103 protein-coding genes and 5 pseudogenes (2 of these 108 running past the window's edge) are annotated in these 115343 nt (G+C 49.6%); 58 read left to right on the top strand and 50 right to left on the bottom strand.

Going from position 1 to position 115343, the window contains the following annotated elements:
- Positions 1-3435: the 5' portion of an autotransporter domain-containing protein gene (locus ACF2G4_RS22205; RefSeq protein ID WP_409076305.1), read on the bottom strand. It extends 159 nt beyond the left edge of the window; 3435 of the gene's 3594 nt are visible here — the first part of the coding sequence; it begins with the start codon at positions 3433-3435; its stop codon lies beyond the left edge, outside the window.
- Positions 3436-4068: 633 nt separating this feature from the next.
- Here ACF2G4_RS22205 and ACF2G4_RS22200 point away from each other — a divergent pair.
- From ACF2G4_RS22200 to ACF2G4_RS22185, 4 genes are all read left to right on the top strand, one after another.
- Entirely contained in the window at positions 4069-6852 is a 2784-nt protein-coding gene (locus ACF2G4_RS22200) for an Ig-like domain-containing protein (protein ID WP_409076304.1), read from the top strand.
- Between the two features lie 50 nt (positions 6853-6902).
- Entirely contained in the window at positions 6903-8144 is a 1242-nt protein-coding gene (locus ACF2G4_RS22195) for a hypothetical protein (protein WP_409076303.1), read from the top strand.
- 747 nt (positions 8145-8891) lie between these two features.
- On the top strand, positions 8892-10031 hold the full coding sequence (locus tag ACF2G4_RS22190) for an autotransporter strand-loop-strand O-heptosyltransferase (RefSeq protein WP_409076464.1): 1140 nt from the start codon (positions 8892-8894) through the stop codon (positions 10029-10031).
- A 62-nt stretch (positions 10032-10093) separates the two neighbouring features.
- Positions 10094-13357 (top strand): AIDA repeat-containing protein, encoded by a 3264-nt coding sequence (locus ACF2G4_RS22185; RefSeq protein WP_409076302.1) that lies wholly within the window; start codon positions 10094-10096, stop codon positions 13355-13357.
- Positions 13358-13566: 209 nt separating this feature from the next.
- Here the strand turns inward: ACF2G4_RS22185 and ACF2G4_RS22180 are convergent, their stop codons facing one another.
- From ACF2G4_RS22180 to ACF2G4_RS22160, 5 genes are all read right to left on the bottom strand, one after another.
- Positions 13567-15759, bottom strand: a complete 2193-nt coding sequence (locus ACF2G4_RS22180; protein WP_409076463.1) for a glycoside hydrolase — start codon at positions 15757-15759, stop codon at positions 13567-13569.
- Positions 15760-16108: 349 nt separating this feature from the next.
- Entirely contained in the window at positions 16109-17416 is a 1308-nt protein-coding gene (gene hisD / locus ACF2G4_RS22175) for a histidinol dehydrogenase (RefSeq protein WP_332625877.1), read from the bottom strand.
- Between the two features lie 3 nt (positions 17417-17419).
- Positions 17420-18559, bottom strand: coding sequence for an ester cyclase (locus ACF2G4_RS22170; protein ID WP_409076301.1), 1140 nt, complete (start codon positions 18557-18559; stop codon positions 17420-17422).
- 200 nt (positions 18560-18759) lie between these two features.
- Positions 18760-19731, bottom strand: a complete 972-nt coding sequence (locus ACF2G4_RS22165) for a nuclear transport factor 2 family protein (RefSeq protein WP_409076300.1) — start codon at positions 19729-19731, stop codon at positions 18760-18762.
- A complete protein-coding gene (locus ACF2G4_RS22160) occupies positions 19728-20798 on the bottom strand; it encodes a LacI family DNA-binding transcriptional regulator (protein WP_409076299.1) in 1071 nt (356 codons plus the stop codon). The genes ACF2G4_RS22165 and ACF2G4_RS22160 overlap by 4 nt, the downstream gene beginning before the upstream one ends.
- Positions 20799-21164: 366 nt before the next feature.
- Between ACF2G4_RS22160 and ACF2G4_RS22155 the strand changes: the two genes are divergently transcribed.
- From ACF2G4_RS22155 to ACF2G4_RS22130, 6 genes are all read left to right on the top strand, one after another.
- Positions 21165-22409, top strand: coding sequence for an MFS transporter (locus ACF2G4_RS22155; protein WP_409076298.1), 1245 nt, complete (start codon positions 21165-21167; stop codon positions 22407-22409).
- Positions 22410-22509: 100 nt separating this feature from the next.
- A complete protein-coding gene (hisD, locus tag ACF2G4_RS22150) occupies positions 22510-23841 on the top strand; it encodes a histidinol dehydrogenase (RefSeq protein ID WP_409076297.1) in 1332 nt (443 codons plus the stop codon).
- A 2-nt stretch (positions 23842-23843) separates the two neighbouring features.
- Positions 23844-24608: an SDR family NAD(P)-dependent oxidoreductase gene (locus tag ACF2G4_RS22145; protein WP_409076296.1), complete on the top strand. Its 765-nt coding sequence runs from the start codon at positions 23844-23846 to the stop codon at positions 24606-24608.
- Complete coding sequence (locus tag ACF2G4_RS22140) at positions 24605-25336, top strand: alpha/beta fold hydrolase (RefSeq protein WP_409076295.1); 732 nt, start codon at positions 24605-24607, stop codon at positions 25334-25336. The genes ACF2G4_RS22145 and ACF2G4_RS22140 overlap by 4 nt, the downstream gene beginning before the upstream one ends.
- Positions 25333-26124 (top strand): HpcH/HpaI aldolase family protein, encoded by a 792-nt coding sequence (locus tag ACF2G4_RS22135; protein WP_409076294.1) that lies wholly within the window; start codon positions 25333-25335, stop codon positions 26122-26124. The genes ACF2G4_RS22140 and ACF2G4_RS22135 overlap by 4 nt, the downstream gene beginning before the upstream one ends.
- 12 nt (positions 26125-26136) lie before the next feature.
- A complete protein-coding gene (locus tag ACF2G4_RS22130; protein WP_409076293.1) occupies positions 26137-27303 on the top strand; it encodes a cupin in 1167 nt (388 codons plus the stop codon).
- A 227-nt stretch (positions 27304-27530) separates the two neighbouring features.
- On the opposite strand, the gene ACF2G4_RS22125 is transcribed toward ACF2G4_RS22130, so the two are convergent.
- Positions 27531-27671: a hypothetical protein gene (locus ACF2G4_RS22125; protein WP_409076292.1), complete on the bottom strand. Its 141-nt coding sequence runs from the start codon at positions 27669-27671 to the stop codon at positions 27531-27533.
- Positions 27672-27705: 34 nt separating this feature from the next.
- On the opposite strand from ACF2G4_RS22125, the gene ACF2G4_RS22120 reads away from it, so the two are divergent.
- Together ACF2G4_RS22120 and ACF2G4_RS22115 are read left to right on the top strand one after the other, a co-directional pair.
- Positions 27706-28665 (top strand): family 43 glycosylhydrolase, encoded by a 960-nt coding sequence (locus ACF2G4_RS22120; protein ID WP_243079461.1) that lies wholly within the window; start codon positions 27706-27708, stop codon positions 28663-28665.
- 135 nt (positions 28666-28800) lie between these two features.
- Positions 28801-28953: a stress-induced protein gene (locus ACF2G4_RS22115; protein WP_243079460.1), complete on the top strand. Its 153-nt coding sequence runs from the start codon at positions 28801-28803 to the stop codon at positions 28951-28953.
- A 361-nt stretch (positions 28954-29314) separates the two neighbouring features.
- Here the strand turns inward: ACF2G4_RS22115 and ACF2G4_RS22110 are convergent, their stop codons facing one another.
- Together ACF2G4_RS22110 and ACF2G4_RS22105 are read right to left on the bottom strand one after the other, a co-directional pair.
- Entirely contained in the window at positions 29315-29782 is a 468-nt protein-coding gene (locus ACF2G4_RS22110) for an Ig-like domain-containing protein (RefSeq protein WP_409076291.1), read from the bottom strand.
- 470 nt (positions 29783-30252) lie between these two features.
- Positions 30253-31272: an alpha/beta hydrolase gene (locus ACF2G4_RS22105; protein WP_409076290.1), complete on the bottom strand. Its 1020-nt coding sequence runs from the start codon at positions 31270-31272 to the stop codon at positions 30253-30255.
- Between the two features lie 512 nt (positions 31273-31784).
- Between ACF2G4_RS22105 and ACF2G4_RS22100 the strand changes: the two genes are divergently transcribed.
- Both ACF2G4_RS22100 and ACF2G4_RS22095 read left to right on the top strand, forming a co-directional pair.
- A complete protein-coding gene (locus ACF2G4_RS22100) occupies positions 31785-32357 on the top strand; it encodes a MerR family transcriptional regulator (protein ID WP_409076289.1) in 573 nt (190 codons plus the stop codon).
- Positions 32358-32750: 393 nt separating this feature from the next.
- Positions 32751-34280: a Fic family protein gene (locus ACF2G4_RS22095; protein WP_409076288.1), complete on the top strand. Its 1530-nt coding sequence runs from the start codon at positions 32751-32753 to the stop codon at positions 34278-34280.
- Between the two features lie 192 nt (positions 34281-34472).
- Here ACF2G4_RS22095 and ACF2G4_RS22090 read toward each other — a convergent pair whose 3' ends face one another.
- Positions 34473-35858: an FAD-binding oxidoreductase gene (locus ACF2G4_RS22090; RefSeq protein ID WP_243079455.1), complete on the bottom strand. Its 1386-nt coding sequence runs from the start codon at positions 35856-35858 to the stop codon at positions 34473-34475.
- Positions 35859-36097: 239 nt separating this feature from the next.
- On the bottom strand, positions 36098-37213 hold the full coding sequence (locus tag ACF2G4_RS22085; RefSeq protein ID WP_409076287.1) for a metallophosphoesterase: 1116 nt from the start codon (positions 37211-37213) through the stop codon (positions 36098-36100).
- A 374-nt stretch (positions 37214-37587) separates the two neighbouring features.
- Between ACF2G4_RS22085 and ACF2G4_RS22080 the strand changes: the two genes are divergently transcribed.
- On the top strand, positions 37588-38037 hold the full coding sequence (locus ACF2G4_RS22080) for a HipA domain-containing protein (protein WP_409076462.1): 450 nt from the start codon (positions 37588-37590) through the stop codon (positions 38035-38037).
- 120 nt (positions 38038-38157) lie between these two features.
- Here ACF2G4_RS22080 and ACF2G4_RS22075 read toward each other — a convergent pair whose 3' ends face one another.
- The 6 genes from ACF2G4_RS22075 to ACF2G4_RS22050 form a co-directional block, all read right to left on the bottom strand.
- Positions 38158-38994, bottom strand: coding sequence for an alpha/beta fold hydrolase (locus tag ACF2G4_RS22075; RefSeq protein WP_409076286.1), 837 nt, complete (start codon positions 38992-38994; stop codon positions 38158-38160).
- Positions 38995-39330: 336 nt separating this feature from the next.
- Entirely contained in the window at positions 39331-40431 is a 1101-nt protein-coding gene (locus ACF2G4_RS22070) for an NADH:flavin oxidoreductase/NADH oxidase (RefSeq protein ID WP_409076285.1), read from the bottom strand.
- Positions 40432-40581 (bottom strand): hypothetical protein, encoded by a 150-nt coding sequence (locus ACF2G4_RS22065; RefSeq protein WP_243079450.1) that lies wholly within the window; start codon positions 40579-40581, stop codon positions 40432-40434.
- Between the two features lie 212 nt (positions 40582-40793).
- Entirely contained in the window at positions 40794-41312 is a 519-nt protein-coding gene (locus ACF2G4_RS22060; protein ID WP_409076284.1) for an O-acetyl-ADP-ribose deacetylase, read from the bottom strand.
- 66 nt (positions 41313-41378) lie between these two features.
- The gene (locus ACF2G4_RS22055; RefSeq protein ID WP_409076283.1) at positions 41379-41549 is read right to left on the bottom strand and encodes a DUF2256 domain-containing protein; all 171 of its coding nucleotides are present in this window, start codon (positions 41547-41549) and stop codon (positions 41379-41381) included.
- A gap of 210 nt (positions 41550-41759) precedes the next feature.
- Positions 41760-42704 carry a LysR family transcriptional regulator gene (locus ACF2G4_RS22050; RefSeq protein ID WP_409076282.1) on the bottom strand — a complete coding sequence of 315 codons (945 nt, stop codon included), beginning with the start codon at positions 42702-42704 and terminating at the stop codon, positions 41760-41762.
- 94 nt (positions 42705-42798) lie between these two features.
- On the opposite strand from ACF2G4_RS22050, the gene ACF2G4_RS22045 reads away from it, so the two are divergent.
- Positions 42799-43287 (top strand): GNAT family N-acetyltransferase, encoded by a 489-nt coding sequence (locus ACF2G4_RS22045; protein ID WP_243079446.1) that lies wholly within the window; start codon positions 42799-42801, stop codon positions 43285-43287.
- A gap of 177 nt (positions 43288-43464) precedes the next feature.
- Here ACF2G4_RS22045 and ACF2G4_RS22040 read toward each other — a convergent pair whose 3' ends face one another.
- The 4 genes from ACF2G4_RS22040 to ACF2G4_RS22025 form a co-directional block, all read right to left on the bottom strand.
- Entirely contained in the window at positions 43465-44472 is a 1008-nt protein-coding gene (locus tag ACF2G4_RS22040) for an alpha/beta hydrolase (RefSeq protein ID WP_409076461.1), read from the bottom strand.
- Between the two features lie 335 nt (positions 44473-44807).
- Positions 44808-45359, bottom strand: coding sequence for an NADPH-dependent FMN reductase (locus ACF2G4_RS22035; RefSeq protein ID WP_409076281.1), 552 nt, complete (start codon positions 45357-45359; stop codon positions 44808-44810).
- Between the two features lie 45 nt (positions 45360-45404).
- Positions 45405-46526 (bottom strand): porin OmpC, encoded by a 1122-nt coding sequence (gene ompC / locus ACF2G4_RS22030; RefSeq protein ID WP_409076280.1) that lies wholly within the window; start codon positions 46524-46526, stop codon positions 45405-45407.
- Positions 46527-46619: 93 nt separating this feature from the next.
- Positions 46620-47084, bottom strand: coding sequence for a helix-turn-helix domain-containing protein (locus tag ACF2G4_RS22025; protein WP_252515122.1), 465 nt, complete (start codon positions 47082-47084; stop codon positions 46620-46622).
- Positions 47085-47515: 431 nt separating this feature from the next.
- On the opposite strand from ACF2G4_RS22025, the gene ACF2G4_RS22020 reads away from it, so the two are divergent.
- Positions 47516-47725 (top strand): DUF1471 domain-containing protein, encoded by a 210-nt coding sequence (locus ACF2G4_RS22020; RefSeq protein ID WP_215844840.1) that lies wholly within the window; start codon positions 47516-47518, stop codon positions 47723-47725.
- A 423-nt stretch (positions 47726-48148) separates the two neighbouring features.
- Here the strand turns inward: ACF2G4_RS22020 and ACF2G4_RS22015 are convergent, their stop codons facing one another.
- Positions 48149-49771 (bottom strand): ATP-binding protein, encoded by a 1623-nt coding sequence (locus tag ACF2G4_RS22015; RefSeq protein ID WP_409076460.1) that lies wholly within the window; start codon positions 49769-49771, stop codon positions 48149-48151.
- Between the two features lie 2347 nt (positions 49772-52118).
- Between ACF2G4_RS22015 and rpmG the strand changes: the two genes are divergently transcribed.
- Entirely contained in the window at positions 52119-52268 is a 150-nt protein-coding gene (gene rpmG, locus ACF2G4_RS22010) for a 50S ribosomal protein L33 (protein WP_409076459.1), read from the top strand.
- On the opposite strand, the pseudogene ACF2G4_RS22005 reads toward rpmG, so the two are convergent.
- The 5 genes and pseudogenes from ACF2G4_RS22005 to ACF2G4_RS21985 all read right to left on the bottom strand — a co-directional run.
- A pseudogene (locus ACF2G4_RS22005) lies at positions 52214-53707 on the bottom strand (AAA family ATPase); the annotation flags it as partial. The gene rpmG and the pseudogene ACF2G4_RS22005 overlap by 55 nt on opposite strands.
- The gene (locus tag ACF2G4_RS22000) at positions 53704-54090 is read right to left on the bottom strand and encodes a response regulator (RefSeq protein ID WP_215844841.1); all 387 of its coding nucleotides are present in this window, start codon (positions 54088-54090) and stop codon (positions 53704-53706) included. The pseudogene ACF2G4_RS22005 and the gene ACF2G4_RS22000, both read right to left, overlap by 4 nt.
- Positions 54091-54134: 44 nt before the next feature.
- Complete coding sequence (locus ACF2G4_RS21995) at positions 54135-54389, bottom strand: XapX domain-containing protein (protein WP_243079443.1); 255 nt, start codon at positions 54387-54389, stop codon at positions 54135-54137.
- Between the two features lie 2 nt (positions 54390-54391).
- Complete coding sequence (locus ACF2G4_RS21990) at positions 54392-54643, bottom strand: DUF1427 family protein (protein ID WP_215844842.1); 252 nt, start codon at positions 54641-54643, stop codon at positions 54392-54394.
- A gap of 56 nt (positions 54644-54699) precedes the next feature.
- A complete protein-coding gene (locus ACF2G4_RS21985) occupies positions 54700-55392 on the bottom strand; it encodes a hydrolase (protein ID WP_215844843.1) in 693 nt (230 codons plus the stop codon).
- A gap of 330 nt (positions 55393-55722) precedes the next feature.
- Between ACF2G4_RS21985 and ACF2G4_RS21980 the strand changes: the two genes are divergently transcribed.
- From ACF2G4_RS21980 to ACF2G4_RS21965, 4 genes are all read left to right on the top strand, one after another.
- Positions 55723-57600, top strand: coding sequence for an amidohydrolase (locus tag ACF2G4_RS21980; RefSeq protein WP_409076279.1), 1878 nt, complete (start codon positions 55723-55725; stop codon positions 57598-57600).
- Positions 57601-58192: 592 nt separating this feature from the next.
- A complete protein-coding gene (locus ACF2G4_RS21975) occupies positions 58193-58627 on the top strand; it encodes a DUF3757 domain-containing protein (protein WP_409076278.1) in 435 nt (144 codons plus the stop codon).
- A gap of 871 nt (positions 58628-59498) precedes the next feature.
- Complete coding sequence (locus tag ACF2G4_RS21970) at positions 59499-60548, top strand: tyrosine-type recombinase/integrase (protein WP_409076277.1); 1050 nt, start codon at positions 59499-59501, stop codon at positions 60546-60548.
- 433 nt (positions 60549-60981) lie between these two features.
- Positions 60982-61383, top strand: a complete 402-nt coding sequence (locus ACF2G4_RS21965; protein ID WP_215844846.1) for an H-NS family nucleoid-associated regulatory protein — start codon at positions 60982-60984, stop codon at positions 61381-61383.
- 98 nt (positions 61384-61481) lie between these two features.
- On the opposite strand, the gene ACF2G4_RS21960 is transcribed toward ACF2G4_RS21965, so the two are convergent.
- Complete coding sequence (locus ACF2G4_RS21960; RefSeq protein ID WP_243079666.1) at positions 61482-61973, bottom strand: DMT family transporter; 492 nt, start codon at positions 61971-61973, stop codon at positions 61482-61484.
- Between the two features lie 9 nt (positions 61974-61982).
- The gene (locus tag ACF2G4_RS21955) at positions 61983-62417 is read right to left on the bottom strand and encodes a DMT family transporter (protein ID WP_215844847.1); all 435 of its coding nucleotides are present in this window, start codon (positions 62415-62417) and stop codon (positions 61983-61985) included.
- Positions 62418-62514: 97 nt separating this feature from the next.
- Between ACF2G4_RS21955 and ACF2G4_RS21950 the strand changes: the two genes are divergently transcribed.
- Positions 62515-63450, top strand: a complete 936-nt coding sequence (locus tag ACF2G4_RS21950; RefSeq protein ID WP_409076276.1) for a LysR substrate-binding domain-containing protein — start codon at positions 62515-62517, stop codon at positions 63448-63450.
- Between the two features lie 132 nt (positions 63451-63582).
- Here ACF2G4_RS21950 and ACF2G4_RS21945 read toward each other — a convergent pair whose 3' ends face one another.
- On the bottom strand, positions 63583-63798 hold the full coding sequence (locus ACF2G4_RS21945; protein WP_215844848.1) for a YdgH/BhsA/McbA-like domain containing protein: 216 nt from the start codon (positions 63796-63798) through the stop codon (positions 63583-63585).
- Between the two features lie 207 nt (positions 63799-64005).
- Entirely contained in the window at positions 64006-64395 is a 390-nt protein-coding gene (locus ACF2G4_RS21940) for a RidA family protein (RefSeq protein ID WP_409076275.1), read from the bottom strand.
- Between the two features lie 130 nt (positions 64396-64525).
- Here ACF2G4_RS21940 and ACF2G4_RS21935 point away from each other — a divergent pair, with 130 nt between their 5' ends.
- Positions 64526-65113, top strand: a complete 588-nt coding sequence (locus ACF2G4_RS21935) for a TetR/AcrR family transcriptional regulator (protein WP_332626378.1) — start codon at positions 64526-64528, stop codon at positions 65111-65113.
- Between the two features lie 98 nt (positions 65114-65211).
- On the opposite strand, the gene ACF2G4_RS21930 is transcribed toward ACF2G4_RS21935, so the two are convergent.
- Positions 65212-65421: a DUF1471 domain-containing protein gene (locus ACF2G4_RS21930; protein ID WP_409076274.1), complete on the bottom strand. Its 210-nt coding sequence runs from the start codon at positions 65419-65421 to the stop codon at positions 65212-65214.
- Between the two features lie 817 nt (positions 65422-66238).
- On the opposite strand from ACF2G4_RS21930, the gene ACF2G4_RS21925 reads away from it, so the two are divergent.
- A complete protein-coding gene (locus tag ACF2G4_RS21925; RefSeq protein ID WP_332626376.1) occupies positions 66239-67765 on the top strand; it encodes a recombinase family protein in 1527 nt (508 codons plus the stop codon).
- A gap of 1501 nt (positions 67766-69266) precedes the next feature.
- Here ACF2G4_RS21925 and ACF2G4_RS21920 read toward each other — a convergent pair.
- Together ACF2G4_RS21920 and ACF2G4_RS21915 are read right to left on the bottom strand one after the other, a co-directional pair.
- Positions 69267-70304, bottom strand: coding sequence for a S66 peptidase family protein (locus ACF2G4_RS21920; RefSeq protein ID WP_409076273.1), 1038 nt, complete (start codon positions 70302-70304; stop codon positions 69267-69269).
- A gap of 209 nt (positions 70305-70513) precedes the next feature.
- Complete coding sequence (locus ACF2G4_RS21915) at positions 70514-70873, bottom strand: hypothetical protein (protein ID WP_409076272.1); 360 nt, start codon at positions 70871-70873, stop codon at positions 70514-70516.
- Between the two features lie 351 nt (positions 70874-71224).
- Here ACF2G4_RS21915 and ACF2G4_RS21910 point away from each other — a divergent pair, with 351 nt between their 5' ends.
- The 6 genes and pseudogenes from ACF2G4_RS21910 to ACF2G4_RS21885 all read left to right on the top strand — a co-directional run bounded on the left by ACF2G4_RS21910 (position 71225) and on the right by ACF2G4_RS21885 (position 75559).
- Positions 71225-71716 carry a hypothetical protein gene (locus ACF2G4_RS21910; protein ID WP_409076271.1) on the top strand — a complete coding sequence of 164 codons (492 nt, stop codon included), beginning with the start codon at positions 71225-71227 and terminating at the stop codon, positions 71714-71716.
- Between the two features lie 108 nt (positions 71717-71824).
- Entirely contained in the window at positions 71825-72157 is a 333-nt protein-coding gene (locus tag ACF2G4_RS21905) for a hypothetical protein (protein WP_409076270.1), read from the top strand.
- A 188-nt stretch (positions 72158-72345) separates the two neighbouring features.
- A complete protein-coding gene (locus ACF2G4_RS21900) occupies positions 72346-73506 on the top strand; it encodes an IS30 family transposase (protein WP_409076269.1) in 1161 nt (386 codons plus the stop codon).
- A 42-nt stretch (positions 73507-73548) separates the two neighbouring features.
- A pseudogene (locus ACF2G4_RS21895) lies at positions 73549-73683 on the top strand (molecular chaperone DnaJ); the annotation flags it as partial.
- Between the two features lie 199 nt (positions 73684-73882).
- The gene (locus ACF2G4_RS21890; RefSeq protein ID WP_009089453.1) at positions 73883-74173 is read left to right on the top strand and encodes a Bor family protein; all 291 of its coding nucleotides are present in this window, start codon (positions 73883-73885) and stop codon (positions 74171-74173) included.
- 1047 nt (positions 74174-75220) lie between these two features.
- Entirely contained in the window at positions 75221-75559 is a 339-nt protein-coding gene (locus tag ACF2G4_RS21885) for a cupin domain-containing protein (protein ID WP_409076458.1), read from the top strand.
- 331 nt (positions 75560-75890) lie between these two features.
- On the opposite strand, the pseudogene ACF2G4_RS21880 reads toward ACF2G4_RS21885, so the two are convergent.
- Positions 75891-76670: pseudogene (locus ACF2G4_RS21880) on the bottom strand (helix-turn-helix domain-containing protein); the annotation flags it as partial.
- Positions 76671-77404: 734 nt separating this feature from the next.
- Complete coding sequence (locus tag ACF2G4_RS21875; protein ID WP_409076268.1) at positions 77405-78136, bottom strand: aspartate/glutamate racemase family protein; 732 nt, start codon at positions 78134-78136, stop codon at positions 77405-77407.
- 308 nt (positions 78137-78444) lie between these two features.
- Between ACF2G4_RS21875 and ACF2G4_RS21870 the strand changes: the two are divergent.
- Positions 78445-78672: pseudogene (locus tag ACF2G4_RS21870) on the top strand (pyridoxal-phosphate dependent enzyme); the annotation flags it as partial.
- A gap of 211 nt (positions 78673-78883) precedes the next feature.
- On the opposite strand, the gene ACF2G4_RS21865 reads toward ACF2G4_RS21870, so the two are convergent.
- The 3 genes from ACF2G4_RS21865 to ACF2G4_RS21855 are packed head-to-tail and all read right to left on the bottom strand — an operon-like array spanning position 78884 to position 80795.
- Entirely contained in the window at positions 78884-79429 is a 546-nt protein-coding gene (locus tag ACF2G4_RS21865) for a CpmK protein (protein WP_409076267.1), read from the bottom strand.
- On the bottom strand, positions 79426-79974 hold the full coding sequence (locus ACF2G4_RS21860) for a carbapenem self-resistance protein CarG family protein (RefSeq protein ID WP_409076266.1): 549 nt from the start codon (positions 79972-79974) through the stop codon (positions 79426-79428). The genes ACF2G4_RS21865 and ACF2G4_RS21860 overlap by 4 nt, the downstream gene beginning before the upstream one ends.
- Positions 79971-80795: an SUMF1/EgtB/PvdO family nonheme iron enzyme gene (locus tag ACF2G4_RS21855; protein WP_409076265.1), complete on the bottom strand. Its 825-nt coding sequence runs from the start codon at positions 80793-80795 to the stop codon at positions 79971-79973. The genes ACF2G4_RS21860 and ACF2G4_RS21855 overlap by 4 nt, the downstream gene beginning before the upstream one ends.
- Before the next feature lie 466 nt (positions 80796-81261).
- Here ACF2G4_RS21855 and ACF2G4_RS21850 point away from each other — a divergent pair, with 466 nt between their 5' ends.
- Entirely contained in the window at positions 81262-81882 is a 621-nt protein-coding gene (locus ACF2G4_RS21850) for a LysE family translocator (protein ID WP_409076264.1), read from the top strand.
- A gap of 338 nt (positions 81883-82220) precedes the next feature.
- Here ACF2G4_RS21850 and ACF2G4_RS21845 read toward each other — a convergent pair whose 3' ends face one another.
- The 3 genes from ACF2G4_RS21845 to ACF2G4_RS21835 all read right to left on the bottom strand — a co-directional run bounded on the left by ACF2G4_RS21845 (position 82221) and on the right by ACF2G4_RS21835 (position 84435).
- Positions 82221-83204, bottom strand: coding sequence for a trans-acting enoyl reductase family protein (locus ACF2G4_RS21845; RefSeq protein WP_243079531.1), 984 nt, complete (start codon positions 83202-83204; stop codon positions 82221-82223).
- Between the two features lie 71 nt (positions 83205-83275).
- Positions 83276-83677: a VOC family protein gene (locus ACF2G4_RS21840; RefSeq protein WP_243079532.1), complete on the bottom strand. Its 402-nt coding sequence runs from the start codon at positions 83675-83677 to the stop codon at positions 83276-83278.
- Between the two features lie 14 nt (positions 83678-83691).
- Positions 83692-84435, bottom strand: a complete 744-nt coding sequence (locus ACF2G4_RS21835) for an SDR family NAD(P)-dependent oxidoreductase (protein ID WP_243079533.1) — start codon at positions 84433-84435, stop codon at positions 83692-83694.
- A gap of 138 nt (positions 84436-84573) precedes the next feature.
- Here ACF2G4_RS21835 and ACF2G4_RS21830 point away from each other — a divergent pair, with 138 nt between their 5' ends.
- The gene (locus ACF2G4_RS21830) at positions 84574-85464 is read left to right on the top strand and encodes an AraC family transcriptional regulator N-terminal domain-containing protein (RefSeq protein WP_409076263.1); all 891 of its coding nucleotides are present in this window, start codon (positions 84574-84576) and stop codon (positions 85462-85464) included.
- Positions 85465-85492: 28 nt separating this feature from the next.
- Here the strand turns inward: ACF2G4_RS21830 and ACF2G4_RS21825 are convergent, their stop codons facing one another.
- Complete coding sequence (locus ACF2G4_RS21825) at positions 85493-85894, bottom strand: helix-turn-helix domain-containing protein (protein ID WP_133823758.1); 402 nt, start codon at positions 85892-85894, stop codon at positions 85493-85495.
- A 97-nt stretch (positions 85895-85991) separates the two neighbouring features.
- On the opposite strand from ACF2G4_RS21825, the gene ACF2G4_RS21820 reads away from it, so the two are divergent.
- Complete coding sequence (locus ACF2G4_RS21820; protein WP_332626107.1) at positions 85992-86456, top strand: nuclear transport factor 2 family protein; 465 nt, start codon at positions 85992-85994, stop codon at positions 86454-86456.
- Between the two features lie 713 nt (positions 86457-87169).
- On the opposite strand, the gene ACF2G4_RS21815 is transcribed toward ACF2G4_RS21820, so the two are convergent.
- Positions 87170-87568 carry a winged helix-turn-helix transcriptional regulator gene (locus ACF2G4_RS21815; protein ID WP_409076262.1) on the bottom strand — a complete coding sequence of 133 codons (399 nt, stop codon included), beginning with the start codon at positions 87566-87568 and terminating at the stop codon, positions 87170-87172.
- Between the two features lie 164 nt (positions 87569-87732).
- Here ACF2G4_RS21815 and ACF2G4_RS21810 point away from each other — a divergent pair, with 164 nt between their 5' ends.
- A complete protein-coding gene (locus ACF2G4_RS21810; protein ID WP_409076261.1) occupies positions 87733-88623 on the top strand; it encodes an alpha/beta fold hydrolase in 891 nt (296 codons plus the stop codon).
- Between the two features lie 315 nt (positions 88624-88938).
- Here ACF2G4_RS21810 and ACF2G4_RS21805 read toward each other — a convergent pair.
- Positions 88939-89025 (bottom strand): annotated as a pseudogene (locus tag ACF2G4_RS21805) (helix-turn-helix domain-containing protein); the annotation flags it as partial.
- Positions 89026-89408: 383 nt separating this feature from the next.
- On the opposite strand from ACF2G4_RS21805, the gene ACF2G4_RS21800 reads away from it, so the two are divergent.
- Positions 89409-90236, top strand: coding sequence for a creatininase family protein (locus tag ACF2G4_RS21800; protein WP_409076260.1), 828 nt, complete (start codon positions 89409-89411; stop codon positions 90234-90236).
- A 27-nt stretch (positions 90237-90263) separates the two neighbouring features.
- Here ACF2G4_RS21800 and ACF2G4_RS21795 read toward each other — a convergent pair whose 3' ends face one another.
- Positions 90264-91163, bottom strand: a complete 900-nt coding sequence (locus tag ACF2G4_RS21795; RefSeq protein ID WP_332626049.1) for a LysR family transcriptional regulator — start codon at positions 91161-91163, stop codon at positions 90264-90266.
- 105 nt (positions 91164-91268) lie between these two features.
- Between ACF2G4_RS21795 and ACF2G4_RS21790 the strand changes: the two genes are divergently transcribed.
- From ACF2G4_RS21790 to ACF2G4_RS21750, 9 genes are all read left to right on the top strand, one after another.
- Positions 91269-92279, top strand: a complete 1011-nt coding sequence (locus ACF2G4_RS21790) for a BMP family protein (RefSeq protein WP_409076259.1) — start codon at positions 91269-91271, stop codon at positions 92277-92279.
- A gap of 15 nt (positions 92280-92294) precedes the next feature.
- Positions 92295-93848 (top strand): ABC transporter ATP-binding protein, encoded by a 1554-nt coding sequence (locus tag ACF2G4_RS21785; RefSeq protein WP_409076258.1) that lies wholly within the window; start codon positions 92295-92297, stop codon positions 93846-93848.
- Complete coding sequence (locus ACF2G4_RS21780; protein ID WP_409076257.1) at positions 93829-94947, top strand: ABC transporter permease; 1119 nt, start codon at positions 93829-93831, stop codon at positions 94945-94947. The genes ACF2G4_RS21785 and ACF2G4_RS21780 overlap by 20 nt, the downstream gene beginning before the upstream one ends.
- The gene (locus ACF2G4_RS21775; RefSeq protein WP_409076256.1) at positions 94944-95882 is read left to right on the top strand and encodes an ABC transporter permease; all 939 of its coding nucleotides are present in this window, start codon (positions 94944-94946) and stop codon (positions 95880-95882) included. Before ACF2G4_RS21780 ends, ACF2G4_RS21775 begins: the two co-directional genes overlap by 4 nt.
- A 3-nt stretch (positions 95883-95885) precedes the next feature.
- Positions 95886-96308, top strand: a complete 423-nt coding sequence (locus ACF2G4_RS21770; protein WP_409076255.1) for a cupin domain-containing protein — start codon at positions 95886-95888, stop codon at positions 96306-96308.
- 1 nt (position 96309) lies between these two features.
- The gene (locus ACF2G4_RS21765; RefSeq protein WP_215844785.1) at positions 96310-97080 is read left to right on the top strand and encodes a cysteine hydrolase family protein; all 771 of its coding nucleotides are present in this window, start codon (positions 96310-96312) and stop codon (positions 97078-97080) included.
- A complete protein-coding gene (locus tag ACF2G4_RS21760) occupies positions 97080-98465 on the top strand; it encodes an amidohydrolase family protein (RefSeq protein WP_409076254.1) in 1386 nt (461 codons plus the stop codon). Before ACF2G4_RS21765 ends, ACF2G4_RS21760 begins: the two co-directional genes overlap by 1 nt.
- A gap of 506 nt (positions 98466-98971) precedes the next feature.
- The gene (locus ACF2G4_RS21755; RefSeq protein ID WP_409076253.1) at positions 98972-99373 is read left to right on the top strand and encodes a DUF4174 domain-containing protein; all 402 of its coding nucleotides are present in this window, start codon (positions 98972-98974) and stop codon (positions 99371-99373) included.
- Between the two features lie 394 nt (positions 99374-99767).
- Positions 99768-100970: a multidrug effflux MFS transporter gene (locus tag ACF2G4_RS21750; protein ID WP_409076252.1), complete on the top strand. Its 1203-nt coding sequence runs from the start codon at positions 99768-99770 to the stop codon at positions 100968-100970.
- A gap of 7 nt (positions 100971-100977) precedes the next feature.
- On the opposite strand, the gene ACF2G4_RS21745 is transcribed toward ACF2G4_RS21750, so the two are convergent.
- Positions 100978-101658, bottom strand: a complete 681-nt coding sequence (locus ACF2G4_RS21745; RefSeq protein ID WP_409076251.1) for a nitroreductase — start codon at positions 101656-101658, stop codon at positions 100978-100980.
- 270 nt (positions 101659-101928) lie between these two features.
- Entirely contained in the window at positions 101929-102978 is a 1050-nt protein-coding gene (locus tag ACF2G4_RS21740) for an alpha/beta hydrolase (RefSeq protein WP_409076250.1), read from the bottom strand.
- A gap of 252 nt (positions 102979-103230) precedes the next feature.
- Between ACF2G4_RS21740 and ACF2G4_RS21735 the strand changes: the two genes are divergently transcribed.
- The 7 genes from ACF2G4_RS21735 to ACF2G4_RS21705 all read left to right on the top strand — a co-directional run bounded on the left by ACF2G4_RS21735 (position 103231) and on the right by ACF2G4_RS21705 (position 109620).
- Entirely contained in the window at positions 103231-104397 is a 1167-nt protein-coding gene (locus tag ACF2G4_RS21735; protein ID WP_409076249.1) for an aldo/keto reductase, read from the top strand.
- Between the two features lie 14 nt (positions 104398-104411).
- Entirely contained in the window at positions 104412-105092 is a 681-nt protein-coding gene (locus ACF2G4_RS21730) for a heavy metal response regulator transcription factor (protein WP_409076248.1), read from the top strand.
- 15 nt (positions 105093-105107) lie between these two features.
- A complete protein-coding gene (locus ACF2G4_RS21725; RefSeq protein ID WP_409076247.1) occupies positions 105108-106532 on the top strand; it encodes a heavy metal sensor histidine kinase in 1425 nt (474 codons plus the stop codon).
- A 101-nt stretch (positions 106533-106633) separates the two neighbouring features.
- A complete protein-coding gene (locus ACF2G4_RS21720) occupies positions 106634-107113 on the top strand; it encodes a cupin domain-containing protein (protein WP_409076246.1) in 480 nt (159 codons plus the stop codon).
- Positions 107091-107852: a carboxymuconolactone decarboxylase family protein gene (locus ACF2G4_RS21715; RefSeq protein WP_409076245.1), complete on the top strand. Its 762-nt coding sequence runs from the start codon at positions 107091-107093 to the stop codon at positions 107850-107852. Before ACF2G4_RS21720 ends, ACF2G4_RS21715 begins: the two co-directional genes overlap by 23 nt.
- Before the next feature lie 11 nt (positions 107853-107863).
- Positions 107864-108448, top strand: coding sequence for a flavodoxin (locus ACF2G4_RS21710; protein WP_409076244.1), 585 nt, complete (start codon positions 107864-107866; stop codon positions 108446-108448).
- Positions 108449-108555: 107 nt separating this feature from the next.
- Positions 108556-109620 (top strand): alpha/beta hydrolase, encoded by a 1065-nt coding sequence (locus ACF2G4_RS21705; protein ID WP_409076243.1) that lies wholly within the window; start codon positions 108556-108558, stop codon positions 109618-109620.
- A 74-nt stretch (positions 109621-109694) separates the two neighbouring features.
- Here the strand turns inward: ACF2G4_RS21705 and ACF2G4_RS21700 are convergent, their stop codons facing one another.
- Positions 109695-110597: a LysR family transcriptional regulator gene (locus ACF2G4_RS21700; protein WP_409076457.1), complete on the bottom strand. Its 903-nt coding sequence runs from the start codon at positions 110595-110597 to the stop codon at positions 109695-109697.
- Positions 110598-110723: 126 nt separating this feature from the next.
- Between ACF2G4_RS21700 and ACF2G4_RS21695 the strand changes: the two genes are divergently transcribed.
- The 4 genes from ACF2G4_RS21695 to ACF2G4_RS21680 all read left to right on the top strand — a co-directional run bounded on the left by ACF2G4_RS21695 (position 110724) and on the right by ACF2G4_RS21680 (position 113835).
- Complete coding sequence (locus tag ACF2G4_RS21695; protein WP_409076242.1) at positions 110724-111398, top strand: carboxymuconolactone decarboxylase family protein; 675 nt, start codon at positions 110724-110726, stop codon at positions 111396-111398.
- Positions 111395-111802, top strand: coding sequence for a cupin domain-containing protein (locus tag ACF2G4_RS21690; protein ID WP_332626064.1), 408 nt, complete (start codon positions 111395-111397; stop codon positions 111800-111802). Before ACF2G4_RS21695 ends, ACF2G4_RS21690 begins: the two co-directional genes overlap by 4 nt.
- 166 nt (positions 111803-111968) lie before the next feature.
- On the top strand, positions 111969-112820 hold the full coding sequence (locus tag ACF2G4_RS21685; RefSeq protein ID WP_332626065.1) for an aldo/keto reductase: 852 nt from the start codon (positions 111969-111971) through the stop codon (positions 112818-112820).
- 25 nt (positions 112821-112845) lie between these two features.
- Positions 112846-113835, top strand: a complete 990-nt coding sequence (locus ACF2G4_RS21680; RefSeq protein ID WP_215844775.1) for an aldo/keto reductase — start codon at positions 112846-112848, stop codon at positions 113833-113835.
- A gap of 34 nt (positions 113836-113869) precedes the next feature.
- Here ACF2G4_RS21680 and ACF2G4_RS21675 read toward each other — a convergent pair whose 3' ends face one another.
- On the bottom strand, positions 113870-114763 hold the full coding sequence (locus ACF2G4_RS21675) for a LysR family transcriptional regulator (protein ID WP_409076241.1): 894 nt from the start codon (positions 114761-114763) through the stop codon (positions 113870-113872).
- A gap of 148 nt (positions 114764-114911) precedes the next feature.
- Here ACF2G4_RS21675 and ACF2G4_RS21670 point away from each other — a divergent pair, with 148 nt between their 5' ends.
- On the top strand, positions 114912-115343 hold the 5' portion of the coding sequence (locus ACF2G4_RS21670) for an SDR family oxidoreductase (RefSeq protein ID WP_409076240.1). Its footprint extends 354 nt past the window's final position; 432 of the gene's 786 nt are visible here — the first part of the coding sequence; it begins with the start codon at positions 114912-114914; its stop codon lies off the right edge, out of view.

The following is a 115343-nucleotide window of genomic DNA, read 5'->3' as shown; positions in this document are numbered from 1 at the left end:
CAGCGACATACTCCAGGTGTCATTGCCCACATCGGCATAGCCCACCCGGGCGCTACCGTTATCATTTATTAGCTGTGAATATTCCAGGCGGCTTTGCAGTTTCACAAAGCCCCAGGTGGTCGGCACGCTGTGCTCGCCGCGCAGACCCGTCGTGGTCACTACCTGAGTGAAACGCTGTGGGGCAAACGCCAGATTGAATGCCCCCGCGTCCGACTCGGCGTAGCCATCCAGCCAGGTACGGTAATACTGTAGGCGTGCGTAGGGTGAGATAAGGCTGTTAACCGTGCGGAAGGCGTAGCCAGAGGTCAGAGAGCTGAACACCTGACGCCCTGAACGATTGCCGCGCGCGAATGCATCTGATTCGCTGACGTATCGCTTGCTGTCGAACTCGAGACTGCTGTAACCCAGCAGTCCGTCAATAAAGAACGCATCTGGATGCCAGCTGCCATAGATTGCCGAGCTAAGCGAACGGCCATTGTCCCGAGAACCTGAATCACCGACATCACTCACGTCGCGGCCAAAGCCCAACCCCATCCCGGCGGTAAAGGCCGGAGTGAAGCGATAATCGGCACCGGTCGTGATACCCACCATCGTGTGGCTGAATCGCACGCTGTCATCTTTATCGCTGCCAAAATCGATATAGCCACCGGTCCAGTAAGAGAGGCGTTCACCGTCATGACTGCTGGCAAACGGCGACGGCGGCGGCTGTGCATGTTCATCCTGGTAATTTTGCTGCTGATGCCAGGCGCTGGCCCACAGATCTTTATCCGTATCACGCTCAGGGCGACTGGTTGGCATATTGAAACGGAGACCATTGTGACTGGAAGGCAGATTCACCCCGCTGTGCAGCTGTTCCAGGCGGTCATTGAAATTACGTATCTGGGCGCGTGCGAAGTTCTGCGCAGCCTGAACCTGAGCGCTAATGAGGCCAATCACGTCCGCATCTGTCGTGGGATTGGGACGGGCGGCAATGGTCAGCGTGATCTGTGCGGGCTGGGTGGTGCCGGAAGGCGCCGACAGTTCATAACGCAGGGCAACGGTGCCGCTAGCCTGTGCGGCGGCAGTGAACAACAATTGATATGACGTACCGGATGATTGAATGGAGGCGGTGCCGAGGTTGCTCTCTGGCTTATCCAGCAAACGTGCCGCGATGAAGGGGCCACCGGTCGCACCGTCAACCAGATTCACCTTCACCGACTGTCCGGCGTAAAGTGAGGCACTGTGGTTAGCCGCCACCGGTGCGGCGTTATTGATCGCCAGTGAATAAGCCGCCTGTGTTGTCTCTCCATTTGCATCTGTTGCGGTCAGGGTAAATGAAGCAGAACCCCCCGTTGTCGGAGTACCCTGCAGTTCACCATTGGCGAATGTCAGACCTTGGGGCAAAGTCCCGCTCATCTGCCAGCGGTAGGGTGCGGTTCCACCTGAAGCGCTGAAACGTTGCAAATAAGCCTTACCGACCGTTCCCTCCGGCAATGCACCGCTGGAGGGAACCATCACGAGCGTGGCCGCCGCCACATTCAGGGAAACACTGGCCTCTTGGGAGGTGCCAGATGCATTGGTTGCCGTGTAGGTAAAACTGTCGCTACCGGTGTAGTTACTGACCGGGGTGTAGCGAATGCGGGTACCTGCGGCGATGGCGGTGCCGTGACTGGCCTGCCGAATCACCGCGACGCTTGTGACTGTTCCTGCAATGCTGAGTGTGATGGCGTTATCTGAACTCCCCGCACCTACGCTGGCCATGACTGCGCTGGCAACCGGCACCGCCTCGTTCACATTCAGGGTATAGCTGACGGTACTGCCAGAACCGGCGCTATCGGTCGCCGTCACCTGAAAGTTGTAATTGCCTGCGAGCGTTGGTGTGCCCGAAAACACGCCGCTGGCACTGTTGAGCGTAATGCCAGCGGGCAGGCTGTTGGCGCTGTAGGTATAGGGTGAAGTACCACCAGAAATGGCCACAGTCTGTGACCAGGCGCTGCCCACTGTTGCGTCCGGGAAGGAACCACCCGCCGGTGTGAAAGTCAGTGGCGTTGCTGTAATGGTCAGTAAAACCGTGGCGTTGGCAGAGCTTCCTGCGCTATTTGTCGCATTATAGGTGAAGCTATCGCTGCCGGAATATCCGGGGTTTGGGGTATAGGTGATCGCGATGCCAGAAGCGGTTGCGGTGCCATGTGCAGGTGCGTTAGCGATATTTACCGCAGTGGCAACACCGCCAGATAGTGCCAGCGGAAGAGTATTATTGCTGCTGTTGGCACTGACTGTTGCCGCGATAGCACGGGCAATCGGTAACGCTTCGCTTACGTTCAATGTGTAATTGACAGTACCGGAGGCGTTATTGCTGTCGGTTGCGATGACCCTAAGGGTAAAGCTGCCCGTCGCAGTGGGCGTACCTGAAAGCACACCCGTGGTGCTGTCTAGTGTGATACCTGCGGGCAGGCCGGTTGCGGTCCACGTATAAGGCGCAGAGCCGCCAGAAGCAGTCAGCGTCTGCGTCCACGCGCTATTAAGCGTAGCGGCCGGAAGCGCACTCGTTGCTGGTGAGAAGGTTAATACTGGCGCGGTGACGGATAAAGAGACCGTGGCATTTGCAGAGGTTCCCGCGCTATTGGTCGCGTTGTATGTAAAGCTGTCATTGCCTGAATATCCGGCGTTTGGCGTGTAAATGATCTGGGTGCCGGAGGCCGTTGCGGTGCCATGTGAAGGCGGTGCTGCTACAGCAACCGACACCGGCGTGCCGCCACTGATCAACAGTGTAAGCGCGTTGTTTGTGCTGTTCGCCGCAACCGTTGCTGTAGCGTTATTTGCTATCGGCATGGCTTCTTCACGCGTCACGGTGAGTGTGTAAGAGCGGGTAGTTGTCCCGTCCTGTGCTGTCACGACCACCGGAATGCTGGTTGCTACGCCTGATGACAGGCCGATCGCCGAAGAAGCGGAACCGGATGTTATTACTGAACCGTTTACTGTGACAGTCGCACTGGAATCAGCGGTAAGAGGCGTAACGGTGATGGAAGATACGCTATTCGCAACAGAGGCCACATAGCTTGTCGTACCTGAGCTGAACGACGGTGAGAGTGTGCCTGCAGAGAGATAGAGGCCGCTTAGCGCTGCATCGCTGGATACTGCAATGCTGCCAGTGCAGCTGAAAACGACGTTACTGAGTTCCCCATAGGTTGTGGTGAGGCGAACTCGAAGCCCGCTGGAAGCGAGAGTGCCTGCTGCCAGATTTATGGTGACGGTATGAGGTGAAGTACTGGTAGCGTTGGCGGCATTGTATGTCTGAGAATTGCTGTAGTTGTAACCTGCGACACCGATGCTGTCAGCGCTCATCACATTGCCACCATATCCGCTTCCGCTGTCGGTGAAACTGACTGTCAGGGCATCGCTGACATCAAAATCTGATGCGGGATACGCATTGGAAGTAAATGACAGGGACGTCAAACCAGAAAGCGCATTAACAGCCGAACATCCGTTCGACAGGGCGTACGCGGATGAGAACGGGAATGCGAACAAAACGAGAAAAGTAAAAACGAAACTGGCTGCGTTGTGCAGCCTGAGGTCGTAACGCGCCATTATTCACCCAAGGAATAGTTTATAGTTTTTGTTAAATAGGAATGGTCCTATTTTTCAGATTAACATGGGTGGTTAGGGCAGGATGGATTGATTTGCAGCACAACTTACTGCTTTCTTGTGCGATTGCAGGGCCCCGTTTTCGGTTGATGAAGGTACTTATAAAAGCCGTGTTGATAGAACTTTATTCCGTTGAAAAGGAAGACAAATCAGTTAGCGTCGACTTATCGCGTTACTCCTGCTGTAAAGAATGAGATGCGTAAAGTGTAGGTTCTTGGTGGGCACATCTTTTAGCTGTCGACGGGACGTCGTGACGGGAAAAGCTACGGTTCGCGACAATGCCACATCTAAACTTACTCATCAAGATTGTGGCGAAAAATGAGAAACTCACTAAATTCGAGTTTCGTCTTATACATCCTCGCTCTTGTCTCTGAGAAAATTCTGTAATTCTCCAGGTCGTTCAAATTAACGGGCTGGCCTGTTACTTTTTTTTGGGACAAGAAAATGACAAACATCCCTTTGAATCTGACCTTACTCAACGACGGCATGGCGTCTCAACGCGTGACGTTGCCTCAGGGCAAGCCGTTTCATCTCAACGCTGTTGCGGGCAACCGCTATCTCATTACCCAAGGGGCAACGAAAGACGCCTCAGGTCCTGATAAGCTGAAATTGAGCCGTAAAGACAATCATCTTGAAGTCCGCATTGACGGCGATGAGCAGCCGCAACTGATTATTCTTGAGTACTACGAGCAGCCAGGCGATGTACTGGGCGTTGACGCCCGCGGTGATCTACATGAGTACGTCAGCGCCGACGCCGTCAGCGGGGAAGCAGAAGCATTCGAAGATAATTACAGTGCCGTGATGGTTATGAGCCGCAATTCCGCGGGTCCGCTCGAGGCTTTTTATCCGATAAATGACTACGGCTTTCTCAAGGCGGCGGCCGCCTTTGCCGGTTTACTGGGCCTTGGCGGCGTCGTTCTTGCCATGCAGAACCAGCACAGCGGCCCGGCTGAAAAAATCCCAGCACCGACTATTGTCCAAGGCCATGATAATTTCGGCAGCGTCACTGGTTCGTTGCAACAGAGGGCCGTAACCAACGACCCGTCGCCTGATATCAGCGGCCAAGGCAGTAAACCTGGCAACATTATTCATATTTACGCGAACGGTGAGCTGCAGGGTTCGGCCGTGGTTGGCGAGGATGGCAGTTGGATATTTACGCGGCTGTCCCTCTCTGAAGGCACGTATCAGCTAACAGCAACGGAAACCAGCGTCGAGGGCAAGGTTAGCCCAGCGTCCGTTAAGTTTGAGCTGAATATTGATCTGACACCGCCTGCGGTCTCGATTGACAGCGTGACAGATGACGTCGGTGACCTGACCAGCAACATTTCTTCCGGCGGGCTAACCAACGATAACCAGCCGCTGTTAAGCGGCCAGTCGGAACCCGGTGCACTTATTGAAATCAGTATTGATGGTCGGGTAGTCGGCAGTGTTATCGCTGGTGCCGACGGCAGTTGGGCGTTCCAGGCACCTACGTTAAGTGAGGGTGAGCATCGCTTCTCCGCCACCGCCACCGACACGGTCGGCAACACCAGTCTGCCGACCGTGGATTATCCCATCACTATTGATACGGTTGCGCCGGACGTCAGCATTAGCACTGCGCTGGATAACGTCAGCGGTGGCATAGAGGGCGGCAATCACATCGGCAACAATGGGCTGACCAACGACAGCCGCCCGGTTATCAATGGCAGCGCGGAGCCGGGCAGCCGGGTAACGATTTACGACGGCGTAAACGCAATTGCCAGCTTCGTCACCACCACGGCGAACTGGACGTGGCAGTATCCGGCGGGGGCGCGCTTCAGCGACGGTACGCACCTGCTGACGGTGAGGGCGGTCGATCCGGCCGGCAACGTTTCTGCAATCTCCGAAAGCATCACCTTCAACGTCGACACCCAAGCCGCGCTGCCGGTGCTGAGCGGCATCACCGACGCGGTAGCGGGCGGCGTGACCGGCGCGATTGCCCTCGACGGCACCGGGCTGACCAACGACAGCCGCCCGGTTATCAGCGGCAGCGCGGAGCCGGGCAGCCGGGTAACGATTTATGACGGCACAAATGCGATTGCCAGCTTCGTCACCACCACGGCGAACTGGACGTGGCAGCATCCGGCGGGCGCACGCTTCAGCGACGGCGTGCACCTGCTGACGGTGAGGGCGGTCGATCCGGCCGGCAACGTTTCCGCGACCTCCGAAAGCATCACCCTCAACGTCGACACGCAGGCCGCGCCGCCGGTGCTGAGCAGCATCACCGACGCGGTGGCGGGCGGTGTGACCGGCGCGATTGCCCTCGACGGCACCGGGCTGACCAATGACAGCCGCCCGGTTATCAGCGGCAGCGCGGAGCCGGGCAGCTTGGTGACGATTTACGACGGCGCAAACGCGATCGGCAGCTTTGTCACCACCACGGCGAACTGGACGTGGCAGTATCCGGCGGGGGCGCGCTTCAGCGACGGTACGCACCTGCTGACGGTGAGGGCGGTCGATCCGGCCGGTAACGTTTCCGCGACCTCCGAAAGCATCACCCTCAACGTCGACACGCAGGCCGCGCCGCCGGTGCTGAGCAGCATCACCGACGCGGTGGCGGGCGGTGTGACCGGCGCGATTGCCCTCGACGGCACCGGGCTGACCAATGACAGCCGCCCGGTTATCAGCGGCAGCGCGGAGCCGGGCAGCTTGGTGACGATTTACGACGGCGCAAACGCGATCGGCAGCTTTGTCACCACCACGGCGAACTGGACGTGGCAGTATCCGGCGGGGGCGCGCTTCAGCGACGGTACGCACCTGCTGACGGTGAGGGCGGTCGATCCGGCCGGTAACGTTTCCGCGATCTCCGAAAACATCACCCTCAACGTCGACACCCAGGCCGCAACGCCGGTACTGATCAGCAGCACCGACGCGGTGGCGGGCGGTGTGACCGGCGCGATAGCTAACGACGGCACCGGGCTGACTAACGATGCACAACCGATGCTACAAGGGACGGCGGAGGCGGGTAACCTGGTGACGATTTATAGTGGTGACGTTGCTGTCGGCAGCGTCCGTGCCGACGCCGTAACGGGGGCCTGGAGCTGGCAGTTCACGGGCAGTGATAAGTTTGATGAAGGAAAGCACGTGCTGACCGTGCGTGTGACCGACATGGCAGGGAACGTCTCTGCGCCCTCTGAGAGTTTATCATCACCGTCGACACCCTACTTTCTGACCCAGTGGGTGATGTGCTATGGGACGGCGAAACGTTAACGATAAAGTTTGAAAGCACCCAATATCAAGTGGGTGATACGATGATATTGATGATTGACGGTGTTGAACTGCAGTTCGTGCTAAGCCCTGATGTTCTGGCCGCTGGCAGCTTAAGCTTACCCTGGTCGTCAGAAACCTCGGGTAACTTTGATCAGTTGGTCATTACAGTGAGAGACTTGGCCGGAAATATTTCTCCCAGCAGAACACTGGAAAAAAACAGCGCAATTTTGCATCAGGAGGATTTTGAGACGCAGCCGTCAATCACATTCAGCGACGGCCAAACTTTTAATTTCCCGGGCTTCGATGTTAATGTCATTAATGCTGCTTCTGGAGGATTTTTCATGGGTATCCCCAACTGGGAAACCCCTGCTCCAACAATGGCTTTGACCTTTTTTGGAGGGATGAAAATTGAACTAGCCCTGCCAACTGCTGATAGCGATTATATCTCGTTTACGGCGGGTGACTTTAATAATACAGAACAGTTTACTGTGGTGTTTTATGACCACCTCGGCCGTGAAGTTGATCGTCAGGTCTTATCGCCTTCAGGTGGATCAATCCAGGAAATAAGGGCGACAGTTCCCTACGGTAAGACGTTTTCCAAGGTCAGCCTTGAATTGGATTCGTCTGGCGTTTGGATTGATAATATCGTTATGGGTAAAACAGACTACAAACTGGCAGCAGTCACAAGTTTTGACCTCAGCCCGCTAAGCAACAATGCTTCTGACGTAAACGATGAGTCTTATAAGGCGTTCGACTTACGTCTGGCAAGTTCCCCTGAACCTGCTGTGCAGGATATGCCGCTAAAAGTTGAAAGCACAGGCAATCTAGCGATCCATGACTTAGTCAATAGTGATCGCAGCATTGATTCCTGGAGCGACGACATGGCTAATGCCTCGCATAAACCGGCAGATATAGCTCAAGCAGCGGTGAGTTCATTTAGCTTTGAATGTGACTATGGCAATGAGACCGCAATTTCGCTCAATACGGGTGCTCTTATCAATCTTGAACAGCAGAATATCAACACGATCAGTTTGAACCTGGAGGACGTACTCTTCACCGGCGGCAATGATCTGTTTATTGAGGACGGCAAAACACAGTTAATGGTCACAGGGGAGCCAGGGACTGAACTGAAACTGAATGATTTGCTTCCCGATGGCAGCGACAGCGGCGAGTGGAGCAGTGTCGGGAATGTGAAAGTGGCCGGTGTAGAGTATGCCGTGTATGGACACAGCAACCAGGCGACAGAAATATTAGTGCAACTGGGCCTCAACATCACGCTGGATAATAACTAACTTTAACCCTGTAGACGTATCATCCGTGGTGCGTCTGCCAAAAAAAACGCACTAATTTTTCGCTTATCTGGCTGTAACGATCAATTAAAACCGGCCACTGATATAGACACATTGATGTGATCGGCCTTTACTCATCCGGCGATCTGCTTCTCAGCCGAGAATGCCATTTTTTTAGATTATAAAAACTGTCGATATAATCAATGACGTTTACAACATTAAATAGCACCGATAATTAAAGTGCGCATAATCAAGATTATGTTAAATAATGGATTTGCAGTTTAACACGAACCCAGCGAATCTCATCGCCAGCTATTCAGCATGTTAACTCAACACACCCTTTTCTTTTTTAATTATGAGGCATGATATTAGCGTTGCGGCTAATGAAGCTTTAGGGCGTAACTGTGCAAAAGTTTTATTTAGCGATGGACGGCACTACCGCTCAAATATGATTCAGACGAATTGAGAATCGCATCTTAAGTGGGCAAAGCTGAAGGTGAAATCGGCCAGACTATTATGGTCGCGTTTAAATTGATTAATCGCAGCTCCCATCATCTATACAGGCAATACATCTGCCGTTTGATAAAACAATTTTGATCATCCAAGGCGAAGAGTCTTGGTCATTCAACGACATATGAATCTTAATGTAATAACAGTCAAAAATTTGCGTTTTCACACTCTAAATAATTTTTCTTCGTTTCCAATAACCATGCCCAACAGAGATAGAAACAAAAACCGTTTCTTCCGAGTATTCAGGGGCCGGCTGGCATTCTTTATGATTTTAACGACGGCGCGCGCGTGCTGCTGCCAGAGGGACGCTGGCGCGTTGCCCTATTGGACGACGATTCGGGCAATATCCTGTTTCACTGTGAGTCAGGTGCCGGCTGGGTAACGTCAGCAAAAAAATATTTTATCCGCTTTCGCATTCAAGTCTGGCGCGGCGATGAAACACTCCCTCTGCTGGATGAAGTTCTTTCGCTGAAAGATCGCGATGTCCTGATTTCCTTTCCCGTCGGCACGCTGGGTGACCTGCTGGGCTGGTTTCACTACGCTGAACGCTTCCGCCTTCAGCACGGATGTCGGCTTGAGTGCAGCATGGCACAGAACATCATTACGCTGCTGGAAGAACAATATCCTGATATTCGATTCTCCGTGCCGTCCGCCGCTATGCGCTCACCCTACGCTACCTATCGAATCGGCCTGTTCTTTGGCGGCAACGATACGCACCAACCTGTGGACTTCCGTCAAACAGGCTTCCACCGCATCGCCGGACATATCCTCGGGGTCGATCATCGGGAAGAAGCGCCACGCCTGAACCTTAGCGCCACGCGTACCATTGCTGAGCCCTACGTCTGCATTGGTGTGCAATCCACCTGCCAGGCGAAGTTCTGGAATAACGGCAGAGGCTGGGCTGAGGTTGTCACGCATTTAAAAACGCTGGGCTATCGGGTCCTTTGCATTGACCGCGACCCTACTACCGGTCAGGGATTTGTCTGGAACCATATCCCCTACGGTGCTGAAGACTTTACCGGAAACCTCCCGTTGCAGGCGCGAGTAGACCTGCTCAGACATGCCAGCTTTTTCATTGGGCTTGCCAGCGGGCTTTCCTGGTTGGCATGGGCAGCACAAATCCCGGTGGTGCTCATCAGTGGTTTCAGCCTGCCAGGCGCTGAATTCTATACCCCCTGGAGGGTGTTCAGCAGCCACGGATGCAGCGGCTGCTGGGACAGCCTTAACGAAAAATTCGATCACCAAGACTACTTTTGGTGCCCCCGGCACAAGGGGACAGAACGACAGTTCGAATGCACTCGGCTGATAACCGGGAAACAAGTAAACGGCGTGATTGATCGTCTCAATGCGCAGCTGCGTGAAAACGGAAACATTCACTAAATAAAACCCCTGCGTGAACAGAGCTTTCACGTATGGCAACAAAAATTTTAAGAGGCATGGGCATGAATAAGGCATACAGGATTGTTTGGAGCGCGGCGCGGCAGGCGTGGTTAGTGGCATCGGAGCGCGCCGGATGTGGCGGTTGTCCACAAATGGCTGTGAAACGGATAACCGCTACGCTCTTACTGCTGGGCGTAGCGGGTGCCGCTGCAGCGACGACATACAGTGGCACGACAGTGACAACCGGCAGTCCACTTACGCTTAACAGCGGGGACATCGCCGACGAAGTTTCGGTCACCAACGGTGGCAACCTGAACGTCAATAATGGTGGGCTGGCCAGTAGCAGCAGTGTTGGTGGTGGGAACCTCTCCAACATCATCGTCAACAGTGGTGGTCGTACGGTTTCCACTGTCGTGAACGCCTCTGGCAGGGAATATGTCAACAGTGGCGGCAGCGCCACTTCCACCACCCTCAATGGCGGAGCACAGATTGTTTACGTGGGAAGTCTTGTTTCAGGAACCACAGTGAATACAGGACAACAGGAAGTCTACGGTAACGTCACGTCCACTTTGGTTAATTCAGGCGGAAGTCTCCTGGTTCTTGGCGGTTCAACACAGTCCACGCAGGTCACTTCAGGCGGCAGGGAATACGTCTTAAGCGGATCATCAACATCAGCCTTGATCGGAGCCTGGGGCTATCAGACAGTGACTAGCGGGGCCAGTGCTGTTTCAGCGGTGGTGGAAGGCGGCACACAGCAGATTTATGGTACTGCAACCGATACTACAGTGAAGTCTGGCGGTGTCCAGTATGTCTATAACGGTGGCTCGGCTACCGGCACTCAGATCGAATCGAACGCTGCACAAGGTATTTACGGCACAGTCACTTCCACCCAGGTACATTCCGGGGGAGCGCAATATGTTTACGAAGGAGGTACTGCCGATCGCAGCACCGTAAACGATGCAGGCTATATGTCCGTCTATAGTAGTGGTTTTGCCTCTGAAGCAACCATTGAGTCTGGTGGCACCCTTTATGCGATGGATGGCGCTACCGCCACTGGATTAGTCATGAATTCTGGTGCGACTCTTATTACCAGTACCGGCGCAACGCTTAACGGATCTAATGCGCTTGACGATTTTTACATCAGCGCTGGCCAGGCTAAAAACCTGCTGCTTGAGAATAATGGTTCTCTCTATGTAGGCGCTGATGGCTCTGCAACTGGCACGATCGTTAATCAGGGCGGCGTAGAGTATGTACAAGGTAACGCATCCGGTACTGTAGTTAATACTGATGGTCTGCAACAGGTCTACCAGAGTGGCACCGCTACCGGCACGCTCGTCAATGCCGGTGGTCAACAGAATGTTTACGGTACGGCTATTGCTACCACCGTTAACTCAGGCGGCGCGTTGTCTGTCTTCAACGGTGGCGTTGCCTCTCAGGCCACGATTAACAACGGCGGTTCGTTGTCGGTCAGCAGCGGCGGTACAGCTACAGATACTACCGTTCAGGCCGGTGGACTGCTTAATATTGCCGACGGCGGCATTCTGACCCTGGCCGGCAACAGTTTTGTTAACAACGGGGTCACGACTTACGATACCAGCAGTGGCGTGACATTGAACACCAACCTGTCTGGAAGCGGGGAGCTTACCAAGAATGGCAGCGGTACGCTTACGCTTGGCGGAACTTTCAGTCAGTCACAGCTTAATCTGAATGCAGGCTCCCTGGTCATGGACGGCCTTCAGGCCGACACGAATATTGTGGCGTTGTCCGGCACATCGCTTTCGCTGGTCAATAGCGCCAGCCTGACCGGTATCATTGATCCGACGGATGTGAACATCGACAGCAGCAGTACCTGGAATATTACTGGCGACTCTTTGGTCGATAATCTGACCAACGCGGGCAGCATTGTTTTTGTTCCTTCACAGGGGGCTTTCACGCCACATACGCTGACCGTAACTAACCTTATTGGTAGCGGCGGAACCATTACGCTTAACACCGTAGTCGATGACAGCAGTTCGCCAACAGACAAACTGGTCATAGACGGTGGCCAGGCGACGGGCAATACCGGCCTTACGGTGCTGAACCGAGGCGGACTGGGTGCGCGGACGACCGGCAATGGTATAACCTTGGTTAGCGCTATTAATGGCGCCACGACAGATGCAAATGCATTCAGCCTGAATAGGCCGATGGTGGCAGGTGCCTATGAATATAGTCTGTATCGCAACGCTGATCAGAGCTGGTATCTCACCTCTGAGCAGACCCAGCAAGTCACTGAACCCACGCCACAACCCACAGAGGAAACGCCACAACCTGCTGAGCCGACACCACAACCCGCTGAGCAGAACGACGGCGCTTCGGCACCGGTCAGCGGCACGGTGAATTATCGTGACGGCATGTGGAGCTACGCCGCATTGCCTTCTCTGTCATTGGACTACGATCGCCTGGTCGCGGGCACAGCAGACACGCGCTTCCACTACGCACCGGACAGCCGGATATGGGGACGCTTGGTTGCCGGTCATCTGAGTCACTCTGATCATGGCAGCCTGACAAGTGGTGGCGTACCGGAAAGCAGCGGTGCGTACAGCTTCCTGCAAATAGGTGGCGATCTTTGGCAGTTTGCGGGCGCAAATGCTGACTGGCAAGCCGGGGTTTACGGCGCCACCGGCCTGATGCGCAATGATGTCTGGCGTGACGGCGGACGCAGTGAAGCAGGCACGGATCGCGATACAGTGTACACAGGCGGTGCTTATCTCTCTGGCCTTAGCCATGCTGGTCTGCGCGTAGATGGCCTGCTACAGGTCAGTCATCATAGTCTGTCGACAGCGTCGAACGACGGTACGCGGTTGTCTACTTCCGGTACGGGCTGGCTGGCTTCGGCGCAAGTCGGACAGGCTTTGAACGTAAGCCCTGCCTTGTCTCTTGAGCCACAGTTGCAATATACCGTGCAGGGAGTCAGCCTGGATGGTGCACAAGACGAGGCAGCATCGCTGGACTGGTCTGATAGTCGCCGTCAGTCAGTGCAGGCGGGACTGAAGATAGGTACACCAATGAATGATAAGACAAAAATGCTCTGGTGGGTCACACCATCGGTCACGCACTCGTTCGGCGCGCACAGCGGCATGTCAGCTTCAGTTCAGGGCGTGGCAGACTCGACAGCATCATTCCGTTCAGACCTGTCCGGTACCAGCGTTGGGCTAAATGGCGGGGTTAATGCGCAGATAAGGGAAAACGTCAAACTTGGCATACAGGGCGGTTGGTCAGAAGCGCTTCACGGTGGCGAGTCTGGCGGTTACTACGGCTTGGTCAATCTTGGTTATTCATTCCGATAACTTGCAGTACAATGCCGGGCGTAACTGCCCGGCATTCCGGTACTGGATCCTACAGTGCTTCCGTGCTGCTGGGTGCGACACCCAAATTGCTGGCGCTGCTTAACGCCTTAAATATCAAGATACTCAGTACGGCTTATCTATTAAGCCGATTTGAAACCTCAAAACATCATCAATTCCAGCCAGCTTCATTGCCTACGGCTCCAACCTCATTACTCTTGTCTAAAATCCAGATTACGACCATCGGCCAGATTGGCCCTCAGCGTTTGCGCAGCGATACCGTTGAATGCACGATCGCCAAAATTTGCGATAAGCATTGAGCCATCACTGAAGGTCGTTTGTTGCACCCAACCGTCCCTGTCCAACCAGCGAAACCCCGTCAGTGCCTTATCCCACAAAACCTGATGCAAAACCCGAAAGCTGTCATCTGCTTTAATAATGTCAGGCAACCTTGCTTTTAGGGTGCTTCTGCTGAGATTGAAAAGTGGTGGGGTATTGTACAGCTGGCTAAGGAGTGCGCGGGTTGTTTTGACATCACTGAATTTGAGATTATCAAAAGTCCAGTGGTGGGTGGTTATCACTGAATCATGAAAAACGGCCTGATACAGCGGCAGACGATAGCGCGGATCGAACACGACAGAACGATAGCGTGGTTTAACTGTCGCCGGGGTAAAAAAAGTAGCAGGTTGCGCGCTGGGCCACCAGGCACCCAGATAATAGGGCGACTTTTTGTTATGCCGCATATCCTTGTCACTCCAGCCAAATCCCCAGGTTTCCATTCCGTGTGCAAACATGATGTGACGCGCGGTTACGGCGTTCCCGTCTTCAGATCCCAACGGTAATTTGAGGGTATTGCTGAACCATGCCATACGCGCGTTACGGTCTGCGGCCATTTGTGCTGCACTGGTTGGATGTGCCGGCTGATAATCATCAGAAACCATGCCCGTTCCGTCGACGTCAAGAAAAAGGCTGTTTAGCCCGGCCAACCGCGTCAACTCACGCATCCTGATTTGAGAAAAAGGCAGAACACAGCCGGGGTTAAGATAGTAACCCTGCCCCCCGAACCCCGGTTTTTTAGTGCCGTCAGCCCGTATAATCGCACATTTTTCCGTTATCTCGCTGGGTAACTGAGCCGTGAGCCAGCTGTCATTAAGGCCCTGAGGTATGCCAGTATCATAGGAGTCGTAACTGGCAACCAGATACCCTGCCCCTTTTGCCAGCTTTACTGCTTGCGGGTGCATGAAAGCAGCGGTCCAGTTATCTGTTCCCAGCCACAAGCGTGATAACCCAGCCTGATGTAATGAATTAATGACCGTTTCAGACAAGCCTGGCCCCCACTGTTCCGGTGGCACAAGAAAATTCCCCAGTAATTGCTGAGCCAGCTGTTGTACTTTTACTGCCTGCTGCTGCTGTGCCACCAAAAATGACGGTTTGTCGGGGGTAGAACCCAATGGCACAAGCGCCACCAGTGCGCGGTTGATTGCTTCTGTCAGGGGCTGCTTCTGCCAGCTTTCAGGTTCACGCCCCTGCAATTGCTGCACAGTGTTCCGCTCTTCCGAGTCCATACTTTGCCAGAGACTCGCGCCTGCCGCTGACTGCAAAAAACCGATAAGACCTGGCCATTTTTTTACATCTTCCTGAGCCAATAGCGTGTTGCCCCACAAATAGATATGCGTCGCACCAATCAGTTTTTTGCCTTCCGGAGCCGTTTCAATTTTATCGTTCAGCGAACTGAATTGACCGCTCTGTTGTAGATATTCACGGTAACGAATGGCACCCGACAGGGGCGTGATTCCTGCATGCAATAAAACATCAAAGGAGTGGTGCTGATTAAATTGATTGAACTCATGCGAGCTTTTCATCATTAATTGATTACTCGCCTTCGTAAACGAAACCTGGTTACTGAAGCGGGACAGAAGCAGCCAACTGTAGGTCTTTCCACTTTTCTCCAGCCCCCAAAATGGCAGTTTCAAATCGAAGTTGGTATCCAAACCGGAAAGTTCGCTGGTTAGATAGGTCATCCACTCTGCATTATCAAGGGGTATCCGGCTACCTTCCCCGATAGGCAATTGCAGCATGCTAAAATGGGAGGGCATACTGAACCAGTTAAGAGTTTGAGGGCGTGCACTGCTGATGGTAAGCCGGAGATCGTTCCCATCAGCTGTTGCCGTGATCTGAATGCGTCGATCCGGCCATCGCCAGTTCGCCTGTGTGGGAGAATTTCGGAGTTCACTGACCTTTTGTGCCTGCTGAGGGTTATTCACCACGACCTCGTCAATGCTGATTTTTAATGTGGCCGGGTCAACATTGAATAGCACCTCCCCCTGTTGCAACAGGACGGCGCTGGCAGGTGAGAGCGGAAACTGAGTTGCAATAAAAATCAGGGTGCCAAGGAATATTTTCATTAGAGTTTTCTGCAGGAGAAACGAAAGAAAGAATAGGCAATAAAGTAGAGCGTAAAAATCAAACAAAAAATTAAATCCCGACTCAATGACTCGCCGCGTTCAGTGCGTGAGCTCACACAATTGAAATATTACGTCCAGGGAAGATAAATTCTGTTTAATAAAAACATGATGCTTGTTGCCGACTGTCTGCAACCTTATTAATTTCTCAAACCAATGAATATCGGACCGCTTTTTAACGCATCCGAAAACCTGATATTTTCTTATATGCACCCTGCTACCTACCGAAGCTAATATATCACTTGGATAACCACGCCCACAGAGCGTGGTGTTAAGCAGATGATAAAATCGATTAATCGCGTTCTCCGTTCGTTATGGCATCAACGTTATGAGGGAATAACCGGATCTCTGCCGCTCGACGATGCGCTTGCATTCCTTCAGTACGACTTTGGCGAACGGCCGGTTCGGCAACGGCGGCAATTCCATGATCATCAATCCACTGGTGAGTGCAAATCTTGACATAAGCACCGACCCATAATCCTCCGGTATATCGGGCTGCTGCCATTGTTGGAAGCGTATGGTTTGTTCCGCAGCATTTGTCAGAAAATACCACGCTGGCATTTTGCCCAATAAATAACGAACCATAATTGCGGATTTTACTGGCGGTTGCGTGTGGATCACGCGTGTGCACCTGGAGATGTTCGGTAGCAATATAATCGGCCCAGGCAATGAGCTGCGCTTCATCACGGCAGATAACAATTTCCCCCTGGCGTTTCCAGGCTTCGCCTGCAGTAGCCGCTGTTGGCAAATTCCTGAGCTGACGCTCAATTTCTGCCAGCGTTTCGTGGGCAATGTGCGGGCTGGTGGTTGCCATGCCTACACGGGTGTGCACATCATGTTCAGCCTGAGCCAGAAGATCAGCGGCTAAGATTCGCGGATCGGCACTTTCATCGGCGACCACGTAAATTTCGCTTGGGCCAGCCAAAGCATCAATGCCTACTTTGCCGAATACCTGACGCTTAGCTTCGTTAACGAAGGCGTTTCCGGGTCCAACAACTTTATTGACTTCCGGGACAGATTCTGTGCCCCAGGCCATCGCTGCAATTGCCTGCGCGCCACCGACCTTAAAAATGCGATGCGCACCCGCAAGATGGCAAATAGCAATCATAGCCGGATGCGCACCCGGTGGCAGGCAGGCAATTATCTCATCGCATCCCGCCACTACTGCCGGGACAATCGACATCACGGGTGCAGATAAAATGGGATAGCGCCCGCCGGGTATATAGCAGCCCACGGTTTGGATAGGGATAATACGATGTCCCAAATGCACACCCGGCAGCGTTTCAATCTCAAGCGGTTGCAGGGTTGCCAATTGCGCTTGGGCAAAACGCTTGACCTGGGCAATAGCAAACTCGCTGTCCTTGCGGGTTTGCGGATCAAGATCTGCGAGCGCGCTCGCAATCTCGTTTGGTGATACTTCGAAATTATCTGGGGTTGTTTTATCGAATTTCGCCGAGTAGTCGCGCAATGCGGCGTCGCCACGTTCACGTACTTGCTCAATAATCGTTTGTACTGTCTTGCTGAGCGTTTGGTCTGCCTGCACGTCTTGCCCCTGCGGGCGTTTGATATATTCAATATCCGCTTCAGAAATCATGCCCATTTATTACTCCTCCATTTGTCCCAGTTTGATTTGCGCCAGCATGGCCAGATGGTCATATACCACCCATTCATCAACGATTTTGCCGTTGATAATGTGATAGTGAGACATGCCCATCACGAACAGACGTTCACCGGTGGGTTTGCCTAACTCGCCGTAACCCAAGTGATGGCCTTCCATAATCCAGCGAATTGCCACTTTCGTACCGCCTTCATCACAGGGATTGGAGCAAATGTGTTGCGGCATCCACGCACCATCTGGGATCATGCCAATCAGTGCCAGCGTCTGGTGGATCACCGCTGCCTGACCGTATAACTCTTTCATTAATGGGCCATGCCACTGCACAGTCGGTGCGTAAACCTCTTTAATTTTACCGAGCATGCGGCGGTTATAGATTTCGTGCAGCCAGCGTAAGCACTGTTCTTCTGTGTCAGTGTGGGCAATGGAAATATCGCATTCCATTTCCGGTGGGTACTGCCCCAACATACGACGATTCTCGCCAATATCTGTGACACGAAAGCCTTTATCAAACTGCTCTTTGGCCATGCTATAAGCTACCGCGTCAGTATCCAGACCGAGTTGTCGCATCATCGACATGTTGTCGCTCACTACCCACTCGCGATAGATTTTGTTCTCGTAAATCATGCAGTCCGCCACCGTGCGGGTTACATATGTACGATTAGTCGGTTTACCAAGATGGCTATACTGCGTATGGCGACCACTGCCGGTCACCAGATGCGAAGTATAAAATCCTTCAACGTCGTTGCCGTTCCAGATAACCTGCGTCGCCATCCCGCGACGTTCTGGAAAAGCAATGAGGCGTTGCAACGTATCCTGAACCACTTGCTCGCGGGTATACATGGTGCCGAGCGCGTTATATAAAACGCAGTTGTGCGTATAATGTGTATAAATTAATCCGACATCACGTTCATCCCATATTTTATGCGTGCAGCGCACAATGTAATCGACAATATCGGTATAGCAATCATCGAAGCCTCTTAATGACTGAACGCGGGGGCGCTTTTCTGGGACGAGATCAATAAAGTCACGTCGCTCTACTTGTAATACAGGTTCATCTCGGTTCGATTTTACAGTGCTTTTATCTGAAATTACCGGGGCTTTATTCGTGGTTTCAGTTGAAGACATATGAACTCCTGCTTTATATAAGTGCATGGTGGTTATTTACAGTGACCATTGTTTAGCGGTAAAGAAAGCCCTCACCTACCAATGGTGATAATGTTTAATTTAAATATTCAGACAGCAGGAATACCTGATAAATTAATTACCAAAATCAGATATTCTATTTTTTTTCGGGGAATAATATCCCCGACATTAAGTTTGCAAGATTAATTCAGGATTTGTGACCAAATAGCTAATTCATCAATACCAAGGTATTCACGAATAATTAAACCATCGCGTAACTCAAGTTGGGTGATTCCGGTAATAGAAATTGGACGCCGTGTGGGTACACCAAATTTGCCATACCCGTCGTGCCAGGTAAGCATTGACCAACGCAGCGACAGACGTACCGGCTCATTGGCATCACGACGGACCACAAGATGATGCAGTTGCGTTTCGTTATCGGCGAATGAAGCGCGATAACCGGAAAGAAAACCGCCAATATCCTGCTCGCCGGTACGCAAAACATGGCCGGGTCCAAAGAGGGTCGCTGCGGGATGATAAAGACCCGGCACGACACCGCTATTGCCACCTGCCCACATCGATAAATAACGTTCTATCAGACCAGCCAGCGGACCTTCAACATCATCGCCTTCTGGCCCACCTGCCCAGCGGGCATCCATCTCTTCTGCAGTGACATTTTCCAGTCCAGCCTCACGGCGGCCGTTGGCGAGATGCTGGGCAAATTCCCGCACATTCAAGCCAATTTGCGAGACGATGGCGGCTCTGTCTTGTAGCAGCCATTCCTGTCGCACTGCGCCTTCAGCGCAAACGCGATCGGCCCAGGTTCGCAACCAAACCGATTTTCCGCTTGGTTTACCAAAGAATCCCTCGCCCTGATGCTGAATACAGGCCAGCGTACGTTGGGCGGCGTAATATTCATATTGTGGCGTGTGCGTACACAAAATATCTTCGGTTAATACCGTGCGTTGCGGAAAGCTGTGCATGGCTTCCAGTGTCAGACGCATAAACTGTGAGAGGTCGTTTAGCTGCTTTTCTGGCGTATGAAAAACCACTGGCGTTGCATAAAAATCCGCCAATTGGCCAATATCTTTTTGCTCCCAAACCTGATGGGTCAGCGTCAGAATAAACTGCTGTATAGAATCAAACTGAGGGCTAAAGCCCGGCAACCTGGTCATTCAACCTCCTGCGGTTTGAAGAGAGACAGCCCGTCTTTTTCAATAATGCCAAACTGTGGACGCCTTGCAGAATGGCGCACCACCAGTACACCAGGAACAACAACCTGTTCCGGCTCAATATTTTCACTCTCAATTTGTTTCATCAACAGCGCTATGGTGGCATTGACCATGGCATTGACGGGCTGTGAAGCAGACGTCAATGCATAAGAAGGCCAACCCGAAGGACCGGTATCGTCATAGCCGATTACGGACAGATCTTCAGGAATACGCAGGCTAAATTCGAAACGGGCGACATCCATTACCGTCAACGCCATATGATCATTTGCAGCGAAAATGGCATCCGGCGGCTGCGGCGAGGAGAATAATGCACAAGCCGCTTGTGCGGTCTTCTGCGCATCATAATCACCTTGCACGACGCGAATATCCTGAATTCCGTGGCTGTGTAAGGTATTAACAAATGCATTCTGCCGGGCCAGGTTGACCGAAGAATCCGCCAGCCCAGCAACGTAAGCGAAACGTTGATGCTGACCTGCGATCAAAAACTCGGCAATCTGCTGGGCGGCCGCCTCGTTGTCCGTATTCACGCTTGATGCAGTGGTATTTTCTTCACTGCGATTAAACATCACGACAGGAATACCGGCGGCGAGGCACTCATCAGAAAGCTCGATCGACAACGAAACTGAGGCCAGCACAATGCCGTCTACTCGATATTGCATAATTTGGTCAAAAATTCGGTCAGCATTTCCATCGCGATCACCAACAAACAGCAGCAAGTGGTAGTTCAGTTCATCTAATTTTTGTGCCAGTGCTTCCAGTACCTGCGGATAAAACTGATTATCGAAATAGGACATCACCACACCGACAATGCGCGAACGTGCGGTATTCAGTGAACGGGCAATTGCATTTGGTCGATAACCCAGTTCGCGTGCAGCCTGCAGTACTTTTTCACGCGTGGCTGGCGAAATGCTGGCGCCTGGCGTAAATGTTCGAGATACCGCCGATTGTGATACACCCGCGATCTGCGCCACCTGCTGCGATGTCACCGGCCCAAAAGTCTTACGTTTCATTGCTACTCTTCCTTATCTACATTCCGCAACGATAATCATCCTGTTTAAACAAAGATTTAAATGAGTGCAATGAGGTTCAGGACAATCCCCTACCCAGCATATTACTCTTCCGTTGACGTGCCTGTTTTTTATACTTACACCATTCTTGCATGCGTATGCAAGCGGCCAAATTATTTTTTTCACATTTACATTATCAGGGTTTACAAAACTGAAACCTTTCCGTAACGTCGGACTTTGAATACGTATGCATATGATAAAAAAACGCCGTCAGTTTTACCGGTTACGCGAAATCGCAATCAACGATTTCACCGGTTAATGCCGTACTTGATTGGTTATAACCCATTAATCTTCAAGAGGTTCACCGCCATGTTTCGTGCACTGTTTAGACGACCTGAAGTCAGTTTGTTTTTTACTATTAGCGTACTTTTCTTTATCTGCATCCACAGTATTGATGCGTTCCTTGCACCGATGTTGATTACCGAAGGAATGCAACCTGAAGTGGTGGGAATGATTATGGGTGCCAGCGGATTAGCGACGCTGCTTGTTCGTTTCCCCATTGGAATATTGTCGGATGTCGTAAGAAGCCGGAAAATTTTTATTCAGTTTAGCCTGCTGTTGCCCCTGGTGACCTGGCCGATTGCTTACTTCGAACCCAGCGCCGTGACGCTGTATCTCGCAAAGGCCGCAGATGGTTTTACTGCTGCAACCTGGGTTCTCTATAACATTCTGTTCATTCGTTATTTTGATAAAAAAGAGGCACCTGCTGCCGTCGCTTTACTGGCGCTGGCTGGCCCCTTGGGTGTGTTCATCGGTAACTGTATTGGCGGGGTGTTGATTCACTACTTCGACAAAAACATCAGCTACTTCATCTCCAGTGTCTCGGCACTTCTGGCGCTGATTCTGACATTTCGTATTAAGGAGTTTCACGATGCAGCCCGTGCGCCTACGTTAAAAGCGTGTTTAAGCAGCGCAAAGCGCCAGCTATCAGATTCCTCAGTATGGTTTATCGGCCTGCTGGCCACCATTGTGATATTGGTGCCCTTTGCTACCCGAGATACTTTAACCCCGATTTATGCCCAGCAACTTGGCGCGCAGGCCATTGTCCTCACCCTGCTCAGTAATCTGCATCTTATTTTCTACGCACTGGCTATTGGATTGTGCAGTTCCGTTTTCTACAAACGCCTGGGTTTAGTGAATACCGCAGTGATTGGTATTTCCCTACAGGTTATTTCCACTATTGGCATCCCCTTCACTACGAATATGTACATCATCTATTTGTGGCAGGCGATGGCGGGTTTCTCGTTCGGCATGGCTTTCGCCGTATTCATGTCATTGAGCGTGGTCAATACCGTTGAGTCGGAACAATCCACACGAATGGGGTTATTTCAGACGATTTACTCCTGCGGTATGTTTATCGGACCCGTTGCGATGGGTTTTATGTTGCAGCACATTAATTTAGCCTCCGGCTATCTCATGATTGGCGCGCTTTGCGTGGTGGCTGCCCTATTGACGCCGCTAGCCGTACGAAGTGTTAATCAGCGGCAGGTAAATGTTCAAAGCGATAAAGCACCCATAATCTCAGGCGCACAGGATTATGCGAATAAGATTTAACTGCACTGTTCATATTTAACTTTCTCTTTAATTAACGCTTTTCCCTTCACCCATTTCACTGGGCGGGACAGTCACGTACTCATTAGGAGAGGACAACGTCATGGCGCACTATTTAAAAACCAGTAAATCATTATCTGAACGCCAACAGGCTAATAAACAGATCAGTATTGTTGTTGAAAATACGCTTGCAGATATAGAGCAACGCGGTAATGAAGCGATACGCGAATTATCCATTAAGTTTGATAATTATGATCGTCGCGATTACCGTTTGTCGCAGCAGGAAATTAATGCCTGCATCAAGCAATTAAGCCGTCAGGATATTAAAGATATTGAGTTTGCCCAGCAGCAGGTTTTTAATTTTGCCAGTGCGCAAAGAAATTGCCTGACCGATCTCGAAATTGAAACGCGTCCCGGCGTTATTCTCGGCCATAAAAATATCCCTATTAATGCGGTGGGCTGTTACGTGCCCGGTGGAAAATATCCACTGCTGGCTTCTGCGCATATGTCGATTATCACTGCTAACGTTGCTGGCTGTTCGCGCATTATTAGTTGTGCACCTCCGTTTAAAGGTCAACCCGCTCCGGCAATTGTGGCGGCACAGGCGATGGCGGGTGCAACTGAGATCTATGCGTTAGGTGGCATTCAAGCAATTGGTGCGATGGCGCTGGGCACTGACACCATTGCGCCTGTGGATATGCTGGTCGGCCCAGGCAATGCGTTTGTAGCCGAAGCTAAACGCCAGTTATTTGGCCGCGTCGGGATCGATCTGTTTGCTGGGCCAACGGAAACATTAATCATCGCCGATGAAAGCGTGGATGCTGAAATCTGTGCCACCGACCTGCTAGGTCAAGCCGAACACGGCGTTACTACGCCTGCCATTTTACTGACGAATTCACTACAACTGGCGCAGGAAACCTTGCGTGAAGTTGAACGTTTACTGGAAAAATTGCCTACGGCTGAAATAGCCCGTCAGGCCTGGCGCGATTATGGCGAAGTGATTGTTTGCAGTAGCTATGAAGAGATGCTGCAGGAAGCTGACCGTATTGCATCGGAACATGTACAGGTAATGACCTCCCGCGACGACTGGTTTCTTAGCAACATGACCAACTATGGCGCATTGTTTCTTGGCCCTCGCACCAATGTAGCGTATGGCGACAAAGTGATCGGCACCAATCATACCCTTCCAACCCAAAAAGCGGCACGTTACACCGGCGGACTATGGGTTGGAAAATTCATGAAAACCTGCACCTGGCAAAAAGTCCTGAGTGATGAAGCAACGACAGAAATTGGCAGTTACTGTTCGCGCTTGTGCCAGTTAGAAGGGTTTTCAGGTCATGCTGAACAGGCCAATATTCGCGTACGCCGCTACGGCAAAAAAGAAGTGCCTTATGCAGGCTCGGTTCCGGCGGCAGAGAGCGAGAAAGCCTTATGAGGATGGCATTTCCTCGCACTCCGACGTTCCGTCTCGATCACTGTCGGGCATTAGTTACCGGCGGCTCTCGAGGTATTGGCTTTGCTGCGGCGATAGCGCTGGCGAGTGCGGGTGCAGAGGTATGGATCATGGCGCGCCAGGCAGATCAACTTCACGACGCCGTAAAAAGTGCCGCAGCAGAAGGCTTGCGACTTAACAGCGTGACGCTGGATATTACCGATACAGCGCGCGTCAGCGAGGTGCTGGAAACGCTGCCCGATTTCGACATCCTGGTCAACAGCGCGGGGCTTGCACGCCATCAGCCTTTTCTTGAGGTCAGCGAAGCGAATTTTGACGCAGTGATGGCGTTGAACTTACGGGCAACTTTTTTTATCAGCCAGCAGGTTGCTCAGCGCATGAAAATGCGCCAAATCGCGGGTTCAATCATCCATATCTCCTCACAAATGGGGCATGTCGGTGGCCCAGAACGCAGCGTTTATTGTGCATCCAAATTCGCGCTTGAAGGGTTAACGAAAACCATGGCGCTGGAGCTTGGCGAGTTGGGTATTCGCGTAAACACGTTATGCCCGACATTTATTGTTACCGAGTTGTCTCGCGCCAATCTGGCTGATGCCGCTTTTAATCGTTATGTGCTGGATAACATCAAGCTGAATAGAGTGGGCACGCTGGAAGATATTATGGGACCCGTCGTTTTTTTGGCGTCGCCTGCTTCAGCGCTCATTACCGGAACGTCGCTGATGGTTGACGGCGGATGGACGGCAACATGAAGACGGCACCCTTACTGGAAAATCATAACGCGCCGCTGGTGCTGCTTAGCGGAACCCTGTGCAATGATCGGTTGTGGCAGCCGGTGACAGAACAGCTCAATGTCAGTCACGTTCGCTGTTATAGCCTCAATAATGCCGACTCCGCTCATGCGCTTGCAAATGAGCTGCTTGACGTTTTGCCTTTGCGCTTCTGCTTAGCGGGGTTTTCTCTGGGTGGCATTGTGGCCTTGCACATGCTGGCTCTGGCACCAGAGCGCATTGCGAAGCTGGCGCTTTTATCCGTTAATCCGTTTCGCGACGCGCCCGATAATGCAGAGAGGCGCCGTGCTGCCGTACGCGAAGCGGCTAATCAAGGTATGACGCGCTGGCTCACTGACACATTGTGGCCGCGCTATGTTGCTCCTCATCGTCTAAATGACACATTGCTTTATCGTACCGTTGTCCAGATGGCCGAGGAGAGCGGGCTCGAAACTTTAGCGCGCCAAACAGAAGTGGCTATTTCTCGTGAAGATCACCGCCAATTACTCGCCTCATTTGCTGCACCCACCTTAATTCTTAACGGCGCGCATGACGTTATATGCACGCCACAACATCACCTGGCTATCGCCAAGGCCGTACCGCATGCACGTTGGATAACCTTACCTGAATGCGGCCATTTCTTACCCCTCGAAGCGCCTCAACAGGTGGCTAACTTCATGCGCAACTGGATACAGGAGTCACAATCTTGAGAAAAAATCCGCTGAAAGCAGCCTTTTGTCAGCAGCAACCCATTATCAACGGTTGGCTGGCTATTCCTTCAGGTTACAGCGCCGAAATCGCCGGACATCAGGGCTACGATTCTGTCACCGTCGATATGCAGCATGGCATGATCGATTTTGCCAGCGCACTGTCAATGCTACAGGCAATTTCCGCCACGCCTGCAACGCCGCTGGCGCGTGTCAGTAACAATGATCCGGCACACATCATGCGCATGCTTGACGCCGGTGCCTGGGGAATTATCTGCCCGATGATATCCACCGCTCAGCAGGCGGAACAATTTGTCTCGGCATGTCGCTATCCGCCGCTGGGCAATCGATCTTTTGGCCCGGCACGCGCACTGCTCTATGGCGGCAAAGATTATCCGCAGCATGCCAATGAAGAGATCCTGACGCTGGCAATGATTGAGACGCGCGAAGCACTGGATAATTTAGATAGCATTCTCGATACCAATGGGCTGGACGGGATTTTTATCGGCCCCAATGACCTTTCTCTAACGCTTACCGGCAGTGCGAGTGCCGAGTCTCAGCATCCCACGATGCTGGCTGCCATAGAGCACGTATTGAACCGCTGCCGTGCGCATAAAAAACTTGCTGGAATCTTTTGCACATCGGGTCAGGCTGCGGCTCATCGCCTGACGCAAGGCTTTCATTTTGTCACTCCCGCTAATGATGTGATGCAGCTCGGCGCTGCTGCCCGCACTGCCATCGCATTAACGCGAGGGGAAACACCGCCTGTCAGCGGATCATCTGGATATTAATGGGAGAGAAAAATGCAAAACGTAACTCTGACTCAACAAGAAGCACATCGCCGTTTAGTCCGACCTGAAGATCGCGTGTCTTGCAGCGTAGCGTTTATTGACTGCAAACTGCCGGGCTCACATCTTAAGCAGAACTACTCTTTTATTGGGCCTGGCGTCACGCAGTCAGCGTCTCAGGTAGTCAACATTCCAGAACCGCATGGTTTTAACATTGGTGCCGCTGCGATGCCGAAAGGTGTGACTAACAACCTGCATCTGCATTTTACTGCTGAGGTATTCCTGATCCATGAGGGCAGTTGGCGCTTTCGCTGGGGTGCGAATGGCGAGCATGAAGCGGAATTTAGTGCGCCAGCCATTTTGTCGATCCCTACATGGATTTTCCGTGGTTTTACTAACGTGAGTCCGCAAGATACCAGCGGCATGGTATTTACCGTGCTGGGCGGTAATAACACCGGCGGCATTATTTGGCATCCGTCGATTTTAGAGGCCGCGCGTGAATATGGCTTGTACCTCAGTCGCGACAATATGCTTATTGATCTTGAGGCGGGCGATGTCCTCCCCGATAAAGCCGATCTGCTGCAACCTTTGGGCGCAGAACATATCGCTGCGCTGCGTGACTATTCTATAGAAGAGATGAGCCAACGGGCAGTCACTGGCGATCAGCGTAAATGGTCCGAAAATGCCTTGCTGGATTCCATCTTACCGGGGCACGGTGGCGAATTGGCACCGGTTATCGGTTATGGGCTGTCGCAAGACCGCAACAGCGCACCACCCATCCACAATCCACATGGATTCACCGTTGAGTGGTTGCGCATTCAGGATCAGCATCGTGTTGGTTTGCATTGCTGCCAGGATATTCAGGTGCTGATGGTGTTCAAAGGTACGCTGGAAGTGACCTTTAATCGCCGAGGTGAGGAGGTCACGATCATGGCAGAAGAAGGATCAGTGATTTCAGTGCCTGCCGGCAGTTGGCGCCAATATCGCGCCCTTGATGGCGTAATGGAAGCGACGCTAACGACTCAAGGCGATCAGCGCAAAAGAGTCATCTGGGATCAAGAGATCATCAAGCAAGCGCTGGAGATGGATTGCTGTCTGGATCCAGATGGATACGTGGCCAAGGCCAGTTTATTGCCTGCTACAGCCCGCCGCGCCGGTGAGAAAATAGCTTATGCTGACTAGCCGAGCTGTGTTCATTCTGAATTTCAGCTGAAAATGTTCGCGTAACTGCTCTGAGATAAGCAGTTACGCGGTTAATAAGAGCAAAAGCGTTAGCGGCGGCTGAAGCGCTGGGTGACAAAGTCAGGACCGATTACTACTCTACCCAAAAAAACCGGGAACGATTTCACATCAATCATCACTGTTTCCTCACGGGTTAAGCCCGTTCTATATGGCATGCCCCTCACGCTTTATCCAAACCATTTGAGACTAAAGCGTTGGGCAGATTGTGAGAATGCATTTTCTGCCTGATACTTTATTTCTACCCCTTTAACTGCATTTTCAATTGACTGAATACATTGAGAAAAAACAAACCTTTTTTCTTCACCCATTGAGTGCTTCGGGACCTGTTCCGAGGGGACAATAATGAAAACATGGCCCAATCCTTTTATTACGCAACGCGCCGATCCTTTTATTCTGCACTGTGGGCAGGACTATTATTTCACTGCATCCGTCCCAGAATATGACGGACTTGAGATCCGCCACGCGAACACACTGGAAGGACTGCGGGAAGCCAAACCGGTTACAGTTTGGCATAAACCCGATAGCGGTCCTTTAAGTCAGCTTATCTGGGCGCCAGAAATGCATCGGGTAGATGATCGTTGGGTATTCTATTTTGCCGCTGCCCCGTCACGTGACTATGTTGATGGTCTGTTCCAGCATCGTATGTATGCCCTGCTTTGCGAAGATGCCGATCCGCTAAAGGGGCGCTGGCATTCCTGTCACCAGATTATTACCCCGCTTGATACTTTTTCGCTTGATGCTACTTACTGTCAGCATCAAGGAAGAAACTGGCTCCTATGGGCGCAAAAGAATCCCGCAGTTCCCGGTAACTCCTGTCTTTATCTGGCGGAATTGAGTAATCCCTGGACGATAAAAGGTCAGCCGCTACTGCTGTCCTGCCCTGAATATGCGTGGGAAAAGGCGGGCGCGAGTGTGAATGAAGCGCCATCAACGCTGATTCATAATAATCGTCTTTTTGTCGCCTACTCCGCAGGCGCAACCGATGAGCGTTACTGCATGGGCCTACTGTGGATTGATATTGATGCAGACCCGTTGCAGCGTAATAACTGGATAAAACTGGCTAATCCGGTATTCAGCTCGAGCTGGGAAAACAAGCAGTTTGGCCCAGGACATTGCTGCTTTACAGTGGATGAGCGAGGTCGGGATGTTTTGATTTATCACACCCGTAACCATACGGGGATGAAGGGAGATGCACTGATTGATCCGAGCCGACATACCCGTCTGAAATATTTTAACTGGCGCGCAGACGGGATGCCGGATTTTGGCTTGCCGCCAGCAGAAAACCATACCCACAAGCCGTAAGCCAGATGCCAAAATTACGTGCTGTCGTCAGTGCAGCGTGTCTCTGTGCAGACCTCTTCGATAGGGGCTACGCTATCTATGTAGCTCGTCTATTTATGAGCATTTATCAGTTTGATAATCATAAAGAGGTCAATCATGTCTAAACATCGTGGTGGTAAAGATGATTTTGCAGAGCATCCGGCAAAAGCCAAAGATGAGGTGAAAAAAAGGGGTAAAAAAAGCGGAGGTAATTTCACCAATAATCACAATGTTTCAGTCAATACAGGCCAGAACGGCGGTAAACAATAACATGGCGATGAAGACGAATGCGATTGTCTGGGCAAGGGAATGCCCCTGAAATAGTCCTTTCCTGTCGTACAGCCACTCCTTTCTTCCGTACGTTGTACTTACCTGCCGAGTTAATGCCAGCCATTTAAAAATCTTACGCATTGCGTGGGTGATGTCGGTATTCCCTATCACCAGCATGTTGTGGCGCCGACAATAGGTTTTGATACGCCATGCGGTTATGCGTTGCTTAATTATACGCCATGGTAAATGTAGCTTTGGTGTTGGTCTTTCCGACAGCAATGGGGACAACCTTCTGATAATTACGCCCGCCTGAGCGACTGCAGCGCGGCTAAACCAAGAAGACTCAAAAAACACAGGTCCGTTAATAAGCGAAACATCCTTTTCCCTTCACTCTTTTATCGTTAATCCGGCAAAAAAAACCGCCGCAAGCGGCAGGAACGTCGGGCACTGGAAGCAGAGGTTCATTCTTCAAAGAGTAACTTTTGCGATCTTTATTCAATTGGAGTTCAGGAACAAGAGTGATTGTAAATGGAGCACTTGTTGCGCCTGTTTCTTTAGATGAAACAGTAAAGAATTTTTCGGCATTAGCTTGCAAAGGCAATTCAAATGTCCACTGGCCTGTTTTATCTGAATTGACCTGACCAATCGGCTGTGCGTTTACCTGTATATTAACAATGCTGTTTGGCTCTGCTGTTCCCGTTAACCATGGGCGTAAAAACAATGTCGTGTCACACGATAATATAGCGTTCTTATCGGATAGCGCCGTGAAGCTGGATAGAATTTGCGGTATAAGACCACCAGCTATATTGTTGCTTGACTTACTGTTCATAACTTTCCTTTGATATCCAAGCCATTAAAAAAGCACCTGAATTATTACGAATAAACGCCCAAAAAAAAGGCAAGACTATTCTGCAATTAGGAAAGGTCGTTCCAGATCGCTCAAAAAGGTTAGACTGGCGCAATATTATTATTGATGAAACGCTTCGAATATTTTTCGCCAGCGTCATCCTTTTCACAATTTTTGTAGGCGTCGGTATTAAAAATACGATTTTATTTTAATGGCGCGTACTTTTTTTGACAATTTCCAGGAAATATCTCATCCGCGTTATGTTTATTCATGCTTCTCAGCATTAGTTCAGTTAGTTTCATCAAGAGAAAAGTTATCAGTTATGGCATCTATGGATGAATAAAAATTCAAAAAAATAGCCTGAGTCCGTTTAGTACCGAATTCAGGCCATGTTAACAAAAAGCTAAAATTTGCAGGAAGTTACGCTCACCGCAACGTGCAACCCCACTGATTTATTCCAGATGTTGCTTTAATTCAGAAGAGGCTTGGCTGATCGCGGTGCGCACTGTTGGTTCCTTACTCAATGCATTTAATAATCCATAATCGTGAATCATGCCATTATAACGCGTCACAGTAACGAGTACGCCAGCGGCATCAAGCTTACGGCCAAAGGCTTCACCTTCGTCACGTAATACATCCAACTCCGCTGTTTGAATCAACGTAGGCGGCAATCCTTTCAGCTGATCGGTAGTGGCACGCAACGGCGATGCCAAAATATTATTTCGATCAGTTTCTGACGTTGTGTAGCTGTCCCAAAACCATTTCATCATGTTTTTCGTTAGAAAATGGCCCTCTGCAAACTGTTCATAGGAAGCATCATCGAAGCGCGCATCAGTTACCGGCCAAAACATAACATCGTAGCGAATAGCCGGGGTTTTGAACTGCTTCGCCTGCAACGCGACAGCAGCGACCATGTTTCCACCAACGCTGTTACCGACCAGAGCCAGTCGCTTGCCATCAACTCCGATTTCAGCGCCATGCTCAGCTACCCATTTTGTTGCTTCATATGCCTGCGTAATCGCTACGGGGTAATGAGCTTCGGGTGATGGATCGTAATTCACAAACACCGCTGCTGCACCGGATTCATTCACTAAATCGCGCACCAGTCGTTCATGGGTTGGGAAATCACCCAGTACCCAACCGCCGCCGTGGAAGAACATAAATACGGGTAAGATACCTTTGATGTTGGCAGGTTTTACAATGGTCAGTTTCAGCGGTTTACCCAGCACATTAATTGTTTTCTCGGAAATCTCTGCGGGCGGTAAAACTACCCCTTCCTGGGCACCGGTTAATACGGCACGTGCGTCTTTGGGTGACAGTTGCTCAATTGGCTTACCGTTACCGCTGTTCAGCACCTTCAGAAAGGCCGCTACGCCAGCGGTGGGTTGGGGAATATTCTCAACAGGTGCGGCCCATGCATTCACGATCTGGCTTGCTAGAAGTAAAGCGCCGGCGGTCATTTTCATTTTCATTATTTTTCTCTCTAATTGTTTGCTATTAAGTAGTGCGCTATTTAGTTTCTCGATGGTGACACGCCGCTTCTAAGTTGTAAACTATTAAATAGCGCGCTATTTAATATTAACTCATTTTCCGCATCCTCTGCTCGTAGTTTCCTCTTGAGTATTTTCATGCTTTATTTTGTATAAATCATTTATATTCAGACAATTATATAAATTTTAGTTCTTCTCTAACGTATGTTTTAGACATGATAATGACATCGATAGGATTTACTTATATGCCGATAACAGTCGTTTTTTTATTCATACAAAGCGGCCAGACGAAGTGTCAGACAGATATTTTCTTATAAATCGCCTGAATATCTTCTTCTCTCAGCATCAGCCCGGCTGACAAATTCTGGTCATGTGATATACGTCAAAACCCGTGGTCGGATTATTCTTAATTGCAAGCTAATAAATAACGGAAGGTAATTTATTTTGAGCAAAATCAATTTTCCTCGTTAAACACTGAGGCAGGCTGAGTAACCTTGTTTAGCCTGACGGAGATAACCGGTTTGTTTATTCCTACTTCAACTGTCTGTCGTATGACTGGCATCCTTCCTGCAACGCTCACCAGTTGGCAGACAGCTTCACTCATTAAACCTCCTTGCTCAGAAGGCTACAGTGCGTCACAGGTTGCGCAAATCAGGGTCGTCCGCGCGCTCACGTCATCCGGTGACACGCTCAGTGAAATCTCTACATTGCTTAACGAGTCATGGCATTACCGCCCCAGCGGCTGGGAATTGCGTAGACAGGAATTTATTATTCACCTTCAGTATGGAACAGATGAAACGCGGTCACGTTACCTGTGGAAACTCTATACCCGCTACAGCCCGGGCGATGTTTTAGCCTTCATGCTTACGCCATTGGTTCGATGGCTTTGTAGCGGTAACAGGGAGGAATTGCGCGCCCGTTGTGTTACCTGTCTGCTCAGTCATGCGCTGCGGTTGATCAAAGCAAAACAGGGTTTAGAACATGTTAAGCCCGTGCTGAATATGGCGGAGCTTATCAAGCATTATTCCATCAGGACGACTCGTTGCCTCCGACACCTGAATTCTTGAAGACCGGTGTTGCTACGGCTCCGCATTGCACTCTCGCCTTTACGGTCAGTCTTATTCACCTATCCATAGCCGCTTTTGGGGGTGAAGCAAGAGCAGGGACGCTCACTCGCCTGGCAAAAACCGATTGATCACTCGTTCGCTATTTCATGAACCCGCTCACTTATAAACGACTCGGTCTGAATGCATTCTGTGCCTTAAGCCCCCCTTTTCTCTGCGAATAAATCCATCACTCGTTAAGCTCATCCATCAACGTGTTATCGTTTTCATTCATAAAACCGATTTTATTAACAAATCTACACTTTATTTATCGCTTACCCGCTCGCCCTGTTATCGTTTTCGCGGTAGATTTCTATTTCATTATCATTTTTATTCAGGTGTTAGGGAGTTTGGTCGATGCTGGTGGGTTTCAAAGCGCTTTCAAAACATTATGGGATTGAGCTGACTCAGCCTCTGCGTGTTGAGTCATCTATCGGCACAGTACGAAGCAGCCATGACAGTAATGACCGCGTAGAAAACAAATATCCGCCAAGTTATCGCCCTAATGACGATTTCTCCGGTCACTTTGAGTTTGGACTCAAATATGAAGAGATTCATCTGGAGTTCTTTGCCAGACTTTTTACCGCAACCGGTCCTGAACCCATCGAGATGTGGTGTCGGCGCGAGCCTTTTGGGCAATATGCTCGCCGAACGGGGTTCCTGTATGAATGGCTGACGGGCGTGACATTGAATGTGCCGGATGTGACAAATGGAGGCTATGTCGATGCTATTTCACCCAAAAAATATCTCACGCGAACCGCAGTAAAAAGAGCGAAACGCTGGCGCATCAATGACAATTTGCCGGGGTCAGCCGGTTTCTGCCCACTCGTTCGTCGTACACCCGCAGTAAAGACGGCGTTATCGTTTGATGTGACAGCCGCACTGGCCGATTTAGATAACATTTTCGGCGCGGATATCCTGATGCGCACAGCCAGTTGGCTCACCTTCAAAGAGTCCCGAGCCAGTTTTCTCATAGAGAAAGAAGCCGATCAGGCAGATCGTATACAGCGGTTTGCCCATGTTATTGCTCAATATTGTGGTCAGATTGACAATCCTCTAAGCGATACCAGCCTGCATGCCCTGCAAAAAGGAATACTCGGGCATGATGCACTGGGATTGGGTTTGCGGCGTTCGCCCGTTTTTGTTGGGCAAGCAACGATGCGTGAAGACATCGTCCATTACGTTGCCCCGCAGTTTGAAGATGTCCCGGAATTCATGAATGGACTTAAAGAATTTGAGCTGGCTACACGAGGTGCTGAGCCTCTGGCCCGCGCTGGCGTTATCGCCTTTGGCTTCGTTTACATTCATCCGATGCGCGATGGGAATGGCCGTATTCATCGTTTTTTAATTAACGATACCTTAATACGCGATCGCGCAGTGCCGGATGGCGTCATTCTGCCGGTCTCTGCCACCATCACCAGCTCACTGAATTTTCGCGTTGGGTATGATCGTACGCTTGAAGTTTTTTCGAAGCGATTGATGCGCAGATACGCAACCTCGTATCGTTTTGGTGAGATTATTCACTATGAAGACGGCACGCCGAGTAACTTCTATTTCACTGATTATGAGGATGCACGTTTCGCCTGGCGCTATCCCGATTTAACAGAACATGTGCTGTATACCGCCCGTGTGATTGAGCATACGGTGCGCACTGAAATGGCTGATGAAGCAAGAGTTCTGGTGATTTTCCAGAAGGCGCAAGAGCGACTCAAAGACGTGCTTGAAATGCCGGATCAGGATGCCAATCGCATCATCCGTTCATTGAAAGAAAACGGCTGGCGGCTATCCGGCAAACTGAAAAAGGATTATCCACAGCTTGAGGATATAACGCGCGCGCAACGCGTTGTGGATGCCGTGAGATCCGCTTTTGAGGATGATGACATTTAGCGTTAGAAGTGGCTTTTACGGACAAGCGGCTGTTTCAAATGAGAATGACGTTGAGACCATCTTAACCCCTAAAAAGCTGCCGCCTGGCAAAATCTGGCCAACAAAAGTGCATCGTTACTGCGCCTAACGTTTAGCATCTTCAGTATGCGTAGCGTGCGGGCTACATACTGTTGTTAGGCGCAATAGCTGGCCTCATACCGGCTTGATGTTCTGATTCATCCGAAAGAGATTCGTCGGGTCGTACTTATTCTTGAGCTCCACCAGTCGATTGTAGGTGGCTCCGTAAGCGAAAGAAATACGGTCGGTCTCCTCTTCGGTGAGGAAGTTGATGTAAGCACCACTGCTGGCAAACGGTTGTGATTTAGCGAAGAATTCGCGCGCCCAGGCGATGCAGTGTGCATCCTCGGCGGCGGTCTCCCAGCGACCGTGCACATTCATCACGTAATTGGCATCCCGGCTTGAGTAGGCCATTGCCTCGGGCGCTACGCTGGCTGTCTGGCCTCCTATTGTAGCGATGAATATCTCACACTGAGGTGACGGTAATCTGGCCGCGTATTCGATAATGGCATCGATAACACCGTCACTGATTTGCGAGAAGTTGTGAGACTTCCAGTAGTTGCGTGCCCCTTTTGACAAAAGCGGATCGAATGCCTGCTGCCAGGCGATATAAGGCTGCACGCCGATGTGCTCGCCGAGCACCGTGCCAAACCCGCGCAGCGGCTCGATAAGCTTCTCTCCCTCTTTAGGGTCGCCCACATAGCACAGAGCGAGCGCGATCATCTCTTTCCCGTGAAATGCCTCAGGCAGGAAAGGTAGCGGAGGTGCCTTGCGCGTGACCATCCAAACATTGAGCTCATCCGGCATCGTCTCGGTAAATCGGGCGAACTGCGAGATCACTTGCTTTGCCTGATCAAACGCAAAGACGATGAGCCCACTCAGTACGTTCGGCCCAACGGGATGGAGTTGGAATTCGAAGCGAGTAATAACACCGTAATTACCGCCGCCACCTCGAAGCCCCCAAAAGAGATCCGCGTTTTCTGAATCGCTGGCGTGCAGTTGACTGCCATCTGCCGTGACGACCTCTGCGGAAAGCAGATTGTCTACGGTCATACCGTACTTCCGACTCAGCCAGCCGAACCCGCCGCCGAGTGTCAGGCCGGCCACACCTGTAGTCGAATTGATGCCCAAGGGCGTGGCAAGCCCATGTTCCTGCACGACCTCATCAAACTCGTTAAGAGTACAGCCTGGCTCGACGCTGGCCCTTTTGGTGGTCAGGTCCACGTGTACTCCCTTCATCAGCGACAGGTCGATCATCAGGCCGTCGTCGCATACGGCATTACCTGCAATGTTGTGTCCACCTCCTCGGATCGAGATAAGAAGATTTTGCGTGCGCCCAAATTGGATGGCCTGAACGACATCCTCAGGTGATGTGCAGCGGGCGATCAGCGTGGGTTTGCGGTCGATCATGGCATTCCAGATCTGGCGCACTTCGTCGTAGTTTGCATCGTCAGGAAGAACCACCTCGCCCAAGAAATGCGTTTTGAATTCGTCGATATCTGCCTTTAGTAAAGCCTCCATGATTGTCTCCACCAATGTGTATTCCTACTAATTATGGCGGTTTTCCCAAATCCTGATGGTTTGAGGGGTATTAATTAGGGAGTTTATTTACGTTGGTTGTAATCAGGATCAGCACTGGACCACTTATCTGACTGAGGCTGCGCTGCGCGCGATGGGATATGAAACGCAAAAGGAGGTCTGCGGTGCGAAAGCGGGTCAACCCTATCCCTGAATCAGTGATCGCCCCCCGCTTTCGGCACTTATTTTCTTCGCTGCAATGTAATGCGGGTCAACTCTGATGGGCGCCCTAATCGCACCGCCACGCCTGGCCACAGCGCGGTTCCGTTGTTCACGTAGAGCTGCATGCCATCTACATTGTACAAACCCGAAACAAAACCCGCGTTGGGTTTAGCAAACAGCCGATCAAATCCGACAATCAAACCACCATGTGTATGGCCAGAGAGCTGTAAATCGACTTTCTGCAGCGCATTTTGCCGGGCATTACGTGGTTGGTGATCGAGCAGAATCACCGGCGCATTTTCCGGTGCACCTCTTAGCGCTTTCGTCAGGTCCGGGCCGATCGTATTTCTTCGCGATGCTGAAGCATCAGGCAGGCCGGCAATCACCAGCTCTGCGCCATCCCGTTTGATGATCGTGTGGCTGTTCAGCAACGGATGCAATCCCAGTGAAGCCAGATGATCGGTCCATCGTTCCTGCTCAAAGAAATATTCGTGATTCCCAGTGATGGCAAACACACCATCTGGCGCATTCAACCCACGCAGCGGCTCAACATCTGCTCTGCGGTTTTGCAAGGTGCCATCAATCACATCACCTGTAACAACGATTAGGTTCGCGTTAAGCGACATCGCCCTTTTCACCAGCGCCGTAGTCCATGTGGCATTAAAGAGCTTAGTAATGTGCAAATCGGTCAGCTGAAGCAACTGGTAACCTTCGAACGCAGCAGGAAGATTCTCGATTTCAATGGTCACATCTTTTACCGGAGGAACGCGTATCGCCTGATGAACGCTTATCGCGCCAAGCGCAATAGCAAATAGCGCTGCCAGGTAACGCACACCGGGCGCAATCTCCAGGGGATGTCGGAACAACAGCGACATCACCGTAACCGCATCAATCAGTAATTGCGTCATGGCGAGAAATAAAACCGCACTGAAGGCCCAGTTGAACAGAATGATCACCGTTCGGGGCATTTCAGGTGAAAAAATACCGCCCGCGGTAAATCGGCTTATCAAAAGATATTGTGAAGCCAGCAACACCAGCAAGGATAAGATAACTTTTAACACCAGCGGCATGGCTAATGGCAAAACAAAACGTGCGATAACATACCAGCTCGGTATGCTGAAAATCAGATGAAACATCACTCTCTTCCCTGGTTCAAATACGCGCATTCAGCGCAAAAAAATTAACCCGCATTTTTGGAGTTTGTGGTTGAAACGTTACAGAACGGACAAGGTTAAAGACCTGGATAGGCCTTCTGTCAGGGTTGCCATCAACCGCGCCGGGCGAACCTCCGTTCGCTGATCTGACGCTGTCGTTTGTACTGCGCCGCCTGCATGAGGAAATCACGGTATTCGTCGCAGGCACGCGCTGACGCACATCTCTTTCGCCAGCTCTGCCATTGAGCTCGCTATACATTTTTCTCCACATGGCTCATCCATGCCAGGGCTCAGCATAGCCAGAAACTGTTCCTATCAGGTGGCTTTTTATGCTGCTGCATTTTTAATGCTGCTTTCTGCAACCCTGCCTTGATTACACTGACATCCTGCGGGCAACGGGAATGATCACCCGTTCGGCGGCAGAACGAGAAATCCAGGCGCGACGCATGGTGTTTAATGTGATCATGAATAACCAAGATGACCACGCCAAAAGCTTCGCGTTTACGCTCAATCAGGCCGAAGAGTGGCAAGCTTCACCCGCCTATAGCCTTACCCTTCAAACGGGGCCGGACGTTCAACATCACTCTTCAGTAGCGGGCTACGGCAGTCAAATCAGTCGTGAGGCGCTCATTAAGGCTGCAAAAGCTGCAGATATTAGCGAAAAAACGCTGAACACAATCATTGAGGAAGTTTGCGACGTGGCGGCCTCGTTTGTGGCCACCGCCAATGCCTTGGGTGATGCGATTCCCGCGGCTGTGATTAAATCAACGGCTGCGAAAATTGAAGCCGCGATTAAGGCGCTCTAGCTAAGCTGTCACGTTGCTATCTCGACGTATATCTTCACTCGGCTTAACTGAAATAAGATGAAGAACTCTTAAAAATCAACTGAAAGGCAGGGATAAAACGCCTCTCAGTTGAGAGAGATTTTAAGACTGGATGAAGGCAAGTAAGTCAGCGTTAATCACATCTGCATGGGTAGTGTGCATCCCGTGAGGATAGCCGGGATAAATTTTAAGCGTGCCATTGGTTAACAACTCATCCTGGAGAACAGAGGCATTCTTATAAGGAACGACCTGATCGTCATCACCTTGCAGAATGAGCGTCGGAACGGTAATGGCCTTGAGATCATCAGTTTGATCGGTTTCTGAAAAAGCCTTAATCCCTTCGTAATGCGCTTTAGCACTGCCGTTTATACCCTGGCGCCACCAGTTCTGAATCGTTCCCAACGAGAGTTCTGCGCCACTTCGGTTAAACCCGTAAAAAGGTCCAGACGCAACATCGAGAAAGAACTGAGCGCGGTTAGCCGCGAGCGCACTGCGAAAGCCATCAAAAACGCCGATCGGCGTACCGCCGGGATTGTTCTCTGTCTTGACCATTAAGGGAGGAACCGCACTGATTAAAACCGCTTTCGCAACCCGACCTTGTGGCTGGCCATACTGCGCTACGTAGCGTGCAACTTCTCCGCCTCCGGTCGAGTGACCGATGTGAACCGTGTCTTTTAAATCCAGATGTTCAACAACGGCTGAAGCGTCAGCGGCGTAATGATCCATATCATGTCCATCACTCACTTGATCCGAGCGGCCATGCCCGCGACGATCAATAGCAATAACGCGGAAGCCTTTTTCCAGAAAAAATAACATCTGTGTATCCCAATCGTCTGCGCTTAACGGCCATCCATGATGAAAGACAATGGGTTTTGCATTCTTGGGGCCCCAGTCTTTAAAAAAGATATTTACGCCGTCTTGGGTCGTTACGAATGACATAGTGCGAACTCCTCAGTTGAACGAAGAAAAATCTATACGGATGCTTGGCTTTGCGTATGAGACAGGGGCGCGAGAAGTGGGGCTAAAACGTCAAGTGTTCAAAGAGATAGGCAGCGAATCTAAAAGGTGTTCATCACCTCCGTCGCTGTACGCATGAGATAAAAGGTAGTTTAGATATGAGTATCGATGATCATTGTTTGTGCGGTTTAGGACTAAAGAGCGGAGAGTCGGCGGGTTTGAGCCTGTGAAAAATAGACTATAAACAGTCAGTTAAGTATTATTAAGCCATTAGAATGATCGGGTATCGCCATAATAAAGCTGACGATACCCGACATCTTATTCACTCACGCGATAGCGATCCAACCAGTGTGCATAAGGCGCGGGTAATACCCACGATGCTTTCTCTTTTTTCAACGCGAGTGCGGCATTGTAGGCCCAATTTGGATTAGCAAGGTGCGCTCTGCCTACCATCACCAAGTCCAGTTCACCTTTTTCAATCGTTTGATTGGCGATAACCGGCGAATCAATACCCCAGGCAGAAGCAACCGGGATCTGAGCTTCTTTTCTCACACGCGCCGAGATCGGGGCGAGGAATGCGGGTCCCCACGGAATGTTTGCATCCGGTGTTGAGAATCCAATACTCACGCTGAGCAAATCCAAGCCGGCTGAACGTAATTGTTTAGTCAGCGCAATAGACTCCTCTAACGTTTCTTCGTCACGGCCATCAAATTCCAGCACACCAAAACGCGCGGTTAAGGGCAGATTTTCGGGCCAAATGTCACGCACGGCATTAAACGTTTCATTCAGAAAACGACTGCGGCCCGCAGCATCACCGCCATATTGATCGGTACGCTTATTAGCGTGAACAGAGAAGAAGCTCTGTGCCAGATAACCATGTGCAAAATGCAGCTCCAGCCATTCAAAACCAGCATCGCGCGCGCGCTTTGCAGCCAGCACAAAGTCATTACGCACTCGGGCGATATCATCCAGCGTCATCTCTGCAGGCACCTGCGGCAGGTTGTTGCCAAAAGCAACGGCCGAGGGAGCGATCGTATCCCAACCACGTCCATCTTCAGCCGCGATATGATCGTCACCTTCCCACGGTTTGTTGGCGCTGGCTTTACGTCCTGCATGGCCAATCTGAATGCCAGGCACCGCGCCTGCCGCTTTGATTTCACGTGCGATGTGGGCCAGTTCAGCGGCCTGCGCGTCATTCCAGATGCCGAGGCAAGCTGGCGTAATCCGCCCTTCTGGGGAAACAGCCGTAGCTTCGACGATAACTAAACCCGCACCGCCACGCGCAAGGCTGGTGTAGTGCACGCGATGCCAGTCATTAGCCACACCGTCTTCGGCGCTGTACTGGCACATCGGCGGAACGGCAATTCGATTGCGTAATGTGACATCTTTCAATGCAAACGGAGAGAATAACCCTGACATTCAAACCTCTTTATTAGTATCAATTTCAATAACAACTTTGCCGCTAAAGCTGCGATATTTCAGCGCGAGCAATTGCTCTGGCAATTTTTCTAACGAGAACGTTAGCACCGTCTCACCCAGTAGTTTGCCTTGGGCCAGCGCAATAAGCATTAGCTGAGCTTGCGGTGTTAAACTGTTGCCACTGTTCGGCATTCCCATGGATATGCAGGGTCGTTGATACCCTCTGGCTGATTCACCGGGCAGGATGGCCGCTTTCACGACATAGCGAAGAGGCCATTGTGTTTTTGCGTGAGCACGTTCAATGAATATTAATTTATATCGATAGTAAGCTTTAAAAACAGGCGGTGAATCTAACCCCCTCTCTATTCAGCCATTAGAGCTGAGTACAGGTTGTAATTATCTGCATCAAAACAGACTAAATTAACCCTTTCTATGTTGGCATTTTCACGCAAACAACGCGTAATCACCTCCAGAGCAATATTAGCGGCCCGCTCTTTGGGAAAATGATAAATTCCGGTGCTGATGTTTGGGAAAAAGACGGTTTTAATGTCATATTCATCGATAATTTTAAAACAATTTAAGTAGGCACTTCTCAACAGTTCATCTTCGCCGTGATGCCCATCTTGCCAGCGTGGCCCTACCGTATGAATGACATAATCAGCGGGTAAGTTACCGGCTTTTGTGATGACAGCATCCCCTACCTTACAGCCGCCCTGGCGGTTCCTTATTATCTGACACTCTGCCAAAATCGCTGGCCCCCCCACACGATGTATTGCCCCATCAACACCGCCGCCGCCCAATAACGACGAGTTAGCTGCATTCACAATAGCTTCAGCAGAGACTTTGGTTATATCGCCTTGTAACAAGGTTATTTTGCCCATTCCTTCCCCCCGCTCTTCAGACTTACAGAGTGCTTATCCACCTAAAACTGCCTGCTATGACGTTTTTCATTCAGCGTTGCTGACAACCTGCTGCTTTCTCTGCCGTCGGCATCGCTCGGAGCAATATTGCACGTCATCCCAACACGTTTCCCATTTCTTACGCCAGGTCATCGGTTTCTTGCAGCATTTGCAATAACGCACAGGTAACGCTTTTTTATTGCCTTTAAATTCGGTCATACCTGTCCCATCAATCTAGCGCTACATTTTTTAGTCTTTTTACGTCAATTCACTACCTCATTTTAGCTTACGGATTTGATAAGATCTGGCCGCGCAGATTAACTGAGGCAGCAAATGTACAGGGAAAGCGTGCGCACCCGTCGCGGATCTGGCGGTTGCCGAAATTTGATGATTAAGGTGCGTTGAATACCTGGATTTTTTCCGAAATAGTTAACCTTCGCGACATTCTGCGGAGGTATAACAATATTCTTTCTCCGTTACCGATCTAACAATTTTTGATTTAATCCATTCCGTCGGCTCTCTTTTACCGCTTCGTTTGTGTGAGTATATTTTCACTGTGAATCTGGGTGCCTCAAAAGGGAGTTTGAAGATCCTGACCTTGGCGGTCTGTGAAATTTTGCTCGCCACATAAGAGGGAATTGCCATCAGCAGTTCGCTTTCCGCAATAATGAAGGGAGCGCCAAGCATTGACGGGGTTTTAATGACAACTTTGCGTTTTAACCCCAACCGTTCAAGGTGTGAATCAAGCAGCCCCTGCTTTTCATTCCAGGGCGTAACGACTAAATGCCCGGCAGACAGATACTCGGCCAAATCCAGGCTGGAACGCTGCTCAGTGCTGATGACGACAAACTCGTCGCTGAATAAATCCGTTTCCTCCAAATCGGGATGATTAAGTCCGCCCGGCTCGCTGAAGCTAAGCGCCATATCAATCTCACCGGCGAGTAATTCATTGAGAGCCGGATTGTGGGGTAAATGGCAGAGCTCAAAACTCAGGTGTGGCGCTTCGTCTTTTAGCGCCTTCATTAGGCCGGGAAATAAGCAAAAGGCCGTGTAATCCGTAACGGCAATTTTAAAGCTGACGTCACTGGTTCGTGGGTTAAAGGGCTGAGCGGGACAAAGATGCTTATTAAGCGCCATGAGTGCTTCAGCAATGTAGGGCGCTAACTGGCAAGCATAGACGCTGGGACACATTTTATGACCGTCCCGATAAAACAGCGGGTCTTTAAGAAATTCCCGCAGTCTGGAAAGTGCATGACTTAGCGCGGACGTGCTCATAGAAAGCTCTATCGCGGCCAGCCTCACTGAGTTATGCCTGAAAACGGCGTCGAAAACCGGCAGAAGGTTTAAATCAAGTCTCCTCAGCACATGATGCATGAGATTCACCTTTCGTTGATTTTATTGCACTTATTTCATCGAACAATAACGATTATGCTGGTTAGCTTCAATCTTATTGAGAAAGCGATAACTTATGGGCGTGACTATTCGACAGGCGTATCCCGAAGATGCAGACATTATCTACAACATGATCGTTGAATTATCCATTTACGAGCAGGGTCTGCAGCAACCTCTAACAAACGCAGAGGAGATCAGGAATACGCTGTTTGGTTCCAATAGTAATACTGAAGCCTTCATTTGTGAGATTGACGGGATCACTGCCGGATATGCTGTGGTATCAACCAGCTATTCAGCCTGGCTGGGACGCAGTGGTTTATACATGGAAGATCTCTATTTCTCACCGAATTACCGCGGCTTAGGCGCAGGTAAAGCCCTGCTTCAGTTCATCGCACAGCAGGCGATAAAACGTCAATGTGGTCGTATTGAATGGAGTGTCCTGAACTGGGATCAGTCCGCTAAAGATTTCTATCTCAGCATTGATGCCCTACCCTTAAATGAATGGGTTCGTTATCGCCTTGATGGTGCAGCTTTACAGAAGTTTGCTGAAGCTGGCGCTAACTGAAGCCGCTGTCAGGCAAAACCCTCTTAACTGGCGTTCCGTTGCAAAGACTTACGGCAATGAGGGTGTAAACGAGAGGCCGGTGAATGATAACCGGCGTTAGAACGGGATAGGTTCGATGTTCACTCATAGGCATCATGAGTGAAAACATCATGCCAGCTCTGAGGCTGGCAGGGTTATTTACTTCAAATGCAAACGGATTTCTGAAGACGCCTGCTGTAGTGCTGTTCGTACCGTGGGTTCCTGACTCAACGCGTTAAGTAAGCCGTAGTCGTGGATCATCCCGTTATAGCGGGTCACGGTAACAGGGACACCCGCCGCATCAAGCTTACGTCCAAATGCTTCGCCTTCATCACGTAATACATCCAGTTCGGCTGTCTGAATCAGGGTTGGCGGTAAGCCTTTCAACTGCTCAGCGGTTGCCCGTAACGGAGAGGCAAAGATGTTATTACGATCTTTTTCGGAAGTGGTGTAGCTGTCCCAGAACCATTTCATCATATTGCGGCTAAGGAAATGTCCTTCAGCAAACTGCTGGTATGAAGCATCGTCAAAATTTGCATCAGTAACGGGCCAAAGCATAACGCTATAAAGGATGGCTGGCGTGTGATATTGCTTTGCCTGCAGCGCTACTGCCGCAACCATGTTACCGCCGACACTGTTTCCGACCAACGCCAGACGTGAACCATCAACACCAATTTCAGCGCCGTGCTCAGCAACCCATTTAGTCGCTTCATACGCCTGCGTAATGGCGACAGGATAATGCGCTTCTGGAGAAGGCGTATAATTTACAAATACCGCCGCCGCACCAGACTCATTGACCAGATCGCGCACTAAACGCTCGTGCGTCTGGTAATCACCCAGAACCCAGCCACCGCCATGGAAAAACATAAACACAGGCAGCGTCCCCGACGTGTTTTCAGGTTTCACTACGGTAAGCGTTAAGGGTTTGCCCAAGACATTGTTGACTTTTTCAGTTACCACAGCCGGGGGAAGTTTAACGCCTTTCTGGGCACCAATCAGCACGTCGCGCGCCGCTTTCGGTGAGAGCTGCTCAATAGGCTTACCGCCGCTGCTGTTCAGCACAGTTAGAAAACGTGCTACACCCGCAGTAGGTGCAGGTGTGTTATCTGCCGTTGCAGCATAAGCAGCCGAGATCTGAGCAGCCAGCAGCAAGGCGCCTACTTTCATTTTTATATTCATCATAATTCCCTGTCATTAATTGCAGTTAAATGTTGCGCTATATACGGTTGCCAGAAATCAGGTTATTAACTGATATATAACGCACCACTCAATGCGGGGATCTCAATTAAATTTCATTGGTATTGATAGATCACAAAAGCCTGTCGTCATAGAAGGCGTTCGGGATGCATTAATATGTTAATTACTGACATAAACGCGTGTTCGTTTCCGGCATGCAACATGGCCGGAATAAGTAAAATCCAGCGCTTGCACCGGTGAAATGCGTGTAAATAAAAGCGCAGAGAAAATACTGTAATGCTCTCTGCGCCTTATTCAGCGACAACTCACTTTGCAGAAAACTCGGTAAAAGCCGTTAACTGACGTGCCAGAAAAGCCCGCGTATTCTCATCTGTCAGCCTATTACCGCTGATTTTCACGCTGACATCACCAATGATTGCCTCAGGTTTATTCATTATGCGGGCATCGAAATAGCCCAGAATCTGCCGCAGATGTATCTGTGCTCTGACGCCGCCTAACTTCCCGGGTGAAGCTGACTGAATCAAAACCGGTTTACCTGCAATCGGTTGAGGGGATACGCGTGACAACCAATCCAGTGCATTCTTCAACACGCCTGGTATCGAATGGTTGTATTCGGGTGTAATGATGATAAGCCCATCGGCCTGGATAATACTCTCAGCCATGGCTAGCACTTCCTCGGGAAAACCCGCCGCTTCTGTATCGGAACTGTAATGCGGAAATTCACCGGGAGAACCGAGCGGCGTAAAAGAGACGCCCTCTGGAGCCAGCTCCGGCAAAGTATTGGCAATGATTGCGTTAACAGAGCCGGTACGCAAGCTGCAGGTCAGCGTGACAAATTTAAGGTCTGGCGTGTTCATGTTTGCCCTCAGGGTTTTCATATTCATGTTATGCAGGCTGGGTTATCAGAACTGATAGACAAGGCCAACGGCCAGGATGTCATCGGTTGATACGCCTGCCGCCTCGGAAAAATCACTTTTATCAATCAGGTTCAGCTTGTAATCCACGTACGCCAGCATGTTTTTGTTGAACAGATAGGAGCCGCCAAAATCGACAAACTTCACGAGATCCTGATTGCCATACGTTCTACCGTTACCGGCCATTCCCAGGTCTTTAGCGCGCGCCTGGTTATAAGCAATGAAGGGAACCCAGCCTGAGTCAAACGTATACTGCGCAAAGGCCTCAAATATGTCTGATTGATTGGCGTAGCCATACACGCCAGCATTTGCGCTAGAGCCAAAGCGTGAGGCGTTATACGCCTGCGTGTACATCACGCCCAGATAGACATTGTTCGCATCATATGTTAGCGCTGCAGAGTAGGCTTCTGCCCTGTCACCGCGCCCCATAATGCCGCTGCTGCCATTCTGCTCACGGGTACGATCGGAATTTGTGAAAGCACCCACGGCCTTAAACCCGTCGCCAAAAGCGTAAGAAACCGACATACCATATCCGTCACCGTTCTGACGCAACACGTCGCGAGCGCCAGGCTCACCGCCGCCGTCATTTTTCCCCTGATACTGCAGTGTGATGTCCAGACCATCGACTAAGCCGAAAAGATCGCTATTTCGGTAAGTGGCGAGGCTGTTTCCGCGGCGAAACATAAACTGATCGGTGTTATATGTCAGGGCATCAAATTCCGGCTGCATATCTGTCAGGCTCAGCGCGTCATAAAGCACGCCGGTGTTGCGGCCATAATCAAATGATCCGTAGCTGCCTACCTTAATACCGGCAAAGCCCAGACGGGTGAACATGGAGTTGCTGTCGCTCTCCGGCTGGTTAGCGTTGAACTGGCTCTGCCACTGGCCGTAGCCGGTGATCAGGTCTGAAATCTGGGTTTGGCCCTTAAATCCAATACGCATGTAGGACTGATCGCCATCCTGACTGGCGTCATCACTAAAATAATGCAACCCCGATACCAGACCATATAAGTCAAGCTTGTTGCCATCTTTATTATAGATTTCGGCCGCAGAGACATTCCCCGACAAAATGATGCAGGACGCCATAAGCGCCAAATATTTTATATCCATTAATTCCTCTTGGTGCGGCATAAACATTAAGTCTAAATATTTGCTTCGAATCTCAACTACCCCAGCGGATCATTTAATTTCTACCTAAAAAATTTATTTTCTTAATTCATTAAAAAACATTTGCTTCGATATCTGGCAAATATGATTCTCATGCAAATTTCGCGTGATCTCCCTGAACGCGACTTCCTGGCCTGAACACTCTTTTCTGAATATCGTCGGTGCAATCAGAAGATACTTTTTAAAAATTCGGCTAAAGTTTTGTTGACTGGTAAAGCCATTTTCAATGGCTATGTCGAGAATATCTCTATTAGTAAAGGCTACTGAAAAGGCTGCCCTGGAAATTCTTCGCAGCCGGATGTACTCAGCAAGGTTACACCCCATTTGCACTCTGAATACCCGCTGAAAATGCCAATGCCCATAGCCACTTCGTTGCGTGACCGTTTTCACCCGTATCGTTTCATCAGACAAATTATCTTCAATCCATGGAAGCAGGTCCCTGACCACGGTATCCACAATTTTACTGCGTACCGTAATCATCTTCTCGCCAGGATGAGTCATGTTCACATCGATTTCCCGTTCGGTTAACTCGATATAAAGTGCGCTTAGCGCAATGACTGAGCGAACTTAAGGTGGATAAATTATCAGGTCTGCTTTAAGCAAAAGGAAGTTATACAAAGGGATAGGTATACAAACAGATAGTTATACGAAGAGATAATTGAAAAAGCCGCTGACAGTAGAACTTAACTTTTATGCGGCCTTGTTCTTTATAAATGGCTGTGAAGTATGACATACCCTAAATATTCAACCTGGCGGTTGACTGTCTGAGCAAAACCCGTCTATCGATAAAATTTTTACTGACAATGAAGGTTCAAATATTTTGATTTACTTCACCACAAAACAGCTATTTTAACCGGAACCTTATCGACCTACTATTCATCCCATCGAGACAAATCGTCTCATAAACTGAAAATCTCAATAAGGAACCGACCATGAATATCGTCAAAAACATTGTTGCTTTAGCTGCTCTTTCTTTGTTCTCTTTCTCAGGTTTTGCGCAGAGCGTGACTGCAAGCGCCTCGACGCTTGATAGTGCTGAAGCTAAAATTGCGCTTCAGGCCAAGCAAGCGGGCACTTCATATAAGATCACCAGCGCACGCTTTACAAACGGTGCTTATATCTCAGCAGAGCTGGTTAAGTGATGAAAAGGGCCGCAGCTAAAGCATTAAGCCTGCGGCCGTATTCAATGGAGAGAATAAGATGAATATGCTCAAAAATTGTGTTGTGCTGCTCTTTGTCGCCCTTTACTTAATCACATTAAAAAAATGCAGCCGTCCGGGCGAACAAAACCGTATTTCTGGCAGAACGGTTAACACGCTATCGAATCACTCATAAGCCCATAAGCTGTTGAGATAATTTGAAAGGAACGTCTAAAATAGATAGCGCGACGCTGACAGGATATTTATCATTATTTATCCAGACACAAATAATAATGATAAATATCATCAAGCCAAGCGTATTAACTGATTATAACGCGGCCAATTTAGTCAGATAATATTTAATTTAAATAGAATTAATTAATAAAACCTCCCGCGAAACACGCCGGGAGGGTTACGTTAACGCGCTTACGCTATATTCAACGGAAGCGTAAACCAGAACAGACTCCCTCCGTCCTGCCGGTTTTCAGCACAAAGTACCCCGCCGTGTCGTTTGATAATTTCATTGCAGATGGTGAGCCCCATTCCCATCCCTTCCGCTTTGGTGGTATAGAAAGAGTCGAAAATTTTACCGATAACCTCTTCTGCCAGACCTGTACCGTTATCTGCGACTTCAATCTTAATAAGGTTATCAGCGGGATGGGAGGAAGCGAGTCGCAGAATACGTGCGCCCTGATTATCAGTCATTGCTTCAATAGCATTGATAACCAGGTTAAGGAGAACCTGCTGTATCTGTACGCTCTCGCAAAATATCTCATCCAGTTCCGCTTTAAAATCCAGCTCCAGCGCAACGTGTCGACGCTCAAGTTCAAGACGCGATAGGGTTAAAATATCACGTGCTAGCAGATGAAGCCTGGCGGGGGCAAATTCAGAGACGTTATTACGGGTGAGCGCCTGCAACCCACGAATGATCTCCCCCGCCCGGCGACCTTCCTTGATAATCTCTTCCAGACTCTGACTGGCATTCTCGAGTTGCGAAGGTTCACGTTTCAGCCAGCGTAGGCTGGCACCGGCATTGGCCACGATAGACATCAGCGGCTGATTGATCTCATGTGCGATAGAGGATGTTAGCTGCCCGACAGTCGTGGCGCGCGCGACGCGGGCAAGTTCAGCCTGAGCAATCCTGACAGCATCCTCAGAGTGGCGTTGCGCCGTGATGTCCGTCAGCGTGCCAAAATATTCCGCCACTTCTGGCCAGTTTTCGACGGGCTCGCCAATGCCTTTAATGTACCGGCATTCACCATCATCCCGAATGATGCGGAATTCAGCCTTCATGCTGACACCATCACGAACACTCGTTTCTATCAGCGCTTTAAGACAGTGAATATCATCTGGGTGAACACGACTCTGGAATTCAACCATTGACGTGCTGCTCTGTTCGGGGGGCAGGCCCATAATGCGTTTATATTCATCTGAAATCAGCTGTATGTCTGGATCCAGAAGCCAATGCCACGTGCCGGTATTACTTATTTTTTCACCGAGCATCAGCGAGGTCTGGCTGGCGCGAAGCTGTTTTTCAATTTTCCGACGCTGGATGTTTTCATCCACCAGCTCGGCGTACAAACGAGCAGTCTCAAGTGAAACAGCGGCCTGCGCGCCCAGCATCGACACTATCCTTGAATGTTCGGCGGTAAATACGTCCGGCATCAAACGATTCTCCAGATAAAGCACCCCGACCATTTGTGCTTGCCTGAACATCGGCACGCACATGACCGCAGCACCAGATGCGACCAGATAGTTGTCCTGACTGAACGGGCTGAACACTTCCGGTTTGCCCGTGCGGATTTCCTGCCCGGTGCGAATGACTGCAGATAATATTGAAAGCGGAAGATCCGTAGAGACCGGCAGCTCTTTGACGATTTTCACCCGAATCCCGTCAACAGTCGTGGTGGCCCTGGCCTGAATTTCTGGTACATCGCCGTCAGTCAGGCGGATAAGCAAGCAGTGCTGCGCCCCGGCTCTTTCAACCAGCATCACCATAAGGATATGAATCAGGCGATCCAGATTGATCTCTTCTGTCAGCGCACGCATAGCCGTTACCATGCTCTGCAAATCGCTGATAACCGCGCTTTGCTCAAAGGTCACTGTGTTGAGCGCCGTCTGTGGGTTCGGATTAGCCAGATTAGGATATAAGCTTTCAAGCTGGCGCACCTTCGCGCCAGCCCCCCAGCGTTCCCATGCTGACAGCGCACCCTTAATGTAGGCATCTCCAGCAAACACCAGGTTTCTGTCATAAGCAAAGCGAGCCGCCAACTCGCAGGCCAGACCATTGATGTGATGAAATTGCTCTTTACGCGACAGTTCAATGGCCTTTTCATACTGCTCCATCGCCTGCGCTGTCTTTTCCTCAAGCCTCAGCAGCTCGGCACGCAGCAGCGCTTCCTTGTCTGAAAATGTTTTTTCATTCTCATTTGACCAAGTGACGATCTTATCCAGATGGCGCATCAACTGCTGACGCTTCTCTTCGTCAAAAGTGTTGGGCTTAAGCGGTACGGAGAGAGCCAGCGCACTGTATAAATGGAAATCCAACATATGCACATGACCCGGGATAAATTCAGTCAGCGGCGCCGCGTTCGCAAAACATTGACTGGCCGAGTCATACTCATGAGCGAAAAAATGCGCCATCCCTTTGTAAAGGCGTGACCAAAACTGCATGAGCAACACGGGTTCGATAGCATTTTCCGGCTTCAACACGTTTAAAACGGGTGTCATAAAATGGTCGCCTGAAAACGTATCGCCTCTTGGCTTACGTAAGAACATAACGTAGTCAAGCTGCATGCCCAGAATCACTTCCACATCAGGGTATTGCGCCTTACGCACATAAGTTATCCCGCGCGTGATGGAGGTGTGAACACCATCCAAATGATCCCCGCGTGCGAGATAATTCATAACGACATGACGCAACGCCAGGCACGCGGATGTCCGATCTCCCCCTTCAACAGCAACATCAAACGTCGCTTTAGCGCACTCAATGGCGTAAGTCAGGGGCATCGTCCAGACGCTGACTTGGTCAAGGGGCAGCAGCGTTCGGGCTTTATAACTGACAAAGTCGTGTTTATAGACCAACTCGCGCGCAAGCAGTGTACTGGCGAATCCACGGCTGTATTCATCGTATTGATCGCCACAGACAACGCCATACCAGGAAAGCGCAAGGGTCGAAGCGCCGCTGATGCCGCGGGCCATGGTCAGATGAAGCAGTTTGCACAGGATCATGAATTGAAGACGCGGACTGATGAAGGCAGCGAAAGTGCTGGCACTGGCCATCAGATTCATCACAGCTTCTGTCTTTTCACAGGTCAGCCGCGGCAGTGAACGGAACCGGGTATAGGGGTTTTTACCCACATCTTCTTTCAGCAATATCCTGGCTGCATCGCACTCTTGCTTATCGGGATAACGGTTCAGCTGTATGCCAAAAACTGCCAGCCAGGCGAGTGCTGTTTCCAGCGCCAACTGACTGTCCGACTGGCGCATATGAATCTCTGCAATCAGGCTGGCAGCCTCCGCTTTATTCGTCACATCACCGGGTGTCGTGAGGATTTTTGAGCTTATCACCAGCGCAGCGGTTAAATTGCCGTTTAAGAATTCGCATTCGGCCTCTTCAAGCATAAACATGCCGCTATCTTTGGTGCCTGAAAGGGTGTTGAGCGCGCGCGATGTATGTAAAAAACGCAGCGCAGAAACGTAATCGCCGGTAATTTTAGCCCGCTTACTCGCGTCAAAAATCAGCTGTGCAAACGTCTCGGCCTCGGCGGCTAACAGTGCGGTATTTTGAATAGTGATTAAATGATGCGCAGCCCTGAAGAGTGTGGCGCTGGTGATATCCCGGTTGGATTCATAGCTGTAATACAGCGCGGCTGCGTAATGAAAGTTATCTTTCTCTTCAACCGTCATGAGATTAAGCGCGCCTTCATGCATGCTGGCATGCATAAAAGAGTAACCCGTATCGGTCAGTGAAATGAGTCTGGCTGTCGCTGCTTGCAGCAGCATGGCTTTGATTTCTGCGACAGGTATACAAAGAATATTACTGATTATGTTCAGATCACCCGCGCTTCCTGTGCAGGCTAATTTTCCCAGCAGGCTGCGAAGCGGCGGAGGAAGCGTTTCCAGATGCTGTAATACCCCCGCAGCTACATTAGCGGTGTAATGACTGTTTCTAAGCACCTGAGAATCAAACGTCCATTTAGACGGGGCTTTGTGCGTTATATGATTATCCTGCACGGCTTGCCTGAAAAACTCACGCGCTGCAAGCGGGTTCCCCGCCGTTTTTTCATGAATGATTTGCGCAAGCTCTATGGTTGCTGCACTTCGGGTGTGAAAAAGCCCTGCCAGCCAGTGTGCAATATTTTTTATCGATAGCGGCTCTGGCGTGATATCAACAATGCGGTTTGCGGCTGCCCGGATACGGGTAAGGTTAGTGGCTACGGCCGGACAGGGTAACGAAGCGTCGTCCCGATACGTTACCACCAGTAACAACGGGATATCATCGCTTGAGTTCAGAAGATTCTGCAGCAAATGCAGGGTCGCTTGATCAGCCCAGTGAACGTCATCAATAAGTATGACCAGTGGCCTTCCCGGTGTTGTGAATGCCTTAGCCAGGCTGCATGCGACAAGGTTTACGCGCTTTCGTGCATCAAGCGAGCCGGCGTCTGTCTGGAAGGCTGCTTTCTGGTTTAGCAGTATGCCCAGATCGGGGATCAGGTTCACCGCAAGGCCGGCATAATCTCCCAGCACGCGTGTGATATGCGCTTTCCAGCGCGCCATCTCTTCAGCGGGAAGGCCCAGCAGATGTAAGGTCAGCTGTTTGAAGGCAGAGGTGAAAATTGCGTAGGGTAATATCGGAGAATGCTGGTCTGCTTTCACCATCGTCAGCAATGTTTTTTTGCTACGCAGTATTTTTAATGACGAAGCAATCACAGATGATTTGCCTGAACCCGGCGCTCCACAGACTGCCACCAGGCTATGTTTTCCGCTGCTGCAGACTTCATCAAATGCCGCCAGGATGTCGCTTGCCTGAGTGTGATCGGAATAGAGTGAATCAGTGGATAACGTCGAAGGCTGCATATCCTGCAAACCCAATGCAAAGGATTCAATAATCCCATCAGGCATCAGATTTGACTCACAGCGCTTGAGATCGGCCAGTAACCCCTCCACCGTTTGATATCGGTATTCAGGTGACTTAGCCAGTAGCCGCAGAATAATGGCAGAGAGCACGACCGGAACGTCTTTACGCAGCTTATGCGGCGGCAGCGCTTCTGATGCAATGTGGTGGTGAACCCATTCTGCCAATCCGCCCTCGGCATTGCCGTAAGGAAGCTTGCCCGTCAGTAATTCATAAAGAACGATGCCCAGGCTGTATAAATCACTCACCCGGCTGACACGGTGTGCTGTCCGTGAAGTATGCTCTGGCGACATATAGGCAAGCGTTCCGCCTGACACTGGCAACAGGGCTTGCTGTAGGAGATCCCTCTCCATTGATGCTAGCCCGAAGCCACCAAGCTGAACGGTGCCCTCGTCGGTAAAGAAAAAGTTAGAGGGCTTAATGTCGCCGTGAACCAGCCCTTGCTGATGCATCTTACCGAGGGCGTCACATAGCATCGCTGCGCTGTTGAAAAAGGTCCTGATGGTGTCAGGCGGCACGCATAAAGAGTCGGCCAGCGTTCTGTAAACAAAAGAGGAATAAATGAGAGAATAACGTCCCTGGTAGAAAGCCTGTCTTAAAGGCTTAAGCGCCCAGCTTTCAGATAACGTATTGCGTAATGAAAACTCATTTTTCAGCCGTTGTGTTACCTGAAAGAGTGCTTCCTCATTCGCTGCAGTTGCCAAAACAAATGTTTCACCAGAACTGGCATGACGACAGAGAAACCAATTTACGCTGCCTTCCTGAGCCAGAGGCGTGAAAACAATTTCGTCACTGATAGCGAAGTCTGTTTCATCGGCGCTATGTAAAGACAATAAAATTGAACTCATAGGCGCGAAGACCGGATAGAAAACTCCAGCCGGATATGATCGAATAAAGCATCAATATCAATTGGCTTTCGCATAAAAGTAATGGCGCCTAAATTGATTGCGTACCAGAGCATTTTGTCATCACCGTTACCGGAGATAATAATGCCTGGGGGATTTTGCAGTCTCTTGATAAGCTCTCTGAATAAATCAAAACCAGACATACCTTTCAACTGGACATCAATAATGAACAGCGCAGCGTCCGTAAGCGCTGTTTCATTACATAAAAGATCTTCTGCCGATTCAAATGACTGCGTCGAGTAACCTTCCGACTGAAGCAGGTTTGTCAGGGCACTGCGAACAGAACGTTCATCATCAACAATGACAATGCGCTGCGACAGCTGCATGCTGTTTTCCTTAAATATTTTTCACAACTCCCTGAGGCGCTTCCTTAGGAGGGTTTGTCAGCAGAGGGCGGAGGGGTACCGCTAATTTTCGGCACACACTCATGACGAAACCAAGCCAGAGTTACCGGCTGACGATTAATCAGTCGCTTACACAGCGGAATAATCTGTTCGCCGACCAGCATACCAAACAGTCCCAGCAACGCAATGACTGGCGGAGCCGGGGAGTTGACGTCCATAAAGGCGTAAATAACACCGACCAGCACGCCCATCACCAAAGAAATAACGTAGGTTTTCAGCATGATTAGCTCACCTGCTGCGTATTTGATAGATCGAGTGCTGGACGTTTATCAACAACATGCAGCCTGTGATCATGAGCTGGAACCCAGGCAGTGGCATCATGATGCAGCAGCTTTATACCTAACGTACTACCAAAAATCATTCCCAGCAGACCGACAAGCGCCACTGCCGGCGGAGCCGGAGATCGTACATTGAGCAGCGCATAAATAAGACCAATAAACACGCCCGCTCCCAGAGATATTAATAAAGGACTCATAGGCCCTCCTTTTATAATGGCTGGCCAGCCGCGAAACGGACCAGCCAGCTTAGCAATTAGCGAACCGGTGCAGGTACCGGAGCCAGAGTCTGGTGTTCGCTCTTCTGACGGGAAGGCGCTTTGTGCACCATGGTGTAGGCATAATCAACGCCAATACCGTAAGCGCCTGAGTGCTCTTTCGCGATATCCATTACCGCGTTGTACGTCTCTTTGTGTGCCCAGTCACGCTGCCACTCCAGCATCACCTGCTGCCAGGTCACCGGGATCACGCCGGCCTGGATCATGCGCTGCATCGCGTAGTCGTGGGCCTCTTTGGTGGTGCCGCCTGACGCATCCGCCACCATGTAGATTTCGTAGTCGCCTTCCAGCATTGCGCACAGGGCGAAGCTGTTGTTACAGACTTCCGTCCACAGGCCGGAAACCACCACCTTTTTCTTGCCGTTAGCGGCCAGTGCGTCACGCACTTTCTGGTCATCCCAGGAGTTCATTGAGGTACGCTCAAGGATGTCCTGGCCCGGGAACACGTCCAGCAGCTCCGGGAAGGTGTTGCCGGAAAAGCTTTCGGTCTCAACGGTGGTCAGGACGGTCGGGATGTTGAAGACTTTGGCCGCTTTGGCCAGCGCCACCACGTTGTTTTTCAGCACCTGGCGGTCAATTGACTGCACGCCAAAGGCCATCTGTGGCTGCTGATCGATAAAAATAATCTGGCTGTTCTGCGGCGTCAGTACTTCAAGTTTGCTAATAGTCATGTTTATGCCCATTGAGGTGAGTGTTGATAAATTCTGTAAAAGGCGAATCAGCGTTAAGAGACATACATCCCAGTATCCGAATAGCGTTATGTTGCTCTGCCGCTGCCCTTCTGGTTGGGTAACTGTCTGAGCGCAGTGTAGGAACCTTTCATTCTTCAAACTATTATCTATAGGTATAACTATACGAAGGTATAGGTATCCTTTCGTATAACTAGACGCTCTTCGTGCCGCCTGAACATAATCTCGCTACTCATTTATCCTGCGTGTGTAGCAGGAGATATCTTTGTCCGCAGCTATCGCTGCCGTTGCGGATCCTCATTAGGAGTTTCAATGGTTACTCTCGGTAAAGCAGACGTCATTTTGACTAACGGCCGGTTTCATACGGTCGATCGCGCGAATCCCATCGCAGATGCCGTTGCCATTCGTGACGGTAAATTTCTTGAAGTTGGTAGCCTGGCCGACGTTATGCAGCATCACTGCGAAGGCACCAAGGTCATTGACCTCAAGGGCCACACCGCCGTGCCCGGCCTCAACGATTCTCACCTTCACCTGATCCGCGGCGGCCTGAACTACAACCTGGAGCTGCGCTGGGAGGGCGTGCCGTCGGTATTTGACGCGCTGCGCATGCTGAAGGAGCAGGCGCTGCGCACGCCGTCACCGCAGTGGGTGCGCGTGGTGGGCGGCTGGACCGAGTTTCAGTTCGCCGAGCGCCGCATGCCGACGCTGGATGAGATCAACGAAGCCGCGCCGGACACGCCGGTGTTCGTGCTGCACCTTTACGACCGCGCCCTGCTCAACCGCGCCGCCCTGAAAGTGGTCGGCTACACCCGGGACACGCCAAACCCGCCGGGCGGCGAAATTCAGCGCGACGGCAACGGCAACCCCACCGGCATGCTGATCGCCCGTCCCAACGCCATGATCCTCTATTCAACCCTGGCAAAGGGCCCGAAACTGCCGCTGGAGCAGCAGGTCAACTCGACGCGCCAGTTTATGCGCGAGCTGAACCGCCTCGGCCTGACCAGCGCCATCGACGCCGGCGGCGGCTTCCAGAACTACCCCGAAGACTATGAGGTGATCGCCGAGCTGCACGGGAAAAAGCAGATGACGCTGCGCATCGCCTATAACCTGTTTACCCAGCGCCCGGGGCACGAGCTGGAGGACTTCGAAAAGTGGACCGACATGCTGACGCCGGGCCAGGGCAGCGACTACTTCCGCCACAACGGGGCGGGCGAAATGCTGGTGTTCTCGGCCGCAGACTTTGAGGACTTCCTCGAGCCGCGCCCGGACCTGGCGCCGGGCATGGAGGACGAGCTGGAGCGCGTGGTGCGTCATCTGGTCGAGCACCGCTGGCCGTTCCGCCTGCACGCCACCTACGACGAGTCGATCAGCCGTATGCTGGACGTGTTTGAAAAGGTCAACCGCGACATCCCGTTCAACGGCCTGCACTGGTTCTTTGACCACGCCGAGACCGTGACGCAGCGCAACATCGACCGCATTAAAGAGCTGGGCGGCGGCATCGCGGTGCAGCACCGCATGGCGTTCCAGGGAGAATACTTTGCCGAACGCTACGGCATTGAGGCCACCCGCCACACGCCGCCGGTGGCGCGCATGCTGGAAACCGGCGTGCCGGTTGGCCTGGGAACGGACGCCACGCGCGTCGCCAGCTACAACCCGTGGACCGCGCTGTACTGGCTGGTCTCCGGGCGCACGGTGGGCGGCATGCAGATGTATGACGTCAACGCCCGCCTCGACCGCGAAACCGCGCTGATGCTGTGGACGCAGGGCAGCGCCTGGTTCTCCAGCGAGCAGGGAAAAAAGGGCCAGATCAAGGCCGGCCAGCTGGCGGATATGGCGGTGCTGAGCAAAGACTTTTTCAGCGTGCCGGAAGAGGAGATCAAGGGCATCGAGTCGGTGCTGACGGTGGTGGACGGCAACGTGGTGTATGCCGCCGGCTCGTTCAGTGCAGAAGCGCCGCCTGCGATCCCGGTGCTGCCCGACTGGTCGCCGGTGGTGACGGTGCCGGGGCACTACCGCAGCGCGCCGCCCACCGCGGCCACGCGCGTGGGCATGATGCAACAGCCGCACCAGTGCAGCGGTCCGTGCGGGGTGCACAGCCACTCGCACGACATCGCGCGCGGCTCTGACGTGCCCGTCGCCGGAGACAACGCCTTCTGGGGCGCGCTCGGCTGCAGCTGCTTTGCATTTTAATCGCTAAGGTTTTATCAACAGCCTCGCATTGATGCGGGGCTTTTTATTGCCTTGAGTCAATGAACATCGTCATTGAGGGAAGAGTAAGTAAACGCTGCCATCATTTTTATTTTCTCATTGTTCTGCATCCAATTTAGATCGGAGAAGACTTTATTCTGTCATTCCCTTTAATAATTAACGTCAAATTATTTTCAGTGGCAAAAACAGAGAGTAATAACATCACTATCGAAACAGACATCCAACTCAGTCGTTTTAAAGCATGTTCGATAACAATGAATAGTTGTTAATGGGCCCGATTGATACTGTGCATACCACCAATAATGGCCGCGGTTAATAACGCCACTAACATTGCAACACCAGATATTAAAAACGCGACAACCTTCATACGTATTGGAATCAATGCAGTGAACTTACAAATCCGGGCATAGGACATCACTCTCCTGCTCGGACCATAATATATTTAAAGCCCGGGATTTTATTGCGAAACGCCTCGCATTGAATGAATTTTAAGTCTATGAAACCTAATGCTGACTTGTACCAGCCAATATCGGAGGATATAAAAGGAATGAATTTTAAATAAGGAGCGTTTGCAATGAAGCATTTAATAGCGTTAACAGTTGCTGTATCGTGCGTGAGTTTTTCAGCGGTATCTCAGGCAGCGGAGCATTGCCCTGAATTAAAGGAAATTGATGAGATTGGCAGTGGCGTCTACCGTGCTGATGGGCAAAAAGGGGAATGGACCGGCGTTTTGCAAGGAATTGTCGCGGACAAAGTACCCATCGACTCGTTTCAGATGGCTCTTGCTATTCAGGAGAATGAATCATCCCCCATTAGATTACAGTACTGCACTTATAATGTTGGCGCTGATAAGACGCTTGATATGCGTTTCATTAGCAAAAATGAACAAGCATTTTTTATCCAGCCCGACGGAAATACCTGGAAAAAGGAAAACGGGCCTTTTGGGCTAATTTATAATATCTGTGAGAAAACCTCACCGGAAAATTGTAAGTTTACTGTTCATCTATAAGTGTTAATCGCTAACATAAATTTAGAAATAAATCTGATGCAGTTTTACTGATTTTAACCTGAGATTATATTCGATTTTTCGGCACATTCCGTAACTGGGACGTGCCTTTTTCTAGCGAATGCTTCCCGTCAAAAGCGCTACATGCCTCTTAACTTATTGCTAAGAAAGCTAAAAGTGACAGGCATGAAAAAGTTATTTAAATATCACAACAAATACCCCAGAATCAATATTAACAAATAAATTCTTTTCATTTAAATTAATACATGAGTTTATGTAAAAATTGCAGACATAAGTTCATTTGAGACTGAGCCTCTATTTAAAGTGTAGCAGTTATAAATATAACCTATCTCTCAATTATTCTTATTTTTATAGTACCGCTTTCTGCGTTAGCCGATAAATTCCTGCAATCACTGTTGCGCTGATATGCCAGAAGCCATCCATTATCATTTTGAAATTGAGTTACTGTTAGCTTTAAACCCTTGCTTCTGATGCATCTCAATATATCGGCCGCACCAAAATCTACATTATGAGCCTTAGAATTAACTCGTGCAGGCCTCTCGCCTGCTGGCTTCTTACTGTTATCTTTGATCCAACACGGATCGCTATCATATACAGTTCTAACTTTACATAATTAGTGTTATGTAAAGTTAGGATCCATATTAGATCCCCGGTATGATGAGCACTGTTAGCGAGATCTAACAGAAAGATGAGTGAAAGAATGTTTTTGCGCTGTTCTGGACTTGAATCTGTAGGGTAAATATCAGACACAAAATGACAGCGCTACGTGAATTCTGGCGGGTTATCCCCCTGCGGTTTCTTCAGAATTCACGTAGCGCGATCATCTTATAAATTGGTTATATAACGAGCAAATATGCGTGAAACTGTTCAAAAAACGGACCTCATTATCTCCTTTCAGGCTGATGATGATATTTCTGCGCGACTGAGAGAGTTTGTTCAAGACAAGGATGCTTTTTCATCCAATACCTGGTCTCAGTTGATGAGTGTGATGGCGATCTGCTGGCGCTGGTCAAAAGAACATCAACGTAGTTTTTTACCGATGCTTTCTAGCGATCTTCGTGATTACCTTTCCTGGCTACAAGCCTCCGGGCGAGCTTCGACCACCATTTCAACACATGCATCCTTGATCTCGATGTTACACCGTAACGCCGGAATCACGCCGCCTAACGTTTCTCCACTGATTTACCGCGTGATGAAAAAGATAAACCGCACGGCAGTGGTGACTGGAGAACGAACGGGCCAAGCCGTACCGTTCCGGCTTTCTGATTTAAACAAAATTGATCACTGCTGGGCTGGCTCCTCCCGCCTGCAAGAATTGCGTAACCTTGCCTTTCTTCACGTAGCCTACAGCACTCTGCTCCGCATCAGTGAACTGGCGCGCATCAAAGTGGGCGATATTTCTCGCGCCGAGGATGGCCGAATCATTTTGGACGTTTCACATACCAAGACCATCGTCCAGACGGGCGGACTGACTAAGGCGCTTAGCACCTTTTCCACTCGCCGGCTGGATGAATGGATTTACGCTGCCGGGCTCAGCAATGAGCCAGATGTATTCCTTTTTTGTAGGGTGCACCGCTCAAATAAAGCGCTTCCGTCGCCCGACCAGTTATTGAGCCGACCGGCCATTGAGGAGATTTTTAGAAAAGCCTGGCAGGTTGCGGGAAATGAAAAGCCTCTCAGAGCGAACAAAAACCGCTACCGCAACTGGAGTGGGCACAGCGCGCGCGTAGGCGCAGCCCAAGATATGACCCGCAAAGGTTATCCGGTTGCTCAGATTATGCAGGAAGGCACGTGGAAAAAGCCTGAAACCCTGATGCGTTATATTCGTAATGTGGATGCGCACAGTGGCGCTATGGTGGATCTGATGGAGCAATCCGCACGTTCACGTGATGAGACAGATTAATCGGCTATCAGATATGGTGCCCCTTATTGATCGGTAAGCACTCAACACTGCAGGAAACTTATCCACAGAAAATGTGAACAGCCTGTGCATGAATGGGTATGGTTTTAGCCCGTGGCGGGTGTTTTCCCTTTATTCACTCTTCCCGTTTATTCGATAATTTACGTGATATCAAAGAGCTATATGGCTCTGAGTATTCTTTCCCTTCAGCCCTGTTGCGGCTCTTTATCGTATAAACCAATCAAGCACCAATCGTGACCGGTGCTGTATGGCATTTCGACAAAATACAGTGGCCTGTCAGCTCGGTTAGCTAACATTGCTTTACTTTCAATCGATTAGCCACCGCAGACTTTATAATTCTGGTTTATCAATGTTACCCTTACCCCTTACAGTGAATTCTTGCTGTTGTTCCATTTGAGTATTTGAGGAAGTATCTATGAGTGAAAGTCTGAGCAGCCTGAAAAATATCCGTACGCTACGGGCACATGCGCGCAATATGTCTGTTGATGTACTGGAAGAGATGCTGCAAAAGTTGGATATGGTTGTGGCCGAGCGCCGCGATGAACTGAAAGCCTCAGAAGCTGAAGAGCGCGAGAAGGCAGAGAAGTTGGCGATGTACCGTGAGCTGCTTCAGGAAGATGGCATTAGTGTGGAAGAACTGTTGAGCGGAATGCAATCAACCAGCGTGGGAAAAACGAAACGCGCCCCCCGACCGGCTAAATACAAATACACGGACGAGAACGGTGAAGTAAAACACTGGACCGGCCAAGGCCGTACTCCTTCTCCAATCAAAACCGCGATTGAAAACGGCCAGTTGCTTGATGATTTCTTGCTGTAATTTGCAGTAACTGAAAACGGATTAACGAATAAGCTATTACGTTAATCCGTAAGTGGCAGGTTATTGCTGAACACTAAAAATCTTCAGGTTCACTTCTCTTAGCGATGTGCCGATGCTTTTTTTAGTTTTTTGACCGCAGGTGTTGCACTGCTTTTACTGCTTGAATAGATGAAGAACAGTGCAATACCCAGGCAGATTACTGCACCCAGGCGTGTAGCAGAAAAATGAATCGCTTCATTCCCTAACCAGCCAAAATTATCGATAAGCATGCTCATCGCCAGTTGACCAAAGATAACGGCGACCGTAGCAACCGCTGAACCGATACGTTGCACGGCCAGCACCATAATCACGATATAAGGTACGCCACATAAGGCGCCAAGCAGTTGCCATTTAGGCACATCCATCAAGGTGAGCGTCTGCTTGGGTTCAAAAAAGAAAATCAGCAGTGCAGTTACTAATGCACCCAGTGCGAAGGTCAAAAATGCACTCCGAAACACACCCACTTTGCTTCCCAACTGCCCGTTAATCGCGGCCTGAATACTCAGTACGGCGCCACCAACAACAGCCAGAACGATCATTAAAATAGTCATTTGTTAATCTCAGCCTTTAGCCACAAGAACAAGGGCAGCAATAATGAAAATAAGCGCGATAATACGTTTGCTGTCAATTTTGCGATGAGCAGTACCGAACAAACCGTAATGGTCAATTACCAGACTTTTGAAAACCTGTCCGGCAAGAATGCCGATCATCGTCATAGCGATACCAATAGTGGGAACCGCAACGGTCAGGATAACCACGTAAATGGGTCCCAATATGCCGCCCAACAAAGTCCAGGAAGGTTGGGCAAAAAAAGACGGGCTGTTACGTGGGCTGAAAAACAGCATCAGCAAAAACGTCAGCGCGGCACCGACGCCGAAAATACTGAATGTCGCCCATAAGTCCCCTACTTCGCTTCCCAGTGGCCCTAATAAACCGGCTTCTACGGACAATCCCATCCCGCCAGCAACAACAAGTAATATAAATAAAAGCTGCATCAAACAGTCTCCAGTGGTTTAGGCGGCGGATCATAGTGCAGCTTCCAATAATGAAAAACGGTATAATTCGGGAAACACCTTTGCAGGAATCGAGATAATGTATGATCCCAGCGCCATCAATTTTCGGACACTGTTATTTTTTATTGGTGTTTTTGAAGCGCAAAGCTTCTCAGTTGTTGCCAGGCGCGAGGGTGTTTCAGCATCCATGATTTCACGCGTTATTCTTCAACTAGAGGACAGGCTGGGTCAGCAACTTTTTTATCGAAACACGCGGGCGGTTATTCCGACAGAAGCCGGTAAGTTATTTGTAGAGTACGCCCGCACTATCACTGAGCAACTCAGCGAAGCCCAAAGAGAACTGCTGGACCGCTCGCTTGAGCCAGCCGGATTGATCAAGATAAATGCGCCGGTGTTTTTCGGCCAACGCCACATAGCTCCCTGGCTGACGGCGCTTTCCGTTCGCTATCCGCGTTTGCTCATTGAGCTGACGCAAACCGATGACTATATCGATCCCCACAGAGATGCATCCGATCTCATTTTCAGGATTGGCACTCTGACCGACTCATCTTTTCACGCGCGGATATTTGGCACTCAGCATTATCATTTGGTTGCCTCTCCCGGCTATATCAAAAATCATGGCAAGCCGGAAAAGCCGGTTGAATTGGCTCAGCACAAATGTCTGGTCTACAGAGGTTCATCCGGCCCGAATCGGTGGCTGTTCCGTGAACCCGACAACAGCTGGATTCATTATCCGGTTTCGGCGTTACTCATCTCTAATAATGCTGAATCTTTGCTGACTGCGGCGCTAGGAGGAATGGGCATGGTGCTGTTTCCAGACTGGCTGATTGGCGACAGCATTAAAAAAGGGGAGTTGGTCAGAGTAATGACGAATTTCGAGACAGCAATTAAAACGGAGCCACAACATATTGCTGCCATTTACCCTAACGCTCGCCACCCTCCGCTCAACGTCCGGGCAGTGATCGATTACTTTGTCGAGGTTTACGGCTCGCCACTTTACTGGCAATTCGATTAGAGCCTGGCTGAAATATTGCAACCTTTGCTGGGCTGTCGCGCTCGCATCAACAACCCTTTTATAAAGTAAGCAGATGCAAAAAAGGCCGCCCATGGGGCGACCTCTTCCGGCACTTCCTTATGCGACCATACGTTATTTGTACAGTTCTGCGGTCATATGCACGCGGTTATTGGTGTTAGCTTCAGTAATTTTATACTGCGCACCCTGCTGCTCTGCCTGGGCAGCGATTTTTGCTTCTGCACCGTCCAGCGTTGATGAGGTAACAGACACGCTCTGAGCGAAGCTACCAAATGAGATCAGCGACAGAGCGGTTACAGCGGCAAGTGATAATGTTTTAATGGTTTTCATGGTCATATTCCTTCATTTATGGTGAGGAGGTTGTTTGCCTCCGATGGGAATAATAATAACCATAGTTACCATTAGCATATTAACAATACGTGCTGGTATTGTGATCATGCTAACTATCACGGCGATAGGAAGCATCAATATTGATATGTGCACCGCTTCTTTAGGTTCAGTGAAACATGTATCTCGTCTGTAGTTCGTCCTGTCAATTTATGGAATGCGCGCAATAACTTTGATTTCAAAATCAAAGCCAGCGAGCCAGTTCACTCCCACGGCGGTCCAGTTGGGATAAGGCGCTTGAGGGAAAATTTCTGCTTTGATTTCCATAACCGATGGAAACTGCTTTTCAGGATCGGTATGAAAAGTGGTTACATCAACCAGATCATCTAATCCGCATCCTGCGGCAGCCAGGGTTTCCTTTAAATGGGTAAAAGCGAGTCTTACCTGCGCAGCAAAGTCAGGTTCCGGTGATCCATCATTGCGGCTGCCTACCTGCCCGGATACAAAGAGCAGGTCGCCAGAGCGTATCGCGGCAGAGTAGCCATATTGTTCATACAAATTATGGCGATTGGCTGGGAAAACAGTTTCGCGCTTGATCATGATTCACCTTTACAGTAATCGGTTTGGTTGAACACATATAAGTGGTTTAAGATACATCACGTATATGAAATTAGTTGCATACGGTGCGTATGTCAAATGTGTGCGCACTGTTTAGTGCTTTGAGGAAAACATGGCAACAAAACGTCGTGCAGAAGCAATGGAAGAAAATCGCAAAAAGCTAATCGCCGCTGCACGTAAAGCCTTTGCTGAAAAAGGATTTGCCGCCGCTTCGATGGATGAATTGACCGCAAGCGTGGGCCTGACCCGCGGCGCGCTTTATCATAATTTTAATGATAAGCGCGGCCTGCTGGCTGCGGTGGTGGCTCAGGTTGACAGTGAAATAGCGCAGCGTGCGAAAGAAATTGCGAAAGAAGCAGAAGAGGGTTGGGACCAATTACTGGCTGAAGGTGTAGCTTATATCCAGATGGCACTCGATCCCGAAGTACAACGCATTGTGCTGCTGGATGGTCCTGCATTCTTAGGTGATCCATCGCACTGGCCAAGCCAGAATGCCTGCCTTGAGGCAACAAGAGCCACGGTTGCAGAGATGATAAATAAGGGCGTACTCAAAACTGTAGATGCGGATGCAGCTGCACGTTTGCTCAGCGGCACGGCTCTGAATGCGGCCTTGTGGGTGGCGGCAAGTGATAACCCGCAAGAAAGGCTACCAAAAGCTATCGAAACATTTACGCTTATGGCAGGCGGGCTACGCGCTTAACTGAGATGACATACCTCTTTGTCAGTTTCATTATGCGGCGGCTAAAAACGTAAAAAAGGCCGCCTGATAGGCAGCCTTTTCGGTAGGTCATGGCAAAATTATTTAATCAGCTCGGCAGAAATGTAGACGCCATTATCCACGCGGGCTCCGGTAATTTTATATGACGCGCCGGCCTTATGAGCCTGAGCCGCAATTTTGGCTTCAGCACTGTCCAGGGTAGAAGCAGAAGCGGTAACGCTTTGCGCAAAACTGCCGAAAGAAACCAGTGTCAGGGCCGCAACTGCAACAAATGTTTTGATGGATTTCATGGTCATTTCCTTGGGTAATTAAAGTGAGTGTGAGACGTTTTGTCTCGATGTGAAAAGGATATGCCCTTCACGCCCCAAGGAACAGCGGATATACTTGCTGCAATAAATCAAAAAATTTGAATATCATACAAGATACGTAATCTTATAATTACTTTTCATTGCTGCTGGAGCTGCAAGCGAATCCGGCGGCAATCCCTTCAACTAAACGCCCATCATTATCCAATGATCCATCACGTTTTAAAGGTTCGAGCTTCATTAATCCTTTCAAAGAACAGTGAAACATCCCAATACAATGGCCTTAAGTTAACTCACATGCCACGCTGATTTCAATGTTACACCGTAACGTCAGACTGAAGCTTCCTAACTCTTCACCACTCGTTTTCCAGACGATAAAGAAGATAAACCGCATGGCCGTCACGCGGGCGGGCGCGCCGGGAAGACCTTTCCCTTCCGGCTGTCCGATCTGCTGGCTTTGAATGCGCAGTGGTCAAACTCCGTAAGGCTTCAGGAACCTGCTGCAACGCGGCGAAAGAGCGCTGCGGGCATCTCACGGCAGTGCCGTCTGGCCAACTCCGGCTGATGTAATGATTAGCGTTGGTGCTGCAAATGAATAATAAGAGTTTCCTCCTTTAAATCTAAAATTCGAAATGTCTGTCACTAAACAACTGCTAGTTACTAAACAACTGCTAAACGCTTTTCACAAACAGGCTGCCGAAATTATTTCTATTTTAATACCGTGCTGCGAGGCAGCGAGCAGAAGCGGAGACGGATACCTGTTAAAAGTTCTGCTCTCACCACATTGATAAGGGAGTTATGAGTGAAAAACGCAATCGCTTACCTTCGTTTCTCATCTCCCCAGCAGGTCCACGGGGACTCCTTCAGGCGTCAGCAGAAGATGATTGCCGAATGGCTTTCGGCACATCCTGACTATTTCCTTAACCCCGTAACTTACGAAGACCTGGGTCTCAGTGCATTTCGAGGAGTTCATGCAGCCCGCGGCGCATTCTCAGTATTCATGGAAGCCGTGGAACTCGGGCATATTCTGAGCGGTTCTGTACTATTGGTGGAAAGTCTGGACAGACTCTCAAGAGAGAAAATCGGAGATGCTACGGAGCGGCTCAGGGCTATTCTAAAAGCTGGCATTGACGTGGTAACGCTGAGTGATGGAGCGCATTATACCTCTGATTCTCTCAATGACCCTTTTTTGGTAATTAAAGCCGTCCTTATTGCACAGCGCGCCAATGAGGAGAGCGAAATCAAATCCAGACGGATGCAGTCGGCCTGGGCAGCTAAGCGTAAGTTGGCTGTTGATGCCGGCGCGGTGATGACTACCCGCTGCCCCGCCTGGCTCACGGTCAGATCGGACAGAAGCGGTTTTGACGTCAATAATGAGCTTGCTGATACCATCCGCTACATTTATATGCTTAGGCTTAAAGAGTACTCTTATGGAAAAATAAGGTTAATCCTTAATCAGGAAAACAGAAAAAATCTCAAAGGTGTAAAGGGAGCGTGGAGTTCCAGCTCAGTTGACCAGCTTCTGAATAAGAAATCAGTTACCGGCATCCTTGTGCCCTCCCGTTACAACACCTGCAAAGGGATTGAGGAGTTGCCCGGCTATTATCCGGCCATAATTGGGGCTGATGTTTTCAGAGACGTTCAGCTGATGAGAACCGAATCAGAAAGCAAACTCCGCTCGAAAGATAATCCCCTTTACATCAACTTATTCAAATCAGTGATGATCTGTAAAAACTGCGGTCACCATATTGTACTGTCATCACTGGTTGAGAAAAAATACGGCTATTACGTCTGTACTATGCGCAGAGAAAAACGCTGCACGGCCAGTGCAATTAACCGGGAACCCGTTGACAAATTTCTCACTCAGGGTCTGTTGCACAGCCTTGAATATTTAATAGGGGAATCCCCTAGGAAAGTCTCCATCGAAGATCTCCTCAACCGGCACGTTGAGCTCTCCATGAGAATGAATAATATACTTGAAGCGGTTGAAGTAGCGCCGGACGTAAAGGAACTAACCGTGCGGGCAAGAGATATGGCAAAGCAGCTTCGGGAAGCAGAAACAGACATCGACCGCTTTCGGAGCCGGCCCGCAATTAAGACTAAAGCACTTCGGGAGTTTAATCTGGCCCTCTGGGCCGAGCGCAAAGAATGTCAGGCTGTTGTGAAGCATCTGGTGAAGCAAATCGTTCTTGATACCGGGCATAAGTGTTGCGACATCTGGCTCATGAACGGTATCAGAATTCTAAACTATCCGCTTGATCGCAGGACTGACGCGGGATCCCTTGTCAGCGCCATGATGTATATGCAGGACAACATGCTTATTCTTTAAGCGCTGAAAAATCCGATGAAGACCGCGTATCCGGTAAAGAAATATGGCCGATGGATTACTTTATCTGACAAACACTCAGGTAAGACGTAAACCTGTATTTACGTGGTAAGCTTCCTGTGACACTGATATTACCGTCAGTAATACGATTTTTCAGACCCCTATCTGCGGTCCTGAAACGATATTGTTTGTCAGTTTACCCGCACATTTGTCAGTCAGCACACCGTCTTTCCTTCTGGCTTCTATATAAGTCCAGCGCTGTACTTGTGATCATCCTGCAGTGTCAATCCTTATTCAGGCGAGTTACCAGAGAAGAATGACGGGGTTGCTTTCAGCTTTGCGAAAGAATCGCTTCACGTTACGCGTGAGCTGCCTGTAAAAAACCGGGTCAGGTTAACACGCTCAACTTCATTGAATGACGAAACGGTATGACTACTGTGGAAGTGACCTGTATGGAGGCGTTAACCCGAACGACATGTAACTCAGACGCCTCATGGCGCCGTTAGCCCGCCCTGCCAGACGCCGTCGGCCTTTCAACAGCTGATATGCCAGACTATCGCAGACTAACAGAAGACAATGCGGCTGACACTGACAGCGACACCGAAGTCAGTAGTTGCGCCATTCATTATCAGCAACTGCAGTACCGTCTCTGCGGGCCGGGCGGCGGGGGCTGTTCAGTGGGGGCAACCGGGCTTCAGGTACGGCGCGGGGCTGGGTTGAGAGGAGCGATGGGTTTCAGAGACGTGTCAGGGAGGGGCTTTGAGGGTAAGGTGGAGTGTTGGATGTTAGCTAGAGAATTACTGGATGATGTAACTACAGACGATAAGACAGCACTGCTGTGTTAAACGCTGACGTACAGTGGTATCTGTTGGGAAAGTTGCACTCGCTTTTTTTTTGCCGGGCATTATTTCTGCCCGGTAAAGCCGCCTTTTATTTATAACAAGGCGAGAATAAAAAGTATGGCAGATGTAAAGTTTAATTATGATGAACAGGCAATCATGGCTTCTGCCCGAAAGAAAGGTTCAGTGTCCGTCCCGTAACCACAATGGTCTGATAAATGGGGTCCGCTTGGAAAACGGAAATTATCCTACGCTAAGCGCGTTATTTGTTCTTGATTCAATCGACGGTTCGCACCTGCAAAACGTTACGCAGTCATGCAGTATATAGCCTCGGCACCGAGACTATATACTGCATGCCCTAAGGACGACTAATCAGAGACATTTAAGTTATGACATTCACACGCATGACAAATAAGTGATGACATTAGGGGCTTTCAGGGGGGATTTACCCTGTGACATTTGGGTATACTTTAATGTCATAGACAGGCTTCAGCAAAAGCGGAAAAACAGTTAAGGAAGTCAATAAAAATTTTGTTGGCGAAAATTTTGAATGGTCTTACGGCAGTGGATTAGTAAGTAGTCAGCTAACGTCCGCTATGAGCGAGAAGCGGACATAGAGTGCAAAAGAACGGCAATGCCTACCTTTATACTTAATACTGACTTGTCTATAGCTGCTGAGTTACTGAGCTACCATTTTCGGTGAAAAATACTGTCGCATTAGCTCCATTCACCAGTGAAATTTGGGGAGGTATGTGACCAATATCCACATCATAAAGTACGGGTACTGCAACATTCTCAAAAGCGGCTTTTAGGGCATCCAGATAATTATGTTTAGTCGGGTCGCTTACGTCGGGTGCTGCACTTCTGCCTATAAGAACACCATTTAAATTATCAAACCAACCCTGTAATCGTAAGCTAAATAATGCGCGTGTTAATTCACAGGGAGCCATTTCCACGTTTTCAAAATAAAGGATTATTCCTTGAACGCTATTGTTCGCCTTGAATAAAGGTAAATTACCGAATGGTGTACCTGCTAACCTCGATATTATTTCGAGGCAGCCGCCAATTAGCCTTCCACTAAAGCTGAGTGAAGATGTAACACCATCAAGGCGTTTCCACTTTGTTTTTTGGGTCAGGTTGAAACCTTCGCCTGCCGCTGTTCCCCACTGATTTTCATCAACCTGGAATGCTGTTGAAGAGTACTGTTTAATTACAGTTCCCCGATTCGATTCCAGAATCTCCCATACAGCCTGAGTAGTGACATCTAACTCATGAGCACCAAGATCCATTAGGTTTGGTCCATGCAGAGTAGCCCAGCCCGAAAGCGTAGTCAGTGGAAAATGAAGTGTACTAAGATCTGAAAAACCCACAAACCATTTAGGTTTAGACCGAGCTAACAGATTAAAATCAATCAACTCAAGCAATTCCATAGCTAGATCACCGCCCCACGGGGGCATGACTGCTTTTATTTCTGGGTCAGTAAAATAAGACATTAATTCTTCAGCGCGAGAAAGCTTACCAGAGCTTTTATTTTTGTGCTGCGAACGTAAGCAATTTCCTTCGCGGACTTGGAAACCTTTTCTCTTTAGGTTTTTGATGGCGAGTTCCAACCGGAGGTGCAGTTGCTGAGGTACGCCAGAAGATGGAGCTGTTACACCAATAACATCTCCCGGAACCAGCCTGGGTGGAAAGAGGACACTCATGTATAAATCCTTTTCAGAACACATGTGGAAATCCATAATCCATAAATAAAGCTTGGATGTAAAACCAGCAGGTACGCACTCCGCTTATTCTTTCCATGAAATCTTAGGAATGTCCGCTTCTGGCACAAAGCAGACATTTGCACGGGGCAAGGCCCTTTATGAGCGAAGAGCGGACGTTTGGGTACATAAAGCGGATACCTGACTTTGCCCTAAGTATCCGCTGATACCAGCTCGCTAAGCCTGTTGATGATCGCAGATATGTCGACAGAAACGTACTCCATAAAACCTAACCAGATAATGTTAGGTTTCTCAAACCCCTGATGATAAAACTGAAACCTGAGCCCCGGAGCGCAGACAAGCAACGCAGCCTTACGTGCAATTAGTGCTTCAATATCTGAGCCGGTATCATCTGGAATCACCTGCCAGGGTAACCCCCTCCTGTCGAGTTCTCTTTGCAAATTTTTAATAAACTTCTCAGTCAGAAAGTAAGGGAAATACCCGCCATGTAAAGGCGAACGACCTAACGTAGGGCTCGGGCGGTGGATAAAATAAATCGTTTTGTTAGCCATAACTCTCCTTGTCGATACCCTTTATACGCACGGATTGCAAAATTCAAGTAGTGAAATATTACGAGCTAAGGCTCTTATTCTAAATAGTAATACTCATTCACTTTATCTGACATGAAAGCATGCAACGCATTTTACATGCAGTAACACTGAACTCAGATGAGCCAACGTTATGCGTCTTCGCTTATGGCATAAAGCGGACTCGCGCTGGCCCACGGTCCGCTTCGAGCAAGGAACGGACTGATTGCATCACAAGGTGATTTATCCGTCTAATGTGGTTTAAAATCCCAAGTTATTAAAGTTATGAATTTTTTTGCCGATGTAACATGCACGTCCATTCAAGGAAGAAGGCTCATGAAAGGTGTGGTTTTATCAGCGTCGCTTCTAACATCTATAGTTCCAGTTTCGTATGGCCAAGAAAATTTTCAGCATGAACAAATTAAGCCATATGTGATTGGTTTTCTTAAAAAGGTAGCGAGTTCACCGGGCAGTTGTGATTTATTCAAAGGTTTTTTAGCAAAAGAACCTTCAAGTTCACATTTGAAGAAAATGATGTTGGGTTTTTGCGATAGTGATATCGATTTTTCAAAGCCAATATCATTCTCCGAAATGAAAACCCATCACTTTGAGGATGAGGATTATGTGTGCGGAATCATTTCTGGTCAAACAGAAATTAATCGAAAAATAGGTGCTCGTTTTATTTCTGCTGAGCCATATCATCTGATATTGAATGTAAAATACTCACGCCGACCCATTTTATACACATTTGACGATGAATTCTTCGTGAGTGAATATCGCTTGCAAATCAAGTCGTTCAATGATCTTTACGAGAAATATTGTCAGTGAATTAAAATTATAGAATAAAAGAAGGGAGAGTAATTAATTACTTTTCTTGCATTTTCTTCAATCTAGAATTGTTGTATCCAAACTCATAATTGCAATTTAGGAACATATATGAGCGTATCTATTTATTATTCAGCCATAAGAAACCTACCTATTAATGCAGTGGAGAGCGTACATTTATTGTCAATTGTAGATGTTTTTAATGAGAGTTTCCCTTACAAAGATGAAGGTGAAACACTATCATTTTACAGCGCGCCATCAGATGAATACATACTGGAAGGGGCAATTAAACTCCCTTATCAAGACGAAAATACTATCGTTGACTCAGTTATTTATTGGCTAAATGCTATCACGCATTTAACATCTGTATTATCAACAGCAGAATGGGATGTTCGCATCGATGATTGCCCCGCCTCATGGGTGGATGACCATTGGGAAATGTAGGTATTGCATTAATTATTTTTTCTATAACATTGAACTACTCGTTGGTATATTTTCGACTGTAGTGCCTTGTTACCTTAACCGCGGTAGATAATGACAATCTTTGATCTTAGAGATGATTGTGTCCGCTTTTGGCTGTGAGTTCAACGGGTCGACGCAACGCTATCCTTAAACAAGGGGGGGACGTTGCCATGAAACGAAGAACGCGCATTTACTACACGCCAGAACAGAAAGCGATTATCTGGGACAGGTATAAGCAAGGTGATTCCCTGCATGATATCGCCAGAATGTTCGACAGATATCACTCTTCTGTTATGCCCACTATTCACCAAACTGGTGGTTATCGCCCTCCTGTCAGAAAGCGACACCGGCTGGCTCTTTCACTTGATGAAAGAGAGGAAATATCCAGAGGGCTGGTAGCAAAAAGTAGCATCAGGGACATCGCTGACAAATTATCAAGAGCCCCTTCGACTGTTAGCCGCGAGATCAAAAGGCATGGAGGTGCAAAACATTACCGAGCTGCAAAAGCTGATAAGGGCGCGTGGGACAGTGCCCTGAGGCCAAAACCTTGCAAGCTAATTGGATGCCCCGCATTGTGTAAAATCATTGCAGAGAAGATGTATCAGGACTGGTCGCCGGAACAAATCGCCGGTTGGCTTAAACGCTGTTATCCGGATAATCAGGAAATGCAGGTGTCACACGAAACGATTTATAAAACGCTTTTTATACAAACCCGGGGAGCTTTAAAAAAAGAGCTGCAGCAGTGCCTAAGAAGCGGAAGAGTAGTACGTAAATCCAGAACGACATCACTTAAAGGAAAGGGATTAGGCTCAATTCCGGATGCAATACCCATCAGCGAAAGGCCATCTGATGTTGCAGACAGAGCCATACCAGGTCACTGGGAGGGAGACCTGATACAGGGCTCTAAAAACTCATATATTGTCACGATGGTAGAACGCCATTCCCGCTTTGTTATGCTTGCCAAAATCAGTGATAACAAGACAGCCACAGTCATATCCGCACTAATCAAACAAGCCCGGCAGCTGCCTGTTGAACTGTATAAAACATTAACCTGGGATCGAGGGGCGGAAATGACTAATCACACCCTTTTTACTGTAGCGACAGAAATTGAGGTCTATTTTTGTGATCCTCAATCTCCCTGGCAACGCGGCTCCAATGAAAATACGAACAGATTGCTTAGGCAGTATTTTCCAAAAGGAACTGACTTATCGGTTCACAGCCAGCAAAGACTAAACAGTGTTGCCAGGCAGCTCAACGAGAGGCCAAGAAAAACGCTAGGCTATGAATCACCCGCAGAGCGTTTTAACCAATGTGTTGCATCCATCGGTTGAATTCACAGCACAAAGCGGACTGACGGCAGGCCAGGGTCCGCTATGAGCGAGAAGCATAAGTCGCTGCTGCGTGAGCTGGAATAGAGCTTTGGTGGTGCGGCGGGCGAGAAGAACAGTCCGCATTCAAAAAGCTTTCTCGATGGCGTCAAAAAGTTCTTCTACGATTTGACTCGCTAAGCGGAAACGCTGCGGTAAACATAAAAAGCCCCTGCTGTGCAGGGGCTTTTTATTGCTGTACTATTCAGCAAAACGTATCCGTTAGGCGTACTCAAAAATCTTTCTCATGTTTCCGCTTTCGTTGTCGATAACCTGATTGCTGGCTGAGTGATGATTTCACTCAGCATTTATTTTTTCATTTCAGGCGATAAGGATATTTATGAACAAGCTTTGTGTTGCGGCGTTGTTGGCTCTGAGTTTAACCGGCTGTGCGCAGCAGACTTTCGTAATGAAACAGAATCAAGTTGGCGCGGCGACGAAAACCACTAGCCAGCCGTTCTTTGTTTCAGGTATCGGTCAGCGTAAGAGCATTGATGCGGCGCAGGTGTGCGGCGGCCAGGAAAAAGTTAGTCGGGTTGAAGTGCAGCAGACGTTTGTTAATGGCTTACTGAGCGTGGTGACGTTTGGTATCTACACGCCACGTGAAGCGCGCGTTTATTGCGCCATCTGATAATGCCTCAGGCCGGTTCGCCGGCCTAATCCTGCGCCTGTTATTAAATATTGTAACTATTAAATTCTGCTGTCGTACCGCTGCGCGGCTTGCCTGCTGACGACGTTACTCGAAACGAGTTCAGGCAACGTCGTCCAGCCTGGTAAAAGCAGTGGTAAGCTGTTGAGGCATGTCAGTCCGCTTTGAGCGAGAAGCGGACATACACTAATGACTACTGAATATTTTCATAATTTTAAACATATCTTCCCTGTTGCGCATGCCAGCAAAAAAGCCCGCCAGTAGCGGGATACACGTTTTTACCTGCGTCTGCAAAGCGCAAAAAAAACGGCGCATTAAGCGCCGTCAGAAACAAAAATCTGCTTTGCAGTGATCAAAGGTCACCCTGGTGAGGGCTACATATTTATCGGCTTCGCGCAGTGAATATTCAGTAAAATTCATTATTCCCCGAAGGCAAAAAAAACCGCCATCTAAAGCGGGGTGAATCAGGGGTGAGATTCAGAACGGCTTACTGTGACCGGAACCAGCAGGAACCGTCACCCTTTAAGGCTGGTAAGGAACGTTCCGCCGCACAAGCGAAGCCAGCTGCCGCCCTTTTCGCACCGCACCCTGCCACCCTGGCAGATTTAACATAACAGTGCTATTGCCCCGCCGTATAGCTCCTCAGCGCAACTCTGGCGCGTGCGGGCCGTTTCAGGCATCTTTCCCCGGCCAGAATCCTGAAAAACGCCTCTGATAATTTCGATGCGGCTGCATGGTTATGCACTGTCATCTGCTCGACACAGATTTGAGCATTCCAATGCTAGCAATGTCCGCTCCTGGCACTGAGCGGACTGACACGTATGCTGATGTCCGCTATGAGCGAAAAGCGGACTTTGATCCCGTTTAAAAGCTGCTATGCCAATAAATCCATGACTGTCCAATATGTTGAACCATGCAGTTTAGCTGCTTAATGAAGTAATTAATAACATAACTTGTTGCGAATCAATGGTATCTCTGAGTATAACTTTCTTAAGTTCTTGTAAAACACGTGCAACCAGGAGAAGGATGATGATTTCAAAGGATAATGCCGAGCATTATGTCTGGGGCGAAAATTGCGACGGTTGGTATCTGATAAACCGTCAAGACATGCTGGTCATTCATGAAAAAATGCCTCCGGGTACTTCTGAAAAGCGACACTGTCACGCCGTCTCCAGACAGTTTTTCTTTGTGCTCAATGGCGTTCTTTCAATGGAGTTAGAAGGTGAAATGCATGATATTAAGGCCCTGCAGGGATTAGAAATTCCCCCGAAGTCAAAGCATCAAGCCAGAAACGACACGGAGTCTCCCGTAGAATTTATTGTGATTTCGCATCCAACGACACGAGGTGATCGTTCTGACCTCCCTTAATTCTGCCTGCACATCGGGATCGTGAAAGCCTTTTGTTTTAACCCGTCCAATCAGTAACGTGGTCATTTCACGAAGCCGCTGTGAGTCAATAATCTGTCTGTCAGACACTTTTATTCGTGTCTGATAGATGAGTTGCCAGCATAATTAAATGGTTGCACTTTCCATCATCTCTTTTCCAGAATTCATGCGCAAAAGGGCGCTGACGATATGCCCGGTTAATTAACGCATATGGTGGAAGCTTACTGTCCGTTTCTGGCATCGAGTCGCCTGGAACAGGTGCGGTGTTCGCTATGAGCGAAAAGCGGACCTACAGATTAAAAACGCTGGAAGGTTAGTCAGAGAGGGACGAACCCGATGAACTAACCCGATCCGTGCTTGCCCCTCCAAAATTTTTACGGTAGGAAGAAGGTGAGATCCCAACAGATTTACGAAACGCAGCACGGAAACTTTCCATGGATCCGAACCCGCAGCGTTCCATAATTTGCTCATTATCATAATAATTGCTTTCCAGTAATTCACGCGCAAGGTTCATTCGCATTTGCAGCAACCATGCTTTAGGCGTATTACCTATCGCATCCCTGAAACGCCTCAAAAAAGTTCGTTCTGACATCAATGCTCTCTTCACCATTTGACTGACTGACAGTGCACTGTCCAGATTTTGAAGTACCCACTCAAGTACAGGTGCAATTTCATCGCGAGGCTTCTGTGCAACAGGAGAAGGTATGAATTGGATTTGCCCGCCAGAACGTTGAGGAGCCATTACCAGACGTCGTGCAACAATGTTGGCAACATGCATGCCGTAATCACGACTAATCAAATGAAGGCAAGCATCGATACCCGCCGCGCTACCCGCTGATGTGATGAGTTGGCCACTGTCGACATAGAGAACATTGGGATCAACAGTTATGTTGGGATAGCGCTCTGCCAGTTCATCCGTATACCTCCAGTGTGTTGTTGCGCGCTTCCCGTCCAACAGTCCTGCTGCGGCGAGAACAAAGACACCTGAACATATCGATAGGATGCCTGCTCCGCGATGACAGGCGTCACACAATGCGTCCAGTAACTCCTGAGGTGGTCTTTCGTCGCGATTACGCCAGCCAGGAATAATAAGGACTGACTTCGAAATTTATAAAGCGATCTGTTTATAGCAACTTATTACTTAACTAAAGGTAAATAAGTTCCTGTTTAAAGCATTTAACAAGGGTGATATTTACCAAGTGGTACTATGGCGCAACCTGCTAATTTAACAGGTTGGTTTAAAATTCATATATTTTTGATGTAGCCGACTTAAGTAATAATGAAAAAATGATTACATCTTCGTAAGTCAACTCACTGGCTATTTTTAGTGAGACGCTTACGATATAAGCAGAAATTCAAGGACATCACTGTGGTAAAAACGAGCTATTATTATGCTTGTAATAATTGCTTTTTGGGAATAGTTGTACATCGCAAAGGGTGTAAGTATCTTCTTAAAAAGGAACAAGCTTTCCTGGGTTCATTTTATGATTATTCTCAGGCTATGGCTGTGGCTAAGCAGCGTTACGCTGAAACAGACCAGTGTTCGGTCTGTATGAAATTCCAGCGCGACACTGATGTGCCCGTTACGATGAAGCCTGAAATTAAGTCTGTAAGTACAGGGAGTAAACCTGATACGCGTTCATCCAGAATACCTCTCCCTGAATCAAAGGCAAAAAGTGCCAGTCATGTCAAACGCGTACCCAGAAAACACTCAGCGGCTAACTTTTGACTTAAACAGATTAACCAACTTTATTATGAGCATCAGCGAGTCTGGTTTCATTATGCTTTAAAAGAGGTGCAGGCTGATGCTCATGAACCGCTATCCGGTTAGCCGGTGTTAGTGATATCGCCTTTAATTTTCCCGGACAGTCGGCTGTAGTTTTTAATGGTCGCTCTGGAAAGGCTTGCTGCCGTATCCACAATGACAAAGCTGAAAGAATTGTCAGTTATCAGGGGACTAAGATCTGTACATGCAATAAGAAGAGCTTCCACCTTATAACTTGCCACTACAGACATTAAGTTCTGCCACTCTGCCTGTACATCAGGCTCGTGAAAGCCTTTTGTTTTAACCCGACCAATCAGCGAGGTGGTCATTTCACGAAGCAGAGGTGAATCAATAATCTTTTTGCCAGTAGCTTCAATCCGCGCCTGATAGAAGCCCGCTTCCAGCGTAGGTTCTGTAGCCAGTACAGCTATCCTGGTTACTTCTGCAGGCAGTGACTCAAGTGCACTGTCTGCGATATGCAGAAGTGGAATACCAGAGCTCACCGCCTTCATTTCGGCAAAGTAACAGTGCGCAAGGTTACAGGGAACAGCTATCAAACTCACTTTTGCCCTGACGAGTTCGGCAATCCCCTGCTGCAGGGCAGCGATCATCGCATCATCATCAATTTTCTTGCCCGGCCAGAAAGGTGTAGGCAACGAGATAATATGCATTTTGGGAAAATCCATATCATATTTCGCTCCGTACCCGATCTGGCAGTCTGCCACTAGCATATCAACAAAGGGGGCTGTGGAACGGGGTCCCATACCTGCAAGTACACCTATAGAAACAGTCATCGCCAGTGCCTCTTTTCAAGATCCTTTTTCCGGTTAACATATTATCGCTAAGTTGATTGCAGAATTACAGGTTTTTGATTTTTCTGGTTATTTAAGAGGGTTGAGTATAATTTTCGAGCTGCTTCCCGTCAGTGAAAATGTCATGGGTAAGAACACATCGTTCGAACACAGAGATGAAACTCTAACCCCCCAATCAGTAAGAGGTGTATCCACCGCGTTTTGCTAATAAATTTTATGATGTCCTTCTGAAAAGGCTTCGGGCAGAACAGCAGTTACGCTGATAGATGAATTCATAAGGAATTAAATAAATGGAAATAAGCATTCGGACCCCTTTGATACATTCCCTTTCTTTAAGTCAACACAGCGGATGCAATGTCTGGCTGAAGATGGAGTCTTCCCAGCCCACCGGCTCTTTTAAACTCCGGAGCGCGGGGCATGCCTGTTGCCATTACGCCAGTAAGGGCGCTACAGCATTTGTCAGTTCATCAGGCGGAAATGCCGGAATTGCGGTGGCTCACAGCGGTCGCAAACTGGGGTAAGTCTGCTTCTGGCACCAGGCGGCCAGGAGCGTGCGGTTTGCTCCTGGCTGACAGCGGACGCTGGCTTTGAAAACATATCCGATGCTGAAGCTGTCAGGAACAGACGGCTCCGGCGTGGAAGTTCATTGCTGGAAAGTCAGTCTTTACACTCTTAAAAGAAGTCGCCTGTTAAACTTTAAGCCCAAAAAACCTGTTTCAGGCCCGTCAGTTAATACAGTAAGTCAAGCTGTTCAGGTTCACTGATAAGCCGCGGAGTTCCCTGACTGTTTGTATCAAAGAGGGCCTGATAGCGTACTGAATCAATCCCCATGACCAGATTATCGAGATCGGTATTGGCAACGCGCACTGAGTGATTCTTCGCCCAGGCGGGCAGAGCATGGATATAATAAGTAAAGGTCACATCAGTAACGCCTGCGTTATCTATCGAAACTGCCTTTATGGTTCTGACGCGCAGCGTTCCATAGCAGAAATCATGATGTTTTATGAATGAAGCCTGTCCGTACGGGGTCAGCTCCCAGATTTTCCTTCCTGCTTTCACATGCGAAGTAATCAGGCCGGCATCGACAAGCGCCTCCATTTTTGCATTAATCCACTGGTCAGTGCCTGTTCTTATTGAAACCGGCCACTGCTTCTCACCCAGGCAAAGAGACTGCTGATTAAGTGACTGCTGTATGAGCTCACGATACTGACTTTTGTCCCCCGCATAGCAGCAGAACGGCAGAAAAAAAAGCAAAATCCCTGTGATACGTTTCAACGAAATTTCTCCATGTCCAGAGTTTGAAAAGCTTCATTCACTTCATCAAAAGTGTGTTCAGTGAGATAAATTCCTGCCGGATCCCAGTAAAAAACAGACGTCCCGGGATCGTCGTTATTTTCCTCCAGCCGGAATCGTGAAAACCTGACTCGCGATTTATCGGTAAGGTCTTCGCCACCGGCGCTGCCGGCATATTTGACAGCCCTGATAAGGTAAACCCGCCCTTTATAGCGGTGAAGTTCTGTGCCGCTTACCTTCAGGGCAGATGCTGACAGTCTTAAATCTGCCCACGTAAAGCCATCGTCGTCCGGAACCGGTACGATAAACCAGTTTTTTCCCTGTCTGATAAAGACGTTGAGGGTCTCACTGGGATGAGAAGTGTTATTGTCATAAGTGGCGGAAAAGATGGTGTCAGCTATACCGTCATCATTCAAATCAATGCTGTTCAGCCCCTTATTCAGGTGAACGCGGGTGTCTGCCTGTGATGAAGCCGGAAGGCTTATCAGAATGGTCGTCAACATAATAAAAAGAATCTTCAGGTTCAAAATTTTCGCACCAGTCTGAAGCCGGTATCCGGCAGGGCGTAGCCGGCGCTGTGCGTGTCGCAGCCAGCGAGGCTGCGCGTATGCAACAGGAAGCTGCCGCCGCAAAAATAATACAGTTTCACGCCGGAAAGGGTGTCGAAAGCATCTACCCATTCCGAAACGTTACCGCTCATGTCATACAGACCGAGCGCATTAGGCTGCAGGCTTTTCACACGGGCAGTGCCGACATTCGGATCGTTGAAGTCAGGAAACCAGGCGACATCCTTTGCGTTGTCGCTGCCAGCGAATCTGAAACCATAAGCGTCATTCCCCAGCCCGGCCTTTCCTCCACGGGCGGCAACCTGCCATTCCTCAGCCGTGGGTAAGCGGTAACCATTAGCCCGGGCATCCTGTGTAAATTCGTAACGGGAACTGTCACGCGCCGGGATGCCCTTCTTATTGAGATAGACCGGTCTCAGCCCCGCTTTTTCACTCAGGGCATTTGCAAAAATCACCGCATCTGACCACTCAATACTGGTAACCGGATGTGCGCCATTGTCTGTATCAGCCGGCCGGCAGTCCTCATAAGCGGCTCCGTTACACCCGACACCGAATGCATAACCATGCTCAAGAGCCCATTCGTGAACGTCTGTATAAAGCCGGTAGGTGACTTCAGTACGCATGATCCTGAAGGCATTCAGCGTGATGTTGGCGTGTGATGCATAGTCATGCTGGCCAAAAACGTTACCGGCATAATACCTGCCACCGGCAACCACGACTTCTTCAGGTGACTGTGTTGCAGCGGAAAAGGCAGACAGCAGGCAGAGGAGTTTATTTTTCACAGAGCCATCCTGGCTGCTTGATATGGCCATTCACATGGCTGGTTTCTAACGTCGCCAGACTATAGCAACGGTATGGGTTTAAAGTTAAGAATATTAAGCAGGTAAGTTCTGAAATTTCATACGACAATGCCGGATTTTCAGCCTCCTTGTACTGACTGACCGGTACAGGCAGTACGCTGCAATTTAACAGCGTCTTCACTCACAGCTTAAAGTTGCCATGAAATGTGTGCCGCAGGAGTTCTGCCAGTATCAGTTTTTGGCACAAAGCAGGCATACTCACGGGGAAAAGTCGCTATGAGCGAAAAGCGGCATCATACCTCAAGACAACCTGAATACGGCCTCAACGTGTTTGCTGTGACCTGATCCACACGCTGTCGGTTTTTTTGTTATTTTTTCCAGAGCTGTTTTTCAAGCTATTGATCAACCGGAAATTAATAGGTAGCATCCGCTTTTTCGGATAAAGAAAATGTCAGTCACCGATTCACTTCTCGCTTTCTCTTTAGCTGCACTGTTGCTTACCCTCACTCCCGGTCTTGATACAGCACTGATCCTTCGAACTGCCTGCGCTGAAGGTGGGAGGAAGGCTTTTCAGGCCGCCATTGGAATCGATACCGGCTGTTTCATCTGGGGGGCACTTGTCGCACTCGGGCTTGGGGCCCTGCTGACGGTTTCAGAGCTTGCTTACACGATTCTGAAAATCTGCGGAGCAGGCTACCTGTGCTGGCTGGGCTTACAGTTGCTCAGGCGTCCCCGCTCGTCATTCAGTGAAAATGATGGCAATACATCTTCTCAGGGAAACTGGTTTGTAAAAGGGATGCTTGGAAATGTACTCAATCCAAAGATGGGCATTTTTTATGTGTCGTTTTTACCTCAGTTCATACCAGCCGGGCACTCACCCTTAATCTGGACATTTATCCTCGTCAGCATTCATGTCCTTATCGGCACACTGTGGTCAGTTACTCTTATCATGTCCACACACTTTGCATCCGGCATACTAAAAAAAAGCCGCGTCATCAGAGCAATGGATCGTGCAACCGGAGGGCTCTTTTTATGCTTTGCAGCCAGGCTGGCTTTTAGCACCCGATAATAGCTATGTTTAGTCTAATTATGAAAATCAAGGGATTGTCATAAATTCTGAGTTGCATCGATAATAACCTGCTCGCCTGGCTAAGCGAGATTTAACAAATTTAAGGGACCTGTGGGCGTCCGCTTCTGGCACAAAGCGGACATGCGGCAGGGCAAGGTCTGCTAAGAGCGATCAGCGGACGCTGAAAATCTTATGAGGCTGGCGTTTAACAATGAATGTTCCTGGAAGTGCTAAAGCTCAGGAATAAGAAGTACATCAAAAATGTTTAGGATATGAAGACAGGACATTTTCAGTAGGCCAACATTCATTGGCCCCTCAAATTATTTAGGACACAAGGCTTACAGCTGAGTGATACGCGTATCTGCGATGGTTTCCGCGAAATGTTTCCCAAATAAGTCTGCGGGCGTCTGGAAACCAGGCTTTGCATCTCCCGCCAGCACTCTTCGCGCTGCCTCCGCTGCGGCTATCGCAGTAAAACTGTATCCATTAACCGTGTCTAGCAGCATTTGTACTGTCTTTCCTTCAGCGTCTACTATTTCGGCAACAGCCTGGTAACGACTGCTTTCACGCTCTTTTGCTGAAGGGCCATCGGGTAATGTAGATAAATCCCCTTGTGGAAACCCAATCCCACTAACGTGTACAAATGTAGAGATGTCAGGGATGCCCGTTGTTTTCCAGACAGTGACCAGGTCCGGCAGGGTTACTGGAAAACATTCTCGTGCACCACTGCCAAAATCAAAAGATCTCAGTTCGCCGGGGTCCTTCGGCACCAGCTGTCCATTGAGTCTTATGAGACATTCAGGCGATAAATTCTCCATCGCGCTCACAGCTGAGCCCCGTGACATTGATCCGGCCACGTTCAGTGCCAGAGAAATGCTTACAGGATACTTTACCCGTTCTGCGGCATGTACTGCGAGGCACCCCAGCATTGCTACCGATCCTCCACACCCCGGTAGCAGCATAACGCCTGCAGCGCTCGCATCCTCTTCATAGGCTTCAGCCAGCCTGTAACTGTCCTGTTCTGCGGCAATATCGAGATAGTGAATCTTATTGCGTACCGCTGCGTTTATCAGGGCATCGGCAGTGTACGCAAAAGGCCCTGCGCAGTTGAGCAATACCGTAACATTTGCCAGCGCCTCATCTATTTCAGACGGATTTTCAAGAGAGAAAACTTTGTATGGTAAGTTCAGCTCACTGGCCATAGCGACAAGTTTATCTTCACTACGGCCTGCAATAGTCACCGGTATGCCCGAATCTAATGCGTGTTGAACAATCATGCTTCCTGTATACCCGGTAGCGCCATAGATCATCATAGTTTTCATATTCATCCTGTGTAACAGTGCACCCGTTATGCTGGTTTAGCATCTGAGTTCATATAGTAAGCGTGTACGGCTTATGGATTGTGTTGCCAGCTTTTATAGACAAACTCAATGCTATATCCGTCTGGGTCTCTGACCTGGGCTGCGTAATAACGGGGGTCATAATGCTTCTGTGCTCCCGGTGGGTGAATTTCGGTTGCACCAGCAGCAAGAGCTTCAGCATGCGCCGCGTTAACCATGGACTCCGATTCTGCGATGAAACCTACGTGGACAGCATCAGCGCAAACAGTCCCCTGCCTGAGCCAGAAAAATATCCGGCCATTTGCACCAAATCCTTTGAGGTCAGGGTGTCCGTGAGGCCCCTGTGCACCGTCATAGTCATGGCGGTTTACGATGCCAAGAACAGGCAGTACGCGCTCATAAAATGCGATTGAACGTACGGGGTCACTGACTGAGATAAAAATATGATCAAGCAAAATAAATTCCTTTATCAGACGTTATAGCCACCCGCAACCTCGATTGACTGCGCATTGATCCAGCCCCCATCGTCCGTCAGCAAAGAGGCAATCACCCGAGCGACTTCATGAGGCTCACCAACGCGTCCCAGCGCAGTTTGTGAAGCGAGCAGAGATTCAAATTCGTCATTAAGCCCACCGCCAAGTTCAGTGCGGATGGGGCCAGGTGATACTGCGTTCACTCTAATCCCGCGTTCGCCAAATTCCTTCGCCATATAGCGACTCAGGACTTCAAGCCCCCCCTTAAATGCTGCGTAAGGGGCAACACCAGCGGTGGCGACACGCGTGGTAGCGCTTGTGATATTGACAATGCAGGAGTCTCTGCGCAGAAGAGGCAGCAGCTTCTGTGTCAGAAAGAATGGCCCCTTGAGATGCACATTCATCAAGCCATTAAATTGCTCCTCAGTTACGGCTTCAATGGGGTTAAAGAGTCCGTAGCCGGCGTTATTTACGAGGCCATCAAGACCTGTTGTATTCCATTGTGCTTTCATCACCCGCTCAAGTGCAGCTCGGAACTCATCAAAACTACCGACGTCGCCAACATTCAGCTTCATAGCAATGGCTTTACCACCGGAGGCTTGGATGCTCTTGACAACGGATTGCGCTGATTCAGCCTGGTTGTTCCACGTCAGAATGACGCCAAATCCACGCCTTGCACACTCGATCGCTGTGCTGGCACCAATTCCCCTGCTGCCCCCGGTAATCAGAACGTGTTTCATGATGGCTCCTGTAAGTGAAAGAATACGCTACACAGGTTACGCACCGGGATTATCGCTGGCTTATGCGATCCTCTTTGATTGTTGCCCGATTCTGCTTTTATGTTGTTGTGGGTAACGGAGACGTGTTATCAATCGCTGATGGAAAATAAATTACGCGAACTACGAGAACTGGCATCCGGAGCCGGAAATCAGCGGACAGAGACGGGAATTCCCCGGGTAGCAATGGTGCAGGGAGAAATTCCTGAGCACAGACTTTCTGCTGTTTATGAGCCTATGATTAATCTGATCCTGACAGGTTCAAAAAGCATGACTGTTGGCGGAAGGACATTAAACTACAATCCAGCTACTTATTTTGTCATGTCAGTAGACTTACCCGCAGTAGGAAATGTGTTCCCTGATAACGTTACAAATGCACCTTATCTGGCTGTCAGCCTGACGCCCAAGCCTGAAATTATTGCCGATCTGCTGGACAAGATTCCCGGCACTGGTGACGCTTATCTCTATCATTCAGGATTTTCAGTAGCGCCAGTCACACGAGAATTACTGGATGCATGGATTAGAATGCTGTCCCTTATCAGAAAGCCTGATGAAATTGCCGCTCTGGCTCCGGCGTATGAACGGGAAATTCTTTTTCGTGTACTACAGGGCCCCCTTGGATGGATGCTAAGGGAGATCGCAACGCCTGAAACCCACCTTGCAAGGATTTACAAGGTGATCAACTGGATTAAGACAAACTACACACAAGCCATACGTGTAGGGGATCTGGCTGAAATGGCAGCGCTTAGCGTGTCCGCTTTTCACCGCCACTTCCGCGCCATAACTGCCTTAAGCCCCGTGCAATACCAGAAACAAATTCGCCTGATGCATGCCCGGCTTAAGCTCGCCACATCGGGCGAAAATATTATGAATGTCGCGCTATCGGTGGGCTATCAAAGCCACACTCAGTTTAGTCGGGAATACGCAAGACAATTTGGATTACCGCCCTCAGCTGATTTGAAAAAAATCTCCCTCAACCATGCCCGCAATTAGCGCAATGTGAAGATTGCCTGCCAGAATTTTATTCGGTTGTCCTGGCATCAAACGCAGCCTGAGCAAGTGTCACGTCAGAACTGTATTCAATGGTCCAGTTAAATAGCGCCTGAAACGGCGCTTCCAGAGTGCGTCCCAAAGGGGTAATGCTGTATTCAACTGCAATCTGAGACGATGGAATGACGCGACGGGCAATTATGCCGTTTCGTTCAAGACGGCGTAAGCATTGAGTCAGTGACTTCTGGGTAATGCCATCCATGCACCGCTTTATCTCGTTAAACCGCAATGGCTTGCTGCACAGAGCGAAAAGGATTGAGACAGACCACTTGTCAGTTATTTGATCCAGTAATAACCGGCCTGAAGCCTTGTCCTCGCATGAATGACCGGGGTAATACTCCGGACTGTGCGCTTGCCTGTTGTTTGCTGACATACAGTTTACCTCCGTATACCTGGGTGAAAAAAGGTGCCTAATTGACACTAGGTATCCACAGTATACCATCTGAATCACCAATCATAAGGAGCAAATTATGTCAGTATCACTCAGTGAAAATGTTGCAAACAAGCTTGCTATCGTCGATTCGCTTTACCGATATGCGGCAGGAATTGATCTCAAAGACCCGGAGTTAATTAAAGGGGCCTTCACTGAAGATGCGGTGTCTGACTTCCGCCCTGCGGGAGCTAAAGCGGGTTTTGAATATCCTGTCCTGGAGGGTAAAGAAACGATAGCTGATGCATTGCTGAATTCGCTTAAGCCGATTGTCACCACTCATTCAGTGACGAACCCACGTGTAACTATCGATGGAGATAAAGCATATTTGGAGGCGATTGTGGAAGCACAGCACTTGCCTGAATCCGATCCCTCACGCCACTATCTGATGAAAAATCGTTATGACGTTGAACTTTTAAAGCAACAAGACGGCTGGTTCATATGCCGGGTCACAGTTGATAATGTCTGGAGGACGGGTGACCCGACAGTGCTGGCAGGAGTGTAAGGTTTACCGGAACATTGGATAACCAGAATTTCTGAGATATGCAAATGTACTGAAATCTTTATTGTGTGTGCCTTATCTTAAAACAACGGTGGATGAAGGAGCATTAAATCATCCATCGTTAAAAGAAAAGAAGGATGTTTCATATTCCAGGTTAATGACACCATCAGGGCCACTTCAATAGATTTTGATATCTATATAATCATTCTGATGTCCGCTTCTGGCACAAAGCGGACATTGAGTGAATGTCATCATTCGATTGTCACTGACTTAAAGGTCAACCTAAATATCAGGGGTGTTTCAACAAGATGATATAGCCGGAATTTTATATGCATTACAGCGCTACTTTCTTATTGTCATCAGTTTAATAGCAGTTATGCGGCATAACCTAAAAGTCACTTTCAGCAAAACCAGTAATGGTCTAAAAGGCATAACATTAATGTCAGCGACAGTCGGGCATACTTAAATATGTCAGAAGGTTTTTTATCCGGATGGAGTTCCACTCGCTTTTATAACAATTTTAAGTTGCTCTTTAAATATCACCTGCCAACAGCCGTTATCTAAATAATAGAAACAGAATGAGAGGGTTATTTTAAAAGGGTATATAAAGTGACTTAACTTCAGACTCCGCACGTGCCCAATAATGACTCAGGATTCAAGAGCGTTTATTTTTATTATTTTACAGGTGCTAAGTCAGGTTCATGTAAAGCCCTCATTTATTTCTGCAAACGACTATTTTCATTAATTACAGAAGCGCTGGCATCATACGCTTCCTGCGCTTTTTCAATAAGTTCAAGATGATTAATCGCCCAATCATACATGGCGCTAAAAGGTTTTTGCAAAGAGCGGCCAAGTTCGGTGATGGTGTATTCTACTGCAACCGGAGAAGTGGCCAAAACCGTACGGTTAATCAACCCGTTACGTTCCATTTTACGCAACGCCTGGGTGAGTGCTTTGTGTGTTATCCCTTCCATGCTGCGCTTCATTTCATTAAAACGCATTGTATTTTGATTGAGTAAAGTCAGTATCATTACACTCCATTTGTTTGCTACCTGATCGAAAAAGACACGCGCGGCACAGTCCGCAAAAAAAACGGGATCAACAATGTTTGTCATATAGGTATCCTTCAGTATATCTACTCGCTTAAAAGTGCGTAATTGACCTTAATTGAATGTTATATACCATGCTACTGACGTTGGTATAAATATCTCACTCCCAACCGCATCTTCTGCTAAATAAAACGGCAGGACACATATTTAGCGAGTACTAAGGATCCATTATGAAAGAAGAAAAGTTCTCCCTGTCCCGACGTAACCTGCTGGCCTTCGCCAGCGCCACCGTTATTTCGGCGACAGTGAAAGCAAGTCCGGCACATTTTGCGCCAAAGGTTTCGTCGACGGCCAAACTTTTTTATACGGAAAAAGGGGAAGGCAAAAACATAATGGTTTTACATGGCTGGACGTGTGATTCGCATGACTGGAGCTGGCAATTACCCGAGCTTGAAAGCAAATACCGTACGGTGGCTGTTGATTTACGCGGGCATGGACGATCGCAGGTTATGCCATCAGGACATTATGCCCCTGCTGACTATGTTGCCGATATTGAAGCACTGATTTTGACACACTATCCTGGCCAAAAATTTATTCTTATTGGCCATTCCATGGGTGGCCAGATTGCAGCTCGTCTTGCAGCGAAAAGACCTGACTTAGTGAGTGCTGTTGTCTCTATAGATGGTTCGATGGGATTCCCGGATAAACAGGCGGCGCTTTTTCAGAAAGCGGTTGATGACCTGCAAAACGGCGATCCCTATTTGACCGGTCCGGCGTTATTTGAACTTTTTTACGATAAAAATACCCCGCCAGCGTTTAAGCGCTGGCATGCAAGACGTCTTCAGGGTGTGCCGTTGCATGTGATAAGGGAATCATTCGGTCCACTGTTTCTGGGTGCGGGACAAGTGGGTATTGGCAAAGCGAGTGAGAATTTTTGTCGTAGCTTAAAGATTCCTGTTTATCACCTTTGTCGCGATGCCACTCAGGCTGGGAATATGCGGACATGGTTTGCAAACCCAAAATCAAAAACAGACTACTGGACGCAGACGGGTCACTGGATTATGCAGGATCGCAGTGAGGACGTGAACAAAGCCGTGACGGCCTGGATTGATGAGCTTTGATTTCCAGGTGTGAAAGCAAAATACGCGGTTTGAGAGCTGACATTTATAGTCGTATGAAGTGATTGCGACTCGCCAGAAGCCGCCAGGTCTTTTTTACCGCTAAAGCGACAACAGATGGGTGGTGAGTCAGATTAGTAGCGAAACGTGGATTCTCCCTTAATAACCAAAACCGGTAATACGCCCCTCGGCTTTTCTCGATAAAATGTCAGCGATTAGCGAATGATTCATTTAATGGCCAAGGACGGCAATCTCCGCTTCTGGCACAAAGCGGACGGTCAAAGTCGGTAGCGTCTGAAGCCGTTTCTGTATTCAGGATTATTGCTGCCCTGCTTTTACCCTGAGTATGGTTTGCCGGGTAGTATTAACTTCACGCGCAATGGCACTAGTGCTTATCCCGGTATTATCAACCTGAGCGGGGATTACGTCTGGCGAACAAACCTCAAACTGGGAAAGGGTAAATACCGCGCATTACGCTCAGTGGATAGTAGTCTGTACATAAAACAGGCTTGCGTAGGATATTTTCCGTTTTCCAAGCGGCCCCCCTCCATGACGCTTCCATTTTTCAGGCGTAAACAACCATTTCGATAGGTAAACGCATTCATCGAAGTAAACCGTCCAAAGTACGCTTTTCCTGCTGTACCCATCTAAAGCAAAGTCAGTTGTCCCAACGATATTCCCTCATTAAATTGCCTATTCAATGATGCCTAAAAGGCAACAGGCAGGACGAATTATGTTTCTTCCATTGAACAGGGAAAAGACTATGTTATTCAAAAATGGAGGAAAACATGAACAAACCTTCTTCACCCTGGTGGTGGGACTTATCCACCCGTGAATTTAGTGAACTGGATATGGCTAATATCGTGGCGGTATTGCCTGTCGGCGCAGTAGAACAGCATGGGCCCCATTTACCGGTCAGGGTGGATGCGGCCATCAATGCAGGCATTGTTAATCGTGCAGTTGAGCTGTTGCCATCAGACTTGCCCGTCTTGTTTATGCCAGCCGTACCGGTTGGCAAATCAGATGAGCATATCGCCTATCCAGGAACGCTTTCTCTGCCTTATGAAGTACTGGGTAAAGTATGGTTTGAGATGGCGAAATGTGCCTGGCGAGCGGGTATTCGTAAGATTATTTTCTGGAATTCACACGGTGGCCAACCGCAGTTGATGGAGATAGTTTGCCGTCAGTTGCGCATAGAGTTAGGCATGTTGGCCGTCAGTGCGAGCTGGTTTCATACCATTGATGCCTCTGATCTCTACAGCGCCCACGAAATGCAGCATGGCATCCATGGTGGTGAGTCTGAAACAAGCATGATGCTGCATCTGCATCCTGAGTTAGTGCAAATGGATCATGCTGATAACTTCGTTTCTGCCTCCGTTGCCCTTGAAGCCAAAGGCGGCATTTTAACACCCGAAGGCGGTGTGGGTTTTGGCTGGATGGCGCAGGATCTGCATCTTTCTGGTGCTACAGGTAACGCTTCTGCAGCAGATGCGGAACGCGGTAAAGTTGCCACCGATCGCGCAGCTCAGGCTTTATTGACGTTGATTAAAGAAGTGCATGAATGTGAAATGAAGATGCTGCGTTCTACTACGGTATTTTCAAGCCGTCAGGAATAGTTCAGAGCAGGCCCATATGGGCCTGCTTCAGCATAATTCCGACATCATACTTTTAATCGTTTCGGCAAAAACGCTACCAATGGCACTGGTCCCGCGATCGTGACCTATCAGCATCAGTGTTTGCGTTTGCTGCGAAAGTTCTCTAACAGGAATGTAGATTAACCTGCCGCTACGCTGGTCAAACTCAATATCTATGGGCGTCAGGAAAGTCAGGGTTTGATCCATGATGGCCGACTGACGCATCACTTCAATCGAATTCGTTTCAATCACTGGTTGGAGATTCACCGAAGCACGGGCAAAAACCTCATCGAGATAAGGCCGGATAACCATTGATTTATCGGCTATAACAATCGGATAGGGTAAGCAATCACTCAAACGCAAGCTGGGTTTATCTGCCAATGGATGGCCTACACCCACTACCGCACCAAGCCGCACAGCGACACTGGCAATGTTGCGATGTACTGGTTGCAGATCAAAATCAAATCCAATACCCAAATCTGCCTCGCCGCTCGCCACAGCGTTTGTGATATTTTCACCCGTCGTTAATTGCTGCAGATTAAGTTTGACGCGTGGATTTGCTCGCCGAAATTCAGAGGCTGTACGCGGGATCAAATTCGCCGCCAGCCCGCTCATCATCGCAATGGTCACTTCCCCTCGACGCAACCCTTTCAGCTCCTCAATTTTCATTTGCGCCCATTCAATCTCTTTAAAACTCAGACGCACATGATAAATCAGCGCTTCGCCAGCTGCAGTCAGGACCATTTTTCGCGGCAGACGCTGGAACAGCGGTGTGCCCAGTTCTTCCTCTAACGCGAGGAGTTGCCGGTTAATAGCGGAAGCTGAGATATGCAGACGTTCTGCTGCTTTGCGGATGGAACCACTGCGTGCAACCTGATCAAGATAAACAAAAAGGCGATGCTGAAGCATAGTTTTCCTGCGTTGCCTTTTAGGCATCAGTAAGGACGAAAAATGATGCTTTTAAGATAATAAACTCCGGGTCATTAATACATCATTAACTACATTCGGAGAGAAATGATGGCAGACGTATCCCGCAGACATTTTGCAAAATTAGTGGCTGGTGCGCTATTGCTGCCAGCAATGGCTCCCCTTCTGTCGCGCAAAGCTTTAGCAGCGAACAACAACGTAAAAATTGCGCTTCTGTTGCCCGGCTCAGTAGCCGATGGCGGCTGGAGTTCACTGGCTTATGCCGGCCTTCAAAATCTCAAAAACAGTGGTTTCAGCGTGGCTTACAGCGAAAGTGTGCCACAAGCGCAAATGGAACAAGTGATCCGCGGCTATGCCGACGATGGCTATAGCTTGATTATCGGGCACAGCTTTGAATACGGTTCGGCGTTTGCAGAAATCGCCCCCGAATATCCCGATACCTACTTCTTTGCATCCACCTTTAAACCCGCCGAAAAGACGCCGACCAACGTTGAGTATGTCAACCTCGCCTATATCCAGGGCGCTTACGCCGCGGGTGCACTGGCCGCCCTGATTTCAGAGAACGGCAAAGCTGTTGGCTTTGTCGGCGGTGGCGATAATCCAACTCAACAAGCCATGATGCGCGCCTTTATTCAGGCTGCTGAGAAAACCCGCCCCGGCATTCGTGGCATGGGCGTAGTCACGGGCGATTACGACAATGCTGCCAAGGGACGTGAAGCGGCTACTACCATGATCGGTAACGGCGCAGATGTTATCTGGCATGCCGCTGACGTGACCGGCCTTGGTGCGATGCAGGGTGCAGCCGCAGGGAAAGTTAAAGCTATGGGATGCTACGTTGATCAGAAAGATGTCGCCCCGGACTTCGTGGCATGCAGTTTCCGCCAAAACCTCGACTGGATGGTTGAGCAGGTCGGTGAGTCCGTTGCGAGCAAGCATTTTGATGGCGGTGAAGAGTGGAGCCCAAGCGTGGGTAAAGCCTGGTCGGTCGTCAATGGCAGTAAGCAGTACAACGAAAAACTGGTGAGTGCCAGTGCTTGGGCTACGTTCGAGCAGATCTGGCAACAACTGGACAGCGGCGCGCTTAAGCCAACGGTTTAACAGGCGGATAGTGTCATGACAGCAACGGCTACTATACGGATCGCGCTTAACCACATTACTAAACGCTTTGCCCGTGTCACCGCCAATGACGATGTTTCACTCAGCATCAAGCAAGGTGAAATCCATGCGCTGTTGGGAGAGAACGGCGCCGGAAAAAGCACTTTAATGCAGATCCTGTACGGACTTTATCAGCCAGATGAAGGTGAGATAGTGGTGGATGGCAAAGCAGTAAGTTTTCGCGATCCCAGCGACGCCATAGCCTGTGGTATCGGTATGGTGCATCAGGAATTTATGCTGGTGCAACCCATGTCGGTTGTTGAGAACGTCGTGCTGGGCCTGAAGGAAAACACCAGCGGCGTACTTAATTTGAAAGCGGCGGCAGAACGTTTGCAGGCGTTGTCGGACAAGCATGGGCTGGCAATAGATCCTTGGGCAAAAGTGCAACACCTTCCTATCGGCGTACAGCAGCGTGTTGAAATTCTTAAACTGCTCTACCGCGACGCGCAAGTGTTGATCCTGGATGAACCCACCGCAGTACTGACACCACAAGAAAAAGCGGGCCTGTTTTCAACGCTGCACTCGCTGTGCGCAGAGGGCCGCTCAGTGGTTATTGTTACCCATAAACTCTATGAAATCATGGCAATCGCCGATCACGTCTCTGTAATGCGGGGCGGAAAGATGGTCGATTCCGTAGCCATAGAAGAGACATCGGAACGCGATCTGGCTCGCCGAATGGTGGGCCGCGATGTAGTGCTTCGAGTAGACAAGCAACCGTGCAAGCCGGGCAACACTGTGCTGCATGTTGACAATATCGCCGTGCGTGATGCGAGCGGCCAACCAAAAATCTGGCGCGTTTCACTGACTGTAGCAGCGGGTGAAATTCTCGGTGTTGCTGGCGTAGACGGAAATGGACAGTCAGAACTGGCCGAAGCGCTGCTTAATCTGCGAGAAATCGAAGCCGGCCATATTCGTTTAAACGGCGAAGATATCAGTGATGCATCGCCCGCTGAACGCCGCAATAAAGGAATGGGTTTTATACCGGCCGATCGTCGGGGTGTCGGCTCAGTGACTGAGCTCTCTATCACTGATAATGCCATGCTTGGCACTCATCGCAGCTTCACGCGTGCGGGAGGTTGGCTGCTGGATCGACAACGGATGAGTCAACATGCGCGCGACATCATTGCGCGTTTTGCGGTACGCACACCAGACGTCGATTTTGAGGCCGGTAAATTATCCGGCGGCAATTTGCAGAAGCTGATCCTGGGTCGAGAAGTGGCGAGTGAGCCCTGTTTGCTGGTGGTTGAACAGCCGACTCGCGGGCTGGATGTCGGGGCGATTGAAAGCGTATGGCAAGGGCTGATTGCAGCACGTGATCGGGGCTGCGCCATTTTAATGATTTCAGCGGAGCTGGAAGAGATCATGAATCTTTCCGACCGCATTGCCGTGATGTACAACGGCCAGATCGCGGGTGTACTCAATGCCGCAGACGCCACACCAGAACAAATCGGCGCGCTGATGGCGGGCGCGCATCTGGCTAATAAAGAGGGCAATGATGAAGAAGCTGCTTGAGCGTCGTCTCGCCCCGGCTGAATCAACCTCCGCAGTCATGCTGACCAGCTTTTGCGGCATTTTTGCCGCTTTTGTCATTGCCGGGCTGCTGTTTATCCCCTTCGGCGGCAACCCGCTGGCGGCCTATAGCTTTCTGTTTGATGAGGCATTTGGCTCACTACGCAGCATTGGCCTCAGCACGGTGCAAGCCACACCGCTCATACTGATCGCCTTGGCCACCATTGTGGTTTGGCGTGCAGGTTTGGGTTATATCGGATTTGAAGGCTGCTTTCTTATGGGCGCCACTGCTGCAAGTTGGATTGCATTAGCGGGCACGCCACAGGGCTTTCCCTGGTTTATCCCCCCATTGCTCTACTGGCCACTGGTGTTGCTCGCCGCCTTTCTGGCCGGCGCAATCTGGGCCGGTTGGGTGGGCGCCTTGCGCGTACGCTTTGGCGGAAATGATGTACTGATCTCGCTGATGGCCAATTATGTGGCGGTATTTATTGTGCAGTATCTGGTCTCTGGGCCAATGCGCGCGCCAGGGGATTTGCCACAGACCCCACGCCTGCCGGTGGAGAGCTGGCTGCCCTTCGTGATGAGCGGTATGCGCGCCCACTGGGGCATTGCTATTGCGCTGGTCGCCACGCTGTTTGTGTTTTGGCTCTTGCGCGCGACGCCTGCCGGTTATGAGATAAAAGTGGCTGGCCTTAATCTTCGCGCAGCCCGATATGGCGGCATTGATGTAAATCGTCGTCAAATGGGTGCCATTTTCCTTGGCGGTGGCCTGGCGGCATTGGCCGGTCTTTGCGCCGTACTCGGCGTTCAACACCGATTAATGGAAGGCATCTCTGGCGGGGTCGGATTTATTGGCGTCGTTGTGGCTCTGTTGGCACGACTAAATCCCTTATTGGTGATTCCCACAGCCATTCTTTATGGCGGTCTCGAAGTTGGCGGTAGCGCAATGCAGCGGCAAACCGGTTTACCCACCTCGGTGGTACTGATCCTGCAAAGTCTGGTGGTGTTACTGATTTTGGCAGGCGATATGTTGCGCTATTACCGATTGCGCATACCCGGCCTGAATAAGCGACGTTGTCAGCTCGCGGAGGATAAATCATGAGCGCATTGGCAAACCTCGATACGGCATTTTTTATCAGCTGGCTGGCTGCGGCAATTCGCCTTGCCGGGCCAGTGCTGCTGGCCGCACTGGGAGAAATCTATGCCGAACGGTCTGGCGTATTAAACATTGGTATTGAAGGCACCATTTTAATGGGCGCATTGACCAGCTATATGACGGCTGTCGCCAGCGGCTCGACCGCACTCGGTTTTATCGCAGGCGGCGTAGGCGGACTCATCGTCGGTTGCGTGCTTGCCGCCCTCTATTTACGCGCCCATGCCAGCCAGATTGTGGTTGGCATAGTCTTCAATATTTTCGCTGCGGGTCTCGCGACTTGGATCTACGCGCTGATTATGGGTACGGCCTCATCGCCGACGATTCCGATGCTCGAACCCTGGCATATACCGCTACTTTCGTCATTGCCGTTTATCGGCCCGATCTTATTTCAGCAGCCGCTGCCGTTTTATCTGACATTGATACTGGCGGTAGTGGCGCACTATGGCCTGTTCCATACCCGCTTTGGCCTCTCTTTACGGGCCGTGGGAGAAAATCCTCGTGCTGCGCACGCTGCGGGTCTTAATGTGTTGAAAATCCGCACCTGGGGTGTGCTGTTTTCCTGCGTGGGTGCCGGACTGGCGGGCGGCTATCTGGTTACCGCGCAAATTGGTTTGTTTCGCGACAACATCGTTAGCGGGCAAGGTTTTATCGCGCTGGCCATTGTGATATTTGGCCGCTGGAATCCACTCAAGGCGATGGTCGCTGCATTTATCTTCGGGGCAGCAGATGCACTGCAGTTGTCACTACAACTGTTTGAAAACACGCTGCCACCCCAACTTCTGCTCGCCCTGCCCTATTTGCTGACCATTTTGGCCATGTCTGGCGTGGTAGGCCGCACGCTACAACCCAGCGCGTTAACCCAGCCATATCGTAAGGAATAAAACATGAAAAAATTTCGTTTTAACAATATCGCAGATGTTCAGGCATTCCGTATCAGTGCTGACAGCAGTAATTATTTTGCCATCCTGTTCGATAAGCCCCTGGACGATATTGAGAATATTTTTGTCGTCGAAATTTTTAATGTTGGCGGCGCGACCCCCCCAAACGAACATGCAACTGCCCACGAATTTTTTTATGTGCTGCACGGTGAAGGGATTGCCCGCTGTAACGATAAGGAGGTAACGATCAAAAAAGGCGACTCGCTGTTACTTCACCCAGGCAACGATCACGCCATTCGCAACACGGGTACAGGAAAACTGTATACGCTAACGGTGATGACACCCAACGAAGGATTTTCAGAGCTCATCCGAAGCGGTGAGTCAGTCACGCTGGATGCAGAAGATTTATCCGTGTTGTCGGGAGAGTAATATGCCAGCGTATGTATTAGGCAGCACCCAACAAAACCAGTGGCGGGTCTCGCCGGAGGTGGTCGATACGCTTCGGCCCACAAGACAATCGCGATCCGCTACGCTTGAGACGCGTAATCGTTCTGTGATTATCGATCTAAACCGCAGCGCACTGGTGGTGGTGGATATGCAGAATGATTTTTGTCATCCCGATGGCTGGCTGGGCAACCTGGGCGTTGATATCAATCCCGCCCGCGCGCCGATTTCGCCGCTGCAACAGTTACTTCCGACGTTAAGAGAGGCTGATGTCCCGATCATTTGGCTTAACTGGGGCAACCGGCCGGACAAATTGAATCTGAGCCCCGCCCTGCTTCACGTCTACAACCCACAAGGCGACGGCATTGGGCTGGGCGATCCGCTCCCGATTTCTGGTGCACCTGTATTGGAAGCGGGCAGTTGGGCAGCGGCAGTGGTTGATGAACTGAAGCCCAGTGAAGATGATATTCACGTAAACAAGTACCGCATGTCCGGCTTTCAGGATACCGAACTCGATAGCATCTTGCGTAATCTGGACGTCACTACGCTGCTGTTCGCTGGCGTCAATGTCGATCAGTGCGTGCTCTGTACGTTACAGGACGCCAATTTCCGCGGTTATGACTGTCTGCTGCTAGAAGATTGCAGCGCTACCACCTCCCCGGACTATTGCCGTGATGCAACGCTTTACAATGTGCAGCAGTGCTTTGGCTTCGTGGTCAACTCCACTGAAATCCTTCACCAACTTAAGGCAGATTAATGAGCTACTTGCTTGCTGATGGCTGGATCATCACCATGAACCCGCAGCGTGAAATCTTAGAACAAGCCAGTCTGGTGATTGAAGATGACAGGATCAGTGCGATTGGAACACGGACAGCGCTGGCAAAAGCCTATCCAGAAGCAGAAACCGTTGATTGCCGTGAACGCATTATCATGCCGGGCATGGTCAATACCCATACGCATCTGTTTCAAACCCTGTTGAAGGGATTGGGTGATGATATGGTGCTCAAAAAGTGGTTTACCTGCATGACGGGTCCGAGTGCTGTTGCGCTCACTGAAGAGGACGTTTTCGCTGCCGCGCTGCATGGTTGCATTGAATCGCTGCGCTCCGGCGTGACATCACTGGTTGATTTTATGTACGCGCATCCCAAACCGGGCCTGACGGCGAAAGTCATTGAAGCATTCGAAATCAGTGGAATACGTGGACATGTTTGCCGAGGTTTCCTCACCAGCGGTGCTGAACATGGCATCCCGACAGAATTGATTGAAACGCCGGAACAGGCGTTGGTAGATGCCCGGGCAGTGATCCACAAATACCATCGCCCTGATGGACGCGTAAAAGTCGGTATTGCGCCCAGTATGATTTGGGCACTGGATGAAAAGGTGCTGAGAGGGACGCGCAAGCTGGCAGATGAAACAGGCGTTATGATCACCACCCATGTGGCCGAAACTGACTTCGAAATCGAACAGGCAAAGCTGCGCTTTCAGGCAACAGATACTGAATTTCTCAGCGAAATTGGTTTTCTTGGTTCCGATGTGCTGGCGGTTCATTGTGTGCAGTGCAGCTCCCGCGATATCCGCGCCTTAAAACATCATGACACTCGCGTTTCACACAATCCTTGCAGCAACCTTTATCTCGCATCTGGCGTGCCGCCCATCCCGGAAATGCTGGCGGCGGGTTTAACCGTGGGTTTAGGTTCAGATGGTCCTGCCAGCAGCAATAATCACAGCCTGTTTCAGGCCATGAAAGTCGCCGCTTTGATGCAAAAAGGAGTCCATCGCGATCCCACCATCATGACCGCTGAAAAGGTGCTGGAAATGGCAACCATTGATGGGGCGCGTGCAATTGGTCTTGATCATCTTGTCGGCTCACTTGAACCTGGCAAGCGTGCTGATGTTGTCATTGTCGATACGCGTCATCCGGCAATGACACCCATCCATCATCCGGTCTCATCTCTTGTTTATTCTGCTCTGGGGCATGAAGTCTGTGATGTCTTTGTTGATGGTAAATGGCTATTGCGAGACGGAGAATTCACGCATCTTGATCAGAGAGAAGTCATGGCGCGTTCACAACGGGCAGCGCATTCTCTGGCGGTACGTACCGGCAACAACAAGCAACGCCAATGGCGCTCATCCGCATTCTAGCGTTGCCGGTGACTAGTTCTCAGTGGCTGACATTGCCGTCATCGGCGGCATGATTTTTCGACGTTAGTGAAATTTCCCGTCCCGGCAGAGTGCGTCGTATTATGTGACTGCCACGCCAGGATGTTGGCAAGACCCAGCGTTCAGCAGTGGCAGGCTAGGGTTGATGCCGGTCGTCCCTGAACAACACCTGGTTTATTCATCTCGGGGAAAGGGTAAACAGACATTCTCCCGTTCTTAATAACATGAAATAAGAACGGGAGAGTTGGTAATAGTTTGTCCTTCCACCTCAACTGGCCCAATTCGTAAATATGCGGCCAGGCCATTAAAATTCCACTAGCCTTGTTACAGCACCGTTCATTTAAAATCATGACGCTTCGTCATCTTAATAAACGGCTTGTTCAGGCTGGGAGAGAAACGCAATGCGGCGCATCAAATTATTCTTATCGGCACCTTCCCACCCTTATCGTCACTTCCGGCGTGGCATTCTTCGGACTTCATGCCAACTCATGGCCACATTATTTCTGCTGTTGTGCACGGCTTCTCAGGCGGCTGACATCACTCTGTTTCGTACTTTAATGCCTGAAACCACCAGTCTGAATCAGTATCAGTGGCATTGTCGGCCCGTTGTGATCTTTGCCCCTTCGGAGACAGATCTGAATTATGTTCACCAAATGGCGATGCTGGAAAAGAGCAAGGCTGAGCTAGCCGATCGCGATATTATCGTACTGAGCGACACTTCCCCTGCATCAAAAGGACATCTACGCGCTCAACTAAAACCCACCGGGTTTGAAGTTGTGCTTATTGGCAAAGATGGCGGTATGAAAATACGGGAAACAAAACCGATAAGTTCAGAGGATTTGCTCTCCACCATTGACAGAATGCCGATGCGTAAGGCCAATCTGGACTGATGTGCCACACGAAGCAGGAAAAGGTTAATAAAATACAATCATGATAAGAGTAAATTATTTGGTCTGACTACCAAGTAAAGGTGTGGCTTCTATGAACAATGACTTAGGCCCATCCGTTTTTCCCGTTATCTTGGTGATTGCTGCCTTTGCAAAACCCCCGTTAACTGCATGTCACGATGTCTGCCAAGAACGAGAAGAGGACATAAGCGTTGTTAAGCGGGTAATGACTATTGAGTCGCTCTGATGCAGGCTCTTGTGCCACCAGACTTTCACAGGCTTGAAAATTCATAACATTGATGAATATCATTCATAGGACCTATGCCTCTGCTTACCATTATTTGTCAGAATAAACCCGTTAACATGCGTCTATCTCTTTATGTCCTGACGGATCACCATGCTTAACCTACAGGCTCAAACACAGCCAGCGACAGTTAAAAAAAACGGTCTTTCTTTTGTACTTATTCTTAGTGCTTTGATGGCTGTTACCTCCCTATCAACCGATATCTATCTTCCTGCTATGCCCATCATGGCAAAAGATTTACAAGGCGATGCAGAACTGACAATCACAGGTTTTCTCATTGGTTTTTGCATTGCACAGCTTATTTGGGGACCGATTAGCGATCGTTTCGGGCGACGTCTGCCGCTGTTCATCGGTTTGGGATTATTTGTTATAGGCTCGGTAGGTTGTGCGTTATCTACAGATATCGTAGAAATAATTTTCTGGCGCGTTTTTCAGGCTTTAGGCGCCTGTACCGGTCCGATGCTGGCGCGGGCAATGATCCGCGATCTTTTCAGTCGTACTCGCGCAGCACAAATGCTTTCGACCCTCATGATCATCATGGCAATCGCGCCGATTGCTGGTCCGCTGATTGGCGGACAAATGATTAGAGTCACATCGTGGCACGCCATTTTCTGGCTGCTGGCGATTATCGGAACAGTCATGCTGATATCGTTATTCTGGCTACCGGAAACACTACCTGAAGAAAAACGCTCACACGCTTCCGTGACCGGTGCTTTTCGTAATTATTACGCATTACTGGCCAACGCCAGTTACATGCGTTTTACGCTATGCCTGACGTTCTACTACGTTGCTGCCTATGCCTTTATTACCGGCTCACCGTTTGTTTACATCACGTACTTCGGCGTTGATCCGCAGCATTACGGTTGGCTATTTGCAGTAAACGTTGTTGGATTGATGGTGGTAAGTATGGTTAACAGACGCCTGGTCCATCGTTATCCACTGGAAGTGTTACTCAGGATTGCTGTCTTCGTCGCAACCCTGAGCGCATTAGCACTTGCTATCACAACTGCGTTAAACGTTGGCGGAATTACCGTGATCGTGGGAACCGTATTCGTGTTTTTCTCCATGAATGGCATCATTGCTGCAACGTCTACGGCTTGTGCCCTGGACGCTGTACCTAATGTTGCAGGTTCAGCATCGGCGCTAATGGGCGCGTTGCAATACGGAAGCGGCATTATCTCTTCGCTGCTCCTGGCACTATTTAGTGATGGCACGCCATGGACAATGAGCTGGATCATTGCCGTGTTTACGGCAGCCAGTGCTCTGATGGCACTGACTGTTCAGGTAAAAAAATAGCGCTTATTTATCGATGCCAGATGACACTATCTTCAACAAAAACCCGTCCTTCCCTGTAACTCAGAGAGGGATGGTTTTTGTCTGGAATACCAAACGAAATGCCGTAAAGCAGCTTGAAATTCTCCGGTATATTTAGGATCCGGCGCACCGTTTGCGCAAAGTAACTCAGTACTGCCTGCGGTACTCCGGCATAGCCGCGAGCCTCCAGTGAAAGAAGGAATGTTTGTGCATACATACCGGCATCGGAGGCAACGCGAACGTTGTCCCCTACAGCAGGAATGAACAATAGGGCTACATGGGGTGCTCCGAAAAACTTAACGTTGCGTTCGACCACTTCTGAACGACTCAAATTATCACCACGCGCAACTCCCAGTGCCTGGTAGTACGATCTCCCCTGCTCTGAAGCTCGTTGCCTGAACGGATTGGGATAGGCTTCTTTATCGAAAGTAAAATCAAGACAGTAGCTTCCGACCTTTAGATCTGTAGTCAGTGCATGACTTAATTCGTTAAGCTTTTCCCCCGCTACGATATGCAGGGACCAGGGTTGAGTGTTGCAATTTGATGGTGCGCATTGCGCTTCATGCAAAATGTCATAGAGAACATCGTTGGGAATAGGCGATGGAAGAAAGGCTCTTGCCGAGTGTCTGTTTTTTACAACTTCATGGAATGAAGGTTCTCGCGAACTCATCTGCTCCTCCGTCTAAAACTGATCTTGATGGGATTCATCACTCTCTCATCATTCATCCTGTCACATCAGGCGCCTGGTTATCATTCCTTGCACATGATTAGGTCTATGAATTTCATTCATAGCGCCTATTCAATGTGCGTAATTATCTTTAACGCCAACTTAGTTAATCTGAGCATATCGAGCTAATAAGCGCTGTAAAAATCAAGCGGGCAATGGATACAGCCAGGGGGCGATAATAGCCCGGCTGGCTGGGGTATTGTCGGAGACGGGTTAAATATTCTTATCGAAGAAAACGTCCAGCTTTTGCATTGCCTGGTCAACGTAACGAGAAACCCAATAGGTTTCGATATGGGTAGCGCCGTCGATCAGGAAGAGTTCTTTATTCTTCGTACCGGTGGCTTTAGCGAATGCATCTTCAGTCATATACAACGTATCAGCTTTTGTACCGGCAATCATGAGCAGCGGTTTGTTAATAAGCTTGATATGGTCAGTCACATCAAAACTCATCAAATCCAACAAACTGCTTGTGGTGTACTTAAAAGTTGAGTTTGGGTGTGCGTGGGTTTTCCAGTAGTACTCGTAACCCTGTCGATATAAGGCAAAAGGTAATTTAGCGATCTGTTCGTCGGTCAGGTTGGCATCACCGGAGTAAAGCACTTCGCCTCCGGCTGCTTCCTGAGCACGCGCGTCAGAAGCCTGCTGAAGACGCTGCTGGATAGTGTCCAGCTGTGAATCCTGCATACCATTACGGCGCACAAGACCTGAATTAAACATGCTGATGGTTGCAATCGATTTGAACCGTTTATCTGTTTCAGCTGCAACAAGGGAATACCCACCCCCTCCGCAGATTCCAAGTAGACCGAGGCGGGAAGTATCAACCCCCGGGTATTGACTGATGTAATCAGCCATACCGTGGATATCCTCAATGCGGTTAGCGGGTTTATCAACACTACGAGGCATACCACCGCTACCCCCTTGATAGGCCGCATCGGCGGTAATGGTGATGTAACCATGCTCGGCGAGTCGCTGAGCATACAACCCGGCGACCTGCTCTTTAACGCCACCATTAGGATGTGCGACTACAACTGCGGGGTATTTTTTCGCGGGATCGTAGTTGGCTGGCGTATAGACATTTGCAGCAATCTGAATGCCACTAAGATCGTATTTAACCGGATGGATGTTGACCTTGTTTTTGACATTCTCGGTGATGGCACTGTCGTAGACGAGTGTAAACGGATTTTTTTTGTAATCTGCCGCATTGACTGAGGTGGCTCCGGCCATGGCCGTTATCAACATTACGTTTATAAGCACGAATTTCATAGTATCTCCCGATAAATGTCAGCCTGGCTATGCAGGCTTCTGGTAGCAAATATACGGGCACAGATTAGGGGAAGAGAGCTGTCAGCATCGTGACAGGTAAATAACGTTTTTGTCAGGAAGCGGTTATGTGGCAGGCAGCGTTTTCTGACGGCTCTGTCAGGTAGCTGTCAGCTTTATGTTGGCAATCAAGGAGCAGAATGCTGTCAGATTCAATGAGGTTCATGTTCAATTTGCTGAGAAAAGGAGTGATCAATGAAAAGTCAAAACAACCCTGCGATGCCTGGACGACGTAAACTATTAGTGGCCGGTGCGGGTATCGCCACCGCTTCACTGATCCCCCACGCAATGGCCGCTGGGAAATCCTCTCAGGTCGATCCATCGAGAAAAAGCTCCCAGCGTCCTGCTGCGCCGGGCAAGCGCAAGCTTGGGAAGCTGGAAGTCTCCGCGGTGGGACTCGGTGTTCAGAACATGAGCCGTAAATACGACACTTCTGTTCCATGGCGTCCAGAGATGGTGAGCATTATCCACCGAGCTTTTGATGAGGGTGTCACGTTTTTTGACGCTGCTGAAGCCTACGGTCCCTTTGAGGTAGAAAAAATACTCGGGGAAGGCGTCGCCCCGTTCCGGGACAAAATCGTTATCGCCACTAAGTTTGGCTGGAATATTGATCAGCAGACAGGCAAACGCCTGCCGGGCCTCAACAGCAGACCGGAACATATCCGACTGGTCGTCGAAAATATGCTTAAGCGCCTACGTACCAATCGCATTGATTTACTGTATCAGCACCGGGTTGACCCTCAGATTCCGATCGAAGATGTCGCAGGCGTAATTAAGGATCTCATGGATCAGGGAAAAGTCCTGCATTGGGGTCTGTCAGAGATGGGGACAAATACCTTAAGACGGGCTCATGCGGCATTACCTGTAACAGCCGTACAAAGCGAATATTCACTGCTCTGGCGGGGGCCAGAAAAGCATGTGCTTCCACTATGCGAAGAGCTGGGAATTGGGTTTGTACCATGGAGCCCATTAGGCGTGCAGTTTTTAACGGGCTGGATTGATGAGAAGACACGATTCGCTGCCGGTGATTTCCGCGCGACAGAGACTCGCTTCTCGCCCGATAATCTACCGCACAACTTACAGCTAGTTGAATTGCTCAAAACCTGGGCAATAAGAAAAAATGCCGTACCGGGCCAGATTGCTCTGGCATGGTTACTGGCTCGCAAACCCTGGATTGTCCCGATCCCCGGCACCACAAACAAAGACCATATGCTGCAAAATACGGCCGCTACAGGCGTCTCGCTGACTCCCGCCGAAATGACTGAGCTTACTCGCTCACTTGACGCTATCACTATCCAGGGTCAACGGTTGCCAGATGCTGTACAGGTTTATTCAGATGTTGAAGCACCATTGAAAAGTTAAGAGGAAATCTCGTTATGCGTCTGTTGTTAGTTGAGGATGAAGAAAAAACGTCAACCTATCTCAGCCGTGCGCTGGGTGAATCCGGATTTACGGTGGATGTCTCTGCTGATGGATCTGAAGGTCTTCATTACGCGCTGGAATTCGACTACGACGCGATAATCCTTGATGTGATGTTACCGGGAATGGATGGCTACCGGGTTCTCGAAGGTGTGCGGGCGACTAAACAGACTCCTGTGCTGATGCTTTCGGCACGGGGATCGGTTGACGAACGCGTCAAAGGGCTTCGCCTTGGCGCAGATGACTATCTGCCCAAACCCTTTTCACTCATTGAACTGGTGGCTCGCATTCAGGCGCTGGTACGTCGCCGCACGACGGATGGAGCAGATATTACGCAGCTGAAAATTCACGATCTGAATCTCGATTTGCTTGCTCGCCGGGTATTTCGGGCTGGATCACGACTGGAATTGACCGCAAAAGAGTTTTCTCTGTTGAGCCTTCTTGCCCGTCATCAGGGAGAGATTCTGTCAAAGATGATGATTGCTGAGCAAATTTGGGACATGAATTTTGACAGCGATGCCAATGTGGTTGAAGTCGCCATTAAACGCCTGCGCGTCAAAATCGATGCGCCGTTCGAGGTTAAATTGCTGCATACCGTACGCGGTATGGGGTACGTTCTCGAAGTCAGGTCAGAATAAATGAAGGGGATAAGCATGCTTAAGCGTTCCATCTCAGTCCATCTGGCACTCATGTTTGCTTTATCCGCTCTTCTGATAGTGTCCGTTATCGGTATTCTGCTACGAAGTTCACTCCATGATTCCCTACAAAAACAGATGCACAATGAGCTGCTTTTCCGGGAATCATTAATGAGCCCGTGGATCACCGCACGAACCTCATCTCAGGGCTGGTCTACGCTTGCCAATAAATTTACTGTTTTGACCAATTCAGAAGGCGAGCGTGTTCGCTATTGGATAGTGAGCGATAACCCACGTTTTAGCGTTGGCGGAACACCGCCTGTAGGTGTTCAGTGGTCATCTTTGCAGGAAGGTTTTAATAAAATGCCCGGTGCATCCGAGGGTGCATGCTCACTTTTCTTGTTGGTGAAAACGATCCCTGCAAACGGCGAAAGACCTGAGTTGCGCTATGTGGTTGCCATCGACTCGACTCCGTATATGGGCACACTCGATGCGTTTACGCACTCCCTGCTGATTATTGCCGCCTTGGGTGTGTTTATCGTCGCTTTGCTGGGCTATATGGTTTCCAGGATTGGTCTACGCCCGGTAGGGACACTCAGTAAACAGGCGCAGCAACTCGCGCCGGGAGACCACGGTCAACGCCTTAATACCACTGCATTACCAGAAGAATTACAGCAACTCGCCTCATCTTTTAATGGTGTGCTGGAACGTCAGGAGATAGCCTGGCGTCAACTCGAAAGCTTTAACGCAGATGTCGCCCATGAACTCCGCACACCACTGACTAACCTGATTGGCCAAACGCAATTGGGACTGTCACGTCGACGTTCGCATGATGAACTTGAAGAATTACTGGGTTCAAATCTCGAAGAGCTAGAGCGTATGACGTCAATCGTGAACGACATGCTCTTTCTGTCCCATGCTCACGCAGGTGAACACGCTTCCCAGCTTACGCAGGTTTCTCTGCGCGAAGAAACCCTTAAAACCGCGGAATATGTAGAGCCTTCCTTCGCTGAAAAGCAGCTTTCGCTGGATGTCGAGGGCGATGTGACGGCTCATATTGACCGGCGGTTGTTTCACCGTTCACTTGCCAATTTACTGGAAAATAGCGCGAGACATTCGCCATTCAAAAGTACGGTTACCGTTCGGTTAAGCGAAACGAGTAATCATGCTTGTGTTGAGGTGTCTAATCCGGGCAAACCCATCGCGGCAGGGCATTTACATCGGCTTTTCGAACGTTTTTATCGCGTCGACGCTTCCAGAGCCAGGAGTGATACTCATCATGGGCTGGGTTTATCAATCGTACGTGCCGTTGCCATTATGCATCGGGGAGAAGTCTTTGCGCGAAGCGAAGAAGGCGTCAATACCTTTGGACTGACCTTTGCAATGCAACCGGATAACGAAGGCAGCAGTGCGCGCGCCGGGACGCCGGGACGCCGGGAATAAGGTTAACTGACACAATTGTCAGGAGGTCGTCAGCCTGACGACATGTCACCCTCGTTAGAATCATCGCAGGCTATTCCCATCCAACGATAAGGACGCTTTGCATGACTCGACATTTACGTTACCTCGGGCTGTTGCTCCCCCTTTTTACTTTTTCATCCTGGGCAGCGGAGCAAAATATCACTGTCCCTATTGCCCCCGCCGGAAGTCAGAACGCCGTTTACGGGCCAGCAGAAAATTTTACCGGCCGCGTCCGGGTTGATCCTCTTTTCAAGCCCGATAATGACATTACTGTTTCAGGTGCTTATGTCACGTTTGAGCCGGGTGCTCGCTCCGCCTGGCATACTCACCCGGCAGGCCAGCGGCTTATCGTGACCTCCGGTACAGGGCTCACGCAGCAGGAAGGTCAGCCGGTGCAGGCAATCCGCCCTGGTGATGTCGTTTCTTGCCCACCGGGAGTCAGACACTGGCATGGTGCTGCGGCAGGTAGCGCAATGACGCATCTGGCAATAACCGGCGTTGTGGATGGCAAAAGCGTTAACTGGATGGAGAAGGTGACAGATGAACAATACCACGCCCATTAAGGCATTAACGGCAGCGGTACTGCTGACCTTTGGTTTTAGTCTCACGGTGAATGCTGCGCCAGTGACAAAAGGAGCCACAGGAATGAATCAGGAACAAACCGTTTCAGACACGTTGTCTGCTCGCCAGCAGGCAATCCCTTTGATTGCGGCATATATGGCAAGCAGTCAGATGGATAAGCTGAACAGTGCGCTGAATCAGGGGCTGGACGGCGGACTCACCATCAACGAAGCCAAGGAAATTCTTGTCCAGCTCTATGCCTATACGGGCTTCCCTCGCAGCCTGAACGCGCTTAATGAACTGATGAAAGTCGTCGAAGCGCGTAAACAACGTGGCATCAAAGACGTTGAGGGTAAAGAGCCCGTATCCCCGGTTCCTGTCGGCGATGAACTCCGTCGTGTCGGCACTGCAAACCAGACAAAAATCTCAGGTGCGCCAGTACAGGGGCCACTTTTTGATTTTGCACCGGTTATTAATCAATTTCTGCAAACGCATCTGTTCGGCGATATTTTTTCCCGCGATAACCTCGACTGGCAGAGCCGTGAGCTGGCAACGGTCGGTGCATTAGCAGCCACTCCAGGCGTTGAAGCACAACTGTTATCGCATACGCGTGCAAGCATGCGGGTCGGCCTGACGGCACCACAGTTGCGCCAGCTGGCACAGATTCTGCGCGAACAGGGTGAAAAAGATGCAGCCATGCGGGCTGAAAATGCATTGCAGCAGGCGTTGACGAACAACTAGAGGAGTCCAGTATGGCGCATGATCCCACCCGTAGAATGTTGATTACAGCTCTTGCCGGGCTAACGCTGGCTAATGTGCCCCTGGCGTCGGCGGCGACCGGAACTCCAAACGTTCAGGGAAACAGCCCTATTCTGGTGGCGTACTTCTCACGCAGCGGGAATACACGCGTGATTGCGGGCGTGGTTCATCGCAGTCTGAAAACAGATCTGTTTGAAATCGAACCGGCTACACCTTATCCGAAAGACTACTTTCAGACCGTTGAACAGGCGAAAAACGAGCGTTCCAGAGGAACAAAACCAACATTAAAAAATCGTGTCGCGGACATCGAACGCTATGAGACGGTGTATTTAGGCTTCCCCATCTGGGGAACCAGCGTGCCGCCCGTGGTGCAGACATTTCTGAGTAACCATAACCTTGCGGGGAAATTACTCATACCTTTCATTACCCATGGCGGCTACGGTAAAGGAGACAGTGAAGACATCCTTGCAAATCTGGCCCCCGCTGCCCGCCGGGAAAAACCGCTGGTCCTTGAATGCGATCAGGAACGAAGAACCACAGAAACAGTCACCAGTTGGTTGGATACGATACGCAGCTAATCGTCCGCTTTCATGAGCTTGCAAAATAAAGGCAATCAAGGATGCTAAATATTTAACAATGACAACTCAGATATGACTGAACGGCAAACATAACAGAGGATGTAATCTTGAAGACGATCTTAAAAACGCTGGCCATCTGCGCGATGGCGGGAGGCCTGATGGCTCAGTCGGTATATGCCGAGCCACTGGTCCTTCAGGAACAGGGAAGCTTTTCTGCTGGCGGTACTGTCATCTCCACACCCGGGAAGTTTGACGCGAAAAAGCCGCTGGATTCTGCTGGTCAAACTTATCATGGCGACCATGCGTCAGTGTTCTATCAAATTCCGGAAAGCCCACACAAATACCCTATTGTCATGCTTCATGGCGCAGGCCAGTTTTCCCGCACCTGGGAAAGCACACCGGATGGTCGCGAGGGGTTTCAAAACATTTTTCTGCGCCGCGGATTCTCAACCTATCTTGTCGATCAACCACGTCGGGGCAGTGCGGGGCGCACTACTATAGAAGGTACTGTTACGCCAAAACCGGATGAGCAGATGTGGTTCAATCAGTTCCGCGTGGGTGTCTGGCCGGACTATTTTAAAGGCGTTCAGTTCTCTCATGATAAAGAAGCACTGAATCAGTATTTCCGTCAGATGACCCCGAATACAGGGCCATTTGATATCAATGTGATTTCTGATGCCATGTCCGCAGTAGTCGATAAATCCGGCCCGGCTATCCTCTTCACCCATTCTCAGGGTGGCGGGCCTGGCTGGTACACTGCGATGAAAAATGACAAGGTAAAAGCCATTGTCGCCTTCGAGCCAGGTAGCAGCTTTGTCTTCCCGCAGAAAGAATTACCTGCGCCCATGCCCAGCGCGTTCGACACGCTGAAGGGTGAACCTGTTCCAGTGGAACAGTTTATGGCTCTGACCAAAATTCCGATTCTGATTATTTACGGCGATAACATCCCGGATAAGCCTGTAGCCATGCCCGCACAGGACAGCTGGCGAGTGCGTCTGGCAATGGCCCGCGAATGGCGAGACGTGGTTAACAAGCATGGTGGTGATGTGACCGTGACGCATCTGCCGGAGTCAGGGATCAAAGGTAATACCCACTTCCCGTTCTCCGATCTGAATAATGTTCAGATTGCTGACCTGGTTAGCCAGTTCCTGAAGGAAAAAAACCTGCAGTAACACGCAAACCACAGGCAGAGTTTATTCGGCAATGAATGAGCTCTGCTTATTTGCATCGATTAAATTCCTTACTTTTAACTCCTTTTGTGCCAGCGCAGGGCATCAATCACCCGCTCAAAAGCAACTGGAAGATGTTGTCTGCCCGGATAATAAAGATAGTAACCCGGAAAATGCGGGCACCAGTCGGAAAGTAACGATACTAATTTTTCTGATTCAATATATTTTGCCGCTAAGTCGTGGGGAATATACGCTATCCCTGCCCCGTCAAGCGCAGCCTGCATCATCAAAAAGGTATTATTAAAAACGGTTTGCCCATTCACCCTAACATTCATTTTTTGGCCTCCATTCTCAAATTCCCAGGCATACAGCGCACCATGAGTGGGAAGCCGAAGGTTAATGCAGTTGTGATTCATTAGGTCTGCAGGAAGCACGATTGGAGGTCTGCTTGACAGATAATTCGGTGATGCAACCACCGCCATATGTACATCAGGCGTAATGCGTACAGCAATCATATCCTTATCCACTTGATCACCCATACGCACGCCAGCGTCAAATTGCTGAGCCGCGATATCCGTTAGTTCGTATCCCACGCTGAACTCAATATTTATATCGGGATATTCGTTCAGTAAAGGCAGAAGCCGGGGCCAGAGAACGGTAACGATGGCATGATCGTGGGCGGTAATGCGAACCTTTCCGGCCGGTTTGTCGAGCGAGGAACGTACGGATGTGAGTTCAGATTCGATTTCGTCCAGTCGCGGTGCGACCACGCTAAGCAGACGGTTCCCTGCATCCGTGGTAGATACACTCCGCGTGGTACGGATTAACAACCTAATGCCCAATCGTTCTTCAAGTCCCAATAGCGTATGGCTCAGTGCCGAACGGGATACGCCTAATGCTGCCGCAGCTTTGGTAAAACTTCGCTCTCTGGCCACGGTCACAAAAGCCTGAAGATCATTTAATTTTTCTTTATTCATAATTGGTGAATTTATTGCACCAGTGTATCCACATTTGAGCACCTTATCATTTAATCAACCTTTCAATACACTTTCTTCATCTGGTTAAAAGCTCTGGCAGCATTCTTTTTGTTTACCCAAAGGTGAGTCATGCAAAATTTCCTCGATGAAAAACAACAGGCCGTTATCTTTATTGCGGCATTTGCCGCAAAAGGCGATATGCCGAAGCTGAATAAGGCCCTTAATGAAGGCATTGAGACCGGAATGACCATTAATGAGGTCAAAGAGATCTTGGTTCAGCTATATGCCTACGTAGGGTTCCCAAGAAGCCTGAATGCTCTCAGTGAGTTGATGTCAGTAATGGAACAGCGCGACCAACAAGGGCTCAAAAATGAAACAGGAAAAGAGGCCACTCCCTTTCCTGTAGACTGGGATAGCCTTCAAAGCGGAACCCGAAATCAGACTCAATTAGTTGGTCAAAGCGTGAAAGGCCCTCTGTTTGAGTTTGCCCCTGTCATTGACCAGTTTCTTAAGTCGCATCTCTTTGGCGATATTTTCCAGAGAGATACGCTGAGCTGGCAAACACGTGAACTCGCCACCATTTCTGCCCTTGCAGCGATTTCTGGCGTCAATAGCCAGCTCAAGAGTCATTATTCAATAAGTTTGCAAACTTGCCTGACGGGTCAGCAATTATGGGCTTTTATCGAATGCCTGAAACTGAAATTTGGCGATGAAGTCGTCGTAAACGCTGCCGCAGTTTTGAAAGAAGTTTTGTCCTTAACACATCACAATATCCCGGAAAATCCAGTAGCGGAGAAACCATGAACGATCAATTTGATGGCAACGGTATTTTCCCCAAAGGGGAAAAAAATGAAGCGTATGCGCAATATTTTCAGGGGACTAGCTACCTGACAATGCTGTCTACAGAAGGCGTAAAAATTGGCAATGTAGTGTTTGAGCCAGGTTGTCGTAATAACTGGCATATTCACCATAAAGGCGGCCAGATCCTGTTAGTGACGGGTGGGCGTGGCTGGTACCAAGAATGGAATCAACCGGCCCGACAGCTTACTGCCGGAGACGTGGTAAATATCCCGGCAGAAACCAAACACTGGCATGGCGCTGCCGCAGATAGCTGGTTTGCACACGTTGCCGTAGAAGTCCCGGCTGAAAGCGCATCCAATGAGTGGCTAGAGCCTGTTTCTGACAAAGATTACGGTAAGTTGCCATAATCAGCGCCTCTCTTTACAGCGCAATCATTCCGGTTAATACAAAAAAGGCAGGATTTCATTTGATGATTGATGAATCTTACTAATTACCCCTAGTAAATTACCCTCTCTAATCGAATAAATCACATTGCGTTATCCTTTACTCATACAACAGCCAAAGGATAACGCCATGCAAACTGTAAAACTGAACAACGGTATTGAAATGCCCCTGTTGGGCTTTGGTGTGTTTCAAATGTCTGATGCCGCCGAATGCGAGAGAGCCGTTATTGATGCCATCGATACGGGGTATCGCTTGATTGATACAGCGGCTTCTTACCAGAACGAAACCCAAGTCGGGAATGCGCTGAAACAGACCGGTATTGCACGTAACGAACTCTTTGTAACAACCAAGCTTTGGCTGCAGGATACCAGTTATGAAGGTGCAAAAGCACAGTTTGAACGTTCATTGAACCGACTGCAGCTGGACTATGTTGATCTGTATCTGATTCACCAGCCATATGGCGATGTCCATGGTGCATGGCGTGCAATGGAAGAAATGCAACAGGCAGGCAAAATTCGCACAATTGGCGTAAGCAACTTTCATCCTGACCGGCTTGCCGATCTTATTGCCTTCAACAAAATTGCCCCTGCGGTAAACCAGATTGAAGTGAATCCCTTCAATCAGCAACTGCATGCCGTGCCTTGGATGAAAAGCCGTGGCATTCAGCCTGAAGCCTGGGCACCTTTTGCAGAAGGCAAGAATGGTCTGTTCCAGCACCCTGTGTTAACAGAGATTGGCCAGAAGTACGGCAAAAGCGTCGGTCAGGTTGTTCTGCGGTGGATTTTCCAGCGAGGTATCGTTTCGCTGGCAAAATCAGTGCGAAAAGAACGTATGGAAGAGAACATCAATATTCTCGATTTTGAACTCAGTTCTGAGGATATGCTGTTAATTGCTGCTCTTGATACCGCCACCAGCGCCTTCTTCTCTCATCGTGATCCAGCGATGGTAGAGTGGCTGACTGGCCGCAAACTTGACGTTTAAGTCACTAAAAAAGGGTATCCATTAAATGCAAAAACGTTATCTGGGTAAATCCGGACTCGAAGTATCGGCTCTTGGGCTCGGTTGCATGGGACTCAGCCACGGCTACGGCCCGGCGACAGATACCCGTCAGGCTATCGAACTCATTCGTGCGGCGGTTGAACGTGGCGTGACTTTCTTCGACACCGCTGAAGTGTATGGCCCGTACCTGAATGAAGAAGTTGTCGGCGAAGCCTTAAAACCCTTTCGCGATCGCGTAGTCATCGCCACCAAGTTTGGTTTTACCTTTGGCGATGATAACAAGCAGCAGATTTTAAACAGCCGACCAGAGCATATCCGAGAAGCCGTTGAAGGGTCATTACGCCGTCTCAAGACAGATGTAATTGATCTGCTGTATCAACACCGTGTCGATCCAGACGTTCCCATTGAAGATGTTGCCGGAACGGTGAAAGATCTTATTTCAGAAGGAAAGGTCAAATATTTTGGTCTTTCCGAAGCGGGTGCGCAGACCATTCGACGTGCGCACACGGTACAACCGGTCACTGCCCTGCAAAGCGAATATTCCATGTGGTGGCGCGAGCCTGAACAAGAGATCTTGCCGTTGCTGGAAGAGTTGGGCATTGGTTTTGTGCCATTCAGCCCGTTAGGCAAAGGCTTCCTGACTGGATCTATTAAGTCAGGAACTACGTTTGGCAAGGATGATTACCGTAGTACGGTTCCGCGTTTCGCCGCACAGGCGATTGAAGCAAATGAAAAGCTGGTCGCTTTATTAGGTGAACTGGCAGCCGAAAAAGGTGTGACGTCTGCGCAAATTGCGCTGGCATGGTTGCTGGCACAAAAACCATGGATTGTTCCTATCCCGGGCACCACCAAACTGCACCGACTCGAGGAAAATCTGGGAGCCGCAGACATTATTCTTTCTCAGAATGATTTACTGCAGGTTACACAGGCGCTTGAAACGATAAAAATCGTCGGCGAGCGTTACTCACCTGAGCATCAGGCTCGTGTAGGCCGTTAAAACTCAAGCGGGTCTGCATTGCATTGCGGACCCGCTATTCCGAGTACCGAAGCGCATCGATCATTAGCGCAAATGCAGGCGGATGCTGTTTGCGACTCGGGTAATAAAGGTAATAGCCGGGGAATGTAGGACACCAGTCCTGCAGAACCTGAATAAGTTCTCCTGACTTTATATAATCCTGAACCATATTCTCAGGAACACAGGCAATACCAAAGCCAGATAAAACAGCATCGATCCTTTCCGCCAGCAGGTTAAAGGTCACTTGGCCTTCAACTCTGACACGTAATGGCTTCCCTTCCCTCTCGAACTCCCAGTGATAAAGACCACCGGCAGTCGGTAAGCGCATATTGATGCACCGATGGTTTTGTAGCTCGTGTGGCGTTTCAGGCGCAGGTTTAGCTGCGAAATATGACGGCGCACCGACCACGGCCATTTTCATATCCGGGCCAATCCTCACGGCGATCATGTCCTTATCCACGCTTTCGCCAAGGCGAATCCCGGCATCAAAACGCCCCTCAACAATATCGGCAAAACCATTATCAACGACCAGCTCGACATTAATTTCCGGATATTCCCGGAGAAAGGGTTTTAACTTCGGCCATACGAGACTTCGCGCAGCATGCTCCCCCGAAGATAAACGGATGTTGCCTGAAGCAGTGCCATTCAGTTGAACAAGCATCGCCAGCTCCTGTTCAAGATCGGCAATACGGGGTTCAAGGCAGGCAATAATTCTCGCGCCTGCTTCTGTCGGTGCAACGCTTCGCGTTGTTCGGGTCAAAAGACGGATGTTTAACCGTTCTTCCAGTGCTTTTATCGCATGACTAAGTGCTGACTGGGAAACACCAAGCTTGCCAGCAGCTTTGGTAAAACTTCGTTCTCTTGCCACCACAAAAAATATTTGTAATTCATTGAAGTTTTCTTTGAGCATAGGGCATTTCCTTAATGAATTATCCCCTCCAAAGAGAACTCATGAAAGGTGTTCATAGACGCAATCATTTTAGCCCAATCACTGACATTAAAGATAATTGATATTCTGGCTGTATCGAAAATATGCTCGAATTATCAGAAGGTTTATCATGAAAATACTCGTTGCCGGGGCGACAGGTAGTATTGGTCTTCATGTCATGAATGCCGCGATTGACAAGGGTCATCAGCCCGTGGCGCTCGTCAGAAATCGACGCAAAGTAAAATTGCTTCCTCATAAAGCTGATGTTTTCTACGGCGATGTTTCAATGCCTGAAACACTAACGGGTGTGACGAAAGATATTGATGCAGTCATTTTTACGCTCGGTTCAGATGGACAGGGTCGTATTGGTGCCAGAGCAATAGATTATGGCGGTGTGCGAAATATCCTGAGAATGTTCAAAGATACTCATATTCGCATCGCGTTAATGACAACGATTGGCGTCACTGAGCGGCTCAGTACATGGAATCAACATACTGAAGTTCACGACTGGAAAAGACGTGCAGAGCGCCTGGTCAGAGCAAGCGGACATCCCTACACCATC

The sequence above is a fragment of the Pantoea phytostimulans genome (genome assembly GCF_046118715.1).
In the GTDB taxonomy this organism is placed as follows: domain Bacteria; phylum Pseudomonadota; class Gammaproteobacteria; order Enterobacterales; family Enterobacteriaceae; genus Pantoea; species Pantoea phytostimulans.
The sequence above is the reverse complement of the archived record's forward strand: the minus strand, read 5'-3'. Positions and strand labels throughout refer to the sequence as shown.

Coding starts and splice junctions, on each gene's coding strand:
- ACF2G4_RS22200 (WP_409076304.1), top strand. CDS start 4,069: ATGACAAACATCCCTTTGAATCTGACCTTACTCAACGACGGCATGGCG.
- ACF2G4_RS22195 (WP_409076303.1), top strand. CDS start 6,903: ATGATTGACGGTGTTGAACTGCAGTTCGTGCTAAGCCCTGATGTTCTG.
- ACF2G4_RS22185 (WP_409076302.1), top strand. CDS start 10,094: ATGAATAAGGCATACAGGATTGTTTGGAGCGCGGCGCGGCAGGCGTGG.
- ACF2G4_RS22180 (WP_409076463.1), bottom strand. CDS start 15,759: ATGAAAATATTCCTTGGCACCCTGATTTTTATTGCAACTCAGTTTCCG.
- hisD (WP_332625877.1), bottom strand. CDS start 17,416: ATGGGCATGATTTCTGAAGCGGATATTGAATATATCAAACGCCCGCAG.
- ACF2G4_RS22170 (WP_409076301.1), bottom strand. CDS start 18,559: ATGTCTTCAACTGAAACCACGAATAAAGCCCCGGTAATTTCAGATAAA.
- ACF2G4_RS22165 (WP_409076300.1), bottom strand. CDS start 19,731: ATGACCAGGTTGCCGGGCTTTAGCCCTCAGTTTGATTCTATACAGCAG.
- ACF2G4_RS22160 (WP_409076299.1), bottom strand. CDS start 20,798: ATGAAACGTAAGACTTTTGGGCCGGTGACATCGCAGCAGGTGGCGCAG.
- ACF2G4_RS22155 (WP_409076298.1), top strand. CDS start 21,165: ATGTTTCGTGCACTGTTTAGACGACCTGAAGTCAGTTTGTTTTTTACT.
- hisD (WP_409076297.1), top strand. CDS start 22,510: ATGGCGCACTATTTAAAAACCAGTAAATCATTATCTGAACGCCAACAG.
- ACF2G4_RS22145 (WP_409076296.1), top strand. CDS start 23,844: ATGGCATTTCCTCGCACTCCGACGTTCCGTCTCGATCACTGTCGGGCA.
- ACF2G4_RS22140 (WP_409076295.1), top strand. CDS start 24,605: ATGAAGACGGCACCCTTACTGGAAAATCATAACGCGCCGCTGGTGCTG.
- ACF2G4_RS22130 (WP_409076293.1), top strand. CDS start 26,137: ATGCAAAACGTAACTCTGACTCAACAAGAAGCACATCGCCGTTTAGTC.
- ACF2G4_RS22125 (WP_409076292.1), bottom strand. CDS start 27,671: ATGGGTGAAGAAAAAAGGTTTGTTTTTTCTCAATGTATTCAGTCAATT.
- ACF2G4_RS22120 (WP_243079461.1), top strand. CDS start 27,706: ATGAAAACATGGCCCAATCCTTTTATTACGCAACGCGCCGATCCTTTT.
- ACF2G4_RS22115 (WP_243079460.1), top strand. CDS start 28,801: ATGTCTAAACATCGTGGTGGTAAAGATGATTTTGCAGAGCATCCGGCA.
- ACF2G4_RS22110 (WP_409076291.1), bottom strand. CDS start 29,782: ATGAACAGTAAGTCAAGCAACAATATAGCTGGTGGTCTTATACCGCAA.
- ACF2G4_RS22105 (WP_409076290.1), bottom strand. CDS start 31,272: ATGAAAATGAAAATGACCGCCGGCGCTTTACTTCTAGCAAGCCAGATC.
- ACF2G4_RS22095 (WP_409076288.1), top strand. CDS start 32,751: ATGCTGGTGGGTTTCAAAGCGCTTTCAAAACATTATGGGATTGAGCTG.
- ACF2G4_RS22090 (WP_243079455.1), bottom strand. CDS start 35,858: ATGGAGGCTTTACTAAAGGCAGATATCGACGAATTCAAAACGCATTTC.
- ACF2G4_RS22085 (WP_409076287.1), bottom strand. CDS start 37,213: ATGTTTCATCTGATTTTCAGCATACCGAGCTGGTATGTTATCGCACGT.
- ACF2G4_RS22075 (WP_409076286.1), bottom strand. CDS start 38,994: ATGTCATTCGTAACGACCCAAGACGGCGTAAATATCTTTTTTAAAGAC.
- ACF2G4_RS22070 (WP_409076285.1), bottom strand. CDS start 40,431: ATGTCAGGGTTATTCTCTCCGTTTGCATTGAAAGATGTCACATTACGC.
- ACF2G4_RS22065 (WP_243079450.1), bottom strand. CDS start 40,581: ATGCTTATTGCGCTGGCCCAAGGCAAACTACTGGGTGAGACGGTGCTA.
- ACF2G4_RS22060 (WP_409076284.1), bottom strand. CDS start 41,312: ATGGGCAAAATAACCTTGTTACAAGGCGATATAACCAAAGTCTCTGCT.
- ACF2G4_RS22055 (WP_409076283.1), bottom strand. CDS start 41,549: ATGACCGAATTTAAAGGCAATAAAAAAGCGTTACCTGTGCGTTATTGC.
- ACF2G4_RS22050 (WP_409076282.1), bottom strand. CDS start 42,704: ATGCATCATGTGCTGAGGAGACTTGATTTAAACCTTCTGCCGGTTTTC.
- ACF2G4_RS22045 (WP_243079446.1), top strand. CDS start 42,799: ATGGGCGTGACTATTCGACAGGCGTATCCCGAAGATGCAGACATTATC.
- ACF2G4_RS22040 (WP_409076461.1), bottom strand. CDS start 44,472: ATGAAAGTAGGCGCCTTGCTGCTGGCTGCTCAGATCTCGGCTGCTTAT.
- ACF2G4_RS22035 (WP_409076281.1), bottom strand. CDS start 45,359: ATGAACACGCCAGACCTTAAATTTGTCACGCTGACCTGCAGCTTGCGT.
- ompC (WP_409076280.1), bottom strand. CDS start 46,526: ATGGATATAAAATATTTGGCGCTTATGGCGTCCTGCATCATTTTGTCG.
- ACF2G4_RS22025 (WP_252515122.1), bottom strand. CDS start 47,084: ATGACTCATCCTGGCGAGAAGATGATTACGGTACGCAGTAAAATTGTG.
- ACF2G4_RS22020 (WP_215844840.1), top strand. CDS start 47,516: ATGAATATCGTCAAAAACATTGTTGCTTTAGCTGCTCTTTCTTTGTTC.
- ACF2G4_RS22015 (WP_409076460.1), bottom strand. CDS start 49,771: ATGCGTGCGCTGACAGAAGAGATCAATCTGGATCGCCTGATTCATATC.
- rpmG (WP_409076459.1), top strand. CDS start 52,119: ATGCGGTTTGCGGCTGCCCGGATACGGGTAAGGTTAGTGGCTACGGCC.
- ACF2G4_RS22000 (WP_215844841.1), bottom strand. CDS start 54,090: ATGCAGCTGTCGCAGCGCATTGTCATTGTTGATGATGAACGTTCTGTT.
- ACF2G4_RS21995 (WP_243079443.1), bottom strand. CDS start 54,389: ATGCTGAAAACCTACGTTATTTCTTTGGTGATGGGCGTGCTGGTCGGT.
- ACF2G4_RS21990 (WP_215844842.1), bottom strand. CDS start 54,643: ATGAGTCCTTTATTAATATCTCTGGGAGCGGGCGTGTTTATTGGTCTT.
- ACF2G4_RS21985 (WP_215844843.1), bottom strand. CDS start 55,392: ATGACTATTAGCAAACTTGAAGTACTGACGCCGCAGAACAGCCAGATT.
- ACF2G4_RS21980 (WP_409076279.1), top strand. CDS start 55,723: ATGGTTACTCTCGGTAAAGCAGACGTCATTTTGACTAACGGCCGGTTT.
- ACF2G4_RS21975 (WP_409076278.1), top strand. CDS start 58,193: ATGAAGCATTTAATAGCGTTAACAGTTGCTGTATCGTGCGTGAGTTTT.
- ACF2G4_RS21970 (WP_409076277.1), top strand. CDS start 59,499: ATGCGTGAAACTGTTCAAAAAACGGACCTCATTATCTCCTTTCAGGCT.
- ACF2G4_RS21965 (WP_215844846.1), top strand. CDS start 60,982: ATGAGTGAAAGTCTGAGCAGCCTGAAAAATATCCGTACGCTACGGGCA.
- ACF2G4_RS21960 (WP_243079666.1), bottom strand. CDS start 61,973: ATGACTATTTTAATGATCGTTCTGGCTGTTGTTGGTGGCGCCGTACTG.
- ACF2G4_RS21955 (WP_215844847.1), bottom strand. CDS start 62,417: ATGCAGCTTTTATTTATATTACTTGTTGTTGCTGGCGGGATGGGATTG.
- ACF2G4_RS21950 (WP_409076276.1), top strand. CDS start 62,515: ATGTATGATCCCAGCGCCATCAATTTTCGGACACTGTTATTTTTTATT.
- ACF2G4_RS21945 (WP_215844848.1), bottom strand. CDS start 63,798: ATGAAAACCATTAAAACATTATCACTTGCCGCTGTAACCGCTCTGTCG.
- ACF2G4_RS21940 (WP_409076275.1), bottom strand. CDS start 64,395: ATGATCAAGCGCGAAACTGTTTTCCCAGCCAATCGCCATAATTTGTAT.
- ACF2G4_RS21935 (WP_332626378.1), top strand. CDS start 64,526: ATGGCAACAAAACGTCGTGCAGAAGCAATGGAAGAAAATCGCAAAAAG.
- ACF2G4_RS21930 (WP_409076274.1), bottom strand. CDS start 65,421: ATGAAATCCATCAAAACATTTGTTGCAGTTGCGGCCCTGACACTGGTT.
- ACF2G4_RS21920 (WP_409076273.1), bottom strand. CDS start 70,304: ATGAGTGTCCTCTTTCCACCCAGGCTGGTTCCGGGAGATGTTATTGGT.
- ACF2G4_RS21915 (WP_409076272.1), bottom strand. CDS start 70,873: ATGGCTAACAAAACGATTTATTTTATCCACCGCCCGAGCCCTACGTTA.
- ACF2G4_RS21910 (WP_409076271.1), top strand. CDS start 71,225: ATGAAAGGTGTGGTTTTATCAGCGTCGCTTCTAACATCTATAGTTCCA.
- ACF2G4_RS21905 (WP_409076270.1), top strand. CDS start 71,825: ATGAGCGTATCTATTTATTATTCAGCCATAAGAAACCTACCTATTAAT.
- ACF2G4_RS21900 (WP_409076269.1), top strand. CDS start 72,346: ATGAAACGAAGAACGCGCATTTACTACACGCCAGAACAGAAAGCGATT.
- ACF2G4_RS21890 (WP_009089453.1), top strand. CDS start 73,883: ATGAACAAGCTTTGTGTTGCGGCGTTGTTGGCTCTGAGTTTAACCGGC.
- ACF2G4_RS21885 (WP_409076458.1), top strand. CDS start 75,221: ATGATTTCAAAGGATAATGCCGAGCATTATGTCTGGGGCGAAAATTGC.
- ACF2G4_RS21875 (WP_409076268.1), bottom strand. CDS start 78,136: ATGACTGTTTCTATAGGTGTACTTGCAGGTATGGGACCCCGTTCCACA.
- ACF2G4_RS21850 (WP_409076264.1), top strand. CDS start 81,262: ATGTCAGTCACCGATTCACTTCTCGCTTTCTCTTTAGCTGCACTGTTG.
- ACF2G4_RS21845 (WP_243079531.1), bottom strand. CDS start 83,204: ATGAAAACTATGATGATCTATGGCGCTACCGGGTATACAGGAAGCATG.
- ACF2G4_RS21835 (WP_243079533.1), bottom strand. CDS start 84,435: ATGAAACACGTTCTGATTACCGGGGGCAGCAGGGGAATTGGTGCCAGC.
- ACF2G4_RS21830 (WP_409076263.1), top strand. CDS start 84,574: ATGGAAAATAAATTACGCGAACTACGAGAACTGGCATCCGGAGCCGGA.
- ACF2G4_RS21825 (WP_133823758.1), bottom strand. CDS start 85,894: ATGTCAGCAAACAACAGGCAAGCGCACAGTCCGGAGTATTACCCCGGT.
- ACF2G4_RS21820 (WP_332626107.1), top strand. CDS start 85,992: ATGTCAGTATCACTCAGTGAAAATGTTGCAAACAAGCTTGCTATCGTC.
- ACF2G4_RS21815 (WP_409076262.1), bottom strand. CDS start 87,568: ATGACAAACATTGTTGATCCCGTTTTTTTTGCGGACTGTGCCGCGCGT.
- ACF2G4_RS21810 (WP_409076261.1), top strand. CDS start 87,733: ATGAAAGAAGAAAAGTTCTCCCTGTCCCGACGTAACCTGCTGGCCTTC.
- ACF2G4_RS21800 (WP_409076260.1), top strand. CDS start 89,409: ATGAACAAACCTTCTTCACCCTGGTGGTGGGACTTATCCACCCGTGAA.
- ACF2G4_RS21795 (WP_332626049.1), bottom strand. CDS start 91,163: ATGCTTCAGCATCGCCTTTTTGTTTATCTTGATCAGGTTGCACGCAGT.
- ACF2G4_RS21790 (WP_409076259.1), top strand. CDS start 91,269: ATGATGGCAGACGTATCCCGCAGACATTTTGCAAAATTAGTGGCTGGT.
- ACF2G4_RS21785 (WP_409076258.1), top strand. CDS start 92,295: ATGACAGCAACGGCTACTATACGGATCGCGCTTAACCACATTACTAAA.
- ACF2G4_RS21780 (WP_409076257.1), top strand. CDS start 93,829: ATGATGAAGAAGCTGCTTGAGCGTCGTCTCGCCCCGGCTGAATCAACC.
- ACF2G4_RS21775 (WP_409076256.1), top strand. CDS start 94,944: ATGAGCGCATTGGCAAACCTCGATACGGCATTTTTTATCAGCTGGCTG.
- ACF2G4_RS21770 (WP_409076255.1), top strand. CDS start 95,886: ATGAAAAAATTTCGTTTTAACAATATCGCAGATGTTCAGGCATTCCGT.
- ACF2G4_RS21765 (WP_215844785.1), top strand. CDS start 96,310: ATGCCAGCGTATGTATTAGGCAGCACCCAACAAAACCAGTGGCGGGTC.
- ACF2G4_RS21760 (WP_409076254.1), top strand. CDS start 97,080: ATGAGCTACTTGCTTGCTGATGGCTGGATCATCACCATGAACCCGCAG.
- ACF2G4_RS21755 (WP_409076253.1), top strand. CDS start 98,972: ATGGCCACATTATTTCTGCTGTTGTGCACGGCTTCTCAGGCGGCTGAC.
- ACF2G4_RS21750 (WP_409076252.1), top strand. CDS start 99,768: ATGCTTAACCTACAGGCTCAAACACAGCCAGCGACAGTTAAAAAAAAC.
- ACF2G4_RS21745 (WP_409076251.1), bottom strand. CDS start 101,658: ATGAGTTCGCGAGAACCTTCATTCCATGAAGTTGTAAAAAACAGACAC.
- ACF2G4_RS21740 (WP_409076250.1), bottom strand. CDS start 102,978: ATGAAATTCGTGCTTATAAACGTAATGTTGATAACGGCCATGGCCGGA.
- ACF2G4_RS21735 (WP_409076249.1), top strand. CDS start 103,231: ATGAAAAGTCAAAACAACCCTGCGATGCCTGGACGACGTAAACTATTA.
- ACF2G4_RS21730 (WP_409076248.1), top strand. CDS start 104,412: ATGCGTCTGTTGTTAGTTGAGGATGAAGAAAAAACGTCAACCTATCTC.
- ACF2G4_RS21725 (WP_409076247.1), top strand. CDS start 105,108: ATGCTTAAGCGTTCCATCTCAGTCCATCTGGCACTCATGTTTGCTTTA.
- ACF2G4_RS21720 (WP_409076246.1), top strand. CDS start 106,634: ATGACTCGACATTTACGTTACCTCGGGCTGTTGCTCCCCCTTTTTACT.
- ACF2G4_RS21715 (WP_409076245.1), top strand. CDS start 107,091: ATGAACAATACCACGCCCATTAAGGCATTAACGGCAGCGGTACTGCTG.
- ACF2G4_RS21710 (WP_409076244.1), top strand. CDS start 107,864: ATGGCGCATGATCCCACCCGTAGAATGTTGATTACAGCTCTTGCCGGG.
- ACF2G4_RS21695 (WP_409076242.1), top strand. CDS start 110,724: ATGCAAAATTTCCTCGATGAAAAACAACAGGCCGTTATCTTTATTGCG.
- ACF2G4_RS21690 (WP_332626064.1), top strand. CDS start 111,395: ATGAACGATCAATTTGATGGCAACGGTATTTTCCCCAAAGGGGAAAAA.
- ACF2G4_RS21685 (WP_332626065.1), top strand. CDS start 111,969: ATGCAAACTGTAAAACTGAACAACGGTATTGAAATGCCCCTGTTGGGC.
- ACF2G4_RS21680 (WP_215844775.1), top strand. CDS start 112,846: ATGCAAAAACGTTATCTGGGTAAATCCGGACTCGAAGTATCGGCTCTT.
- ACF2G4_RS21675 (WP_409076241.1), bottom strand. CDS start 114,763: ATGCTCAAAGAAAACTTCAATGAATTACAAATATTTTTTGTGGTGGCA.